The 115343-nt window shown below is 52.7% G+C and carries 121 protein-coding genes and 3 tRNA genes; 107 read left to right on the top strand and 17 right to left on the bottom strand.

All coding sequences use genetic code 11. The features are described from left to right. Positions 1-297: 297 nt before the first annotated feature. The 3 genes from EKM97_RS01455 to EKM97_RS01445 form a co-directional block, all read right to left on the bottom strand. On the bottom strand, positions 298-951 hold the full coding sequence (locus EKM97_RS01455) for a hypothetical protein (protein ID WP_125570492.1): 654 nt from the start codon (positions 949-951) through the stop codon (positions 298-300). A 73-nt stretch (positions 952-1024) separates the two neighbouring features. Next, a complete protein-coding gene (locus EKM97_RS01450; protein WP_125570491.1) occupies positions 1025-1447 on the bottom strand; it encodes an ImmA/IrrE family metallo-endopeptidase in 423 nt (140 codons plus the stop codon). Next, entirely contained in the window at positions 1444-1854 is a 411-nt protein-coding gene (locus EKM97_RS01445) for a helix-turn-helix domain-containing protein (protein WP_125570490.1), read from the bottom strand. Before EKM97_RS01445 ends, EKM97_RS01450 begins: the two co-directional genes overlap by 4 nt. A gap of 269 nt (positions 1855-2123) precedes the next feature. Between EKM97_RS01445 and EKM97_RS01440 the strand changes: the two genes are divergently transcribed. Genes EKM97_RS01440 through EKM97_RS11870 form a run of 3 tightly spaced genes read left to right on the top strand, consistent with a single transcriptional unit; the run spans position 2124 to position 3263 of the window. Further along, on the top strand, positions 2124-2342 hold the full coding sequence (locus tag EKM97_RS01440; protein ID WP_125570489.1) for a helix-turn-helix domain-containing protein: 219 nt from the start codon (positions 2124-2126) through the stop codon (positions 2340-2342). A 3-nt stretch (positions 2343-2345) separates the two neighbouring features. Then, complete coding sequence (locus tag EKM97_RS01435) at positions 2346-3089, top strand: phage regulatory protein/antirepressor Ant (protein WP_125570488.1); 744 nt, start codon at positions 2346-2348, stop codon at positions 3087-3089. Between the two features lie 3 nt (positions 3090-3092). Beyond that, positions 3093-3263, top strand: a complete 171-nt coding sequence (locus tag EKM97_RS11870; RefSeq protein ID WP_164507389.1) for a hypothetical protein — start codon at positions 3093-3095, stop codon at positions 3261-3263. Here EKM97_RS11870 and EKM97_RS01430 read toward each other — a convergent pair. After that, complete coding sequence (locus EKM97_RS01430) at positions 3243-3809, bottom strand: hypothetical protein (protein ID WP_125570487.1); 567 nt, start codon at positions 3807-3809, stop codon at positions 3243-3245. The two genes, EKM97_RS11870 and EKM97_RS01430, sit on opposite strands and share 21 nt — an antisense overlap. A 55-nt stretch (positions 3810-3864) precedes the next feature. Between EKM97_RS01430 and EKM97_RS01425 the strand changes: the two genes are divergently transcribed. From EKM97_RS01425 to EKM97_RS01330, 23 genes are all read left to right on the top strand, one after another. Continuing rightward, a complete protein-coding gene (locus EKM97_RS01425) occupies positions 3865-4083 on the top strand; it encodes a hypothetical protein (protein ID WP_125570486.1) in 219 nt (72 codons plus the stop codon). Continuing rightward, the gene (locus EKM97_RS11865; RefSeq protein ID WP_164507388.1) at positions 4080-4229 is read left to right on the top strand and encodes a hypothetical protein; all 150 of its coding nucleotides are present in this window, start codon (positions 4080-4082) and stop codon (positions 4227-4229) included. The genes EKM97_RS01425 and EKM97_RS11865 overlap by 4 nt, the downstream gene beginning before the upstream one ends. Positions 4230-4258: 29 nt before the next feature. After that, positions 4259-4420, top strand: a complete 162-nt coding sequence (locus tag EKM97_RS12185) for a helix-turn-helix domain-containing protein (RefSeq protein ID WP_225419187.1) — start codon at positions 4259-4261, stop codon at positions 4418-4420. Continuing rightward, positions 4420-4563 carry a hypothetical protein gene (locus tag EKM97_RS11860; protein ID WP_164507386.1) on the top strand — a complete coding sequence of 48 codons (144 nt, stop codon included), beginning with the start codon at positions 4420-4422 and terminating at the stop codon, positions 4561-4563. Before EKM97_RS12185 ends, EKM97_RS11860 begins: the two co-directional genes overlap by 1 nt. Then, entirely contained in the window at positions 4560-4778 is a 219-nt protein-coding gene (locus EKM97_RS01415; protein WP_125570484.1) for a hypothetical protein, read from the top strand. Before EKM97_RS11860 ends, EKM97_RS01415 begins: the two co-directional genes overlap by 4 nt. Before the next feature lie 34 nt (positions 4779-4812). After that, positions 4813-5307, top strand: a complete 495-nt coding sequence (locus tag EKM97_RS01410) for a siphovirus Gp157 family protein (protein WP_125570483.1) — start codon at positions 4813-4815, stop codon at positions 5305-5307. After that, positions 5307-6125: an ERF family protein gene (locus tag EKM97_RS01405; protein WP_225419185.1), complete on the top strand. Its 819-nt coding sequence runs from the start codon at positions 5307-5309 to the stop codon at positions 6123-6125. Before EKM97_RS01410 ends, EKM97_RS01405 begins: the two co-directional genes overlap by 1 nt. Before the next feature lie 3 nt (positions 6126-6128). Next, positions 6129-6833, top strand: a complete 705-nt coding sequence (locus EKM97_RS01400) for a putative HNHc nuclease (protein ID WP_125570482.1) — start codon at positions 6129-6131, stop codon at positions 6831-6833. Further along, on the top strand, positions 6817-7524 hold the full coding sequence (locus EKM97_RS01395; RefSeq protein WP_164507385.1) for a conserved phage C-terminal domain-containing protein: 708 nt from the start codon (positions 6817-6819) through the stop codon (positions 7522-7524). The genes EKM97_RS01400 and EKM97_RS01395 overlap by 17 nt, the downstream gene beginning before the upstream one ends. Continuing rightward, a complete protein-coding gene (locus EKM97_RS01390) occupies positions 7505-8356 on the top strand; it encodes an ATP-binding protein (RefSeq protein WP_225419184.1) in 852 nt (283 codons plus the stop codon). The genes EKM97_RS01395 and EKM97_RS01390 overlap by 20 nt, the downstream gene beginning before the upstream one ends. Beyond that, a complete protein-coding gene (locus EKM97_RS01385; RefSeq protein WP_125570480.1) occupies positions 8356-8544 on the top strand; it encodes a heme exporter protein CcmD in 189 nt (62 codons plus the stop codon). Before EKM97_RS01390 ends, EKM97_RS01385 begins: the two co-directional genes overlap by 1 nt. Continuing rightward, positions 8537-9037, top strand: a complete 501-nt coding sequence (gene ssb / locus EKM97_RS01380; RefSeq protein ID WP_125570479.1) for a single-stranded DNA-binding protein — start codon at positions 8537-8539, stop codon at positions 9035-9037. Before EKM97_RS01385 ends, ssb begins: the two co-directional genes overlap by 8 nt. A 134-nt stretch (positions 9038-9171) precedes the next feature. Further along, entirely contained in the window at positions 9172-9363 is a 192-nt protein-coding gene (locus EKM97_RS01375; RefSeq protein WP_125570478.1) for a hypothetical protein, read from the top strand. Between the two features lie 73 nt (positions 9364-9436). Next, positions 9437-9718, top strand: a complete 282-nt coding sequence (locus tag EKM97_RS01370) for a hypothetical protein (RefSeq protein WP_125570477.1) — start codon at positions 9437-9439, stop codon at positions 9716-9718. Next, positions 9705-10274 carry a hypothetical protein gene (locus EKM97_RS01365; protein ID WP_125570476.1) on the top strand — a complete coding sequence of 190 codons (570 nt, stop codon included), beginning with the start codon at positions 9705-9707 and terminating at the stop codon, positions 10272-10274. The genes EKM97_RS01370 and EKM97_RS01365 overlap by 14 nt, the downstream gene beginning before the upstream one ends. 162 nt (positions 10275-10436) lie before the next feature. Continuing rightward, a complete protein-coding gene (locus EKM97_RS01360; protein ID WP_125570475.1) occupies positions 10437-10640 on the top strand; it encodes a crAss001_48 related protein in 204 nt (67 codons plus the stop codon). Further along, on the top strand, positions 10637-11179 hold the full coding sequence (locus EKM97_RS01355) for a DUF1642 domain-containing protein (RefSeq protein ID WP_125570474.1): 543 nt from the start codon (positions 10637-10639) through the stop codon (positions 11177-11179). The genes EKM97_RS01360 and EKM97_RS01355 overlap by 4 nt, the downstream gene beginning before the upstream one ends. Continuing rightward, entirely contained in the window at positions 11166-11363 is a 198-nt protein-coding gene (locus tag EKM97_RS01350) for a hypothetical protein (RefSeq protein ID WP_125570473.1), read from the top strand. Before EKM97_RS01355 ends, EKM97_RS01350 begins: the two co-directional genes overlap by 14 nt. Further along, the gene (locus tag EKM97_RS01345; protein ID WP_125570472.1) at positions 11344-11886 is read left to right on the top strand and encodes a DUF1642 domain-containing protein; all 543 of its coding nucleotides are present in this window, start codon (positions 11344-11346) and stop codon (positions 11884-11886) included. The genes EKM97_RS01350 and EKM97_RS01345 overlap by 20 nt, the downstream gene beginning before the upstream one ends. Before the next feature lie 42 nt (positions 11887-11928). After that, on the top strand, positions 11929-12333 hold the full coding sequence (locus tag EKM97_RS01340) for a transcriptional regulator (protein WP_125570471.1): 405 nt from the start codon (positions 11929-11931) through the stop codon (positions 12331-12333). 450 nt (positions 12334-12783) lie between these two features. Further along, positions 12784-12870 (top strand) — tRNA-OTHER (locus EKM97_RS01335). Positions 12871-13375: 505 nt separating this feature from the next. Further along, a tRNA-OTHER gene (locus tag EKM97_RS11855) sits at positions 13376-13491 on the top strand. A 66-nt stretch (positions 13492-13557) separates the two neighbouring features. Then, positions 13558-13809, top strand: a complete 252-nt coding sequence (locus tag EKM97_RS01330) for a hypothetical protein (protein WP_125570470.1) — start codon at positions 13558-13560, stop codon at positions 13807-13809. Positions 13810-13897: 88 nt separating this feature from the next. On the opposite strand, the gene EKM97_RS01325 is transcribed toward EKM97_RS01330, so the two are convergent. After that, the gene (locus EKM97_RS01325; protein WP_125570469.1) at positions 13898-14107 is read right to left on the bottom strand and encodes a CsbD family protein; all 210 of its coding nucleotides are present in this window, start codon (positions 14105-14107) and stop codon (positions 13898-13900) included. A gap of 389 nt (positions 14108-14496) precedes the next feature. Here EKM97_RS01325 and EKM97_RS01320 point away from each other — a divergent pair, with 389 nt between their 5' ends. From EKM97_RS01320 to EKM97_RS01205, 24 genes are all read left to right on the top strand, one after another. Continuing rightward, complete coding sequence (locus EKM97_RS01320; RefSeq protein WP_125570468.1) at positions 14497-15291, top strand: HNH endonuclease; 795 nt, start codon at positions 14497-14499, stop codon at positions 15289-15291. Positions 15292-15448: 157 nt separating this feature from the next. After that, positions 15449-15901, top strand: a complete 453-nt coding sequence (locus EKM97_RS01315) for a P27 family phage terminase small subunit (RefSeq protein ID WP_125570467.1) — start codon at positions 15449-15451, stop codon at positions 15899-15901. A 12-nt stretch (positions 15902-15913) separates the two neighbouring features. Further along, complete coding sequence (locus EKM97_RS01310) at positions 15914-17623, top strand: terminase large subunit (RefSeq protein ID WP_125570466.1); 1710 nt, start codon at positions 15914-15916, stop codon at positions 17621-17623. Continuing rightward, positions 17586-17825 (top strand): hypothetical protein, encoded by a 240-nt coding sequence (locus tag EKM97_RS01305; RefSeq protein ID WP_125570465.1) that lies wholly within the window; start codon positions 17586-17588, stop codon positions 17823-17825. The genes EKM97_RS01310 and EKM97_RS01305 overlap by 38 nt, the downstream gene beginning before the upstream one ends. 6 nt (positions 17826-17831) lie before the next feature. Continuing rightward, positions 17832-19082: a phage portal protein gene (locus EKM97_RS01300; protein WP_125570464.1), complete on the top strand. Its 1251-nt coding sequence runs from the start codon at positions 17832-17834 to the stop codon at positions 19080-19082. Beyond that, positions 19027-19635: an HK97 family phage prohead protease gene (locus EKM97_RS01295; RefSeq protein ID WP_125570463.1), complete on the top strand. Its 609-nt coding sequence runs from the start codon at positions 19027-19029 to the stop codon at positions 19633-19635. Before EKM97_RS01300 ends, EKM97_RS01295 begins: the two co-directional genes overlap by 56 nt. Before the next feature lie 39 nt (positions 19636-19674). Further along, positions 19675-20865 (top strand): phage major capsid protein, encoded by a 1191-nt coding sequence (locus EKM97_RS01290; protein ID WP_125570462.1) that lies wholly within the window; start codon positions 19675-19677, stop codon positions 20863-20865. 169 nt (positions 20866-21034) lie between these two features. Further along, complete coding sequence (locus EKM97_RS01285) at positions 21035-21379, top strand: head-tail connector protein (RefSeq protein ID WP_125570461.1); 345 nt, start codon at positions 21035-21037, stop codon at positions 21377-21379. After that, the gene (locus EKM97_RS01280) at positions 21366-21689 is read left to right on the top strand and encodes a phage head completion protein (RefSeq protein WP_125570460.1); all 324 of its coding nucleotides are present in this window, start codon (positions 21366-21368) and stop codon (positions 21687-21689) included. The genes EKM97_RS01285 and EKM97_RS01280 overlap by 14 nt, the downstream gene beginning before the upstream one ends. Further along, positions 21686-22063: an HK97-gp10 family putative phage morphogenesis protein gene (locus EKM97_RS01275; RefSeq protein WP_125570459.1), complete on the top strand. Its 378-nt coding sequence runs from the start codon at positions 21686-21688 to the stop codon at positions 22061-22063. The genes EKM97_RS01280 and EKM97_RS01275 overlap by 4 nt, the downstream gene beginning before the upstream one ends. Next, on the top strand, positions 22064-22486 hold the full coding sequence (locus EKM97_RS01270; RefSeq protein ID WP_225419183.1) for a phage tail protein: 423 nt from the start codon (positions 22064-22066) through the stop codon (positions 22484-22486). A gap of 30 nt (positions 22487-22516) precedes the next feature. Then, positions 22517-23122 (top strand): major tail protein, encoded by a 606-nt coding sequence (locus tag EKM97_RS01265; protein WP_125570458.1) that lies wholly within the window; start codon positions 22517-22519, stop codon positions 23120-23122. Positions 23123-23124: 2 nt separating this feature from the next. After that, entirely contained in the window at positions 23125-23385 is a 261-nt protein-coding gene (locus tag EKM97_RS01260) for an Ig-like domain-containing protein (protein ID WP_125570457.1), read from the top strand. Positions 23386-23453: 68 nt separating this feature from the next. Further along, complete coding sequence (gene gpG, locus EKM97_RS01255; RefSeq protein ID WP_225419182.1) at positions 23454-23861, top strand: phage tail assembly chaperone G; 408 nt, start codon at positions 23454-23456, stop codon at positions 23859-23861. 118 nt (positions 23862-23979) lie between these two features. Beyond that, positions 23980-28362, top strand: coding sequence for a phage tail tape measure protein (locus tag EKM97_RS01250; protein ID WP_125570455.1), 4383 nt, complete (start codon positions 23980-23982; stop codon positions 28360-28362). After that, positions 28362-29870: a distal tail protein Dit gene (locus EKM97_RS01245; RefSeq protein ID WP_125570454.1), complete on the top strand. Its 1509-nt coding sequence runs from the start codon at positions 28362-28364 to the stop codon at positions 29868-29870. Before EKM97_RS01250 ends, EKM97_RS01245 begins: the two co-directional genes overlap by 1 nt. Next, positions 29870-32884, top strand: a complete 3015-nt coding sequence (locus EKM97_RS01240) for a phage tail protein (RefSeq protein WP_125570453.1) — start codon at positions 29870-29872, stop codon at positions 32882-32884. Before EKM97_RS01245 ends, EKM97_RS01240 begins: the two co-directional genes overlap by 1 nt. 10 nt (positions 32885-32894) lie before the next feature. Then, complete coding sequence (locus tag EKM97_RS01235) at positions 32895-33218, top strand: phage infection protein (protein WP_125570452.1); 324 nt, start codon at positions 32895-32897, stop codon at positions 33216-33218. Then, entirely contained in the window at positions 33211-33345 is a 135-nt protein-coding gene (locus tag EKM97_RS01230; RefSeq protein WP_125570451.1) for an XkdX family protein, read from the top strand. The genes EKM97_RS01235 and EKM97_RS01230 overlap by 8 nt, the downstream gene beginning before the upstream one ends. A gap of 30 nt (positions 33346-33375) precedes the next feature. After that, on the top strand, positions 33376-33675 hold the full coding sequence (locus EKM97_RS01225; RefSeq protein WP_225419181.1) for a hypothetical protein: 300 nt from the start codon (positions 33376-33378) through the stop codon (positions 33673-33675). Positions 33676-33690: 15 nt separating this feature from the next. Further along, positions 33691-34044, top strand: a complete 354-nt coding sequence (locus tag EKM97_RS01220; RefSeq protein WP_125570450.1) for a phage holin — start codon at positions 33691-33693, stop codon at positions 34042-34044. Continuing rightward, positions 34044-34982 carry a GH25 family lysozyme gene (locus tag EKM97_RS01215; RefSeq protein WP_125570449.1) on the top strand — a complete coding sequence of 313 codons (939 nt, stop codon included), beginning with the start codon at positions 34044-34046 and terminating at the stop codon, positions 34980-34982. Before EKM97_RS01220 ends, EKM97_RS01215 begins: the two co-directional genes overlap by 1 nt. Positions 34983-35131: 149 nt before the next feature. Further along, positions 35132-36034 (top strand): hypothetical protein, encoded by a 903-nt coding sequence (locus EKM97_RS01210; RefSeq protein WP_125570448.1) that lies wholly within the window; start codon positions 35132-35134, stop codon positions 36032-36034. A 384-nt stretch (positions 36035-36418) separates the two neighbouring features. Further along, positions 36419-36604: a hypothetical protein gene (locus EKM97_RS01205; RefSeq protein ID WP_125570447.1), complete on the top strand. Its 186-nt coding sequence runs from the start codon at positions 36419-36421 to the stop codon at positions 36602-36604. A 467-nt stretch (positions 36605-37071) separates the two neighbouring features. Here EKM97_RS01205 and EKM97_RS01200 read toward each other — a convergent pair whose 3' ends face one another. Both EKM97_RS01200 and EKM97_RS01195 read right to left on the bottom strand, forming a co-directional pair. Continuing rightward, the gene (locus tag EKM97_RS01200; protein ID WP_125570446.1) at positions 37072-37830 is read right to left on the bottom strand and encodes a hypothetical protein; all 759 of its coding nucleotides are present in this window, start codon (positions 37828-37830) and stop codon (positions 37072-37074) included. 107 nt (positions 37831-37937) lie between these two features. After that, the gene (locus tag EKM97_RS01195) at positions 37938-38459 is read right to left on the bottom strand and encodes a helix-turn-helix domain-containing protein (RefSeq protein ID WP_085693953.1); all 522 of its coding nucleotides are present in this window, start codon (positions 38457-38459) and stop codon (positions 37938-37940) included. A gap of 192 nt (positions 38460-38651) precedes the next feature. On the opposite strand from EKM97_RS01195, the gene EKM97_RS01190 reads away from it, so the two are divergent. The 3 genes from EKM97_RS01190 to EKM97_RS01180 all read left to right on the top strand — a co-directional run bounded on the left by EKM97_RS01190 (position 38652) and on the right by EKM97_RS01180 (position 41509). Then, on the top strand, positions 38652-38852 hold the full coding sequence (locus EKM97_RS01190; protein ID WP_060417025.1) for a DUF3173 family protein: 201 nt from the start codon (positions 38652-38654) through the stop codon (positions 38850-38852). A 213-nt stretch (positions 38853-39065) separates the two neighbouring features. Next, entirely contained in the window at positions 39066-40292 is a 1227-nt protein-coding gene (locus tag EKM97_RS01185; RefSeq protein ID WP_125570445.1) for a replication initiation factor domain-containing protein, read from the top strand. A gap of 98 nt (positions 40293-40390) precedes the next feature. Next, positions 40391-41509, top strand: coding sequence for a tyrosine-type recombinase/integrase (locus tag EKM97_RS01180; protein WP_164507383.1), 1119 nt, complete (start codon positions 40391-40393; stop codon positions 41507-41509). Positions 41510-41690: 181 nt separating this feature from the next. On the opposite strand, the gene EKM97_RS01175 is transcribed toward EKM97_RS01180, so the two are convergent. Both EKM97_RS01175 and EKM97_RS01170 read right to left on the bottom strand, forming a co-directional pair. After that, a tRNA-Ser gene (locus EKM97_RS01175) sits at positions 41691-41778 on the bottom strand. Positions 41779-41871: 93 nt separating this feature from the next. After that, positions 41872-42909: a helix-turn-helix domain-containing protein gene (locus EKM97_RS01170; protein ID WP_125570443.1), complete on the bottom strand. Its 1038-nt coding sequence runs from the start codon at positions 42907-42909 to the stop codon at positions 41872-41874. An 80-nt stretch (positions 42910-42989) separates the two neighbouring features. Between EKM97_RS01170 and EKM97_RS01165 the strand changes: the two genes are divergently transcribed. Next, positions 42990-44264: an MFS transporter gene (locus EKM97_RS01165; RefSeq protein ID WP_125570442.1), complete on the top strand. Its 1275-nt coding sequence runs from the start codon at positions 42990-42992 to the stop codon at positions 44262-44264. Positions 44265-44339: 75 nt separating this feature from the next. Here EKM97_RS01165 and EKM97_RS01160 read toward each other — a convergent pair whose 3' ends face one another. Further along, positions 44340-44576, bottom strand: a complete 237-nt coding sequence (locus EKM97_RS01160; protein ID WP_125570441.1) for a hypothetical protein — start codon at positions 44574-44576, stop codon at positions 44340-44342. A 140-nt stretch (positions 44577-44716) separates the two neighbouring features. Here EKM97_RS01160 and EKM97_RS01155 point away from each other — a divergent pair, with 140 nt between their 5' ends. The 14 genes from EKM97_RS01155 to pyrE all read left to right on the top strand — a co-directional run bounded on the left by EKM97_RS01155 (position 44717) and on the right by pyrE (position 60236). Then, the gene (locus EKM97_RS01155) at positions 44717-45217 is read left to right on the top strand and encodes a DUF3013 family protein (RefSeq protein ID WP_125570440.1); all 501 of its coding nucleotides are present in this window, start codon (positions 44717-44719) and stop codon (positions 45215-45217) included. A 12-nt stretch (positions 45218-45229) separates the two neighbouring features. Next, complete coding sequence (gene prmA, locus EKM97_RS01150; RefSeq protein WP_125570439.1) at positions 45230-46132, top strand: 50S ribosomal protein L11 methyltransferase; 903 nt, start codon at positions 45230-45232, stop codon at positions 46130-46132. Beyond that, positions 46132-46872 (top strand): RsmE family RNA methyltransferase, encoded by a 741-nt coding sequence (locus tag EKM97_RS01145; protein WP_125570438.1) that lies wholly within the window; start codon positions 46132-46134, stop codon positions 46870-46872. The genes prmA and EKM97_RS01145 overlap by 1 nt, the downstream gene beginning before the upstream one ends. Before the next feature lie 2 nt (positions 46873-46874). Continuing rightward, positions 46875-47201 carry a hypothetical protein gene (locus EKM97_RS01140; RefSeq protein WP_125570437.1) on the top strand — a complete coding sequence of 109 codons (327 nt, stop codon included), beginning with the start codon at positions 46875-46877 and terminating at the stop codon, positions 47199-47201. Positions 47202-47299: 98 nt separating this feature from the next. Then, positions 47300-49540 carry a RelA/SpoT family protein gene (locus tag EKM97_RS01135; RefSeq protein ID WP_125570436.1) on the top strand — a complete coding sequence of 747 codons (2241 nt, stop codon included), beginning with the start codon at positions 47300-47302 and terminating at the stop codon, positions 49538-49540. A 9-nt stretch (positions 49541-49549) separates the two neighbouring features. Next, the gene (gene dtd, locus EKM97_RS01130) at positions 49550-50002 is read left to right on the top strand and encodes a D-aminoacyl-tRNA deacylase (protein WP_125570435.1); all 453 of its coding nucleotides are present in this window, start codon (positions 49550-49552) and stop codon (positions 50000-50002) included. Beyond that, positions 49999-50634 (top strand): HAD hydrolase-like protein, encoded by a 636-nt coding sequence (locus EKM97_RS01125; protein WP_125570434.1) that lies wholly within the window; start codon positions 49999-50001, stop codon positions 50632-50634. Before dtd ends, EKM97_RS01125 begins: the two co-directional genes overlap by 4 nt. A 1089-nt stretch (positions 50635-51723) precedes the next feature. Further along, positions 51724-52257: a bifunctional pyr operon transcriptional regulator/uracil phosphoribosyltransferase PyrR gene (gene pyrR / locus EKM97_RS01120; RefSeq protein WP_125570433.1), complete on the top strand. Its 534-nt coding sequence runs from the start codon at positions 51724-51726 to the stop codon at positions 52255-52257. A gap of 142 nt (positions 52258-52399) precedes the next feature. After that, entirely contained in the window at positions 52400-53335 is a 936-nt protein-coding gene (locus tag EKM97_RS01115) for an aspartate carbamoyltransferase catalytic subunit (protein ID WP_125570432.1), read from the top strand. Next, positions 53335-54618: a dihydroorotase gene (locus EKM97_RS01110; protein ID WP_125570431.1), complete on the top strand. Its 1284-nt coding sequence runs from the start codon at positions 53335-53337 to the stop codon at positions 54616-54618. Before EKM97_RS01115 ends, EKM97_RS01110 begins: the two co-directional genes overlap by 1 nt. Continuing rightward, positions 54615-55682, top strand: a complete 1068-nt coding sequence (locus EKM97_RS01105) for a carbamoyl phosphate synthase small subunit (RefSeq protein ID WP_125570430.1) — start codon at positions 54615-54617, stop codon at positions 55680-55682. Before EKM97_RS01110 ends, EKM97_RS01105 begins: the two co-directional genes overlap by 4 nt. A gap of 25 nt (positions 55683-55707) precedes the next feature. After that, a complete protein-coding gene (gene carB / locus EKM97_RS01100) occupies positions 55708-58884 on the top strand; it encodes a carbamoyl-phosphate synthase large subunit (RefSeq protein ID WP_125570429.1) in 3177 nt (1058 codons plus the stop codon). 10 nt (positions 58885-58894) lie between these two features. Then, the gene (gene pyrF / locus EKM97_RS01095; protein WP_125570428.1) at positions 58895-59611 is read left to right on the top strand and encodes an orotidine-5'-phosphate decarboxylase; all 717 of its coding nucleotides are present in this window, start codon (positions 58895-58897) and stop codon (positions 59609-59611) included. Continuing rightward, entirely contained in the window at positions 59604-60236 is a 633-nt protein-coding gene (gene pyrE / locus EKM97_RS01090) for an orotate phosphoribosyltransferase (RefSeq protein WP_125570427.1), read from the top strand. Before pyrF ends, pyrE begins: the two co-directional genes overlap by 8 nt. Before the next feature lie 975 nt (positions 60237-61211). Here the strand turns inward: pyrE and EKM97_RS01085 are convergent. After that, the gene (locus EKM97_RS01085; protein ID WP_125570426.1) at positions 61212-62528 is read right to left on the bottom strand and encodes an N-acetylmuramoyl-L-alanine amidase; all 1317 of its coding nucleotides are present in this window, start codon (positions 62526-62528) and stop codon (positions 61212-61214) included. Positions 62529-62966: 438 nt separating this feature from the next. On the opposite strand from EKM97_RS01085, the gene hisS reads away from it, so the two are divergent. The 4 genes from hisS (at position 62967) to EKM97_RS01065 (ending at position 68787) form a co-directional block, all read left to right on the top strand. Continuing rightward, positions 62967-64247: a histidine--tRNA ligase gene (hisS, locus tag EKM97_RS01080; protein ID WP_125570425.1), complete on the top strand. Its 1281-nt coding sequence runs from the start codon at positions 62967-62969 to the stop codon at positions 64245-64247. A 16-nt stretch (positions 64248-64263) separates the two neighbouring features. After that, complete coding sequence (aspS, locus tag EKM97_RS01075; protein ID WP_125570424.1) at positions 64264-66048, top strand: aspartate--tRNA ligase; 1785 nt, start codon at positions 64264-64266, stop codon at positions 66046-66048. 192 nt (positions 66049-66240) lie between these two features. Continuing rightward, positions 66241-67152 carry a YitT family protein gene (locus EKM97_RS01070; RefSeq protein ID WP_125570423.1) on the top strand — a complete coding sequence of 304 codons (912 nt, stop codon included), beginning with the start codon at positions 66241-66243 and terminating at the stop codon, positions 67150-67152. A gap of 111 nt (positions 67153-67263) precedes the next feature. After that, positions 67264-68787 (top strand): DUF4097 family beta strand repeat-containing protein, encoded by a 1524-nt coding sequence (locus EKM97_RS01065; protein WP_164507382.1) that lies wholly within the window; start codon positions 67264-67266, stop codon positions 68785-68787. 42 nt (positions 68788-68829) lie between these two features. On the opposite strand, the gene EKM97_RS01060 is transcribed toward EKM97_RS01065, so the two are convergent. Next, the gene (locus EKM97_RS01060; protein ID WP_164507381.1) at positions 68830-69648 is read right to left on the bottom strand and encodes a pyruvate, water dikinase regulatory protein; all 819 of its coding nucleotides are present in this window, start codon (positions 69646-69648) and stop codon (positions 68830-68832) included. A gap of 394 nt (positions 69649-70042) precedes the next feature. On the opposite strand from EKM97_RS01060, the gene rpsU reads away from it, so the two are divergent. From rpsU to yaaA, 17 genes are all read left to right on the top strand, one after another. Continuing rightward, complete coding sequence (gene rpsU, locus EKM97_RS01055) at positions 70043-70219, top strand: 30S ribosomal protein S21 (protein WP_125570421.1); 177 nt, start codon at positions 70043-70045, stop codon at positions 70217-70219. A gap of 18 nt (positions 70220-70237) precedes the next feature. Then, positions 70238-70684, top strand: a complete 447-nt coding sequence (locus EKM97_RS01050; protein WP_125570420.1) for a GatB/YqeY domain-containing protein — start codon at positions 70238-70240, stop codon at positions 70682-70684. A 243-nt stretch (positions 70685-70927) separates the two neighbouring features. Continuing rightward, positions 70928-71932, top strand: coding sequence for a PhoH family protein (locus EKM97_RS01045; RefSeq protein WP_125570419.1), 1005 nt, complete (start codon positions 70928-70930; stop codon positions 71930-71932). After that, positions 71932-72393, top strand: coding sequence for an rRNA maturation RNase YbeY (gene ybeY, locus EKM97_RS01040; protein WP_125570418.1), 462 nt, complete (start codon positions 71932-71934; stop codon positions 72391-72393). Before EKM97_RS01045 ends, ybeY begins: the two co-directional genes overlap by 1 nt. Further along, positions 72377-72763 (top strand): diacylglycerol kinase family protein, encoded by a 387-nt coding sequence (locus EKM97_RS01035; RefSeq protein WP_125570417.1) that lies wholly within the window; start codon positions 72377-72379, stop codon positions 72761-72763. Before ybeY ends, EKM97_RS01035 begins: the two co-directional genes overlap by 17 nt. Positions 72764-72782: 19 nt before the next feature. Next, on the top strand, positions 72783-73184 hold the full coding sequence (locus EKM97_RS01030; protein WP_404820194.1) for a cytidine deaminase: 402 nt from the start codon (positions 72783-72785) through the stop codon (positions 73182-73184). Further along, complete coding sequence (era, locus tag EKM97_RS01025; RefSeq protein ID WP_125570415.1) at positions 73177-74088, top strand: GTPase Era; 912 nt, start codon at positions 73177-73179, stop codon at positions 74086-74088. The genes EKM97_RS01030 and era overlap by 8 nt, the downstream gene beginning before the upstream one ends. Further along, positions 74088-74906 carry a DNA repair protein RecO gene (gene recO / locus EKM97_RS01020; RefSeq protein ID WP_125570414.1) on the top strand — a complete coding sequence of 273 codons (819 nt, stop codon included), beginning with the start codon at positions 74088-74090 and terminating at the stop codon, positions 74904-74906. The genes era and recO overlap by 1 nt, the downstream gene beginning before the upstream one ends. 321 nt (positions 74907-75227) lie before the next feature. After that, entirely contained in the window at positions 75228-76130 is a 903-nt protein-coding gene (glyQ, locus tag EKM97_RS01015; protein ID WP_125570413.1) for a glycine--tRNA ligase subunit alpha, read from the top strand. Position 76131: 1 nt separating this feature from the next. Beyond that, a complete protein-coding gene (gene glyS / locus EKM97_RS01010) occupies positions 76132-78195 on the top strand; it encodes a glycine--tRNA ligase subunit beta (RefSeq protein ID WP_125570412.1) in 2064 nt (687 codons plus the stop codon). 94 nt (positions 78196-78289) lie between these two features. Next, positions 78290-80245, top strand: coding sequence for a DNA primase (dnaG, locus tag EKM97_RS01005; protein ID WP_125570411.1), 1956 nt, complete (start codon positions 78290-78292; stop codon positions 80243-80245). A gap of 19 nt (positions 80246-80264) precedes the next feature. Continuing rightward, positions 80265-81365, top strand: coding sequence for an RNA polymerase sigma factor RpoD (gene rpoD / locus EKM97_RS01000; RefSeq protein WP_125570410.1), 1101 nt, complete (start codon positions 80265-80267; stop codon positions 81363-81365). A 1026-nt stretch (positions 81366-82391) separates the two neighbouring features. Continuing rightward, entirely contained in the window at positions 82392-82940 is a 549-nt protein-coding gene (locus EKM97_RS00995) for a GNAT family N-acetyltransferase (protein WP_404820193.1), read from the top strand. An 18-nt stretch (positions 82941-82958) separates the two neighbouring features. Then, positions 82959-83657 carry a tRNA (adenine(22)-N(1))-methyltransferase gene (locus EKM97_RS00990; RefSeq protein WP_125570409.1) on the top strand — a complete coding sequence of 233 codons (699 nt, stop codon included), beginning with the start codon at positions 82959-82961 and terminating at the stop codon, positions 83655-83657. Next, on the top strand, positions 83650-84444 hold the full coding sequence (locus EKM97_RS00985; protein ID WP_125570408.1) for a Nif3-like dinuclear metal center hexameric protein: 795 nt from the start codon (positions 83650-83652) through the stop codon (positions 84442-84444). Before EKM97_RS00990 ends, EKM97_RS00985 begins: the two co-directional genes overlap by 8 nt. Before the next feature lie 85 nt (positions 84445-84529). After that, positions 84530-84943 carry a cytidine deaminase gene (locus EKM97_RS00980; protein WP_125570407.1) on the top strand — a complete coding sequence of 138 codons (414 nt, stop codon included), beginning with the start codon at positions 84530-84532 and terminating at the stop codon, positions 84941-84943. A gap of 30 nt (positions 84944-84973) precedes the next feature. Then, the gene (gene yaaA / locus EKM97_RS00975; RefSeq protein ID WP_125570406.1) at positions 84974-85720 is read left to right on the top strand and encodes a peroxide stress protein YaaA; all 747 of its coding nucleotides are present in this window, start codon (positions 84974-84976) and stop codon (positions 85718-85720) included. Between the two features lie 82 nt (positions 85721-85802). Here yaaA and EKM97_RS00970 read toward each other — a convergent pair whose 3' ends face one another. Beyond that, the gene (locus tag EKM97_RS00970; RefSeq protein ID WP_125570405.1) at positions 85803-86531 is read right to left on the bottom strand and encodes a DUF554 domain-containing protein; all 729 of its coding nucleotides are present in this window, start codon (positions 86529-86531) and stop codon (positions 85803-85805) included. 187 nt (positions 86532-86718) lie between these two features. Between EKM97_RS00970 and EKM97_RS00965 the strand changes: the two genes are divergently transcribed. From EKM97_RS00965 to lpdD, 4 genes are all read left to right on the top strand, one after another. Further along, positions 86719-87609 (top strand): LysR family transcriptional regulator, encoded by an 891-nt coding sequence (locus EKM97_RS00965; protein ID WP_125570404.1) that lies wholly within the window; start codon positions 86719-86721, stop codon positions 87607-87609. Positions 87610-87771: 162 nt separating this feature from the next. Further along, complete coding sequence (locus EKM97_RS00960) at positions 87772-89247, top strand: UbiD family decarboxylase (RefSeq protein ID WP_125570403.1); 1476 nt, start codon at positions 87772-87774, stop codon at positions 89245-89247. Positions 89248-89335: 88 nt separating this feature from the next. Then, the gene (locus EKM97_RS00955) at positions 89336-89938 is read left to right on the top strand and encodes a UbiX family flavin prenyltransferase (RefSeq protein ID WP_125570402.1); all 603 of its coding nucleotides are present in this window, start codon (positions 89336-89338) and stop codon (positions 89936-89938) included. Beyond that, positions 89925-90359: a prenylated flavin chaperone LpdD gene (gene lpdD, locus EKM97_RS00950; protein ID WP_125570401.1), complete on the top strand. Its 435-nt coding sequence runs from the start codon at positions 89925-89927 to the stop codon at positions 90357-90359. The genes EKM97_RS00955 and lpdD overlap by 14 nt, the downstream gene beginning before the upstream one ends. A 43-nt stretch (positions 90360-90402) precedes the next feature. On the opposite strand, the gene EKM97_RS00945 is transcribed toward lpdD, so the two are convergent. Next, entirely contained in the window at positions 90403-91830 is a 1428-nt protein-coding gene (locus EKM97_RS00945; protein WP_125570400.1) for a C69 family dipeptidase, read from the bottom strand. A gap of 134 nt (positions 91831-91964) precedes the next feature. Between EKM97_RS00945 and EKM97_RS00940 the strand changes: the two genes are divergently transcribed. From EKM97_RS00940 to EKM97_RS00910, 7 genes are all read left to right on the top strand, one after another. After that, positions 91965-92228: a hypothetical protein gene (locus EKM97_RS00940; protein WP_125570399.1), complete on the top strand. Its 264-nt coding sequence runs from the start codon at positions 91965-91967 to the stop codon at positions 92226-92228. A gap of 109 nt (positions 92229-92337) precedes the next feature. Continuing rightward, positions 92338-92532, top strand: a complete 195-nt coding sequence (locus tag EKM97_RS00935) for a 2-hydroxymuconate tautomerase (protein ID WP_125570398.1) — start codon at positions 92338-92340, stop codon at positions 92530-92532. Between the two features lie 123 nt (positions 92533-92655). After that, a complete protein-coding gene (locus EKM97_RS00930; RefSeq protein WP_125570397.1) occupies positions 92656-93399 on the top strand; it encodes a class I SAM-dependent methyltransferase in 744 nt (247 codons plus the stop codon). A gap of 9 nt (positions 93400-93408) precedes the next feature. Beyond that, positions 93409-94386, top strand: coding sequence for an ABC transporter permease (locus tag EKM97_RS00925; RefSeq protein WP_125570396.1), 978 nt, complete (start codon positions 93409-93411; stop codon positions 94384-94386). After that, positions 94373-95734 (top strand): RsmF rRNA methyltransferase first C-terminal domain-containing protein, encoded by a 1362-nt coding sequence (locus EKM97_RS00920; protein WP_125570395.1) that lies wholly within the window; start codon positions 94373-94375, stop codon positions 95732-95734. Before EKM97_RS00925 ends, EKM97_RS00920 begins: the two co-directional genes overlap by 14 nt. A 62-nt stretch (positions 95735-95796) precedes the next feature. Next, positions 95797-96978: an MDR family MFS transporter gene (locus EKM97_RS00915; protein ID WP_125570394.1), complete on the top strand. Its 1182-nt coding sequence runs from the start codon at positions 95797-95799 to the stop codon at positions 96976-96978. Positions 96979-97122: 144 nt separating this feature from the next. Further along, the gene (locus EKM97_RS00910) at positions 97123-98076 is read left to right on the top strand and encodes an aldo/keto reductase (RefSeq protein WP_125570393.1); all 954 of its coding nucleotides are present in this window, start codon (positions 97123-97125) and stop codon (positions 98074-98076) included. A 68-nt stretch (positions 98077-98144) separates the two neighbouring features. Here EKM97_RS00910 and fni read toward each other — a convergent pair whose 3' ends face one another. Genes fni through mvk form a run of 3 tightly spaced genes read right to left on the bottom strand, consistent with a single transcriptional unit; the run spans position 98145 to position 101144 of the window. Continuing rightward, positions 98145-99191 (bottom strand): type 2 isopentenyl-diphosphate Delta-isomerase, encoded by a 1047-nt coding sequence (gene fni / locus EKM97_RS00905; protein WP_125570392.1) that lies wholly within the window; start codon positions 99189-99191, stop codon positions 98145-98147. A 3-nt stretch (positions 99192-99194) separates the two neighbouring features. Next, positions 99195-100169, bottom strand: coding sequence for a diphosphomevalonate decarboxylase (gene mvaD / locus EKM97_RS00900; RefSeq protein ID WP_125570391.1), 975 nt, complete (start codon positions 100167-100169; stop codon positions 99195-99197). 24 nt (positions 100170-100193) lie between these two features. Next, positions 100194-101144 (bottom strand): mevalonate kinase, encoded by a 951-nt coding sequence (gene mvk, locus EKM97_RS00895; RefSeq protein WP_125570390.1) that lies wholly within the window; start codon positions 101142-101144, stop codon positions 100194-100196. A 150-nt stretch (positions 101145-101294) separates the two neighbouring features. Between mvk and EKM97_RS00890 the strand changes: the two genes are divergently transcribed. The 7 genes from EKM97_RS00890 (at position 101295) to EKM97_RS00860 (ending at position 115218) form a co-directional block, all read left to right on the top strand. Further along, entirely contained in the window at positions 101295-104876 is a 3582-nt protein-coding gene (locus tag EKM97_RS00890) for a PD-(D/E)XK nuclease family protein (RefSeq protein ID WP_125570389.1), read from the top strand. A 12-nt stretch (positions 104877-104888) separates the two neighbouring features. Then, entirely contained in the window at positions 104889-108641 is a 3753-nt protein-coding gene (addA, locus tag EKM97_RS00885) for a helicase-exonuclease AddAB subunit AddA (protein WP_125570388.1), read from the top strand. 84 nt (positions 108642-108725) lie between these two features. Next, positions 108726-111539, top strand: coding sequence for a helicase C-terminal domain-containing protein (locus tag EKM97_RS00880; protein ID WP_125570387.1), 2814 nt, complete (start codon positions 108726-108728; stop codon positions 111537-111539). Further along, on the top strand, positions 111523-112011 hold the full coding sequence (locus tag EKM97_RS00875; RefSeq protein ID WP_225419180.1) for a cell wall elongation regulator TseB-like domain-containing protein: 489 nt from the start codon (positions 111523-111525) through the stop codon (positions 112009-112011). Before EKM97_RS00880 ends, EKM97_RS00875 begins: the two co-directional genes overlap by 17 nt. Before the next feature lie 74 nt (positions 112012-112085). Further along, positions 112086-113267, top strand: a complete 1182-nt coding sequence (locus EKM97_RS00870; RefSeq protein WP_125570385.1) for a pyridoxal phosphate-dependent aminotransferase — start codon at positions 112086-112088, stop codon at positions 113265-113267. 9 nt (positions 113268-113276) lie between these two features. Beyond that, positions 113277-114575 (top strand): asparagine--tRNA ligase, encoded by a 1299-nt coding sequence (gene asnS / locus EKM97_RS00865; protein WP_125570384.1) that lies wholly within the window; start codon positions 113277-113279, stop codon positions 114573-114575. A gap of 13 nt (positions 114576-114588) precedes the next feature. After that, positions 114589-115218: a DnaD domain protein gene (locus EKM97_RS00860; protein WP_125570383.1), complete on the top strand. Its 630-nt coding sequence runs from the start codon at positions 114589-114591 to the stop codon at positions 115216-115218. Positions 115219-115343 lie beyond the last annotated feature (125 nt).

Here is a 115343-nt window from a genome sequence, read left to right as displayed (position 1 = left end):
GAATAGCTGCTGGTAGAGGTAGATATCGGGCTGTGCGGACTTGTCGAACCAGATCAGCGATGAAATACCAGATACAACGGTGTATAGCGAAATCAAAGCAACTACAAGACAGACCAAGCATGCTGCATACATATATAAATTTTTTACCTTCATGTCAATTCTCCTTTCAGGCCAATGCCAAGACAATTTGCAAAATGCCAACAACTAACTTTGTAACCTTCAAAATACAGCCTCCTAAGGCTATCAGCTTTTAACGTCATTCCGGTCTGGACGGACGGGGTGGGCTATTTTTGTGTTCTAAAGCAGATCAGAGAGCGCATCATCCGCCTCGGTTACGTGATCGGAATAATCGCTGTATGAACCTGTTGGGGATGTAGCCCATTCGTCAAGTTTCTGTGCTGCCTTGATAATCTTCTTCGCTTTCTTAATCTTAGTCTTTCGATTGTTGGTAAGGTTCTTGCTCATGATAGTGAGCTGGTCGGCCATATCGGATTCGGCGGCAGAGATGATGGTGGTCATAGCACTCTGGCTTTTAATCTCTGCAGGGATGGCGTCATTAAAATCGGTGTAAGTTTTACCACTGATAGTGACTGAGTCATCAAAGATTACATCCCCCCAGGTCTTCTGAACCTTAGAGCACAACTTCTCCGCGTTGCTACCAGCCATGAGAGCACTGGTGTGGAATTCATCATATGCCTTGTCGAACTTCTTATCCATCTTCTTATCAATAGCTACCTTCTGCTCGTACTGCTCCTGAGCCACTGCATCTTCATGCGCGTCCCATGCTGCCACATAAGCAAAGCTTAGCAAGAACATACCCACACTGACACCCAGAACAATGAGCGGCATCTTCAGCTTTTGCTTTGTGGCAAAGGCTACCGCTAGTAGCACAATACCCACGATTGCCCCAATTGCTGCAAGAATCCACAAAAACGCCATTACAACTTCCATAAAAAATTTCCCTCCAAATGAGTTTGTTATACCCAGATTTTCACGTCATTCCGGTCTGGACGTATGGTCACCGCTAAATGGCCTGCTCAAATCCATACTCATGCTTTAGGTCTTCGAGCGTCTCAGGCAGGCGCTCATACTGCTCCTGATAAAGTGCGACAAGTATTGCCAAAGAGAAGTTGTCTGCCTCGGCTTCGAGCTTGGAGTCAACGCCAGCTTGGTGATACCAGGTGGCCACTCCTCCGTGAAGAAGCACGTGGCCAAGCTCATGGGTCATTACTGCGTATCTCTGCGGACTCCATCTGATGTTTTGATTGAGCATGATGACGGGATCGCCGAGAATGTACGTCGTTCGGCCAGGGAGTTTGTCGGGCAAATTTTCCCATTCATACTCCAGGTCTATCATGTCGGCGACAGCAAACGGGTCTTCCGTACCATAGTGTAGCTTAAAAAATAATATGGTCTCTTTTATGGTCAGTCTTGGGAGCTGTCTCATGCATTACCGCCCCGGTCTTTCTCACGCTTCATGTGCTTCCAGAAGACGGAGGACATGGCACCGATGAGCTGTTGCTTTTCCTCTTCGGTGAGCTCGATACCCTTGTAATTCAGGTTGTTGGCTTGGTCTTCTTTAATAAAGTCAATCCACTCAGCTACGTCGGCGCTAGTTGCCCATGCTGGAATCTTGTCCGCTGCTGGTGCAGGGGATGGATTGTCTGTGTTACCGAGCAGGTAGTCAACCGAGACGTTGAGCACGTCGGCAACTGCTTTTATGGTTGGTGCGGTGGGCGCTTGGCTTTTCCACTTATATAGTGAATTTATCCCCAAGCCTGCTCGTGTAGCCACGTCTTGAAGACTTATGCCTCGTTTCTTTGATGTTTCTTTTAGACGGTCATATAACGTCATATCAGGGTTCCTCCGAACCTTGATGAATTATTTTATCCAAGTGGGGTAAAAAAGTCTTTACAAACCTATCCGACTGGATTATATTTAATTCATCAAGTAATCAAGCGAACAACTAACCAACCCCCTGCCGGTTCGGTCTTTGGCGAGAATGACCGGTGGGAGTGCAATGAAGTTCGGTTATTTGCTATGCCTAAATATTATCCCACTGGATTAAATTATGCAACTACTTGATTAACTTTTTATCTATTAAGTTTATAGGAGGTGAAATCATGCCAGAACAAGTATTACAGCGGGCCGCCAAGGACGTGAAGGTCAGCATCAAGAATAAGCTCAATGAGCGAGAGATTAGCCAGCGACAACTGGCCGAAATGCTCGGTGTAGGTGAGACGATTCTGACCAACGCGATTCGTGGCGACGTAAGCCCGCAAGCAATCCGGTTGCGGACCGACATTTATAAGATTCTCGGAATGAATGAACAGGAGGTGTAACACATGAAAGGTTTAGTAATCATGCACGACCAGCAGGCGGTCACATCCAGCCTGCAAGTAGCTGAGACGTTCGGCAAGAATCATAAGCACGTGCTCGACGCAATCTCAAATCTCGCAGCCGAAAAATCGGCCGCCAAATTTTTCGCAGAAGACACCTATGAGAACCGCGGTAAACAGTACCCGATGTACTACATGAACCGCGATGGTTTCACACTATTGGCAATGGGCTTCACTGGTGCTAAAGCACTCCAGTTCAAACTCGCCTACATCGATGCCTTCAACAAAATGGAGACTTCACTCCAGAAGCAGATTCCACAGTCACTTCCCGAAGCGCTCCGCTTGGCAGCTGACATTGCTGAGGAACGGGACAAAGAAAAATCTGGTCGCCTCATCGCTGAACAGCAAGTGGGTGAGCTTCAACCGAAGGCTTCCTACTACGACAAGGTGCTTGCCAATCCATCTCTAGTTACCATCTCGGTGATTGCCAAGGACTACGGCTTAAGCGCACGAGCAATGAACGCCAAATTGCACAGCCTGAAAGTTCAATACAAGCAAGGCAGCACCTGGTTGCTTTACTCCAAGTACCAGAAGACCGGCTGGACGCACTCCGACACCACGATGGTGACTCGCAAGGACGGCACCGAGAAGGCCGTCCTGAACACCAAGTGGACGCAGAAAGGCCGCTTAGGACTGTATGAATTGCTGAAAGACCACGGCGTACTGCCACTGATTGAACAGGAGGCGTAAAGCATGCCAACTCTGGCGAATGGGCAATACATTGACGATGAAGACCTGCTTACAGCACAAAAAGAAATCGTGCATGTACTCAGTCAGCACACACACGATTTGCAGATTGCGCGATTAATTATCTCAACGTTAAATCTGGATGATTACGCAATGCTAAAGCCTATTGAGAATTGATTCTTGTGAGGCTTCGCTAATAATTCGACCAACTTTGTTAACTTCCTTAGAAACATCTTTTCCCGAGGTAACCGGGCTTACAGAAATGTAGTACGTATTCATTGCAGATTTCAAGTCGAGACAAAAATTGGTTGACTCAAATTTTTTACCATCCAACGCCTTCCAGTCGAAGGACAGGTTAAAAACATCTGCATCCACTTTGAACACACCAGCATTTTTAGTTGTTAAACCTGCTTTGAGAGATTGATTTGGAGCAAGTAGTGTACCACTTAAATTCTCAAATGGGTTGTTTTTAAAGGATTTGCGTTGCGCATTTCCCAAGTCCTTATCGGATACAAAATTCTTAAGCACAGCTCCGGTTTTTCCATAGTTCTTGATAACTAGATAGATGATCGTGGTGCTGTGCAAACGAACGGGCTCCAATGTTGCTACTACGTACGGACGATTTGCGTCGCGTTGAATTTTTATCGACCACCAAAGAGAACCCGTGGCAATGATAACCGCGACAACGCTTGTTACTGTTTGAATCCAGCCAGAAATAGTCATTTTATTCACCTCCTCTCTGGAGGCGATTATCCCACAAAAGAAAGAGGGTGTAGCCATGTTTGTTCCATTATCGATTGTCATCAAGGAGACCGGTCGCAGTCGGCCATGGTTTGTCGGCAATGCGTCCCAGGGACGTGAGGGCGCATTGAACCACTATCGCGACGAACTGGAGACCACAGTTGTGCAGTACCCGCAATCAGAGCGTGGGCGCTGGTACGTCAATCTGGATCGGATGAAGCAGTGGATGGATATCCACGGGGGTGAACGATTTTGATGATTGCACTAGTTTTAGTTTTTGTAGGTCTGCTCTTGCTGGGCGCAGCCGGTCTTAGCGCCGCCATTGACAGTGGCATCATGCCCGAGACCTTACTGGACGCCCTGAACCGCTTTTGCGGCAACGAGGGAGATGACCGGTTTTGAGTGAGTATAGCAGACGTCTAGTAATCAGGATGCACCGACGCGGCATGACTTCGCGTGAGCTGGCACACCGGATGGGAGTACCAGAGACACGAGTAATAGCTTATATGTCCGGCATGGTCCGCCCACAATCTAATACTTTTCCGAAGATTGAGCGGGCACTCGGAACCTTTGACCATAAGGAGGCAGAGTAATGGACACGTTAAACAAGCTCCGCACCGTGCAAGCAATGGCTGTGGAAAATGGCTGGGATTGGCTAGCACGGCTGGCGGCAGAAAAGATTGACCAATGGTATCAGCACCGGCCAATCACAATTCGAGAGGGGGTGAGTGAATGATGCAAATTAGTAATAACTGGTATGGCGGCATGGAACTACGGGACTATCTGTGCGAAGAACGCAACCGTGCAGCATTTAGTATGCACACCGCACTTGTCAATGGCGATGACGGGCTTGAAGCCGCTGGCGCATGGGAAGTACTGGACGATGTCATCAAACAATTAGACACAAAAACGCCCGCTGCGGGCGCAACCGCAACGGACGAAAGTAAATAGCTCAGCAAGGCATTTACAGGAGGAATTATAGCACATGGCAACTCTTTATGAACTAACAGACAAGTATCAGCAACTGCTTAATCTTACGGAAGATGGCATTTTTGACCCCGAGATGCTACACGACACCATGGACTCCATTGATGATGCTATTGAGGATAAGGCGATTGGGTACGTTCAGGTGGTTAAACAACTCGAAGCGGATGCAGCTATTGCAGACGCCGAGGCTAAACGACTGCAGGACCGCAAGGCAAGCTACTTGAACAACGCAAAACTGCTCAAGAAGGTTCTGGCCGGTGCGATGAAAGAGACTGGCAACACCAAGTTTAAGACGCCACTCTTCACCATTTGGGTTCAGTCTAGCACTTCCGTGCAGATTGAAGCTGATGATCCGGCCAAGCTGCCAGTTGATTACGTCACCGTCAAAACAACGTACACTCCGAACAAGAAAGCGTTAGCGGCAGACCTGAAGGGCGGCAAGGACATTAAAGGGGCGAAGCTCGTGTACAACGATTCGTTACGGGTACGGTAATGGCTGATACGACAGTGTCAACGAAAAAACCGGTAACAAAGAAGCCGGTTGCCACGAAAGATGATCTTAAGGACATCAAAGAAAAGAAGGCCGTTCTAATGCCGGATGATACGTCGGAACCGTTGAATGATACGACGCCAAAACAGCGTCTACTGCTAAAACTGATTGCGGCCAGCAGGTCAATTAAGTCGGTCGACAAAGATGGCGAAAATAAATTCCAAAAGTATCATTTTCAATCCGAGGGTGCAATTAAAGCCGCTGTGAAACCGGCACTCGAGGCAAACGGCATTCAAATTATTCCAAGCTATGTAATTACCGACCAGCGACAGGCAGGCAAAAACTGGATTGTGGACGTGATGGGCTCATTTGTTATCACAGATGGAATTGAACACATAACTTGCACAATGCCTGCCAGCGGAGCCGATACGCTCGAAAAAGCGACTGTTAAGGCCTGCACAACTGCGCAAAAGTATTTGTACAAGCAGCTGTTTAACATCTCTGACAACGACACGGATCCAGACGCCGGCAATGGTGGGGATGGATACCAGCCGCGCGGTCAGCAACAGTACAATCAGCAACCACAGTACGACCAGCTACAGTCACAGATGCCACCACAGCCACAGGTACCATATGCGCTAATCAATGCTTTCCAGGCTTCCCTAGCTGATGCCGCTGCCAAGCACGGCGTGGATTTGCATGCTGCAGGTAATGCGGTTTTTGCAGCTGCGAATGTACCTGTACAGGCATACACCAAGCTCACACAGGAGCAATTCAATTCGCTGGACATGGCGCTGATGCAGTACACAAAGCAGGCGTAGCACATGCGACTTGAGGGCAAGCTGACAAGCGTCAAGGGTACCGAGGTAACGGTCCGCCTAGACGATGAGCCGAACGCATTGCGGCTCCGCCAGCTGGCAGCAGGCAAACAGCCGAGCGTCGGCATAGACGTGGAAGACGGTCGCACAATCTCACCAGAGCAAAGGAAAAAAACGTGGGCGATGATACGCGACTACGCCGACTACACGGGCTACACACCGCCAGAGATGGAGGAGTGGCTCAAAAGCTTCTACATGGCAGACCGCGGGGCGGAATATTTTTCACTGAGCGACGTGAGCATGGAACAGGCAGCCGACTTTCTGACCTTTATCATCGACTTCGGTTTTGCCCATGGTATTCCGTGGAAGACGCAGACGCTGGACGCGATTCCTAGCGCCTACCCGCTCATGCTGCGCTGCATGCAGTACAAGATCTGCGTCATTTGTGGCAAACATGTCGAGATCGACCACGAGCCGCCGATTGGGCGAGGCTATGACCGCAACCACATCGACAATAGGCGATTTAAGTTCTTCCCGTTGTGTCACACGCACCACATGATCAGGCACACGCGAGGCATCGACTGGTTTATGGACTTCTACCACATCAAGCCGGTCAGCCTGGACGAGGACACGATTGTCAGCCTGCACCTCAACAGCCGAAAGCAACTTCGAGACTTCGATGAGGAGGCAAACAATGAGCAATCTAAATAGGCCGAAACGCGGCTACACGGTGCTGCAGAACAAGCTGATACGCGATGAACGGCTCAGCTGGAAGGCGCGCGGCATCTTTACCTACCTGTGGTCACAGTCGGCAGACTGGAACTTCTATGTAACAGAGGTCGTAAATCACGCAACGGACGGCAAGGACTCACTGCTGAGCGGGCTTCGTGAGCTTGAGAAATACGGCTATCTGACCCGCCAACGGTTGCGTGATGACCAGGGGCAGTTGCGGGGAGCAGAGTGGAATATAAACGACAACCCTGCTGAGAGTTTACCTATTGAGGAAAATCCTCAGGAGGTAAAGCCTCCACTAAGAACTACTAATAATAAGAATTACCAACAACAAGAAGTACCAACTAAAGAAGAAGCCCATAGTACGGCTAGCGCCGCACCGCTCCCTTGGCGCCAGGTAGTTGACTATCTGAACGAAAAGGCCGGCAAGCATTACCGGCACACTGACGCCAACAAACGGTTGATTGAGCCGCGCTTGAAAGAGGGATTTAGCCTGGACGACTGCAAGCGTGTTATCGACAACAAGGTGAGCAGCTGGAGCAACGATCCACGTATGAGTGAGTACTTGCGCCCGAAGACACTATTCCAGGCCAGCAAATTTGACGGCTACCTAAACGAGACGGTGCCGGCACGAGAGGAGCACGACGGTTATGGCGGAGTTAACTTCTAAGCCTTTCATGGCTGACGCGTTCCCGGAGCTTAAAAAGCTGCGGCGCCTGCCTGAAACGTGCGACAAGCACCCCACAGAGCACTTGGTGGCTATGCCTGGACAGCAGCCGTTCTGCCAGCTGTGTGCCATTGAGGCCAAGCAGGCGGCAGACCTGGACTTCCAACGCCAATTTTTCGAGCGAAAGAAGCATCGGCTGACTTACGAGGTGCTGGACCGCGACTCCATCTTTGATGATGACGATGACCGGCAGCGCGACTTTACTAACTACGAGGCTAAGGACGGCAGTGAGGCAGCCAAAAACAAGCAGCTGGCGCGCCACATCGCCGGTAAGTACCTGCACGCCGACTACAAGGCTAACACGATACTGACAGGTAACGCCGGCACTGGTAAGACTCACCTCGCCGTAAGCATGCTGCGCGCGGTCAATGATCACATTAACCCGAGTGTTAGCTGCCTGTTCGTCAGCGTGACCAGCATGATGGAACTCATCAAAGACGTCTTCGGCTACCGCGCTGGCGACTACAAGTACACGGCCGAGTACTTCACGCGGTTACTGGGGGATGCAAACCTGCTGGTAATTGACGACCTGGGGTCCGAATCAACGTACAGAGCGGCGGCCGCCGAGGCCACGGACTTTGTGCAGAAGACTCTTTTCGGCATACTCAACCGGCGTCACGGCCGTACCATCATCACCACTAACCTGACGATGAGTGAGATGAAGCGGATATACAACACGAAAATACTCAGCCGCATGTTGCGCGGAGTACGCGCGGAAGGCAACGTCATCAAGTTTACGGATGCGACTGAGGACAAGAGAGGAGATCTATTTTAATGGACGCTGATATTCAGTGCCCAGTATGCGGCTCAACTGGCCACATCTGGGTAGCATTTGGCAGCACGATGGTTTGCGAGCCTTGCTTGGCCTGCGACACACCGATGCGGCGCGAACGTAAGCGAAAGGAACTAGACGAGCTGCAGGCCCGTCTGCACAAGCAAATGGAGGCGGTGCAACATGATTAACCAAGTAGTACTTACCGGGCGTTTAACGCGAGATGTTGACCTGCGGTATACGCAGAGCGGCACGGCAGTAGGCCAGTTCAATTTGGCGGTCTCTCGCCAGTTCACTAATCAGGCCGGCGAACGGGAGTCTGACTTCATCAACTGCGTCATTTGGCGCAAGAGTGCGGAGAACTTTAGCAACTTCACGCGCAAGGGATCGTTAGTCGGGATTGAAGGGCGTATCCAAACGCGGACTTATGACGACAAGAACGGACAGCGTGTATATGTGACTGAAGTGGTGGTTGATAACTTCGCACTGCTAGAGTCCAAGGAGGCCACGCAAGCCCGTCCTCGCGAGCAGGGCGGCCAGCGAACGGCGTCACAACCGCAACAGGGTAATTATGGCAGCCAGCGGCAAAACGCCGCACAGGGGCAGCAGAGCAGCTATGGCAATGACCCACTTGCTGGAAATGGTGGGCCCATCGATATCAAGGACGAGGACCTGCCATTTTAGGAGAAAGAAATGAAAGATAAAACGTATTACTGTGTAGTGCTTAAGACAGCTAACGTGACAATATACTGCGGAATTAACGCTCTGGAAGCCCAGAAGGTGGCAGACGCACACCCTGAGTGCATGCTGGTGGAGAAATGAAGACTGCTGAGTACGCGCTGTACAAGGGCGAAACATTTTTGGATATTGGAACAGCCAAGGAATTGGCCGACAAGTTCCACGTGTCAACCAACTTTATACAGTGGCTTGCCTATCCAACGGCGCTCAAGCGATACAACGAAAGCGGTGGTAATCGGATGATTGCTGTCAAGCTGGGAGAAAAGGACTGATGAAACTGTTTAACAAGAATAAGACTGACCGCAGCGTGGACGATGCTTTGAAATTGATTGAGAGGGAATAGATATGAGTTTGTATAAGAGCGGAGAGACGATCGCAACCGGCCGTCAAAAGTACTATCCAACCCCAGGCGCCATTGACGCCTATGTAGTACGCATTAATGGCCAGTCTTGGGTAGGCCGGTATGGCGGTGAACTGAGCTATACCCTTGCCGGTAACCCCGCACACGCCATGGTGTTTAACGAGGCTAAACATGCCTATAACGTCGCCCAGCAGTACGGCGGCACGGCTATCCGGCTGGTATTGGGACAGGCAGTCACGGAGGCAGATACTGATGAGGACGATTGAGGGCAATGCTGAAACGCTGACATCCGGCGAAACTGGTGTGTATCAGCATAAGCTGTCTGCGCGCCAGGTAACCACTGCACACGATATCCATAGCAGTACAGAGCTGATTCAGGCCGTAATTGATGTTGAGAATCGTTACGGCAGTCTGGTTAAGTGTCCAGATAGTGACCCCGAAATGCGGGCTATTCAACGGTACAGTGCAAAGAATCACCGTGAACCGATGAGTAAGAAACGGGCCGAAATCACCGAAACACAGTCGCATGCGACTGAAATCGTGACAAAACGGTATCTGGAGATGGTGCCGCTAGCCGATATTGCATCAGAAATTTACTATAGCCCATCACAAGTGGATGGCATAATCAAACGTGAAAAAGCGCTCGGCCATTTGCCACGGGGACAGCGCCGCCGCATGTATCTGGTAAAAATTAATGGCCGTTCGATTGTCGGCACTAGCAAGCAGATTATGGCGCGTACAGGACTGTCGTGGCCGACTATCCGGACACATCCGTTTGAGGCACTAAATAAAGCGGGGTTTAACGATGGCCAGACTAAGTAGCTACGGCTTCGTCGCCTGCATATGCCTGGCAATCGTCATGACAGCCCTAACCGTATGGATGATCGTCACACTGCATTTTAATCGGGCACTGGTGTTTGGCCTGTGTGCGGCCTGTGAGCTGTGCGGGTCGTCGCTGTTTGCGGAAGTTATGGAGGATGAAGGATGAACGACACAGAAACAGTAATCAACGATTTGCGCAGGGAGTACCAAAAAATGGTTAGCCGCACATGTGAGCTAAATAATGAAATCAATCGTCTTAATGTGAGCAAATTACAGAGAAAAATGATGCAGACTCAGGCCGCTGCAATGATGGCCTATGTTGATGCACTTGATGCTCGTATTGCAGATTTGGAGGCCACAGAATGACCCTATACGTAATTGAAAATGACAATGGCGAAGTGCTCGACCGCACATACTACGAATTCACCAATGATGTTGATCGCACCATGGTGTTTGACGAGCCGATTGCACCGGCAGAGTACGCAAAGAAATACGGTGGTCACGTAGTTGAACTAGTGGAAAAGCCAGAACCGGTCGAGGTGAGCGAGGAGGAAGCGAAGACGCTGAAAACACTTGACGGCGATTTAATGCCTATTGGAGAGCTGGCATACTTCATCCACCATGTAGAACAACTATCAGAAAAAGAGTCCATTAAACGTGAAGACCGCCTCATGCGCGCCTACGTCAACGGCTACACCGTGGCAAAGGAGCCGAAGTACTACGTCAAGGTGCCGGGTAAGTTTGCTGGTGGAGACCGATTCTATTGCAGGCTCCGGGAAGAGTTTAGTGAGACTGCACAACTGCTTGATGGTGATCCACGTTTCATGTTAACCATGGCCGAGATTGAGCAACTAGGGCTGACCAGATGCGAGCGCGTGGAGGTGACTGACGATGGCAATGATTAAGCTAGACAATGGAGACTATGTTAACACGGCATTGGTTGCTCAATTGGTTAAGCTAGTTGACGGTACTTGGGAAGCCTGGCTGGTAAACGATTCCGCTACAGCTACAATTACCGAGGCTGACTGTGACTATATTATTGCATCCATGAACGGGGAGGTGACTGACGATGAGCCTATTCGCAGTTAAAAATGATAAAGGTGAATGGCTATATTCGGACGAATACAATGACTGGGTTGACCAGATATCTCTAGCCTCGTTTTATGACACTTTTGAAGATGCAGATGATGACATCGAATGCTGGGGATTGTCGAACGCCTATGTCGTCGAGCTAACCGAGGCCCCGGCGAAGATCGTGGTGAGCGAAGAAGAAGCGAAGATGCTGAAAAAGGCTAAGGACACAACCATATGGCGCCCCGCAGCAGTCATTAGTAAGTATGCGTACAATGCCGCGAAAGATTACGGCCAAGAGGCATTACTCGAAGACCGCCTCATGCGCGCCTACGTGATCGGATGGACGGTCGATAAGCCGAAGCGGTGGAACGTCAAGGTGCCACATGTCAACAATGGCTACTACTACAAAGATAGTGACGGACTTGCAGTTTTCACGGCCACGCGTGGTCGTATGTTGAAGGAACGTTCGCGGTTCACCGAAGCAGAGATTGATCATTACGGCTTGCAAGACTGCGAGCGGATTCCGGTCGCCAACTAACCACCGTTACTAAATTCTTCGTGCTTACACTAGGAGGATTTAATGGAACGCGCTAAATATAATTACTTGATTCAGATTATCAAAGACTATCCAAAGACGCCCCAGTACATCCATGATCGGGAAGACGAAATCCTGCACCCGTGGCGAGAACAGGATGATAACATCGGTGGTGGTCGTCCTAGCCCGTCTAACGGACAGGAACGATTGCTTATCCGATTATCCGATGATCGGCGGCTGCACGCGATTCAGCAGCAGTACGATGCCGTGACGCGGTGTCTGGCTGGGAGTGACTCCGACACGGTGCAGATTATCCATGAGCTGTATCTCAAAGAACATCCTACCCTCACCGTGGACGGGGTAGCAGACAAACTGCACGAAGGGCTTACGACTATTAAGCGCAAACGGTCAGCGTTTATTGAGACGCTGGCTGATGAATTGGGCGTCTAAATATGATTGGGCCAAATGTGGGCCAAACGTCCGTAAAAAACGGCTATATTTGATAGAGTAAGCACGATACCAATCAGGTGCGATGAACGGCAAAAAAACGGTGGTTCGACTCCGCCGCATCGCATAGGCGGAAAATCTGTCCACCCGCCGAATATATTTTATGTGTATATCCACAATGTGCGCACAAATAATTTCAATGGATAGCCGGAGCGGATAGCCGGAGCTGCTACTCCGACGCAGGCCGCCCAAAGCGAGCCTGGCGGACTGACAGGACGAAAGCAGCAGACGTGCTCAAGATGGGGCTAGTAAGGATCTCGCCCATCAAATTTCACCCGTGAAGTTCTGGCGCAAGCCTATGTCACGATAAGCCTACCATGACGATGAGTAGCAGGGTGGAGTTGGTTGTTCGGAAGCATAGCGTTAAGCGCAATGTTTCAAGAGACAGCCAAAGGGTCCGTAGCTCAATGGTAGAGCAGTTCGCCAATCTTATGATGACGAGCAAAGGTGATCACTTGCAGGTTCAAATCCTGCCGGCCACATTGTCTAGTTTAGCGACCGGACACAGCTTGCGATGATCCCATCTGACACTGGGCGAGCGAGCAAATCGCTGTGGCGGAACAGGTAAACGCTATGGGTGATAGACGAAGGCTTGGTGTCAAGGCAACGTAAATGGCGGAACATAAATGGACTGAGTAGTTGCCAGCCTTAAAAAGTAGATGAATAGTAATTCGCCTGTGGAGTTAGTCAATTGTGACCATATCCGTTCCTAAGCCATCTACAATGTGTCATGTCGGGTGCAAATCCCGACCAGCGATATAACCGGTAAAGCCCGGCGTGTTTGCTAGTGCGTATAGTGGGCGAATATAAAGCGTGGTCACATGCCTTGCGCTTCAAGGTAATGTGGGAACCACCGCAACCGAGGGCTCAGAAACCATCGCCTCGGATAGCAGAAGCAGGAGCAACTGAAGGCCTAACGGCTCACACGGACAACTACCCAAGTGCACGGGCAAGTTTATCGGGTTCGAATCCCGGCGGTTGCGTTGCACGAGATGGCTGAGTGGTCTAAAACACAGCACCTGCCCTGAATGACGATTATGGAGGAATGCGGCCGCATTTAACTACGTCATTAACCGTTGGTTCGAATCCAACTCTCGTGCCTTAATTATCACCTCAATGTAGTATTCCAGTTCATGCTGGAGTACTATTTGTTGGGAGGTGATTTTTGTGACACATTATATTTTAACGATGGCGGATGGAGAAACAATTGAAATTAAGGAACGCCCAGAATACTTCGATCTCAATGTTGTTCCTAAGATTGAAAACGGGCAGGGATATATAGTTGACCACAACCAATTGGGGAAAAAATATTTCTTAAGAAATGTTGTATCACTGCTTACGCTTGACGAACCGGTATACCAGCAACAAGCGGAAAAGCAGCAATTGCCTAAGATGCGTCAAATAGGTTTTACAAAATAGGGAACACAGCAACACTTAATAGCACTCCGCCAAACGGTGAGGTGCTATTTTTGTGCAAACAAATAGCCGGCAAATGCCGGCCAAGAGATTAATCTTTATCGAACTTTTCTTTTACATCATCAACGGTATCTTTAACGGCATCTTTGGCATCGTCTAATTTTTCTTTTACTTTGCCAAGTACGCCTTCAGCCTTGCCTTGTGCTTCGCGGGCCTTATCACCAGTAACTTTACCTTCAACTTCTTTTGCTTTACCGGAGATTTTGTCCTTAGTGCTATCAATTTTACCATCTAAGCTCATAGATATCACCTCCCTTTACTAGGCATTATCTCACAGACTTATTAAATAATGCAAACAAATAGCCCTCGGTTGGGGGACCAAGGGCACACAATGAAATGGGTGTTAGGGGGTGAACAACATACAACTGTTGTTCAAATTCATTATATTTCAGCAGGTGAACAGATGCAATAGGCAGAATAAACGAATTGTCTATTTAAAGCACGTTGTCTCAATATTGGAGGAAGAATACGTGTATTACTTTTTATTGCTGTTGACGCTAGTCTTTGTGCTTCTCGAACTGCTGATTGGGGCGGATATATTTGTCCAGAAGAATTATATCGTGAAAAAAAGTAGAACCTAGGCGTCCAAGCATGTTTAGCTTGTGGTGCTATTTTTATGTGGGGGGCACCATGGCACAGACTAAGCTCGTATTCATTAATGGTCACCGCAAACTCGTACCACTTGATTACCGTCCGCGTCAGGATTCAGACCGCGCATATAACAGGCACCGGACGCAGACTAACGGCAAGTACGTGGCGTTCTATCGGTCAGCACAGTGGCTACATTTACGGCAACAAATACTGGAGCGTGACAATGGTATCTGCCAACGATGTGGTATGGAGGCAACGCTCGTGGATCACGTTGTTCCAAGCGAAGACGATTGGGATGACCGGCTGAATGCCGACAACCTGCAATCACTGTGCAAGGATTGCCACTATTACAAGACGCGGCGCGAGACGGCTAAGCGAAAGAAAGGTGTGAAGCGTTCGATGCGCATCAACGTAATTGCTGGTTATCCAGCAAGTGGCAAGACTACATACGTTGCCCACCACTGTGGAAGTCATGACTTAATCTTCGACTACGATGCTATCATGCACGCACTTACTGGGCTGCCTGAACACATCAAGAACATTGACGTTCATGATTATGTAACTCTCATTCGTGAGCTGATACTTCGCAAGCTCAAGACAGAACAAACCTTCGACAACGTTTGGATTATCACAACGTTTCCAGACGAGAAGCTCGATAGTCTGTTAGTCAGTCGAGACTTGCATCATCTCATGTTGAATACATCAAAAGAAGTTTGCATCGAACGAATGAACAAACAACACAGAAACGTTCCTGAACTCGTGAAGGTCATGTCGCGGATTGATGAGCAAAAATCGGAAGGAAAATTTTCCGGCTTCGAAATTATCGCGCAATAAAATCCCCATCCCACCCCCGTCTATTTTTTCGGGGGCTACATTTTCGGCTGCTCCTGAACGGACAGCCTCTTTTTCACATCCCAATTTCCATCAATTTTAAAGGTTGCTGTGGGGATAGCGTCCCATATTATTACTGTTTAGGAGGTTAAAGTGGGTTATGGCTAGAAAACAGAAGATATTATCCCAATCTCAAGGTCATTTGACCGTGCTTCAGCAGGAAGCGAAGATGCAGGCTGAGATTTTAGCCGCTGATGGATTACCAGAATTGCAGAAAACGCCGCCAGCACATCTTGAACCGATTGCTAAAGCCGAATACCGCCGAATCGTGGGCAGTATTGGTAAGCTGCCGCTGCGCAATTTTGATCGTACTGAACTCGAAGCTTATTGCACGTGGTATGCCAGTTACCGTCACATCGTGGACGTAATGAATAAAGCGCAGGCTGACGGCAGTACGGAAGAGTATTTAGGTTATTTGAGCCAACTGCGCAAGGCTACGGACGCAATCAAGGGTCTGGCGAGCGACTTAGGCTTAAACGTAAATTCACGTATGGCGATGAACATGCCAAAAGTGGAAAAAGAGAAGAAGTCGCTAACGGATATGTTTGGCTAGGGAGGTTATACGATGAAATTCACAGACCCGACCCCAAACTTCATTAAACGTGTGCTAGACGGGCGCTTGTTGACTTCCACAGCGGTATTACAGGCGGTTAAACGCCAAGAATCCGACTTAAAACGTACTGACTGGCGCTGGGTATGGGATTCGGAACTTGCTGGCAAAGCCGTGAAATTCATGGAGTTTTTGCCCGAACCAAAGTCTGGCCGACCGCAACCACTGGCACCATTCCAGAAGTTCATTATTGGTATCTTATATGGCTGGGTAGACAAGGACGACCACACAATCAGGCGATTCACGGACGCTTTTATTTCTATGTCACGCAAGAACGGTAAATCGCTTCTAGTGTCGGGGGTCTTGTTATATGAGTTCCTGTTCGGCAAGAACCCAGCCAACAAACGCCAACTCTACACCGCCGCCAACGACCGCAAGCAGGCCAGCATTGTGTTTAACATGGTCAAAGATAGGTTACGTGCACTATGCCGAAAAGACCCCGAAATCAAGCGTATGGTTAAAATTACGCGTGATGAGATGGTTAACCTCGACGATGGCAGTACGATTCGCAGTTTCTCACGTGATGCGGGACTAGTCGATGGTTACGAGCCTCACGTTGCCGTCGTGGATGAGTATGCGAATGCCAAAACAACTGATATGCTCGAAACGCTCGCTTCTGGGCAGGTGCTGTTACCAAGTTACCTGACGTTTATCATTTCCACCGCCGGGTTCGATATGAATGTGCCGATGTTCACGCAGAATTATCCATATGCCAAGAAAGTGCTCTCTGGTGAAGCTGACGGGGAGCGCTATTTTGCATTCATCGCTGAGCAAGAATCGGTGGAAGAGATTAATGATGAACGCCAGTGGATTAAGTCGAACCCGCTAATGGACGTGGACGTGCTGCACGACCAAATTCACGACTATCTAGCACAAAAGCTCGAACAAGCGCGTGAAGATGGTAGCTTAAACGCGAAACTCGTTAAAAACTTCAACATCTGGCGGCAAGCTACTGAAGACAGCTATCTTAATTTTGAAGACTGGAAGTCGGCCGAAACAGACGAAAAGCCTGATTTACGTGGTCAAAAAGTCTGGTTCGGCATTGACGTTGGTCGCACGAGTGACCTATTCGCCATTACGTGGCTGGTTTTGCAAGAAGGCCACTGGTTTGCGGACGGATACGCGTTCATCGCCAGCAAGGGTGGCATTGAAAACAAGATTAAAACCGACAAAATGGACTATCTAGCTGCTGAAAAACGCGGCGAGTGCGAAGTCACCACGCTCGAATCCGGCATTATTGACAACGACCGTGTTTATGAGTGGCTGGAAGACTTTATCGAACGCAATGACATTGACGTACAAGGAATCTGCTATGATCCGTACCAATTCGGACCAATGCTGACTACCATCGAAAAGAACCACCCCGAATGGCCGATGATTGCGGTACGTCAAGGAACACTCACGCTGTCGATGCCAACTAAGCAGTTTCGTGATGACATTATTGGCGGCAAGATTCAGCATAGTGGCAACCAGCTAATGCAGATGGCCGCGATGAATGCGGTTTTGATGAGCGACAACAACGGCGTACGGATTAATAAGAACAAATACGCTAATAAGATTGACATGATGGACGCACTACTGGACGCATATGCGATTGCATTTACTGAAGATGTTGACGCGTTTTTGAATGATGAAGATGTATTCAGTAACGATTTTGGATTTTAAGGTAGGCGATTATATGAATCAAAAAATATTAACCGCTATGTATTGGCTGGTGACCAATATTGCCCCTCTGCTTCTGCTTGCGGGTATGGCAATAATCACCATCGCCAGCTTTAGAGTTTCCACTACGATCGGTTTGTACACGCTTGGTGGATTAATAGTGCTAGTTGCCACTGTTTTACTGCTCCCCGATGAAAGGGGGTGATAAATAATGAAGCTATTTCGCAGTATTGATTATGCGACCAATGCCGACCCGCACTGGGCTGGCAGTTTGCTCGATGAGGGCATCTTGCCGTCCACACGCGGTGGCTACACTGGTATTGGTGCATTGCGCAACTCGGACGTGCTGACGGCTGTTTCGATTATCGCGGGTGATATTGGTCGGTTCCCATTAGTCGTGGAAGACCGCAAGAACGACAAAATTGTCTCACTGGAAAACGTCGAATACTTGATGAACACCAAGGCGAACAGCCGCCTGACTGCATACCAGTGGAAGTTCAGCATGGCGGTGAACGCAATCCTATCTGGTAACGCGTATTCGCGGATTGTGCGTGACCCGCTGAGCGGTGAACCAGCGATGTTTGAGTTTTACGCACCATCGCAGACACAGATTGATGACAACGACCCCGCACACATCGTGTACCGATTCACGCCATACAATTCAGGCGTGCAGAAGGTGTGCCAAGCCGCAGACGTGATTCACTGGAAGTTTTTCAGCTACGACACGATTCGTGGTCGGTCGCCGCTGCTGTCGCTAGGACAAGAAATTGGCTTGCAAGATTCCGGTGTATCCACGCTGCAAAAGTTTTTCTCTGACGGCCTGAAAGGGTCAATCCTGAAGGCAAAGGGTAAGCTCGGTGCTGATGCTCGCCGTAAAATGCGGCAAGACTTTGAGAAAGCACAGGCTGGTGCCTCCGCTGGTGCGCCGATTGTGGTCGATGACACTATGGACTACACACCGCTTGAAGTTGACACCAACGTACTAAACCTGATTACCAGTAACAACTACTCCACAGCGCAGATTGCTAAGGCTTTGCGCGTTCCGGCGTTCCGGTTGGCACAGAACAGCCCGAACCAGTCCGTCAAGCAGTTGTCTGACGACTACGTACAGAACGATTTGCCGTTTTACTTTATGCCGATTACGACTGAATTCGAGATGAAGCTACTTGATGACCAGCAACGCCATGACTACTCAATCAGTTTTGACACTAGTGCCGTTGCTGGGATGTCTGTCGATGACGTAGTTAAGCTCAAAAAGAACGGCGTTATTGTCGGTGATGAAAGTCGCAAGCGTTTGGGCATGAAGGCCACCGGCTTGCCAGATATGAATAAACTGGAAACTGACTTGAACACAATCTTCTTAGACCAGCGCAGTGTTTACCTCGCATCGAAGGGAGGTGATAAAAATGACAAAGGAAATTCGAACAACCACAACGCCAATGGAAATTCGGGAAGCAACTGACGACCAGCCGATGGTGATTGAAGGCTACGCGTTAAAGTTCAATCGTGCATCTAGTCCGATGGGATTTGGCGAATACACGTTCCGCGAACAGATTGATCCACACGCGCTCGACAACACCGACATGCGTAATGCCGTAGCACTTTTTAACCACGATCAGTCGCAAGTTCTCGGACGTAACGGCGTAAACCTTGAGCTTTCTGTGGACGAAACGGGATTGCGGTACAAGTTAACACCACCAAACACCCAACTAGGCCGCGATTTGGTTGAAAATGTGCGTGCAGGCATCATTTCACAGTCTAGTTTTGCATTCACCATTCCGGACAACACCGATGCCGAAAAGTGGACACGTGATGGAGACGCAGAAGCGCCATATAGCCGTTTGATTCGCTCCATCGACCATATTTACGATGTTTCTCCAGTAACCACGCCAGCTTACCCCGATACCGAAGTAAAAATCGGTGCACGGTCACTGGACGCAGTAAAAGCGCTCGATTTGCCGCCAAAGTGGCAGATTGAACGTCAAAAAATGATTTTGTTGCAAGGTCTCGACTAGTCGGGGCCTATTTTTATACCCAAAAACAGGAGGTCAATTATGACTTTAGACGAAAAACTAGCTGCCATTAAGAAGCAGCTTGACGAAAAGCGGGCTTCTGCGGAAGCTCACAAGGCAGAAGTTCGTTCTCTGCTCGAACAGGACACTGAAGACGCCACTGCAAAGGCTAAGGAAGCACGCGCAGCGTTTGACAAGGAATCCGCCGAAATCAAGGACTTGGAAGAAAAGCGCAGCCTTTATGAAGGCGCACTCGAAGGCAAGCAGAAACCCGCTAAGACTGTTGCCCACAAGCCAACCACAGACGAACGCCGCAAGGAAATCAACGCGTTCATCCGTAGCAAGGAACTGGGCAAGGAAATGAATATTCCAGCATACATGCTCCGTGACGGTGAAGCCTCTGCCGACCCTACCACCACCGGTGTTAAGTCCGCGGACAACCAGTCCCTGATTCCAGTTGACCAGTCTTACGTTCCACAGCGTGAATTGCAGACAGTCGTTGACCTCAAGCCGTTCACCCACGTAATCTCCGCCAAGCGGGCACAGGGCGTTTACCCAACGCTCAAGAACGTTACCGGCGTTCTTCACACTGTGGAAGAACTCGAAAAGAACCCAACCCTTGCTAAACCTGAATTTGACAAGGTTGAATGGAAGGTTGCAACGTACCGTGGCGCTATTCCTATCTCTCAAGAAGACATTGACGATTCCGAAGCCGACCTTGTGGGCATTGTTAACGAAAACGGTCAACAGCTCAAGCGAAACACTGCTAACACCGCGATTGCGGGTGAATTGAAGAAGTTCACCGCTAAGACTGTTTCCTCCATTGACGATCTCAAGGAAATCAACAACGTAGAGCTCGACCCTGCATACAACCGTGCAATCATCGCGTCTCAATCCTTCTACAACTTCCTTGACACAGTGAAGGATAGCAATGGCCGTTACCTGCTTCAAGACTCCATCATTAGCCCATCCGGTAAGACCGTTCTGGGCATGAGCGTAGTCGTTGTCGGTGACACCGTGCTTGGTGCCGCTGGTGAAGCGCACGCCTTCCTAGGCGACTTGCCACGTGCGATTATCTTTGCAGACCGTGCAGACCTGGACATTCAGTGGGTTGATAACGACATCTACGGCAAGTACCTGCGCGCGGGCATGCGGTTTGGCGTAGCTACTGCCGACACTAAGGCTGGGTTCTTCCTGACTTACACCGCACCTGCTGCAGGCCCAAAAGCGTAGAGCCGGCTACTCCGGCGGCTTTTGACCCAAGCGGTGACACTAAGCCAACCACCAGTAATACGGTTGACGAAATCAAAGCGTGGCTGACAGCACACAGCATTGACTTCACTGGCAAAACTGTGAAGGCTGACTTGCTAGCACTCGTTCCTGCTGAATAGAGGTGGTACAAATGGCTGACGAAGTAACACACACTGGCCTGACCGATGCGCAATTTGCGGTGCTGAAAATGTACTGCAAGATTGACCAAACTGTGGAAGATGACATGCTGGAGGCGCTAATCTCCAGCGTTTCAACACAGATTGCCAGCGCCGTGCAGACTGGTACTGCCCCTGAATCACTGCTCGCAAAACCTGAAACACGTGACCGATTTTTTACAGCCGTTATGAAGCAGGTCAAAGAAGAGTATGACTATCGGGGCGAAGGTGCAGACGTTATGCGCTATCCGCTGCTAGACCCAGTTTCAGCAATCGTTAATCAGCTCCGAACGGAGGTGTCTGACGATGCGAACGACTAACATGCGCGAACGCATTACATTCGTCTCGTACGGTCGAGGCATTGTGAACGGCGTGCCAACCAGCAACACCGAAACTAAGCATATGACGGTCTGGGCGGAAGTTCCCAAAACACCTTTGCGCGAGGCCAGCAATGACTTGGGCATTCGCACCGAAAAACCCACGTTCATCGTGCGGTTTTTAACCGATGAGGACATCGAACCAACGTGGCGAATTAAGTGGCGCGGCAGTGAATATGAAATCACTGGCCTAGATCCAGATTATCAACGCCGCGACATTACGACTATTACCGCGAAGAAGGTGGGGTCATGACTGTTACTGGTGATGGTGATTTGCTGGCGAAGATTCAGGCACTGGACAACGGCGTTCAACGTAACGCCCGCGCAGCAATTCGTGATGGTGCAGAGACATTCGCCGATGCTTTGAAGACTGACACGCCTGTCTGGTCGGGTGAAACCGATGACCCCACCCACATGCGTGACGACATTCGAGCAACGGGTGTGCTTGACCGTGGCGGGATTCTTGAATCTGACGTTGGCTATGGGAAAGACACCGGTTACCGTGTGCACTTCCCAAACAACGGTACTAGCAAGCAATCACCACAGCACTTCGTGGAAGAAGTCCAAGAACGCACGCGCGGCAAGGTATTAGAGACGTTTTTGTCGCATTTGAAGGTGGGGGGTTAGATGCTCGCATTAAATTTGGTTTATGATGCGCTTTTTGGTAGCGAACAATTAACGCAAAAACTCGAAGATGTGCGCGGAACCGCCGACCCGCTAGGTGGTATTTACATTGGTACGCCAGATTTTGACAATACGACCGATGCAGATATTGTCGCACTCTCTCCGTGGATTAGAATTACCGATTTGCCCGGGGATGAGACTACGGATGCGGACGATGACCGCTTCCTTGAATATCCACGCGTACAGATTGACTTCTGGTGTAAGAACGAGCTTTTACAGCAGACGTCAGAAATTGACACACTGATTCGCAAGGCGATGCATGGCGCAGGCTGGGAGCGGGTCTATCATCGTTCAGATGCTGACCACGATACCCCACAACTGCGCATGGTAACTGCATATTTTCAATCACAAGGGATTCCCGTTTAGGGGTCTCTTTTTTAATTAGGAGGAAAAATTATGACTGGAGCAACTCCAAAGAAGCAAGCCAAATTTGGTGCTTCTGGATTTGAATACGGGATTGTTGGCGACGATGAACTCGTAAAGACGACAATTAAGGTTCCTGGCCTTAGTTCTGTAAAGATGGATATCACAACCGAAACTAAGACTTTGGCCGCTGATGATGGCCCATACCTGATTCTTTCTGGTGGTATCACCGAAGCCACTGAAACTATCGAAAACTACGATGTTAACAGTCAGATGAAGCAGGACTTATACAACATCAAGGTGGTAAATGGTGTGGAAGTCTACCCAAAGAACCTCACGCCAAACTACGTGGCAACCTTGTTCCGCACAAAACTGTCCGGCGGCGGCTACGTATGGGTTGGGATGCTCAAGGGGATGTTCAAGCTGCCTTCCGTTGACACCAAGACGGTTGATGGCACGCCTGATCCAACGGCTGACTCCATTGAAGGTTCCTTCATTCCACGTGGCGATTCTGACAACGGGAACGTTGTGCTGATTGGTCGAGAAGACAACGAAGGATTTAACTTCGAACAGTTCCACAAGTGGGTATTCCCTGCCGAAGCTGCCGACGCAACGATTACTGAAATCCCAAAAGCGTAGCGGTGACTGGGGTTACAGTAGCCCCGGCCACCGTCTCCGTTGAAACTGGTAAGACAGCGAAGCTCACAGTAGCCGTTGCGCCAGATAGCGCTACCGATAAGTCTGGTAAGTGGTCAGTAGATGACGCCACCAAGGCAACCATCGCTGATGACGGCACCGTAACCGGTGTCACTGCTGGTACAGCTAAGGCAACATATACCACCACTGATGGTGCGAAGACCGGTACGTCCACAATCACAGTAACCGCAGCTACCGGAGCTTAGTAGTATTTTGTTTTGTCGCCTAGAAATGCACAGTACGCGAACCATGCGGGCGGCAGTTAGGAGGAATCATGTACGAAATCAGTTTGAACATTAACGGTCAGGTGAATAAGTTTGTGCGCAACGGTGAACCCGGACTGGGTGACACCACTGCTGCGCTAAAGGTTCAGCAACAACAATTACGCATGTATGCCCGTGAAGACGGCCCAACGAATGCCGACTTTGACGCAAACGAAGCCAACCTTGCCAACTTTGCGGTTAACTTCTGGAACGGTCAATTCAGCCGCGTTGACGTAATTGCTGGTGCTACTAAGAGTTTGAAATCCCTTGATTCAATTAATAAAGCTATTGCAGATGCACTAGATGACGGCGAGGAACCGGAAGAACCAGCAAAAAAATCACGGACACGGACGTCCAAGAAGCGCTCAACAACATCTACGACTTCTACAAAGCCAGACTTGCAGACGGTTACAAACTAGCCGACATCGACAAGATGACGTTCCGTGATTTGAAGACCTTGAATGATATTTACGAAGAAAAGGAAACGACTATCGACAAGGCGTTCCCATTCTTATTTATGTAGAAAGGAGGTAAATTATGGCAGGAAGTTTAGGTCATTTGGCCGCCACTGTCTCACTGAACATTGACCCATTCCGCGCATCTGCGCGCACGTTGTCCTCCACGATCAAAGCAACGACTGCTGAACTAAAAGCGCAGGACATCGCGTTCAAGGGTTCCGAAAAGTCCGTAAACGGCATGAAGACCGTCTACGGAACACTTAGTAGGCAATCAAAGGAACTCGAAGCACAACTTGCTAGCGAGAAGAAGACACTCGAAGAACGTTCCGCCGCCGTTGCTAAGGGCGGAGACGACATGGAGAAGCTGACTACCCGTGAAGCTAATGCGGCCGCACAGGTTAATAAGACTGCCGCACAAATTGCGAACAACAAGAACCGCATGGCCGCACTGAATAAAGAAATTCTGCTCCAATCTTCATCGTGGACGAAGGTTTCGCAGAAGGCGATGGCGTTCTCGAAAGTCACTGGTAAGATTGGCGGCGCACTGACTAGCTTTGGTTCTAAATTAACAATGGCCGTTACAGCACCACTGGCCGTTGGTTTTACTGCCGCCGCTAAGTCAGCGATTGATTTTAACAGTCAAATTAGCAGTATTGGCCCGCTACTGACCAACGGTGGCACGGTTACTGCGAAGTACCGTGCGCAACTCGACAAGATGGCCGAATCCTCCAAGAAGTGGGCGGTTCAGTACGGCACGTCCACAAAATCAATCAACGATGGTATGTCCGAGATGGTTAAGCGCGGTTATTCGGCCGAACAGACCATGGGCGCTATGCCGTCAATTCTGGACGCAACCAAGGCTTCTGGCGATGACTTCAACGATGTTATGCACGTGTCAACCTCCGTACTCGAACAGTTCGGGTTGAAGTCTAATTCTACCGCCGGGATGCTCAAGAACACGCAACGCGTAACCGACAGCCTGACGCTGGTCGCAAACAAAACCGCCGCCGGTTTCCAAGACATGGGCGAAGCCATGACTTATGTTGGGCCAGTGGCTAATTCCGCTGGTATCTCATTGGAACAAACAGCGGCCGCAATCGGTCTCATGTCTAACCAAGGGATTGAAGGTTCGGTTGCTGGTACCGCGTTGCGTGGTGCATTAACCCGATTGATGAAGCCGTCCAAACAGAACGCGCAAGGGTTCAAGGAATTGGGTATTAACGTGGCTGACTTCAAGAAGGGCACGCTGACCTTGCCGGATATGCTGGACAAGATCAAGAAGAACACCGCCGGTTGGACGAAAGAACAGAAATCTGCCGCTATTGCTACGGCGTTCGGTACCAACGCGCAAGCTGGTATGAATGTGCTGATTAGCGAAGGTGGTGACGCACTCCGCAAGATGACTTCTGACGCGAAGAACGCTAGTGGGACAACCGCGAAGATTGCTGAATCCATGAATAACACGCAAGCTGCCAAGGTTGCGAAGTTCAAAGAATCAATCAACGTTTTAGGCATTACGATTGGTCAGAAATTACTGCCGACATTGACTCCGCTAATTGACAAAGCAACACAGGTGATTAAGTCATTCTCCGAAATGGACAGCCACACGCAACAGTCAATCATTAAGTGGGGACTATTTGCCGCCGCAGTTGGGCCAGTCGCAAGAACGCTAGGTTCCGTGTTCAACGTGATGCATGGCACCGGTTCAGCTATTGGTGCTGTTACTGCCGGTTTGGGTCGTGCTTCCACTGCTTCAAAAATGGGTGCAACGGGCATGACACTGGTTAAGACGGCGTTCAGCAAGACAGCGTTTGAAGCGTTAAAGATTGCGCCTGCCGCCGAAACTGCCGCCGCTGGATTGAGTACAACTGCCGGTGCTGGTACGGGATTACTAGCTGCGCTCGCACCGATTGCACCCGCCATTTTAGGTGTGGCCGCTGTCGCCGGTACGGGTTACGCCGTGTGGAAACTCTGGGGCGAGGGCGCTGTTGAATCAGCCAACCGCACTAAAGAGTGGGGTAGCGATATTGGTGCTTCTGCTGACAAGTCTGCTGGTGCGATGAAGAAGGCTTCCGGCGAAATCTCGGGTGCACTCGACAACACCAATCAGTCCACCAAGACTAACGCAAAGCAGATTGCAGAAGGTTTTAATTCGATGACTAAGGCGGCACAGAAAGCCGCCACTGAATCCGATAAAGCCGCTAAAAAACTGGCGAAGTCACTCGGCGGCTCCGCTGGTGATGAATTGCTGAAAGCCGCCGCCAAGGAAAAGGCCGCCGATGATAAACGTATTGCCCAGATGAAAGCGAGCGCTAAACAGGCTGAAGCCATCACGCGCTCTGCTAATAAGACTGGCGAATCGCTGACTGCTGACCAGATTCAAATTCTGGATAATCTCCGCAAAGACAATGCAGAAAAAGCGGTTAAAACGTTGAAGCTATCAGGCTCCGAACAGAACAACGTTCTGAAGGCCATTCTCGGCGAAAAAACCAAGATGACTAAAGAACAAGCCGACAAACAGTTGCAGGATTCAATTCTGGCTTGGAACGATGAAGCGATTCAGAACAACAAAGCACAGCAGAAGATTAAGAAAGACACGCAACTGACCACCGCCGAAAAGAACGCCACGCTGGAGGGTCTGGAAAAAGACCACCAGTCAAAACTGAACACGATTTATCAGGGCGCAATTCAGGCGATGAAGGCGCAAGGCTTGTCTAACCATGAAGTTCAAGAACAATTGCAGACTGACTTTGGCATCACCGCCACGCAAGCGTCCAAGGCAATGACGACCTACACCACCGCGATGAACAAGGGCGTTAATAGTAGTAAGCAGTTTGCGGCCGCTGTCTCTGACGGCATGACTAAGAACGTACAGAAAGCTGGTAATGCGTGGAACGCACTGGTACTTGACCCGAAAACGGGGAAGGTGAAAACGAACCTCAAAGAAGTTTTAGCGGACACCGCAAGTACCAAAGAAGGCTGGAAGCAGTTAATCTTTGAACTTAAATACGCAAAGATTAGTAGCAACGCCAAGCAAACGATCATAGACGCATTAGCAGCTTCCGACCGGTGGAAGTCAATGCCAACTTGGGATAAGACTGCCATTATCAAGACACAAGGCCGCGACCAGTTAGCACAGATTATGACTGATTTCGCTAATTGGGACAGTTTCTCGCTCAAACAGCAACAGGCAATTGTCCACGGTGATTACACTGCCTTGGTTAATGCACTTATTAAAAGTGGCGACTGGCAGAACCTGTCACTGAGGGAAAAGAACGCGATTGTAAAGGATAAGGCCACAGTTCCATTGATTAGCGCACTGGATAAGATGGGCACTTGGGACAGTCTTCCAGATTCTGCAAAGAATGCGGTCGTGAATGCCAAGGGTCTTCCACAGATCGCCGATTTGGCCATCAAGTACAAAGCATATGACAAGCTTCCTGATTCGACCAAGAAGGCAATGCTGAATGACAAGGACATTCGGGAAAAGCTGATTAAGGCTGGAATTTTAATCGACAAGTATAACCTAAATAAGCCAAAAAAGAAGGTTGCGAATGCTGATACCAAGAACGCACAGAACAACTTTGGATTAGGGACAAAAGCTGTTGAGAAGTACAAGAAGACAAGCCCTGGTTCAACGAAAGTGGCTAAAGGTAAGGACAACACGTCAAAGGTTATTAATGCGGCCACCAAGAGCACGAAGACGTTCGCTGGTACATCCGTGGGCGGTACTAAGATTGCTCGTGGCGCTGATTATGCTAGTCCTAGTCTCAAGAAAGCCAAAAGTAGCGCCGATAATTGGAGAATGTCTTCAACCGGTTCTACTAAGACCGCTAAAGGTCAGGATAACGCCAGTGTGCCACTCGGTAGAGCACATGCTTCGTGGAAACGCATGGGCGGCAATCAGACAATCAACAAGGTTGTAAATTTCATTGCTAAAGGCGCTAATGCCGTCAAAAAGATATTCGGGTTCAAGAACGGTACAACTGACCTTCAGCAATCCCTTGCTATGGTTAACGATGCCACCGGTAGTATTTTTCGCGAAGCCATCACACTTCCGTCCGGTGAAAAGTTTATCCTACGCGAACGTAATGCCGTTCTAGCGCTGCCACGCCACACGCGTATTGAGACTGCAACTGCCACCGCTCGTAAGTACGGTATTCCACGGTTTGCTAATGGAACAACGGACTTCACCGGTGCCACCAGCACATTGCAGAACCTTCACAGTCAAACAGTACAATCTATTAACGTGCAGCCTGCATCTACCGACAGCGGTATATCAAAAGCACTAAAGACACTCAATGCGTTGGTCGCAGAACTGCTGGACTACACTCCTTCAATAGAGGGAACTGTTCAACTAGATAACGGCCGCGAGGTCGGAAGGTGGGCGGCAAAAGGTGTTAGCGAAGAGCAAGCACGCACAAGTCGCATGTATAACCGTAATAGAGGGGTGATTAACTAATGACGATCATGTATTTTAATGGTAATCAAATTGGTGACCGGTTTTTACAGTTCAATCCGAAACGCGAAATTCTCCCCGAAATAGAAAATGCGATGGTCACAGTTGGACGCTCCAATGGTGGACGATTTCAATACGGACGGTTTAAGCCACGCGTAATTACTGTGGATTATGATGTGTCAACAATCTCACAGCGCGAGTTTGAAAAGCGTATGGCACCGCTACTGTACACAACCGAACCCGCAAAATTGGTATTTTCTGATGCACCAAACGAATACTGGATGGCTAAAGTCGATGGTTCAATCAGTTTGGAACGGGCTTATTATCTTGGTTCAGGTACGATCGATTTCATCGTTCCCGATGGTCTCGCCCACGCTACCACGCCGACAGTAGTTTCGGGCGTCTCTCCGCTCAAGCTGCCGAACGTAGGCACTGCGCCCGCGTGGCCGATTTACAAGGTCACGATGAAGTCGGAAAACGGCTACGTGCGGATTGCGACCCCGCAAGGGTATGTGGAGTTTGGTGACCCCGAGCAGGTGGATACGACGGAGCAGAGCAAGGCCAGCAAGGTAGTCAATATCGACTACGTGAGCGAACCGACTGCTGAAGGCTATGCGATGAACGCTAACTGTGTGACGGCCTATCCGCAGCGGTTGTTTAAAGACGGCGACGAGTACACCAATCACATGGTGGGTACGTTGCAGTATGGCCAGGGGCCATATAAGCAGACGGCTACCAGCGCGTTTGACGATGGCACGGCGGCCGCTGGTAGGGATATACCTAACTGGCATGGGCCAGCGGTGCACTTCGATGTACCCGAACCGACCGAAGACCCAGATTCATCGGACTTCAGCTACAAGGCCCGGGCGGAGTTTCAGGCCGGTGACGGTATGGGCCGTGAGGAGTTCACGCTCGAAAGTGGCGGCCTACCAGCATTCTCAATCGTAATTCGCGACTCCAGCAATTTTGGAAAGACGAAGATTATGGAGTGCTGGCAAGGGAGGACAATCATCGACACGCACACGCTGCCGGTTAAGTCAGGCACGTTCTTTGAGGCGTCAATCACGCGGCAAGGCGACAGCGTGCTGTACAAATTCGCGCAGATTACGGAGCTGATTAGCGATACGTCATATAAGGCGGGTTACACGTACAATTACCCGCTGAATGTCGATGGCTTGGCTGATGTGCCGATTGATGGCATCACCCAGTGGATGATGGCTTACGGTGATACTATGCCGGTTGAGATGTACTGGACGGACACGAAGTTCACCTGGACGAACGTCACCTGGATACAGAACGAACCAAACTTCTTCAATGAAGGCGATGAATTCATCGTTGACCCCGCACACCGCAAGACTTATCTAAACGGCGTGGAGTCTGGGCTGTACACGGTCGGCAATAATTGGAACGCACTGAAAGTCGTTGACCCGTATGGTGAGATTACCGTTACTCCGTCATCGTGGGCCGAACCGCCCGAGGTTGAAATAACGCTTGAGGAGGCGTATCTATAATGGATTTTACTTTTACAGATAGAATGCGCCGCCTGATTGCGACGGTACCGACTGATACCACAGGCGGGCTAATTATCAGTGAAGACAAGGAAGTTGCCACCGTTGAAGGCTCACGCACGCTAACACTCACCCTGAAGTATGGCCCCGGGCTGGTAAATGACGCGGCACATGCTACGGAAATCGGTAACCTAGTGATGTACGTGGACGAGGATAAGAAGCCAGTCATCATGGAGATTGTGCAGTCCGTGCGCGACCCGCTGAACTACACGTCCACGATTGTTGCTGATACTGCAGGAGCTGACTTGATTGATGAGACGGTTGACACATACGAGGCCGATGATACGTACCCGATTGATTACTATGTAGATAAGTTCACATGGGATTCGGGCTGGGAAATCCGCGATAACCAGATTCCTGAAAAGGAGATGCAGCTCAAGTTCGATAACGACGACGAGACGGCGCTCGCCAGAGTGCTATCTGTGGCATCGCAGTTTGGTGCCGAGCTGGACTTTGCCTTTACCGTTGACACCGACCACACGGTGCACAAGTACATCGACATTCTATCCGCCCACGGTGCACAGACGAACATTGAGCTTGTCAGGGACATCAATGTTAATAACGTGACGACTACCACTGACATCTATGACCTGTTTACTTCGGTCAAGGCTAAGTCCGACGTTAATGACGCAGACGGCAATCCAATCACGCTTAAGGGTATGACTTGGCAGAGCGATGATGGCCGCTACGTCCTGGGGTCTGACGGCATTCTCCGGGACACCGTGGCCGTGCAGAAGTGGAGTCGGATTCTGTCAGAGGATAACCCCGACCCGTCCACGCACCACCTCCAGCGGGTTAAGAAGTATACAACCGGACTGGACACGGCTTCAGACGATAATCCGAAGTACAAGCAGTACCCGGATAAAGTCGAAGCTAAGAACAAGGACATTGCGTCCCAGAAGAAAAAGATTACCGCGACCGACGCATATATCAAATCGCAGAACGGTTACATTGCGAAGAAACAGAATTACATTGCTGAGTGCAACACACGCATCGCAGCGTATGAGAAGAAGCAGAAGTCCACATATCCGGCCAAGAAGGCCGCCTATCTGGCGAAAGTCAAGTCCTTGCAGGCTGAACTTGCTAAGGGTGGGACAGCAAGCCATGTAAAATCGCTGGCGAACCAGATTGCTACTCAGCAACGGCTGGCGGCAAATCAGGACAAGTATGCGGCAAAACAGAGCAAGTATATAGCTAAGCAGCAGGCTTACATTAAGGCTGCCAATGCAGCGATTAAAGGCTACAAGAAGAAGATTGCTGATTACAACGCCAAGATTAAGGGCTACAACGCGACTATCGACAAGGACAAGAAGGCCATTGCCGACCTCAACGCTGGGAAGGTGGCACTCTACAACGATGTGCAGTCTAAGACGCTAGATCTAGCGCTCGCAGACCTCAAGGCGCATAACGAGCCGGCGGTTAACTACGAGACCGACATCGCGCTACTGCCTGACGCGGTGCGGCTGGGCGACACAGTACACATCGTGGACGATGAAGAAGGCACGTACCTTAGTAGTCGGGTGCTGCAGATTGAGACCTCACGCGTGGCCGGTACCCGAGTGGCTACTATGGGTAACTATCTGGTTGAGCAGCGGCAAGCAGATAACTCTGCCGGGCCTGCGGGCGCAGATGGTCGTACCCCTTATTCGCATACCGCATGGTCGCAGAGTGCTGATGGCAAGACAGGATTCAGCACGACTTCAGCGGATGGCGCTACCTATCTGGGCACGTGCTCCGACTTTACCGCGGACGACCCCACAGACCCAAGCAAGTACACCTGGGCTAAGTTTGTCGGCCCACAAGGCCCAGCCGGTAAGGATGGGGCTATTGGTGTTGCCGGTAAAGCTGGTGCAGATGGCAAAACACCATATATCCACTACGCATATGCCACAAGTGCAGACGGCAAGACTGATTTCAGTGTAAACAGTTTTGCTACTGCTACTTATATTGGTGTCTACACTGATTATACCGAGGCCGATTCCACAAATTATACCAACTATACTTGGAATAAGTTCGTAGGCCCAACTGGTGCTACTGGTCCTCAAGGTGCTACCGGTCCTAAAGGGGATACGGGGCCTCAAGGACCTAAAGGTAATGATATTACTAGCTATGATAGTGGACTGACGCTGCCATCGGTAGTAGCCCCAGCTAACTCTCAGTTTTGGCTCGTAGACACTAATAATATTGCAATCAAATTTTACAAATCCACTGGATCAGCATGGGTCGAGCAACAGATCTCTGCTTCGGCAATCAATGCCGCAACGTTCAACGGGCTCAGCTTCAATGGTGTCACGTTTAATGGGTCCACGTTCAACAGTACCTTTGAAAAGGTTCGGCCAGACGGGGCAGCATTCACAGTACATGGGACTTCGACACTCGAAAATGGGGCCTTGGCTACGACTACGTATAGAGATAGTGATAACTCTCTGTATACAACTACTCAGGTTACCCCCGTGGACATTGGCTCAGCTTCATATTATGGTGGCACTAAGGTAGATGAGGTTTTGCTAAAAGAGGGGCAACTTTACTTAGGCGGTCTGTACAAAGATTCTGCCAGTTCTGACCCATATTGGGAGGCGGGTACGATTGCTGCGGATCAATTGCTAATGATGCAACGCTGTGGGTCTGTCTTGTGGACAGGGGTTAACTCTATGAATAGTAAACAAACCATCACACCCAATGTTTCAATTAACAAATGCTTAACCGGATGGCTGCTGACATGGCAAGAATATAGAAACGGCGCAGTGACAGGGACAGGCATTGTCAATACTCCACTTTATAAAAATGACGTCATAGCCCACTCAGGTGCAGGGTTCCCGCTCGGCTTTGTAAACTACGATCAAAACGCAGTTGTAAAATATGTTTATCCAACTACTACACAGATTAAAGGTAATGACCGTAATGGTTCGTTGGATTACTCAAAAGGCTTTGTTCTGACAAAAGTTACGGCATTTTAGGAGGATGGATATGGCAGAAAAAGATAAGGTTCGAGTGCTTTTTGGCTTTGATGCTGATGGATACATTATAGGCTGGCAACAGGAGTTTTACGATGGCGAGCAATGGCAAGCACCGTTTGATACGACCGGTGCAGTTGAAGTAGCCGCCCCTGACTTAGCAACCATTGTGCTAGGTGCAACCAAGTGGGTTAACGGCAAGTTAGTAATAAACCCTGATAAGCAGGCAGAACTCGAAGCCGAAGCTAATAAGGTGACCCCCACAGCTGAACAGAAGATGATTGCCTCGCTGATGCTAAGAATGATGGCGATTGAGAAGGGAGATACTAGTGAGTAATTACGATATGTGCAAACAACTGTATGAGTGGGGAATTGATTTAATGCCTTATGTGCCGTTAATGATCACGCCTGACGAGTTTAAACAGATTACCGGTAAAGACTACGCCGCTGGGGCAAATGCCTAGCGGTATTTTTGTGGAAGGAAGTATGAAGATGTGGATTTTAATAGTTGGTTAGACATTTTTGTAAAGTTGGGCGGTTGGGCTTTGTTTGGTTGGTTTTTTAGCCAGTGGCAGACGCATCGAAAGCACGGAAAGGCGATTGATGCGGGACTTGTCGGATTGCTTCATCATGAGGTTTATATGCTGTGCAACCACCATATCGAAGCTGGTTATATCAGCACGGATGACTTGGACGATCTTAATTATCTGTTCCGAAGCTATAAAGCGCTAGGAGGAAACGGGACAGGTGAAGCCTTGTATAACAAAGTTTTGCAGTTAAGAATTAAAAATTGAAAGGGAGCAATTAACATGAAGATTAACTGGAAAGTACGAGTATTGAGTGTCAAATTCTGGCTGGCCTTAGTGCCAGCTATTTTATTGGTCGGCCAAGCGGTGGCGGCGGCCTTTGGCTACAATTGGGACTTCGCCAATTTAGGTCAACAGCTCACTGGTGTAATCAACGCGGTGTTTGCAGTACTGACTATCTTAGGGGTAGCAGTTGACCCAACCACCCAAGGGATTGGGGACAGCGAAAAGGCACTAGAATACCCTCCGCTGATCACTACAAAGGCGGCTCAGCTAGCAGCCTTGCAGGAACAACTTGACGAACTAAAAGATGACAAAACAGATGACCAGCCAACAACCACTGAGGAGGAAAAATAATGACGTTAAATGGCATTGATGTCGCCAACTACCAAGCTGGCATTGGCAAGGTAGCGGGCGATTTTCGTATCATCAAAGCAACTGAATCCAGAACCTACACCAACCCGGCGATGGCCGCGCAAGTCAAGACCGCGCCTTCGCTCAAGGGCTTCTATCACTTTGCTAGCAACGGCTCTGTCCAAGGCGAAGCTGACCACTTCATCAGTAAGATCAAGCAATATATTGGCAAGGCTGTGCTGGTCTTAGACTACGAGCCAGCGCGTCCGTCTGTCACCTGGGCTAAGTCGTGGTTGGACTACGTCTATGCCAAGACCGGGGTCCGGCCGCTAATCTACATGAGTCTCGCCGTCGAGAACACTTATGACTGGTCTTCAGTCGTCAAGGCGGGCTACGGCGTGTGGATTGCGCAGTACAACAACTACAACGCCGTCAACGGCTACACGCCGCGGAATTTGCATGGTTCGCTCAAGCACTGGAAGACAATGGCAATGTTTCAGTATACGTCGTCTGGCCGCTTGGCTGGCTGGGGTGCACCACTGGACTTCGACGTGTTTTACGGTGACGCGAAGGCGTGGGGGAAGTACGCGGCCGTGTCTGGCAAGGTGGTGGCGTCTAAGCATGCACCCACCAAGCCCGCAGTTAAGTCTAAGCCGGCCGTCAAGGACAAGACGTGGAAGGACGCGCTGGGCGTCACATGGACGGCTGAGTTTGGTAAGGCGACACTCAAGTCAGCCATCAACTTGCGGTGGGGTGCGACTACGAAGTCTAGCATCATAGCGACCCTGCCAGCGGGGTCGGTTGTCACCTATGACGCCAAGTGCGCTAGCGGCGGCTATATCTGGGTGCGCCAGCCACGGTCTGGTGGCTACGGGTATCTAGCCGTCGGTCGAGCCAATGGTGCTGGACGTAATGTGGACCCGTACGCGACATTCAAGTAGCGTGCCAAAGTAGTATAGTAGATGGTCAATTGCTAGGTTCTGATAATTGCCTTCCTCGCAGTCGCGGGGAGGGCTTTTTTTATTGACATTGGCTATCACGTAGCGCATTCTGGATTTAACCCAAATACGATAAATTGGAGAGATGCGGTATGGCAAAGTTGGACTTTACTGTACATTACACTGGTTCTGCTCTCGATGAAGGGAGAATGCCCATTAGGGATTTAGCCCCTGCCCTCTTGGCGCTTTCTGAAACTTTTCAAGCAATTCAAGAAATGGAAAATCCTGATGAACCTGCGATATCTGCGGATATTCAGGCCACAAGCAAAGGCTCTTTTATTGTCAACATCATATTGGCGAACGGACAGGATATTTTTCAGGGGGCCGTTGATTTATTAAGTGGGAAGGGTTCATCTGCCCTTATAAACCTAATAACGTATATTGAAATATTTAAAGGGGCAATCGGTTTAGTCATTGCTCTTCATAACCATAAGATCAAAAAAGTTGATGATTCTTCCGATGGAAATGTCACAATTAAAATTGATGACGATACCACGATTACAATACCCGCATCACAATTACGTGCATACAGAAACATTGAAGTTCGCAAATCAATTGAGAATGTGGTTAAGCCTTTGAAACAGCCTGGAATTGATGGAGTTAGTTTTTCTTCTACCAAGGTAGAAGAAGTGTCCATATCCTCTGACGAGGTGCAAATGTTCGACGCTCCGGAAGCAAAGGACGAATCCTTAACTCCAACTGTTGCGGAACTATATTTACAGCTCGTAAGTGTTGCGTTTGAACATGGTAAGTGGAAATTCTCAGATGGCAGCAATCAGTTTTACGCTAAGATTGAGGACGAACCCTTTCTAAAAAATGTCGAGAAAAATGAAGTTCAATTCGGCTCGACTGATAGTTTAAAAGTAAGACTCAGAACTGAGCAGAAGATTACTGATTCAGGTTTACGCGCCGAGTATTTTATTGAAAAAGTTTTAGAACACAGAAAAGGTGCAAGACAGTTAGAACTTGATTTTGAAAATGATGATAAAGAATAAGCCTTCGGGCTTATTTTTTTGTGCGGAATCCTTGACTATACACGTTGAAACGTGTACTACAATAGATGTAGTCAAGGAGGTGATGCAATGAGAAGCGACAAACCACGACACAAAAAAGCGCCGTCCTCAAAAGAGGAACGACGCGATGCCATTAAGGAATGGCTCGAGATAGCAACACTGCTTGCAGGCCTTGCGAAGCTACTCGGAATCATTAAGTAATGGACATGAGCGAGGGGCACTGCCCCTTGTTCGTGTACCTCAAGTATATCATGGAGGGAAACAACTATGGACAAAAAGGCAGTTCGAGACTGGATTATTATTGTGCTGTGCGCGGCAATACTTTTGACGATTCTGATTCAGCAGTTTGTATAGGAGGGCGGAGACATGGCAGAACTGACCGACGCGCGGCGACGTGCTAACAAAAAATGGGATGATGCCAACAAAGATCGTAAACGATATATTCAAAAACGATCGGTAGCCAAGTCATTCATTAAGAATGATTCGACTGCTGAAGACATCGACGATCTGCAAAGCTTGCTCGATGAGCGTCGTGCTGAATTGAAATATTAGTCGCCTCCGGGCGGCTTTTTGTGTGCACTGCGGTCTGTGGCAAGCCCGGAGAGGCGGCCGTCCGGCAGTGATTTTCTGGCGTTTACTGTTATCAAAAGTGTGCACATAGTGTGCACACACTTCGTTGAAAACCGTTGAACTGGGTGGAATAAAAAAAGCAGAAACGCCGTTAAATCAACGTTTCTGCTATTCTTGTTGAACCCCATTTAACTCAAAAAAGGAGAGTACGAGATTCGAACTCGTGCGCCGGTATTAGCCGGTTCGACGGATTTCGAGTTGTACTCTGACGGTTTGAATGGCGTCGGATTGCTGATTTAACGGCATTCTTGGTGCGATTGGAACGATTGAAATCGGCTGAATTTGGATGAAGTGGTACTGAATTGGCACGCAAATATACTTGGTTGGTCGTCACTGGTTGGCGGCCTTTTTGTTATAAAGAAATATCATACTTTACCAATTTGACAGAGTCACTTATATAAGTGGTAGTACTGAACTGATGTTGCTGGATCTATTTGTACTGCCTTATTTTCGTTTCCAGACTCATCGGTGACAATTAAGGCAGCCGGTTGATCTACGTAATGATAGTGCGCATGCATTGCTAGTCCGTCCATATTAAAGTCAATACCATCGTTGAAGTTGCCAGTGTACTGACTTGTTGATACATGTTCGGGTTCATCGGAAGTGGTCATCGCAATGGTTTTGGTTTTTTCGTTAATTAAGTAAATAACCGTGTAGTCTTGAAATTTAACCTGATATGACGTGGTATAATTCTTGGCCACTGCTTCAATTTTCGCCTGATCTGCTTGTGATGATGCACTTGCAGAAGATTCTGATGCTTTCGCTGCACTTTCACTAGAAGATGATGCAGCCTTCTGACTAGACATTTTAGCAGCGTTCGGTTTTACCGTAACTGATTTTGTTTTTTTATCGTCATCGCTTTTAGCTGTAATCTTAATCGTCGAAGATTCGTCCTCCGATGACAGCTCGTATTTTAGTGAAAAATTCCCTTTTTCATCTGATGTCGTGCTGTCCCCAATAATTCCTAGGCCAATCTTTACGTCTGTATCAGGCAATGTCTTTCCTTTAATCGTAACATTCCCACTAGTGTCAGCTTCGATAGATGTCGGAACATCTAAAAATAATGCTTTTTCCTCACTACAGCCGGTCAGCATAAACAAACTGCCCACTAACAAGAGCCCACCCAAAATTCCCAAAAACTTCTTCAAATGTCTCAACCCACTTTCTTTTTTGCCTCTATTTGTCACTATTATACCAGCTGAACTTACGGAGCAAAATAGATGTCCCACTATAAACAAGTTAAACGTACAAGAATCTAACGATTAGCATCATTCATCATTGCGTCACGAGTTTCCTTTTCCATCTTGTCGAGGTAGTCGGTCACGTAACGCCGGTCCAGTAGGTGCGCAACTTCACGAAAATGGTCGTTAGTCCACATGTACATCTGAATGATTTGATCTAGAGTAGCACGCTCCAGCTTCTCATCTCCGGCTTTGCGGGCGAGTTCTGCTTCTGCAAACATCTTCTGAACCATTTCGACGTGATCGACCAAACCGTTAACGGAATGGTCTTGGTGTTCGAGCTTCTCTGACTGCCAGCTGCGCCAGTCCGCATCATTGAGATACAAGTCGTTGGGCGTCACTTGCAACGCCTCACATAACTGCATAATCGCTTTAGCGGACGGTGCAGAGATCGCCCGCTCAAACTTAGACACACTTTGCTCGATGCTGCCCATCGCATCAGCAAGGTCTTTTTGCGTCATGCCGCGTTCCATACGAATACGCTTAATATTTCTAGCGAGCTTCTTGTCGATACCTTCTTCGCTTTTTCCAAACATGGGTTGATTTCTCCTTTGTGTGGCCTTACTTGAAGCTTAATGAAACCTATTGAAAGTGTCAAGAAATAATTAAACGAAACCTGTTTGTAATTTACCTAAAGAGGTTGATAAGTCTCTCGAAGGATGATATGATTCAGCCATAGCAGATTATAAACCCATACCTGTTAAATACAAACCAAAAGAGGTGATTACATGTTAGTCGACAAGAAGATGCTTATGCAGCTTGGCTTTTCCGGTTACAAAGCCGGACAGATTATCCATCAATGCAAACTAAACTTAGTCGCAGACGGTCACTGCTTCTATGCAAACCGCAAGTGCGGTCAAGTTCCACTCCACGCTATCGTCAGTCTGTTAGGCTTCAATCCATTTGAAGATCTGGCAATGGTCACGTAACACCACGCCGCCGCGCGCGGCGTGCAGCGCGAAAGCCGCTAGCGCGAGCGGCGGCGGTCGGCGTTAGCCGGCCGCCCAAGCCCCCGTATTCTAACAGGGGGGCACAAAATGACAAGAACAATCCGAAACGAGGCAGAAAACACAAGTGATTCGCCACTATGCACGGCAATCCGCTGTTCGCAGACGGCGAAATCAGAGCACACGAGGTGAGCAATGGATAAGACAATGATGAATGGCCGTGATCATACTGGACACGGCTGGTTGGCGGAATTTCGCCAACGGATAACTGATGCCGGTATTAGTCAAGCACAACTTGCGGCACAATTAGGTATGACGCGCTCCTATGTCAACCGGCTGTTAAATGGACGCGCTGCGTTAACCGAAGAAATGCAACGGCGCCTGGGCCACGCGCTTCTTGGCCTGACCAATCGTGATTCGATGTTTATCTTAGTCGATTACGTGCGGGTGCGGTTCAATACACAAGACGCCGAGTATGTGTTCAAAAAGCTGTTTCCAATGAACAGGGATTTCTTCTCCTTAACTGAAAAGGCCTTTTATGGGTTCGACTACACGATTCAGCGTGGCGATATTTCAATCATGAGTACCCGCGTAGGTGGCCCGAATGCCTATCTGGGAACAATGATTGAGATGCACGGCTCTGGTTGCCGTCAACTAGAAGCAGTGCTTGTCCGAGATGGGCTGACTTGGTTCGACTTTTTTCAGGCCTGCGATGATCTAACTGGGATCTACAAACGGGTTGACTTCGCAATCAATGATACCGTCGGGATTATCGACATTCCCCACCTGATTCAAAAAGTCGAAAAAGAAGAACTAGTGAGCTTGTTCAAGAGTAAATGCGCAATCGAAACCATTAAGAAAGGCCGTGTCGGGAAAACCGTTCAATTCGGTTCACCACAAAGTTTGGTGCAAATGATTGGCTATCAGAAGGACATCGAACAATATTTCAAAAACAAAATCGACTACCCAGAAGATTCTCCAATTCTCAACCGGTTTGAAGTCCGCCTTCGCGACCAGCGTGCTCAAAAGGCTATGAAGGAACTGCTGGCCTGCCAAGACGCCGAAACGGTTGTCTTCGGGATCATTAACCATTACTTGCGGATCGTAACACCACAAGGCTCAAAGAAATTGGCCGATTGTCCACTAGATCCAGACTGGCAAACGTTTATCGGCGATAACCGTAATCGCTTGAAACTAGCAATGCGGCCTGAACCAATCACGATGGACAGCGTGCTGAACTGGCTGACCAAGCAAGTCGCGCCCAGTCTGAAAATGGTTCAGCAAGTCGATTCACTCAATGGGACTGACATGATCGCGGATATGATTAACGAGGCTGAATTATCGCCGCAACAGAAGACGTTACTCAAGGAGGTATTTGAACAAGCGCAACATGAAGACGAAAAAAAACAAAGCAACGAATGAACGTGATTGCACGCACCCGATACTTTGCCCTAGACAAGCCAAGTATATCATGGTCAACGACCAAAGCAAGCGTGCCTTCGATTATTTGGAGGTATGAAATGAGTATTACCCAAGCACCTAATGGTACCTATGTTGTCAGTGTCTCCTTTGGCACTGATCCCGTCACCGGCAAGCGACGCCGCAAGAAGAAACAAGGCATTCATTCAATGGCAGCTGCCCGCGAAGTTGAAAAGGAGATGATGCGTACTAGCGTCGATCGGCTGTTCAATCAAGAAACCGTCACCTTCGATGAATTGTTCGAGCGGTACGTGAACCGCGTGAAGATCCATATCAAGCCGTCCTACTTGCAGTCCCAACGTGCCGTGTACAAGCGCTATATCCAGACGTTCTTCGTCAATGCCGATATTAAGCGCCTGACCAGCGAGCACATCCGCGACTTTCAAGAATGGCTCACCGAGGAACGTGATTTGAGCAATAACACCAACAACAAGACCTTGATTGAGTTAAAGCTGATTCTCGATGTCGCCGTTGAGGAGAAAGTGATCGTCGAAAATCCTTGTATTGGCGTGAAGAAGCTCAAAATCGAACGCAAGAAAATGGAGTTCTACACGCCAGATGAATTTCACGCGTTTACCACGCTGATTCATCTGCCAGAGGAATTCGACTGGTACGTGTTGTTCTCACTGCTGTTCTTCTCCGGCCTGCGGGTTGGCGAACTATGCGCGCTGGACTGGTCGGATCTCGATTTCAAACGCAAGGAACTTACTGTCAGCAAGTCTGTGTTCCGGCGCGGCGGCGTGGATGTCATTACCCCGCCGAAGTCTAAGGCTAGTAATCGCCGTATTAGTCTCAACCAAGGCATGATCGCCTTGCTTCTGCAATGGCGTGAACAGCAACAGAAACTCTTTAAGCACGACTTAGCCCTCGACTGGAGCGAAGATACGCCAATGTTCCAAGCAACGCTGATACGCCGCAATAAGCATACGATCCGCATGCGCTACAAACGTATCTGCAAGCGTGATCCCACGATGAAGCAGATTCGCATTCACGATTTCAGGCACTCACACGTCGCCTTGTTGATCGACCAAGAAACAGAGTACACGATCATCAAGGAACGACTGGGGCATGCGAGCATCGTCACAACGATTGACACTTACGGGCATCTTTTCCCCAACAAGCAACGCGAAACCGCCGATGCCCTCGACAAATTCTTCTAAAAAGAAAGGTCTGATCACATGAAATTCCGGACACGTTTGCCGCCAAAAACGGCGGTCTGATTTTTCGAACTGGTACTGCATTGGTACTGGAAGGCCGATTTCGACCCAAACAGGTGTTTGAAAGCAACAAAAAACCGCAACCCCGAAAGGCTGCGGGACGCTGATATATCAACGTTTATTCAGGAGAGTACGAGATTCGAACTCGTGCGCCGGTATTAGCCGGTTCGACGGATTTCGAGTCCGTTGCATTACCACTCTGCCAACTCTCCATAACAACGAAAGTTATTATATCAAGCTTGTCCACATCTGTAAAGAATTCACATGTGAAAAGAGCGCTGCACTGGCATGGCGGGTTGGTTTGTCTACCAGAAAATACTGAATTTTGTTGGCTGCTCGTAACTGGCAATCACCATGTCCAGGCACTCATGCCAAAGCCGGGCGGTATGCATTAAACCAATTTCTTTGAGCAGCGCGATTAGCCGCTCGCATTGCTGTTTGCCCGTCTGCACCTGGCCTTCATGAATCAGCAGCCAGCCGCCCATGAAGCGATTTAAGAGCCCATAGTAAGTGTCTTCATTAATATTAAGTTCATGGTGCCACTCAATGCATTGCGCCGCATCTTGAAACGCGCGCGCGGCCACGAAGCGGGTGAAGGCACCCTGCAGAATGCCATAGAGCAGTTCGTGGTTGGCATCAAAGTCGGTGCCTGCTGCGCGCCGAACGGCGAGTTTGGTGAAGCGCCGGAGTGCGTCCAGCGTCATCGAAGTTTGAAATTGGCGCAGCATGAAGAATTCAAAAGTGCCCCAACGGTCCACGCCGTATAGATAAGCGGTAACCGGCCGACTCCACTCCGCAAAGCTGTGCTGCATGTCGTCCAGCGAGGCAAAATCACTGTGCTCATAATCACCTTGCAAATTGGTTTTCGCCACCGCAATCAGAATTCGCCGGTAAATACGGTAGAAGCGCTGCCAGCGTGAATTGCCATCGCCAAGCATTAGCACATCATCCCCAGCATGCGTCAACTCCTGCACGTCCTGCTCAGTTAGCTGGAAGGCATTTTGCTGCGCGTTCAGTTGTACGAGTTTTAGAAAGGGTTGAAAGTACGCGGCACTTAGGTGAATGTGGCGGAGTTCGACATTCATTGAGAACAACTGACCTCGGGGGATTGCCTCCTGCGACTGTGCGTTCAACTGAAACATGAACTCCTCGACAGACACGTTAATGCGGTCGAGCAGGTGCCGCATGCGGGTGAAACTGATGTCCCGCTCGCCGCGTTCAAACTTGCTGATGAAGGCCGCACTGCATTGCGCGTCCGCAATCTGCTGCAGGGTGGTGTTGCGTTCTTGTCTTAGTTGCCGGAACAAAGCGCCAGCCGCCTGCGTGGAAGAATTTGCTGCCATCTTTTTTCTCCTATTGGATAATTATGACCACATTATAACCTGCTGCGATTATTCTGTGAATATCAAAAGGAGTGATCAGGATGCACGAACTCAAAACTAACGCCGCTTACCGAACGCTTTTAGCGGCAGGAGCCATTGATGGCATTGGCAATAGCCTTTACAATATTGTGTTCATTATTTACGCGGCAACCATGCCGTTTAAGGCTTTGGCTGTCTCCCTAGCCAGTATGGCGGGCTTATTACCGGCACTTTTTGCCATACTCACGGGCTATTGGGCGGATAAGACGCGCCGCAAAAGTCGCGGTCTCATCCGCACCTACCTCGTGCAGGCAGGACTGTTCCTCGTGCTCACGGCCTTGATTATGCAGCGCGGCAACCTCATCATCTTCTGCATGCTGCTGCTCATCAACATTGTCTCGGATATTTGGGGTGAGTACGCCAATGGTTTGGGCATGCCAATCTTGAAAGCCACCGTACCCACAGTTGAACTCAACAGTGCTTTGTCTCTGCAAACAGCCAGTAATACCACAATTCAGCTCGTGTTTGGGGCAGTGGGGGCCAGCGTGATTATCCTTTTGAACCATAATTACGCACTGTTTGGTCTCCTCAACGCGGTTTCGTTCGCGCTGGCAGCGGGTCTCATCATGTTGCGGCGCCGGCAACTGGCAGTGGCGGACAAGACGACTCCCAGCCCGCAATCCGCACCGGCAGTCCAGCAGGAGAGTTTTATTCGTAGCGCTGGACAAACCATTCGCTATTTAGCGCGCAATCGCTTCATCGCCGTCGTCATGGTGGTCGCCGTGTTCATCAATATTCTCGGCACCAGCATGGACTGGCTGATGAGCGTTAGCCTGCTGAGCATGCACCAACTTTGGTTGGGTGACTACGGCTTCACCGTGGCCATCATGAATGCGCTGTTCGGAATCGGCATGGTCGCGGGGGCGTTGTTTGCTAATGATGGTCTGCAAAAGTTGCCCATCCTGACCCTAACCATCGGCATTACCGCGAGCATGGGGCTCTTGGCACTAGCCTTCATCTACGGGCGCAGTCAGCTGCTCGTAGCGCTTGCAATTCTGCTCACCACTTACCTGACCGCGAAGGTGAATCCGCGCATCAGTGCCATTTTGATGACCGAAATTGATAATGACCACCTGGCGCAGTCGCAGGGCGTGATTAGCATGGTTGCCTTGATTGCTGCACCCATCGGCCAAGCCGTTTTCTTAGCTCTCATTAACGCCTTCGGGGCAGTACCCGCTTGGAGCATTTATGGCGGCAGTAGTGTGGCACTTATCGTTGGGATTGTGATCGTGGCACGTCGGGTGCACGAGCCAGATTTAGCAGATGCAACTAAGTGAACGCAAAAGGAGCGCCGACTGTTAATTCCTCAGTCGGTGCTCCTTTTGCGTTTACGCCCACATATTTAGTTAAGCTTAATCATTATCTGTATCATCTTTTGCCAGCAATACCCGCACCAATAATTCTTCCGTAAATTCACGTGCCTCACTCATACTAAAAGCGTGTTCTTCAGCCGCAGTGGGAGCCTCTATGCTACCGCGGCGCCACTCATCATAACGTTTCTCGACTTGATCTTCCGTGTAACGTTCACTCATTAGTTGGTCGCTAATCGTGGCAATTTGCATGCGCAGCTGGCGTTCTTTTTCGTCCATAGTTGGTCACTTCCTTAAATAATAGTATAGCGGTAACGTTTTCGCCTGGCTACTGGACTTTTGCCGCCGCCAATTTTGCGTTAATATTAGCCAATGACAACCGTCCACTGGGCGGATTACAGAAGCGGAAGGATAACCTTATGGCTACAGACACAACGAACATGCTTGACTATATCGGCGACAAAATGGACGCGCTTGACTTCGACGGCGACGTCAACCTCAATTGGGACAAAGAAGCCCACGCTATTGAACTGGAATACATTATCACCGTTGCCACCGACCAGGATTTCCAGATTGAAGACCAGGAAGGCGAGACGGCCGAGGACGGTAGCGTTTCTTACGAAGATGCGGTGCTGTTTTACGACAAAACGCGAATGGACGGCAATGAGTACGCAGACCAGTACCTGAAGGTGATTCCGTTCAACGGCAAGAAGGGGATTGACCAGGCAACGGTTGACGCCTTCTTTGACACTTTCCAGCAGGTGCTGGACGATGGTGAAAGTGACATGCTCGATTTTGTTGACGGCACGAGTGAGGACGATAACTTCCAAGTGCAATTCAACGAAGAAGCATATGACGAAGCGCTCGCAGCACAACCCGCCGCCAAGGCTGCGCAGTTCTTCCCATACCCCAAGTACTAGGAGGCACGTTTTATGGAATGGCTTAAACTAACTGTCACGACTGCCGCGGCCGCCGAAGAAATGGTCAGCAACGTGCTAATTGAAGCCGGTGCGCAGGGCATTCAGGTTGATGACGCGACCACCGGTGCACAGCTTCCGGCTGATCAAGCAGCGGTGACGGGCTTCTTCGCTGAAGCCACAGCGCTGACTGAAGTTGCCCCGCAAGTTTTGCAAAATGTGCGCGATTTGGCCGAATATGGTTTTGCCACTGAAGATGCCGCCATTAGTGACGGCAGCGTTGACGACAGCGCTTGGTCATCCGCCTGGGAGAAGTACTACCACCCGGTGCGCATTACCCGTTACCTCAGTGTTGTACCGCGCTGGGAAAAACAACCCGCAGCCGCACCCGGTGAAATCCAGCTCATTATGGATCCAGGCCGCGCATTTGGCACGGGAACGCACCCGAGTACGCGCCTGACCCTTGGGCTGCTCGAAGGCTGCATCCGCGGCGACGAAAGCGTCCTTGACGTTGGCACCGGCTCCGGCATTTTGGCCATCGCGGCGATGCGCATGGGCGCTAAGTCGGTACTCGCAACTGATTTGGAAGATGACGCGGTTGCCAGTGCGCAGCAGAACATTGCGCTGAATCCTGTTGACCACATCGAAGTGATTAGTTCCGACTTGCTGACGAACGTGCCAGCAGATGCCAAGTACAAGCTAGTGCTCGCTAACATGTTGCCAGTTGTGCTTGTGCCGCTGATTCCGCAGGTGCCAGCACACCTGCTGCCGGGGGCCAACTTACTGCTGGCTGGTATCATTAGCGAAAAAGCACCGCTCATTAAGGAAACGTTGCTCGCCAACGGTTTTGAGATTGCCGAAGAGCATCGTCTCGGCGACTGGGTGGCTTTCCGCGCCCAACTGGCGGAGGCAGACTAATGCAGCGTTACTTCTACAATCAGCCGCTGACGTCAGGCATGACGGTTGAACTGGATGCCGCTGTGCAAAAGCACGCCGTTCAGGTGCTGCGGATGCAGGCTGGCGCCCAGTTTGAGTTAGCCGACAGTACCGCGCATGCTTACGTGGTGACCATTGCCGACCTCAAGCCACTCACGGTCACAGTTGGCGCAGACATTACCAAAGCGGTGGAATTACCGCTAGCCGTGACCATCGTTTGCGGCATCGCCAAGGCGCAAAAAGCCGAGCTCGTCACACAAAAAGCTACGGAACTGGGGGTCAGCCGGATTATTTTTGCCAACTCCCAGTGGGGCACCGCCCGCTGGCAAGCAAGCAAGGCTGACCGCAAACTTGAGCGACTACAACTCATTGCACGGGGGGCGGCTGAACAGAGCCACCGCAACCTCGTACCAACCGTTGAGTTCATGGCGAACCTGACGGACGCGGCCCAATTGCAAGCCGACCAGCGTTTAGTCGCTTATGAAGAAAGTGCCAAGGAGGGCGAGGCCGCGCAACTTTTGCAAAGCGTCCGCGCTGCTTCGCATGATCTGGTCGTTGTGTTTGGCCCCGAGGGGGGAATCGCGCCGGAAGAGTTGACGCAACTGACCGCAGCCGGTTACAAGGCCGCAGGACTCGGGCCACGCATTCTGCGCACGGAAACCGCACCGCTATACTTACTCAGTGCGGTGTCTGCACTAACGGAATTAGGGAAGGATGAATAATATTGCTTCAAAAAATTAATGCCTGGTGGCAAAAGCCGCTCAGTTTGCTTCTCATTACCAACGTCGTCATGGCGGTGCTGATGCCCTTTATCTTCAAACTAGTGCACTTGTCCATCGCTTGGCGCGTTGGGCTGCTGTTTCTGATTATGGATGGCGCTTATGCCTGGTGGATTGGCCGCTCAATCAAAAAGAACGGTCTCGGTTGGTGGTGGCTCCTCGTCTTCCCAATTTTGTTCGCCGGAATGGTTTTCCTGCGTTTTGCTAAGTATGACTACTGGTTCGTGCCCATTTACGTCGTGATGAACCTGCTGGCACTACTGAAAGACTAGCTTTTTCCGCACACGCTTGTATAATAAATAAATAGATAGCAAACAGAAAGCACGTACTTTTGAGGACGTGCTTTTATTGTATGAGGACGGCGATAATAATGGCAGAACAACCAGAACTGACGCAGCAGGATGTTATGGCCCTGTGTGCGAAGTACATGAATGAAGAACATCTGAAGTTCGTGCAGCGCGCCTATGACTTCGCGGCGTACGTGCACAAGGACCAGTACCGCAAGAGTGGGGAGCCCTACATTATTCACCCCATTCAAGTTGCGGGTATTTTGGCGAACCTCAAAATGGATCCCGAAACCGTGGCTTCAGGCTACCTGCACGATGTTGTCGAGGATACCAACATCACGCTCGGCGACATTAACGAGCTCTTCGGCCACGATGTTGCGGTCATTGTAGACGGCCTGACCAAACTCAGCAAGGTCACTTACGTTGCGCACAAGGATGAACTCGCCGAAAACCACCGCAAGATGCTCATTGCGATGGCCAAAGACCTGCGTGTCATCATGGTGAAACTCGCTGACCGCTTGCACAACATGCGCACCCTGATGCACTTGCGCCCTGACAAACAGCGCCGCATCGCCACCGAAACCCTGGATATTTTTGCGCCACTAGCGGACCGCTTGGGGATTAGCACCATCAAGTGGGAGCTAGAAGACTTGTCGCTGCGTTATCTCAACCCGCAGCAATACCACCGAATTGCCAGCCTGATGAACTCCAAGCGTGCTGAACGTGAGGGCTATATTCAGTCTGCCATCAAGGAAATCAACGCGGCCTTAGCGGGCACCGACATTCAGTACGAAATCTACGGCCGGCCAAAGCACATCTACTCCATTTACAAGAAGATGCGTGACAAGCACAAGCAGTTCAGTGAACTTTATGACCTGCTTGCCGTGCGGGTGATTACCCAGTCCATCAAGGATTGTTACGCCGTGCTCGGGGTGATTCACACCAAGTGGAAGCCAATGCCAGGGCGGTTTAAGGACTACATTGCCATGCCTAAGGCCAACCTCTATCAGAGTATTCACACGACGGTCATCGGCCCCGCCGGTAAGCCGCTCGAAGTCCAAATCCGGACGGAAGAAATGCACCACGTCGCTGAATACGGGGTTGCGGCCCACTGGGCGTACAAGGAAGGCCAGACGAGCGAAGTGCAATACGACGCCGCTGGCAAGAAGCTGGATATGTTCCGCGAAATTTTGGAACTCAAGGACGAAACCGATGACGCGCATGAGTTTGTCGATAGCGTTAAGGGCGACATCTTCTCGGACCGCGTCTATGTCTTCACCCCGCGCGGCGACGTGTTTGAACTGCCCAAGGGCAGTAACACGCTTGATTTTGCCTACCTCGTGCACACTGAAGTCGGGAACCACACCGTCGGCGCCAAGGTCAACGGCAAAATTGTGCCGCTGAATTACCAGCTCAAGAATGGGGACATCGTCGAAATGCTGACGAGTTCTTCCAGTGTGCCGAGCCGCGATTGGGTCACCGTTGTCTTCACTTCCCGCGCGCGGAACAAGATCCGTCGTTACTTCAAGCAGGAAGATAAGGAAGACAACACGGTTAAGGGCCGCGACATGCTTGAGCACCAGCTCAAGGAAATGGACCTGCAGCCCGGCGACTTCATGGATAAGCAGCCGATGCAAGAACTTCTGAAGCGCCTCAACTACGCGACCGAGGACGAACTGCTCGCTGCCATCGGTTATGGCGAACTGACACCACTAGTAGTTGCCAACCGCCTAACTGAGAAGTACCGCCGCGAGAAGGAGGAAGCCGAGCAGCGTCAGCGCGAACAGGAAATCCTGGACCAGAACAAGAAGGTCACGACAGTTTCCAAGGAGCGCAAGCAGAAGAATAACGGCAAGAAGAAGGCCGGCGATAACGAGGGCGTCATCATCGAAGGCGTTGACAACATGCTGGTGCACCTGGCCAAATGCTGCCTGCCCGTTCCGGGTGACGACATTGTCGGTTACGTGACCAAGGGGCGTGGGGTCACGATTCACCGTGCTGATTGCCCGAACGTCGCGGCAGAAGGCGAGGAGTCCTCACGGCTGATTGAAGTGAAGTGGCGTCAGAAGTTCGACAACACGCAATCCTTCAATGCTGACCTGGAAATCTACGGCTACAACCGCAGCGGCTTGCTCAACGACGTGCTACAGACGCTGAATGCCCAGACTAAGAACCTCAACAACATTAATGGTCGAGTGGACCACGACAAAATGGCGGACATTCACGTGACGGTTGGCATTAACAATCTGGCGCAGCTCGAACGCATGATTGACGCTATTAAGAACATTCCCGATATTTACGAAGTCAAGCGAACTAACGGTTAGGAGGCTGTCATGCGAGTAGTAGCACAACGCGTCACGAGTGCGTCGGTGACCATCGATAACACAGTGCGCGGCGCCATCGAAGGCGGGTTCATGCTCCTGGTGGGCATCGGCCCAGATGATAATGAGCAGACTGTTGCCAAAATGGCGGCCAAAATCGCCAAGTTGCGCGTCTTCAGTGATGATGCGGGCAAAATGAACCAGAACATCAGTGCTGCGGGCGGCGAGGTTTTGTCCATTTCCCAGTTCACCTTGTATGCCGATGCACGCAAAGGCAACCGTCCCGGTTTTACCGATGCCGCTAAACCGGAGTTGGGTACCCGTTTGTACGATCAGTTCAACGCTGATTTGCGGACACTAGGCCTCACAGTTGCGACTGGTGAGTTCGGTGCAGACATGCAGGTGGCACTGGTGAACGATGGTCCAGTGACGATGATTTTGGATTCGGAGGTGCTCGGTTTTTGAAAGCTGTAATTTGGGATTTTGATGGTACACTTTTTGATACCTACCCAGGCATGGTGCGTGCACTGATGGCCACACTTGATGATTATGGCATCAGTGGGGATGCTGATGAGTTATTGATTGCCATCAAACGTGACTCAATGAAGAAGGTTTTCGACGACATCGCTGCGGCGCACCACATTGACCGCCAAGCCATTCAGGAAACTTACAATGCACATGAAGTGGTTCTCAACGCAGATCCACTTGCATACCCCGGGGCTGCAACAGTAATTAGAGCCGTGCAGGAGCGGGGAGACATGAACTTGTTGTGGACGCACCGCGACCAGAAGGCCTGGCGCTTGTTGAAGCGTGACGGCCTGGATGATGCTTTCGCCGGTGGGACGACGATCGACATGCACTTTAAGCGTAAGCCGGATCCCGAGTCGATTAACTACCTACTGGCCAAGTTCAGTCTTGATCCACAGCAGACGCTAGTTGTGGGAGATCGACGTCTGGACTCTGAAGCTGCAGTTGCCGCTGGTTGCCACAGTCTCTACATCGACATCGATGGGCTACATGACGCGCCGCACGCCGAATTCACCGCGCCAACGCTGCGTGAAGCGTTGCCGATTATCGTCGATTTTCTCGAAGCTTGATGTTGTCGCCGTCCGCCAGCGTAAGTTATGAAACTTTCAATCAAATCATCCGCAAGGATGAAAATAGTGCTTAGACTGAAGGTCGGAACTGGGCCGGATTAGCTTCGCTCCTGGGAAGGGTGTGCGTGGGACCGTTTCAGCCAGCTGTGCTGTCTTCCACTGGCGATTTTGCCGCAAACCCGGCGGCAAAATCCCGCTCCTAACGAAAATGGCGGTGTACATTTCGCACAAAGTTCGTGTGCGAAACATACACCGCCATTTTCGTGGGCACGCACCCCCTTCCCGTCCGCTGCCGCTAATCCGGCCCAGTTCCGACGTGCATTCATGTGACTGTGGTGGTGAAAGTTTCAGGTTACGCTGGTGGATGTGCCAAACAAAGTTGGACACGTACTGAGCAATGTTGATGCAGGCATCAGTGTATATGTCTGCATCGAACTTGCTGAACATTGTTACCACGGCCTTTACCAGCTCCTGAGATAGTCATCGTCCAGTATCACAAACCATGTGTAGCAGACTTCAACCTGGCGTTTCATTACGTTGTCACCAGGCCTTCGTGGTGTTTTCTACTCAGTAACGTGTCGGCCACGGAGGCGTGAGTGTGCTTGGGCGGAGCGAAGGGAACGGAGTCGGGCGAAAAGATGATTGTTTGGAGACAGGACGGCTGGTCTTGCCGTCGTGGCTTCACACAATCATCTCAGGAGCGTAGATTTGACGCTGGTTTTGCGGCAAATCTGCCAGCGGAAGACGGCGAAGCCGCCTGAAGCGGTCCCGCCCGACGTAGTTCACCGGAACGCAGCCCAAGCGCACTCACGCCGGAGTTGCCGACCCCACCACCTAACGGTGGTCTGACAACGCCGCAGAGGCCCGGCGTGACCTCGTCACTGAAATGCTATCGCTGACGGACAGCGTTACAATTTACTACAGAAGATTGACAATATCAGCAGTATCGTGTACTGTTATTGCAACAGAAAAGTCCTTTAACATCAGTCCCGTGAGGCTGAGAAGGAAACAGAGCCCTTTAAGGGTAAATGTAGCCTCTCGCCTGCGGACGGGAGGCTTTTTTTCGGAAATGGTCAGGGAGGGAACATTTTGAGTAAGGAACTAGTTGACGCAGTTGGCATGCAGCGTGTGCTGACCCGCATCACTTACGAAATTATCGAAAAGAACAAGGGGCTTGGCGACATCGTGATTGTCGGCATCAAGACGCGCGGGATTTACATCGCGCAGCGGATTGCTAAGCGTATCGAACAGCTTGAAGGCGCCAAGGTGCCCGTTGGTGAACTCGACATCACGCTTTACCGTGATGACTACCACCGCGCCGGAACCGATGAGGCGCAAGTGCACGGCTCTGAAATCCCAGTTGACATCAACGGCAAGAATGTGGTTTTGGTTGACGATGTTCTATTCACCGGCCGCACCACGCGTGCCGCCATGGATGCCATTATGAACATTGGCCGTCCCGAAAAAATTACCCTTGCCGTGCTCGTTGATCGCGGGCACCGCGAGTTGCCGATTCGCGCTGATTTTGTCGGCAAGAACATTCCAACTTCGCTTGACGAACAGATTCGCGTCTCCGTTAAGGAAGTGGATGGCAGCGACGGCATCGCTATTGAGAATATCTAACTAAATAATTTATCCGATACGATTTAATTGTCTCCAGAGAGAGCAAAATGGTGGTTGGCTTAAACGCGGTTTAACTGCGTCTAAAAGGGACCGGACTACTCTCAGAGCAGCCCGGTTTTTTTGTGCCAACAAGGAGGAAAATATGATTGCCCACCCAATGCAGAATATGCAAAATATTGTTTCCATGCGCGACTTTGATCTTGAAACTATCGGCGAATTGATTACCCGCGCCGAGGCGTTCAAAGCTGGTGCACAAGTTCATTTGAGCAAACCGGTTTACGCGGCGAACCTCTTTTTTGAAAACAGCACTCGGACGCACACCAGCTTCGAAATGGCTGAACGCAAGCTGGGAATGACGGTTGTGAACTTTGATCCGCAGCACTCATCCGTTGCCAAGGGGGAGACCCTGCACGATACGTTGCTCACACTTGATGCGATTGGAATCAACTTAGCGGTGATGCGGCATAGTCAGGACGGCTACTACCGCAACCTGATTAGCAGTCCAGACCTGGATTTAGGCATCATCAACGCCGGCGATGGGGCGGGGGAACACCCCTCACAATGTTTGCTGGATCTCATGACCATCAAGGAAACTTTTGGGCATTTTGCGGGCTTACGGGTTCTGATTTGCGGCGACATTAGTCATTCACGGGTTGCCCGTTCCAATGCGGAAGTGCTGGGTAAACTCGGTGCAACTGTCTTGTTTGCGGGCCCAGAAGAATGGTATGACCATAGCTTTGACCAATTTGGACAGCTGGTCAAAATCGATGATGTTTTGGACACAGTTGATGTCTGCATGATGCTCCGGGTGCAGCATGAGCGGCACGCCAGTGAGAGCGGCTTTAGTAAGGCCGCATACCGCGAGCAATACGGCTTGACTGTGACCCGCGCGGCGCGGCTCAAGGCTAGTACCATCATCATGCATCCGGGGCCAATCAACCGCGACGTGGAACTAGACGGCGCGCTTGTAGCCACGAAGCGCTGCAAGTTTGCGCTGCAAATGCGCAACGGGGTATTCATGCGCATGGCGATGATTGAACGGGTTCTGAAAGCGCGGCATCTTGGAGGACTTAATTAATGGACTATTTGCTGAAAAACGGTCACATCTATGTGAATGGTGAATTCTTTGACGGTGACATTCTGCTGCAAAATGGCCGCATTAGCGCGTTGGGGGTAGACCTGAGTGCAGACAATGCAACCGTGCTGGATTTGCAAGGCAAACTTGTGACACCCGGTTTGGTCGACCTCCACGTCCATTTTCGCGACCCAGGGCAGACGGCCAAAGAAACGATTGCGACCGGCAGTCGCGCGGCAGCGCGCGGCGGGTTCACCACTGTTGCGGCCATGCCGAACGTTGAACCAGTGCCCGATAATGCGGCACGAATCAAGCACATGCTTGACCGCAACGCACAAGAGGCGGTCGTCCATGTGAAGCAGTATTCTAGCATCACCATTAATCGCGCAGCGGGCGATTGTGTTGATTTCGCCGCGGTGAAAGCGGCCGGTGCTGTGGCTGTGTCTAATGACGGTAATGGTATTCAAAGTGCCAAAACCATGTGGGAGGCGCTACTTGGCTGCAAGGCGGCAGGCTTGCCACTGGCTGAGCACATTGAAGAAGATAGCTTGAAGTATGGCGGCGTCATGACTGCTGGTAAGCGCGCCCAGGAACTCGGTTTACCTGGTGCACCAACAGTAGTTGAGACCAGTCAACTGGGCCGTGACCTCGCCCTAGCGAAGGCGGCCGGTGCTCATTACCATGCCTGCCATATTTCAACGGCTGATTCAATCAAAATGGTGCGCGCTGCCAAAGCCGACGGTGTACAGGTAACCGCTGAGGCAACCCCGCACCACCTGCTACTGGCGGATAGCGACATTCCCGACAATCAAGATACGAACTTCAAAATGAACCCGCCGCTGCGCAGCGCCGCGGATCGTGACGCGCTCGTACGGGCGCTGGCAGATGGCACGATTGATATTGTGGCCACTGACCACGCGCCGCACACGGCAGACGAAAAGGCCGCCGGGTTCTGCGGCGCACCCAATGGCATCACTGGTAGTGAAACTTGCTTTGCGGCCCTGTACACGGACCTTGTGCTCACTGGCAAATTGCCTCTGACCCGTTTACTGGACGTGTTAACGAGTGCACCAGCACGCATTTTTGAACTTGATTGCGGGCACATTTTGCCAGGCGGGGCTGCGGACATCGCGGTGTTTGACCTGGCGCATGCGGAAACGGTGTGCGCGGCGGACTTTGCCTCCAAGGGTAAGAATTCACCTTGGGTGGGTCGCGAACTGCGGGGCAACTGCTACTGCACCTTCGTTGACGGCAAACTGGTTTACAAGCAGGAGGAGAAGGCATGAAGCGCTACTTAGTTCTGGAAGACGGCACGGTGTTTAGCGGCACCGCATTTGGGGCCAATATTGAAACCAGCGGGGAGGTCGTGTTCAACACCGGCATGAGCGGCTACCAGGAGACGATTACGGACTCGTCCTACTGCGACCAAATCATTACCTTCACGTACCCGCTGATTGGCAATTACGGCATTTCCGCCGACGCGGTGGAGTCTGTCGCACCGAGTTGTACGGGTGTCGTCGTGCACGAACTGGCTCGTCGCGCCAGCAACTGGCGCAATGAGATGTCCCTAGACGACTACCTGCGCGAGCAAAATGTGCCCGGCATTAGCGGCGTTGACACCCGCAAGCTCACCCGAATTATTCGTGAGCACGGGGTGCTACGCGGAGCACTGCTGAACGAACTGCCCGCCCAAACGCCAGAAAAGCGGGCGCAATACACGCCGCGGCATGACCAGATTGCCCGTGTCTCCACCCAGAACTTCTATCCGAGTCCCAGCAGCGGTCTGCGCGTTGTGCTGATCGATTTTGGCCTCAAGTACAGCATTTTACGGGAACTGGCCAAACGCAATTGCAACGTCACGGTGGTGCCACATGACACACCCGCCAGCAAGATTGAAGAACTACATCCTGATGGTATTCTCCTCAGCAATGGCCCTGGCAACCCCGAAGACGAGGCGGGCGCACTGCCCGTCATCCGGGAACTGCAAAGCAAGTACCCACTAATGGGTATCTGCATGGGCCACCAACTGTTTGCACTCGCGAATGGCGCCCGTGCGGGCAAGATGCGTTTTGGCCACCGCGGCTTTAACCACCCAGTTCGGGAAATCGCGACCGGTAAGACCTTCTTCACCTCGCAAAATCACGGTTACGCGATTGAAGCGGACTCTCTTGTAGGTACCGAGCTCATCGCTACCTACACCGAGATTAATGATGACACCATTGAAGGCTTGCGCCACCGCAGCTTACCGGCGTTTTCCGTGCAGTTTCACCCGGACGCAACACCTGGTCCGCATGACGCGGCATTCTTATTCGATGAATTCATCACGCTGATGAACGACCGTAAACACTAAGCTGAGTAAATAGGGGGCAAACATCGTGCCAAAACGTACAGATATTCACAAAATTATGGTGATTGGTTCTGGTCCAATTATCATTGGTCAAGCCGCAGAATTTGACTATTCCGGAACGCAGGCTTGTCTTTCATTGCGTGAAGAAGGTTATGAAACGGTTCTGGTCAATTCCAACCCGGCAACCATTATGACCGACAAAGAAGTAGCGGATCACGTCTACATCGAACCGCTCACCCTTGAATTTGTCAGTCAGATCATTCGCAAGGAATTACCAGATGCCATTTTGCCAACACTTGGTGGTCAGCAGGGTCTCAACATGGCCATGGAGTTGTCTAAATCAGGCATTCTGAAGGAACTCGGTGTAGAACTACTCGGGACTAAACTGGCCGCAATTGACCAAGCGGAAGATCGCGAGCTGTTCAAGGAACTCATGAAGAAACTCGGTGAACCCATTCCGGCGTCGCAAAGTGTCGAGACCGTTGCGGCGGCCGTGCAGTTCGCCAGCGAAATTGGTTACCCCGTGATTGTGCGGCCGGCCTTCACCATGGGCGGCACCGGTGGCGGGATGTGCGATAACGAAGCTGAATTACGGCGGATTTGTGGCGGGGCCCTCAAGTTGTCGCCAATTACGCAGGCACTCATTGAGCAGAGCATTGCCGGTTACAAGGAAATCGAATACGAGGTTATGCGCGACCACAGCGGCAACTCCATGGTAGTCTGCAACATGGAAAACATCGACCCTGTCGGCATTCACACGGGGGACTCCATCGTGACCGCACCGGTGCAAACTTTAGCCGATCATGAGGTGCAGATGCTGCGGGACGCGTCACTGCGCATCATCAACGCACTGAAGATTGAAGGCGGCTGCAATGTGCAGCTGGCCCTGGACCCCAAGTCCTACCAGTACTACATCATCGAAGTAAACCCGCGCGTGTCCCGTTCTTCAGCGCTTGCCAGCAAAGCAACGGGTTATCCAATCGCCAAAATTGCGGCCAAAATCGCGGTGGGTTTGAACCTCGACGAAATTTTGAACCCAGTAACGAAGACCACTTACGCCCAGTTTGAACCCGCACTGGATTACGTGGTGACCAAAATTCCGCGCTGGCCTTTCGACAAGTTTGAACGCGGCGACCGCTCCCTTGGCACCCAGATGAAGGCGACCGGGGAAGTCATGGCCATCGGTCGGAACTTCGAGGAGTCGATTCTGAAGGCTTGTCGCTCGCTGGAAATAGGCGCCATTCACCCCGAAACAGCGGAAGCAGAGGCAGCCGATGACGATTTGCTCAGTGAACGAATCATACATGCCCGTGACGACCGCTTCTTCTACGTGATGGCGGCGCTACGCCGCGGCTATAAACCGGCAGAAGTCTGCGAACTCAGCGGCATTGATCCATTCTTCATGGACAAGTTCGTCCACATCGTGGAAATTGAGCAGCAATTGCGCGCCAGCAAGGGCGATCTGGCTAGCTTGAAGCTCGCCAAGCGCAATGGCTTCAGTGATTTCGAAATTGCCAAACTCTGGGCTAGTGACGCCACCAGCGTGCGCCAATTGCGCGGGGCAAATGGGATTACACCAGTCTACAAGATGGTGGATACCTGTGCAGCCGAGTTTACTTCCAGCACGCCATACTTCTACGCCACTTACGATGAAGAAAACGAAAGCAATAAGTCTGGGCGGCCATCCGTGTTGGTGCTTGGTTCTGGTCCCATTCGGATCGGCCAAGGCGTGGAGTTTGACTACGCAACGGTACATTGTGTCAAAGCATTGCAGCGGGCGGGCTACGAAGCCATCATCATGAACAACAATCCAGAGACGGTCTCGACCGATTTTTCCATCTCCGATAAGCTCTACTTCGAGCCCCTCACCATCGAAGACGTCATGAACGTGATTGACCTGGAACAACCAGAAGGCGTGATTGTTCAGTTTGGCGGGCAGACCGCCATTAACCTAGCCGCGCCACTGGCAGCACGGGGCGTTACCATTCTTGGGACAACGGTTGCTGACTTGGATCGCGCTGAAGACCGGGACGAGTTCGATCAGGTGGTTAATAAGCTGCACATCCCGCAACCAACTGGGGCCACCGCCACCACGACCGAGCAGGCCAGTGTCATTGCGACGCAGGTGGGTTACCCCGTCTTGATTCGGCCAAGTTACGTCCTCGGCGGCCGCGCTATGGAAATTGTCTACAACGATGCCGAGCTGCGGCACTACATGGCGACGGCAGTCTCGGTTTCGCAAAATCACCCCGTGCTGATTGACCATTACCTAGCTGGACGTGAGTGTGAGGTCGACGTCATCGCCGACGGCACGGATGTACTGCTGCCCGGTATTATGGAACACATTGAGCGTTCCGGGGTGCACTCCGGTGACTCGATGGCTATGTACCCACCACAGGATTTCGCACCCGAAATTGTTAGTGAAATCGTGCGGCAGGCCGACAGTCTGGCCCGTGAGCTGAAGACCGTAGGCATGATGAACATCCAGTTTATCGTCAGCGAAGGGAAGGTCTACGTGATTGAAGTGAATCCGCGGGCCAGCCGCACCGTGCCTTTTCTCAGTAAGGTAACCGGCATTCCGATGGCACAAGTGGCAACGCGTGTCATCATGGGTGAGAAACTCGCGGACATGCCGTACGGCACTGGCCTGCACACACCAGGTGACATGGTGCACGTCAAGGCACCCGTGTTTTCCTTCTCCAAATTGGCCGACGTGGACAGCCTGCTCGGACCGGAGATGAAGTCGACCGGCGAAGTAATGGGCAGCGACACCACGCTAGCAAAGGCCTTGTACAAGGCTTTTGCGGCGACAAAAGTGAAGGTGCCTGAACACGGCAACGTGTTGTTCACCATCGCCGGCAAGCAGAAGCCAGAAGCGCTCGCACTCGCACGGCGGTTCCGGGCGCTTGGTTACTGTGTGCTGGCCACGAGCGGCACTTCTGATTACTTCAAGGAACACGGCCTCGCGAACACCCCCGTTGCCAAAATTGGTGCGCCGGGTGAAACCGTTGTTGACCAAATTCGCGGTGGGAAAGTGCAGCTGGCTATCAACACGGTCGAAACCGATCAGGATGCTCACGCCGATGCTGCAACCATTCGCGAAACTGCCACGATGACCGGCGTGCCACTGTTTACCGCCATCGATACGGCGGCGGCCATTTTGCAGGTGCTGGAATCACGGGCATTCACAACTCAGGCATTGTAGGAGTGACAGCATGAAAATTAACGAACCGATTATTGCACTCGATTTTCCCAACTGGGCAGACGCACAGGCATTCTTAGACCGCTTTTCGCAAGATGCACACTTGTTTGTCAAAGTTGGCATGGAGCTCTTCTACGCTGCCGGTTCTGGCATTTTGCAGGAACTCAAACGGCGCGGGTGTAAAGTCTTTCTCGATTTGAAACTGCACGACATTCCTAACACAGTTGAGGCCAGTGCGCGGGTGCTTGCCAAGCTCGGTGCGGACATGATCACCATTCATGCCGCGGGGGGGAGCAAAATGATTGCCGCCGCGCGGCGGGGATTAGACGAAGGCGCTACTGGCGAACCGCCATTACTACTGGCAGTGACGGAGTTGACCTCAACGAGTGCCACGCAATTACATGAGGAACTCATGGTTAACCAAGACATGACGGCGGCGGTTTTGCATTTAGCACAACTGGCCAAGGCGAACGGCGCCGACGGGGCAATCTGTTCCGCGTTTGAAGCGGACACAATTCGGCAGCAACTTGGCGACGATTTTTTGCGCGTGACTCCGGGCATCCGTCCCGTTGGCGGCCGCAAAGGCGATCAGCAGCGCGTCGCCACCCCAGGAACTGCGCATGCCATGGGCAGCTCAGCATTAGTAGTGGGCCGGCCAATCACGCAGACAGCAGATCCGGTTACGGCATACGTACAAATTAAGAAGGCTTGGGAGGAAAATCATGACTAATTACAATGAAATCATCGCCCGTGACTTACTCAGCATCGGGGCGGTCACCTTATCACCGAACAAACCGTTCACCTGGGCCAGCGGGATGATTAGTCCCATCTACACGGATAACCGTTTGACCATTGCGTACCCCATTGTGCGCAAAAATATTGCGGACGGCTTAGCAGAATTAATTGCCCGTGAATATCCGCAAGTGGACATCATCGCGGGGACGGCCACGGCTGGTATTCCGCACGCAGCCTGGGTTGCAGAACGCCTAAACTTGCCAATGGTTTATGTGCGCTCCAAGCCCAAGGACCATGGCCAGGGGCGGCAGATTGAGGGCCGCATTCTCAAGGGTGCCAACACTGTTGTCATTGATGATCTGATTTCAACTGGCGGTAGCGTTTTGAACGCGTGCGCGGCAGCTGCAAAAGAAGGTGCTAACGTCATCGGCGTTGCAGGTATTTTCAGCTATGAGCTGGCTGCTGCAACCAAGAACTTCGCGGATGCGGGGATTAAGTTGCGCACGCTGACTGGCTACAGCAGCTTAATTGCAACGGCGCGCAAGTTGGGCGACATCGATGACGCTGAACTCGCTTTGCTCGCCAAGTGGCGCGACAATCCGAACGACTGGCAAAACTAAATTTTGCATGCAAATAGCCCCGCCAGATTATTCTGGTGGGGCTATTACTGTTTGTCAGCGTAAGTGTTTTGGTGACGAAGTCACGCCAGGCTTCTGCAGTGTTTTCACGCCGCTAGGCGGGTAGTCGGCAACTCCGGCGCGCGTGCGTTTGGGTTCCACGATTGAGGACTGCGCGGCGGGGACCGTTCAAGCCCTTTGGGCTTTCACTGGCGATTTTGCCGCAAACCCAGCGTCAAAATGCGCGCTCCCGCGAATCATGTACGAAGCTCCGGCAAAGAACGCCGAATCTCCAAACATGATTCGTTTCGCCGCTCCGTCCTCAATCGTTCCACCCAAGCGCCCCCTCACCTCCGTGGCCGACACGTTACTGAGTAGAACGCACCACAGAAACCTGATAACAACGTTCTAAAAAAATTGAGTCTGAGATCCAACAATACACGGAATTATGGAACTATACGAGAACGAGTTCTGTGTTCACAATGTTCAAGACGTTCGAGAAACCTGAAGAACCACTCGCTGTGCCAGCATTTCTCAATTAAATGTCCATCAAATCTGTCTGGTGCTTCTGCCAGCGTAGTTTGAAACTTTCCCCACCAGAGTATTGTGAGAGTATTGTGGTAGCACTTAGGGACTGGGGCGACTTGGTGGAGTGAACACAGATAGGTGGCGCGCAAAGAACATGAATAGCCGATACAACCGGCGTGAGCCGTATTGTATCGGCTATTCATGTTCGGGGTAAAACTTTGTGCCAAGGGCTTCGGCAAAAAGTTTAGCGGTAGCCGAGCTTGCTCGGCGTGAGCCAGTGGCACTTGGCGCTTCAGCGCTTAGTGCCACGGCCGCGTAGCTCGACCCCGCGCCACCTACCTGCGGGCACGTAACCAAGTCGCCCCAGGCCCGACCTTGCGGTCGAAGCCCTATTTTCAAATCCAGCATACTTGCGGATAGAATTTCCAACGCTATCGCTGCCGGACGGCGCTACTGGTGATTGCCAGCTGCGAAGTACTGGTTAAGACCAGCGCGGACATCGGCAGCAACCTTTTCTTGGTACGAACTGCTGCTGATGTGGGTGAAGTCGGTCTTCGAATTAATGTAGCCTAGTTCCAGCAGCACGGAAGGTTGCGTATTGTCGCGCAGCACTTCGTAATTCCCAAACGCCACGCCGCGGCTGGACACCGGCAAACTACTTGTGGCCTTGCTCAGGGCGTTGGCCAAAGCTAGGTCCTTAGTCTTGCTGTAGTAGTAGGTCGTGTGGCCGCTAGCGCTGTTCGCTGAAGACGTGGAATCGAAGTGAATACTAATGAATGCGTCGGCGTGCAACTTGGCTGCCAGTGTTGGCCGCGGGGAGAGATCCACGAAGGTGTCAGTCGTCCGCGTCATTACCACGTTGGCACCAGCCGCACGCAGCTGACTGGCAATTTTATCGGCCGTTTCCAGCGTGTACGTCTTTTCGTACTTACCGCTAGTCGAACTGGCCCCGACGTCGCTGCCGCCATGACCAGGATCAATGACAATGGTCGCTTCTGCAAGTGATGTCGCCGCCTTGTTTGTGCTACCGTTGCTTGGCGTGCTCACGACCCAGCTAGCAACAAAGCCCGTTTTGCCTGTGCTGGTCCGCACGCGGTACCAATCGCCATCTTGCGAAAGGACGGTGAGCTCGGTGTTGTTAGCCAACTTGGCAACGATGCTGGCGTTGATACCGCCAGTATCGCGCAGGTTCGTTGCCGTATTGGTGCGGACCTTGAGGTTGGCGCTGGCAGTCGCACTGCTCAGTTGTGATTGGCTCGTGGTGACAGCTGCGGTTTGGCCCGTTTTGGTCAGGTAATTGCTGTGCACCCAACCGGCGCCGCCTTTGTACTCAATCTGACTCCAATTACCTTGCGTATACAAAATTTTGACGCTGCTGCCGGCAGCGAGTGTGCCTAACTGTTTGGCTGTGCTCGAACCGTATTGGCGCACGGTCAGACTGGTGCTGGCAAGGGCGACTGATGCGTTGGTAGTGGTTGCCGCGTTGTGCTCGACTAACCAGCTGGCAACCCAGCCAATCTTATTGCCCGCTAAGCGTACTTGGTACCAGGAATTCTTCTGGCCAATGACGGTGAGCGTGCTGCCTTTTTGCATTTGGCCCATCACGTTGTACGACAAACCAGGGCCAAGTCGAACGTTAAGCACGTCCGCTTTGACGCCAATTGTATCGGTATTCGCAAGGACAGTAGTTGATAAAACGCTGATACCAAGCAGGGCGGCGGTAATGCCGACCAAGGCCCAGCGGTTAAGGCGTAGTGTTTTCTTCATAATATATGCACCCCGAAAGTTCCATTAGCAGTATTATAACAAAAAACAGGGGGATTTTGGACGCTTTTTGCCGCTAGAGACGCGTTCTTAAGCATCTTAAAGAAATTACCCGTTACACGGTGAAAACGTTCACCTGATTTTATGCATCTACTAACGGCCATTAATGCGTGCGCAAAGGCCGGTATCAATTGACACCAGCGGGAATAGTGGGTAAGATAGCAATGAATAAATTCCAGCGCCAGTGAAGAAGATTGAGTAGGTCGCATTTAAGCGAGTGGGGACGGTGTGAGCCCACAAAAGACCGAAGGACACTTTGGAGGCGGACAAGCTCCGGTAAGCCACCGTTATGGCGTGAGTAAAATTAGTAAGGTGGTACCGTGCTTGCACCCTTCGTCGATGAGGCGAGGGGTGTTTTTTTCTGGAAGAGAGGGGACTAGTATGACTTATCAGCGGCCAAAAGGCACTGCAGATATTTTGCCCGGAGACAGTGATCTCTGGCAGTATGTAGAATCGACCGCGCGCAACGTCTTTGCGCGCTACCGTTACCAGGAGGTACGGACGCCGATTTTTGAAAGTGCGGATGTCTTTTCACGCACGAGCGGCGAAACCAGTGACGTTGTTTCCAAGGAAATGTACGTCTTCGAAGATAAGGGTGGCCGCCAAATGGCGTTGCGCCCTGAAGGGACCGCGGGCGTAGTGCGGGCCTACATCGAAAACAAGTTGTACGGACCCGAGTACGGTAAGCCTTACAAGGTTTACTACATGGGACCAATGTTCCGCTACGAACGGCCACAATCTGGTCGCCAGCGGCAGTTCCACCAGATCGGGGTGGAAGCATTCGGCAGTGATTCACCACTACTGGATGCCGAGACCATCGCGCTGGCACGGGAACTGCTGACATCTTTTGGTGCTAAGAACCTGCGTTTTGAAATCAACAGTCTGGGCGACCCTGAGAGCCGCAAGAACTTCCACAAGGCCCTCGTCGACTACCTGACGCCATTCAAGGACGAACTTTCTGAAGATTCCAAAATCCGGCTGGAAAAGAACCCCCTACGGATTCTCGACAGTAAGGACAAGCACGATCAGGAAATTGTCAAAGATGCCCCATCAATTCTGGATTACTTAACACCAGAAGCACAGGCGCATTTCGACCAGGCAAAACAAGCTCTGGATGCCATTGGCATTGATTACGTCGTGAACTCAACCATGGTACGTGGCCTGGATTACTACAACCACACCATCTTCGAAGTGATGAGTGATGACCCTGCATTTGGCGGTGGTTACACCACCATTCTTGCCGGCGGGCGTTACAACGGTCTTGCCGAAGAACTTGGCGGACCCGCAACCCCTGGTGTCGGCTTCGGGATGGGTGTTGAGCGTCTGCTCCTGCTGCTGGCGGGTAAAGAAGTCAGCCACCCACTTGATAGCTACATCGTGGCCATTGGCAGTGACGCACAGACGGCCGCACTGCAACTGGCAACGGACATCCGTAAGCAGGGCGGCAGTGTCGATCTGGACTTCATGGATCGCAAGGCCAAAGCGCAGTTCAAGTCTGCTAACAAGGAAAATGCGCAGCTGGTCATTACGCTGGGCGAAAAGGAGCTGGCGGCTGGCACTGCCAACGTCAAGAACATGACGAGCGGCGAACAGACCGAGGTTCAGCAATCCGCGTTGCGCACTGATTTTGCGGGCGTGCAAAAGCGCATGCTTAATGATTAAGGAGATTTAATTTCACATGGCAAAAAGAAGTATGTACGCCGGCGACGTAACCGCCGCTGACGTTGATAAGACCCTGACCCTCAAGGGCTGGGTAAAAAAGAGTCGCCGACTGGGCAACCTGATTTTCGTCGACCTGCGTGACCGCGCTGGCATCGTCCAGCTCGTTTTCTCTGCCGAATTTGATGCTGCAGCACTTGAGCAGGCCAACACTCTGCGCAGCGAATTCGTCATTGAAGCCACCGGGACCGTTAAGGCGCGCAAGCCCGAAGCCGTGAACCCTAACATGAAGACCGGGGAAGTCGAAGTTGAAGTACACAAGCTCACCATTTTGAACAAGGCCAAGACTGCGCCGTTCGATATTGATGATAATGTCACGGCAACCGAAGACACCAAGCTCAAGTACCGTTACCTGGACTTGCGCCGGCCAGAGATGCAAAAGGCCCTGATGCTCCGGTCCAAGATTACGATGTCCACGAACCACTACTTCGACGAGAATGGCTTTGTCTACATTGAAACGCCTGATTTGACCAAGAGTACGCCTGAAGGGGCACGTGACTACCTGGTGCCATCACGGGTTTACCCAGGTAGCTTCTACGCTTTGCCGCAATCCCCACAGCTGTTTAAGCAGCTGCTCATGGGCGCCGGCTTTGACCGTTACTTCCAGATTGCCCGCTGTTTCCGTGATGAAGACCTGCGTGGCGACCGCCAGCCTGAATTCACCCAAATTGACATGGAAACGAGTTTCCTGTCTGCTGAAGAAATTCAGGATATTACCGAAGGTCTGCTCAAGCGCGTCATGAAGGACGTGAAGGGCATCGACATCGACACCCCAATTCAGAAGATGGACTGGCAGGAAGCCATGGACCGTTTCGGTAGCGACAAGCCAGACCTGCGTTTTGGCATGGAACTGCAAGACGTTTCTGACATCGTCAAAGACTCTGATTTCAAAGTCTTCGCCGGTGCGGTCGCAGACGGCGGCCAGGTGAAGGCCATCGTGCTGCCGGGTGGTGCTGACAAGTACTCCCGCAAGATGATTGACAAGCAGCAGGAATACATCAAGCGCTTTGGTGCCAAGGGTCTCGCCTGGCTCAAAGTCACTGACGACGGCATCTCTGGTCCTATCTCCAAGTTCTTTGGCGACGGCAAGCAGCTGACTGAACCACTGGGCGCCAAGTCCGGTGACATGATCCTCTTCGTTGCCTCCAGTGCAAAGGTTGTCCGCGACACGCTGGGTTACCTGCGCAGCTACTACGGTAAGGACCTCGGCCTCATTAACGAAGATGAATTCAAGTTTGTCTGGATTGTTAACTGGCCACTGTTTGAATTCGATGAAGGGGACCAGCGCTGGGTTCCTGCGCACCACCCATTCACGATGCCAAACGAAGAAGACGTGCACCTGCTCGACTCCGAGCCATACAAGGCTCACGCCCAGTCTTACGACATTGTGCTGAACGGTTACGAAATCGGGGGTGGTTCCATCCGTATTCACACCCGTGAGATTCAGGAGAAGATGCTCAAGGCACTGGACTTCACGCCAGAACGGGCGCGGCAGCAGTTCGGCTTCCTCCTGGATGCCCTTGACTACGGTTTTCCACCTCATGGTGGTCTGGCAATCGGACTCGACCGTTTTGCCATGCTGCTGGCCGGTAAGGACAACATTCGCGACGTCATTGCGTTCCCTAAGAACAGCAATGCCAGCGAGCCAATGACCCGTGCGCCACAGCCGGTTGCTGAAGACCAGCTGGTGCCACTCGGCATTGACGTGACGGACAAAGCAAAGGCGGAAGAAGACGACAAGTAAGCCGTCTGCCGCTGATGCCACATAATACAAGCCGCCCCAGGTGAAATTGCGCATGGCATTTTGCCTGGGGCGGCTTGTTTATACATAAAATTATCGAACGGCCTGACCGTTTGCAGTCTATTTTCAAAAACCGGCGGGCAACGTGTTATACTGATGCAAGTAAAAGCGAGTAATAGTGGGGGATTAAAGCTAATGAACGAACTGGACAAGATTATCAGGCGGCATCAAAATGTCAGCCGCTTATCGGCCGCTTTCTTCTACGGCATCTGTGTCACGCTGGCCCTGAACCTTTTCTGGGAACCGGGTGGTGTCTACGCATCTGGGATTACCGGTGCTGCGCAACTGATTTCGACAGTGGTCGGCCGCTGGTTTGATGTCCCGCTCTTCGGTGGACTGATGCGCTCCACTGATGTTTTCTCAACCGGGATTATGCTCTTCGTACTGAACGTGCCGCTCTTTATTCTGGGCTGGCGCAAAATTGGCCACCGCTTCACCTTCTTCACCTTCCTGGCCGTGCTCTTTTCAACCATCATGCTGCGGACGATGCACTTTCCGCCGCTCACTAAAGATCCCATCATTTGTGGGATTTTCGGGGCAGTGGTTAACGGGCTCGGGACGGGGATGGCATTGCGGAACAATATCTCAACCGGGGGTCTGGACATCCTGGGCATCGTCATTCGCAAACGGACCGGTAAGTCAATTGGCCAAATCAACATTGCATTTAACTTAGTCATTATTCTGATTGCGGGCTTCATTTACAGCTGGCCACACGCGCTGATTTCTGCGCTCTCTATCTTCATCAACGGACGCATGATTGATTCCCTGTACACGCGCCAGCAGCGTCTGCAGGTTATGATTGTGACCGCGCACCCCAAGAAGGTTATTAGTGAAATTCAAAACGGTCTGCGCCGCGGGATTACCATTGTGCACGACGTTGAGGGGGCGTTCCGCCACCAGGAAATGACCATTCTGTTTACCGTCATTTCCCGTGCCGAAATGTATGATTTGGAAGTCGCCATGAAGAACTCCGATCCGTATGCGTTCGTTTCGATTACGGATTCTGCCAAAATCATGGGGAGATTCTACGAACCGCAAATTCGCTAATTATCGATATTCTGTGACATCTAGGAGTGCAGGCCCGAGCGACTGTGCTCCTTTTCCTTTACCTGAAAACAGGCTTAAAATAGAGCCGAGAGACTTTGGAGGATGATAATCATGGCAAACGCTGCATTGCGTGGTAACGAGGTTCAGTTGTTGTTGCTTGATTTGATGACGGAACAAACTGACACGGCACTCGGTTTAAGCAAACGTTTGAATCGTTTGAGTCAGGGCGCCGTGCACCTGAGCTGGACTGCAGTGCTCGCCAACTTACAGGCAATGCGCCAGAATGAGTTGGTGGTCGCAAATACGATTCGCCAACGCTGTGTCTATGTTCTGACGGCTAGCGGCGACCACCGCTTGCAACAAGCTGGTCAGCAGCTGCGAAAGTTGCACGCACAGTTAGCGACGCAGGCAAGAACGCGTGATGAACTGATCCAGCAGGCCCTCAAGCAGACACTGCAGCAGCAACTGCAAGATTTTGGTCAGGACGACGCGCTAAATCGCTGCGTCGACAACTTGACGGGCGAACTGCTACCAGGTGCCTTAAAGCGCGCAGCTACTGGTGCGACCGCCGCCAGTATCGCCCAACAAACCATTGCCGCGGCTGGCGACGTGCGCGCAGTTGCCGCGTTGCTGCTGAACCGCGCACCAGTACGCGCTGCAACTGAGCAGAGTGAACAAACAGATGCGACTGCACCTGCTCTAGTTGCCGCGAGCGGTGAATTAGCCCGTGCCCACGCGCAAAACGAATTGACCCACAGCCTGATTGGTGTTCGCACGATTTTGATTGAAAGCCGGGGTGCGGACGTGCGCGTATTTCCAACCAACGGCAACGAGTTGCGGCTGCGTGAGCACTTTACCCATTACCTGGACGAATACGCTGGCAGTCTTGTGCAGGAGGGCGAAGTGCTACACGTGTTGCCGGGCGCACGACCGACAAACAGTGCTGGTGAGGCGCCGATGTGGGGCAGTGCACTGGTGACGCTGGGGATTCCTGCGCGTTTCAAAGGTGACGTCCAAATTCATAATAAAGCGGGCAACGTGGGGGTACTCAATTTGCGCAGTCTGGACAATTTGGGCATCACGACTGATGGCGGCAACGTCGAATTGATTTACCTGGCCGCACGGCAGTTGGCTGTGGCCAGCACCCGCGGTGACGTGACCCTCCGCGGAAGCAATCTGCATGCTGCGCAACTGGATTTAACGTCCGGCAGTCCGCTAGTTGAGCAATCTGTGTTTGGGCGGCTCCAGCTGCACTGCGGTGAGGGCGAGGCGCAGCTGCGAAAGCTGAATGTCGAAGGCGGCATTGTCATTAATGGCGGCCATGTCACTGCTCGGCTGCAAGACTTGCGCGCGGCACACATTCAGGTGCAGCTGACGACTGGCTATCTGGCGGCCAGCCAATTGCATGCGCCGACTGTGACCGCGTCCCTAAAGCAGGGAGATATTATGTATCAGCAGGCCGTAGAAGCAGCGCAGTATATACTCACCGCCGCCGATGCCATTGCGACACCGGAGAATTTTACCACCATCGCCACAACCGGTGATCATCAAAAAAGCGGTCATATTGGCGCAAACCCAAAGGCAGAAATTGCCTTGTCTGCAGAGGATGGTAGTGTGCACTTGGAAGCTGAATAAAAGAAGAAGCCTGTCCAGCTGGACAAGCTTCTTCTTTTTGACTTACTTATCAAAAACGTCCAGCCCCATGTGTTCCATAATGAGCGTGGCGGTTTCTTCAATCGAGCGGTGCGCAGTGTTGATGACCATGCAGCCGAGTTTCGCGTACAACTTGCTGGCAAAATCGAGTTCCTCCAGCACTTGCGTCCGGGCGGAGTAGGTTGTGTCGGGGTTAAGCCCGTATGCAATCATCCGCTGACGCCGGAATTCCATCAGGACTTGCGGATCAGTGGTTAACCCAATGATTTTGCTTGGGTCCACTTCGTAGATTTCATCTGGAATTTTGGCCTTGGGCACCAGTGGCAAGTTGGCCACCTTGAGGTTCTTGTTCGCGAGGAAGAGGGAAAGCGGGGTCTTACTTGTCCGCGAAACACCCAGCAGCACGATGTCCGCTTTGAGAAAGCCTTTAGGATCCTTGCCGTCATCATAGGTTACGGCGAATTCAATGGCACTAATGCGGTCAAAGTAATCGTCGTTCAGGTCGTGGACCGAACCAGCAACGCCGGATGGTGCTTCCTGGTGCTGCTCACTAATCGCGTCAACAATTGGTGAGAAGACATCAAAGCAGGCAATGCCGTGTGCCTGCGCGTACTCTGTGGCGTCCTTACCCAGGTTGCCAGTCGCAAAAGTATTAATCACAATACCGTCGTTTTCCTTGGCGGCATCAAGCGCCTCGTACAATTTGGCCTGTGTTTGGATGAATGGGTAGCGCAGGTAGCGGGGCGTCAGGCGCGGAAACTGCGCGGCGACGGCTTCGGCGAGCTGGTTGGCGGTGTCACCGACAGAATCGGATACAATGTAGAAGTTAATTTTATTATCCATGGGAATACGCCTCATTTCTATTTGTTAACGCTGTCATTGACATTATGATACCACAAAGTAAAATAACGGTCAGGGAAACCAAGTAAACATGGCGAATTTCTCTTCAGAATCCGATTTTGGCACCACCAGCGCGGGGCTGGCTACTTTTAGGCCCAATTTGGCCCAATAATTCACAAATGCGGCCGTCTTTCGGTGCGGGACACGGCGAGCAAATCTGTTCGGACGTCTTTAATGTCTCGCCGGGGTCAAAAACTATCCGGCGGTCATTGCACAAAGTTTGAAAAATTGTCGCCATTTTCATTGACGCATGGGGTCAGCTTAGCTATAATATTTAAGAATTGCTGACCGGATACTGATCAGTGGTTACATCGTTTTGGAGGGAGGGAAATAACACATGGCTAAGACAGTTGTTAAGAAAAGCGAATCTCTCGACGATGCACTGCGCCGTTTCAAGCGGACCGTATCCAAGGCAGGCACATTGGCAGAATACCGTAAGCGCGAATTCTACGAAAAGCCTAGCGTAAAGCGTAAGCTCAAGTCTGAGGCGGCTCGTAAGCGTAAGAAGTACTAATCTAAGGACTGATTGAATATGGCATTAACCGATGCTTTGAATCAGGATTTGAAGAGTGCAATGAAGGAGCACGACAAGGTTTCATTGAACGTTATCCGTGCGATTAAGACTGCGCTAACAAACGCCAAGATTGCCTCCGGACACGATCTCAGTGAAGACGAGGAACGTTCCGTACTTGCAACAGAGCTCAAGCAGCGGAAGGATTCACTTGAACAATTCGAAGCTGGTAACCGTGAGGACTTAGCCGAAGAGATTAAGGCCGAGATTCCAGTTGTCGAAAAGTACTTACCGGCGCAACTTGATGAAGATGCCGTCGCCAAACTCGTTGACGAAGCAATTGCTTCTGTCGGCGCGACAAGTCCAAAGCAATTTGGTCTCGTTATGAAGGCCCTTATGCCTAAGGTAAAGGGTCAGGCGGATGGTGCCCTCGTAAGTAGCATCGTTAAGGCAAAGCTGAATGCCTAACGGAAAGGACCTGGATGAGAATCCGGGTCTTTTTTTGTGCTGGGAGAATAGCGGCTCAGCACATACTCGCCCACATCCGTAGCGGAGCGAGCGCCTATTTAATGACCCCAATTATGCACATAACGGACACGTGCGGGTTTCTGTATCCACCAGATTCATGGCGACAGCTGTATAATTACGTCACAAACCGCGCGGTTGTTGCATTATATGCTAAAATATAACCACGGACAAGGAGGACTGTCGTTGGCAGAAGAAACTGTTTCCAAACGCTTTATTTTGAGTAACACCGACCAGATGATTAGCTTGATTGGTGTGAATAATCAAAACCTGGACACGATTGCGCAGGAACTCGGCGTCACGCTCAGCCAGATAGGCGATGAGGTGCGCATCGAAGGTGATCCGCATGCCGGGAGCTTGGCTTATCAAGTACTCAGCAAGTTGAGTGAGTTGTTGCAGCGCGGCATCGGAATTGCCCAGCCTGACGTCATCAGCGCCAGCAAAATGGCTAAGAAGGGCACACTGGATTATTTCTTAGATCTATACAGTGAGAGCCTCATCAAGGATGCTAAGGGTGCGCCGATCCGCGTCAAGAACTTTGGCCAGCGTCAGTACGTGAATGCGATTAAGCACAATGCGATTACCTTCGGGATTGGCCCCGCGGGTACCGGTAAAACTTACCTCGCCGTTGTCATGGCGGTTGCCGCACTCAAGGCAGGCGAAGTTGAACGCATCATTTTGACGCGACCAGCGGTTGAGGCCGGTGAAAGTCTCGGGTTTCTGCCGGGTGACATGAAGGAAAAGGTTGACCCATACTTGCGACCTATTTATGACGCTTTGCACGCGGTTCTGGGGACGGAGCACACCGCGCGGCTCATGGAACGCGGTGTCATTGAAATCGCGCCGCTGGCCTACATGCGTGGGCGGACGCTTGACACTGCCTTCGCAATTCTCGACGAGGCGCAGAACACGACGCCGGCCCAAATGAAGATGTTCCTGACTCGTCTGGGGTTCAACTCCAAGATGATTGTGAATGGGGACATCTCGCAAATCGATTTGCCGAACAAGAACAAGAGTGGCTTGATTCAGGTGCAACACATCTTGAAGCACGTTGACCGGGTCAAGTTCGCCTACTTCAGCGCCGATGACGTTGTGCGCAACCCAGTCGTGGCGAACATCATTGCCGCCTACGATGAAGCGGACAACGCGCAGCAAGTTCGGCAGGCGCAGCACACAAAGGAGCAAAAGTAATGGACCTGACACTATTTGACGATGACAAGTTACTCGATGAGGCGCACGAACAACTCGTGCGTAAATTGGTCGACTTCGCAGCTCAAGAGCTGCAGTCAGCAGACGACACTGAGATGTCGATTACCATCGTCAGTGACGATGAAATTCGCCGGATAAATCGTGAGTACCGTAATACCGATCGCGTGACCGACGTCATCAGTTTCGCCATTGAAGATGGGGAAGACGAGGATCTCAGTGGGTTCGACGGCATTCCGGAAAATATCGGCGACCTCTTCATCGCACCGGGCAAGGTGCGCGAACAGGCGCAAGATTATGACCACAGTTTTGAACGCGAACTCGGATACACCGTTGTCCATGGTTTCTTGCACCTGAACGGTTACGATCACATTCAACCTGAAGATGAGCAAGTGATGATTCCGCTTCAGGAGAAAATTTTGTCTGCCTATGGCCTCGAACGGTAAACAGGTCGGCAAGAACAAAACCTGGCCCCAGTCATTCCGGCATGCACTTGCTGGGGTGGCTTTGTTGCGCCATGAACGTAATGCTCGGCTTGACCTGGTCTGGGCATTGCTCAGCATGGCTGCGGCCACACTGCTGCGTTTGCCGTGGCAACGCTGGATAGTTTTGCTACTGGTCATTGTGAGTATGTTTGCAGCCGAAGCACTCAATACAGCAGTCGAGCGGACAGTTGACGCGGCAGTCGGGCCACACTTCAACAAACTAGCCGGCCAAGCCAAAGATTTGGCGGCAGGGTTTGTGTTGCTGGTCGCACTGGGCGCGGTCATCAGCGGCCTGTGGATCTTCGGTCCGGCATTGTTGCAGTTACTCTAAGCAAATGGAGATTGATAGTATGACTAAAGAAAAACTGATGCAGGCGGCCATCGCTGCCCGCAAGAACGCGTACATTCCGTACTCGCATTTTGGCGTGGGGGCGGCCGCTTTGACCAGCGATGGCAGAGTGTTCACGGGTGCCAACATTGAGAATGCCTCCTACGGCCTCACCATGTGTGCCGAGCGCAACGCCTTATTTGCCGCAGCGAGTGCCGGTTATTACGAAATCAGCGAACTCGCTGTGGTCGCCGACACCGATGCCGGCGTTGCCCCTTGTGGTGCCTGCCGGCAGGTAATGACCGAATTCATGGCGCAGGACGCCCCAGTTTACCTCGGCAACCTGCATGGCGAAATTGACGACACGACCGTCGCTGCCTTGTTGCCCGGATCATTTGTCAAAGGAGATATGCACAATGCCTAACGAACCAAAACACCGTTCCGGCTTCGTCGCCATCATCGGCCGGCCTAACGTCGGCAAGTCAACCTTCATGAACCGCATCCTGGGTGAGAAGGTCGCCATCATGTCGCCAAAGGCACAGACCACCCGTAACAAGATTAACGGGATTTACACCCAGCCAGACGCCCAGATTGTGTTTGTGGATACACCTGGTATTCACAAGCCACAAAATGAGCTCGACGAATACATGGACCAGGCGGCACTGTCGACTTTGAACCAGGTGGACGCCGTGCTCTTCATGGTTGCAGCTGATGAAGAACCTGGTCGCGGGGACAAGTGGATCCTCAACGAACTGGAAAAAGTCAAGAGTCCGGTCTACCTGCTGATTAACAAAATTGACCTGGTGCACCCTGACGACTTGTTGCCCCTCATCACGGAGTACAGCAAGATGCGCGACTTCAATGAAATCTTCCCAATCTCTGCAACGATGGGTAACAACGTGGACGACTTGCTCGCTAAACTGATTGCAGACCTGCCAGAAGGTCCGCAATACTATCCAGATGACGAACTGACCGATCACCCGGAATACTTCGTTGTTGGCGAACTGATTCGTGAAAAAATTCTGGAACTCAGCCACGATGAAGTGCCCCATGCCGTTGCTGTCGTGGTTGAACGGATGAAGGATTACGTTGGTGGCAAACTCCAGATTGAAGCCAATATCTTCGTTGAGCGTCCTGGACAAAAGGCCATCATCATCGGCAAGGGCGGCTCCATGCTGAAGCAAATCGGGATTAAGGCCCGCCGTGATATTGAAACACTGCTCGGTGAGAAGGTGAACCTGAAGCTCTGGGTGAAGGTACAAAAGAACTGGCGGGATAACAACGCCTACCTGCGTACCCTTGGTTACAACAAGAAGGACCTGCGCTAATGAGTCGGGCACCAGAAGACTTTCGGGGGCTGATTATTGCCCGCTATAACTATCGCGAGAGCGACATGCTGGTCAAAATGCTGACAGACCGCTTCGGTAAGCGCATGTTTTTGTTCCGACGGGCCCGTAAACCTGGCTTCAGGATGGCGGCGGCCATTTTACCGTTTACGGTGAGCGATTTCGTGGGGACCATTGCGTCCGGCTCTGGTCTGTCCTACGTCAACACGGTGCGGGGCACAGTGCAATTTAAGCAGATTAGTAGCGACTTGGAACTGAATGCCTATACCAGTTACATCTTGGCCCTAGTTGACCTCGCGTTTGATGAAGACCAGGCCTTGCCGCAGTGGTTTGCCTTCACCGAACAGGCCCTCAAACTCATCGACAGTGGCACTGACCCGCAGATAGTTACCAACATTGCTGAGATTCAATTGCTGCCGAGTTTTGGGGTTGGTCCCAATTGGCGCGGTTGCAGTGTTTGTGGACGCAGCGACTTACCACTTGATTTCTCGGACAAATACGGTGGTTTGCTTTGCAGCAATCACTGGGAGCTTGACCCGCGGCGTTACCATGCCAGTCAGCGCTGTGTATATTACTTACGGTTATTTTCACAAACAGACTTGTTGCAACTCGGCAAAGTCGCCGTTCGCGAAGACACGCGGCGTGAACTGCGGAATGTCATTGACCGGATTTACGACGGTTTGGTCGGCATTCAGCCTAAGGCCAAGCGTTTTCTTGATGAACTGAACGGCGCGGGCAGTCATATTCAAGCGTTGAAGCCGCGCCGACGCGACGAAAATCACCCAGACACTAGCAATTAATTTTATCTGTGCTAGAATGGATAACAGTTTAACAGGCGATGAGAAAAAGGGTTGCTGCGCGCGTAACCAGCGAGTTCGGGAGAGTGTGAGCCGAGCGGATCCGCGTAGTAATTGGCGTTTTTGAGCCACTTCCGAAAGAGCGTGTGGTTTTGTGATGAACCGCACGAAATAGGGTGGAACCGCGCTGATGAAGCGTCCCTATGCCAGTTTTGGCATAGGGGCGTTTTTTATTTTCTCATCGGTACCAGAGTAACTGTCCACAGGGGTACTTGGCGTGATGCCTGGCCTGTCCCGTGAACCAAACAAAAAGGAGACTGAGCATTGGTTAAGAAAATGAATGTTCAAACGATGATCCAGACACTGCAACAGTTCTGGGGCAGCAAGGGCTGCATGTTGATGCAGTCCTACGACACGGAAAAGGGTGCGGGGACGATGAGCCCGTACACCTTCCTGCGCGCCATTGGTCCTGAACCTTGGAACGCCGCTTACGTGGAACCTTCCCGCCGGCCAGCCGATGGCCGTTACGGGGAAAACCCGAACCGCTTGTACCAACACCACCAGTTCCAAGTGGTCATGAAGCCATCACCAAAGAACATCCAGGAATACTACCTGGATTCGCTGCGTGCCCTGGGCATCGAACCACTTGAACACGATATTCGTTTCGTTGAAGACAACTGGGAAAACCCATCCATGGGTTGTGCCGGTGTTGGTTGGGAAGTTTGGCTGGACGGGATGGAAGTTACCCAGTTCACGTACTTCCAAGTTGTCGGTGGCCTTGAAGTTTCGCCTGTTACGAGTGAAATCACGTACGGTGTGGAGCGCTTGGCGTCCTACATCCAGGATGTGAACTCCGTCTACGACCTCGAATGGGGCGACGGTGTCCTTTACGGCGATATTTTCAAGGAACCAGAATACGAACACTCCAAGTACTCCTTTGAAGAAAGTGACCAGGACATGTTGCTGCGCTTCTTCAACGACTATGAAAAGGAAGCTTGGCGCCTGATGGACCTTGGTCTGGTGCACCCAGCCTACGATTACATCCTCAAGTGCAGCCACACCTTTAACTTGCTCGATGCCCGTGGTGCGGTCTCCGTTACCGAACGTGCTGGTTACCTGAGTCGCATCCGTAAGATGGCGCACAAGGTTGCCCGTGCGTTCGTTGAAGAACGCAAGAAGCTTGGGTTCCCACTGCTCAAGCACGAAGAAGCAAAGGAGGACAAGTAACATGGATTACTTACTTGAAATCGGCCTCGAGGACATGCCTGCCCATGTCGTAACCCCAAGTTTGAACCAGCTCGCCCAGAAGACGGCCAAGTACCTCAAGGAAAACGGCCTGGCTTTTGGCGAAATCAAAAAGTACGCAACGCCGCGCCGCCTGACGCTCCTGATCTCCGGCCTTGCTGCCAAGCAGGACGACGTCAGTGAAGACGTGAAGGGTCCAGCCAAGAAAATTGCCCAAGATGCTGACGGCAACTGGACGAAGGCAGCAATTGGTTTCAGCCGCGGTCAAGGCATGACGCCTGACGACATCATTTTCAAGGAAATCAAAGGTACCGAATACGTTTACCTGCACAAGGAAATCGCCGGCAAGCCTGCCGCCGACATTCTGGCTGGTCTCATCGATGTTGTGAAAAGTTTGACTTTCCCAACCCGGATGCACTGGGGTCAGTACGACTTTGAGTTCATTCGTCCTGTGCACTGGATTGTCAGCCTGCTCGATGATCAGGTGGTGCCAATGCAGTTGCTAGATGTTGCAGCAGGGCGGACCACGCAGGGCCACCGCTTCCTCGGCCACGCTGTTGACATCAAGAAGCCTGCGGACTACGTCGAAGCACTGCGCGGCCAGAAGGTCATTGTTGACCCGAACGAACGCAAGCAGCTCATTGCCGACCAGATTAACGCCATCGCTGACCAGAACAACTGGACCATCGATTTGGACGCGGATTTGCTCGAAGAAGTCAACAACCTGGTGGAATTCCCAACGGCTTTTGCCGGCAAGTTCGACGCCAAGTACCTGCAGATTCCGGAAGCCGTTCTGATTACGTCTATGAAGGACAATCAACGTTACTTCTACGCTCGCGACAACTCTGGCAAGATGGTTAACGTGTTTATCGGGGTGCGCAACGGGAACGCTGAACACCTGGACAACGTCATCCGCGGTAACGAGAAGGTACTGACTGCACGTCTTGAGGACGCTGCCTTCTTCTACGCTGAAGACCAGAAGAAGACGATTGCAGATTACGTTGCGCGGTTGCAGAACGTGTCCTTCCACGAAAAGCTCGGTTCACTGGCTGCCAAAATGCAGCGCGTACAAGTGATTGCCGGTATTCTGGCCACCAAGTTTGGGCTGACTGACACCGAGGCTGCCAATCTGCAGCGCGCTGCAAGCATCTACAAGTTCGACCTCGTAACCGGGATGGTCGGCGAATTCGCTGAACTGCAGGGCACCATGGCTGCGCACTACGCTAAACTGAACGGTGAAAATGCCGTTGTCAGCCAGGCACTGGGTGAGCAGTACATGCCAATTGCCGCTGAAAGCGACTTGCCGCAAAGCAAGGTGGGCACGATGCTCGCCATGGCGGACAAGCTGGACACACTGCTCAGTTTCTTCGCCGTTGACATGATTCCAAGCGGGAGCAACGACCCGTACGCACTGCGGCGTCAGGCATACGGGATTGTCCGGATGCTCGCTGCCCACGGCACGTCACTGCCACTGCTGGACCTGCAAAAGGAAATCAGCTCGGCACTGGCTGCCAAGAACCTGAGTGCTAACTTGGATTACGACAAGAACGCTACTGCAGTTGTTGACTTCTTCCAGGATCGTGTCCGCCAGCTTTTGCAGCTGGGCAAAACACGCCACGACATCATGGACGCCGTCACCGCTCGGCCGGTTGCTGACGTGACCGAGGAACTGCAAGCCGCTGAAATTCTCAGTGCTGCTGCCAAGCAGGATGACTTCAAGGGGAACGTTGAGGCGCTGACCCGGGTTGTGCGGATTGCCGCAAAGAATCCAAGCACCGGCAATGTCGAGGCTAAGCTGTTTGAAAATGACAGTGAAGGCGCTCTGAACACCGCGGTTAACGCCTACGCCCAGCAGGCCACCACGATGGTTTCGACCGCTGATTTTGCTGCGCTGCGCGCCTTAGCGCCAGCCATCAACGCGTACTTTGACGCCACCATGATTATGGCTGACGATGAAGCCGTGCGGGCCAACCGTTTGGCACAAATGAGCCAGCTGGCACAACTGGTCGCGCGTTACGGTGATTTGACCGCAATTCTGACCAAGTAAACATTTGAAATCTAGTTGCATTAGCGCTATACTTTAGTTTGCGCTTTTATGCAGTTGTTGCAAAAAGTCGCACCCTCGTGGAGCGACTTTTTGCGTGGTAAACACTGATTGTGAGGTGACGGTTGTGGCTCGAATCCCCGAGGATAAAATCACGGAGATCAAAAACGCGGTTAACATTGCGGATTACGTCGGGCAAACGGTGCAACTGAAAAAACAGGGTAAAAACCTGTTTGGCTTGTGTCCGTTCCACGACGAAAACACACCTTCCTTTACCGTCAACGAAGAAAAGCAGATTTTCAGTTGTTTCTCCTGTCATCGCGCTGGGAACGTGTTTAAGTTTGTTGAAGAACTCGACAAACTCAATTTTCCCGAAGCGGTGAAGAAGGTTGCGGATTACGCCGGAATTCAGCTCGATGTTCAGAGCAACACATACAGCCGGCCAGAAAATCCCCGCCTGCAGCGGCAGAAGCAGATTCTGAAGATGTGCGAAGATTTTATGCACCACCTGCTCCTCAACACCGAGAGTGGCAGTGCTGCCCTCAAATACGTTGAGGGTCGCGGGATGTCGGCTGCAGTCATTGATCATTTTGGCATTGGCTATGCGCCCGATGACGCCAAGCTGATGGGTACCTTTTTGCGCCAGCAGCAAGTCACGGACGATGAGATGCGTGCCAGTGGCATGTTCTCAGAACGTGATAACGGGCAGCTGAACGGCCGCTTTGTGAACCGGGTGATGTTTCCGCTACGTAATGAGCGCGGCGAGACAGTCGGTTTTTCCGGCCGCCGGATGAGTGACCAGCAGAATGCTAAGTACCTGAACAGCCCAGAAACGGAGTTGTTCAACAAGAGTCAGCTGCTATTTAACCTCGACGAAGCCCGCAGTCATGCGCGTAGTGGTGAGCCCGTTTACCTATTTGAGGGGTTCATGGACGTCATCAGCGCCTACAGTGCCGGCGTGCACAGCGGTGTTGCCTCCATGGGGACGGCGCTGACCAGTCAGCAAATTCAGATTATTGAACGTACTGGCAAGCAGTTGGTGGTTTGTTACGATGGTGATCAGCCTGGGCAAGACGCCACACAGCGGGCACTAACTTTACTCCGCGGCAGCTCATTGACAGTTTCTGCCGTCATTTTGCCTGGTGGCGTGGATCCGGACGAATTCATTAAGCAAAAGGGCGCCGAAGCGTTCCAAAAGCAGCTGCAATCCGTCCTGACGCCCACCGCTTTCTCGTTGCGCTACCTCGCAGCGGGCGTGGACATGGCCAACGACCACGCGAAGCTGACCTATATCAATAGCGCATTGCAGCAGATTCAATCTGTGACCGACGGTGTTGAGCGGGCGCTGTACATGCAGCAATTGGCCGATCAAACGGGCATGCCGCAAGACGTGCTCCAAGCAGAGCTCGACAAAATGCCGCAGCAAACACAGTCCGCATCCACCAGTAGCACTGGCGGCGACCAATACTTCCCGCCAGAACCGCCGGCTGACGCATATGCGCAAGATTACGGCGCCGCGCAATATGGCCCTGAGCCAGCATGGCCTGAGCAGGATACCCAGGCACCGTCAGATTATGCCACAGGCGTTAGTCCCAGCGGTAGAGTCGACCGCCGCTTAAGTCGCTTGCAGCTTGCAGAACGTGACTTGCTGGCGTACATGCTGACAGATGCGGAAACCACCCTGGCAGTTGCGGCTGAGCCGCACGAATGGGGCGATGATGATTTGGGCGCGCTCATCAGCGAGTGGCTTCAATATGCGCAGGCACACGAGCCGGTTATCGGCACAGAGCCAGATTATGAAGATTTTCTGGCGCGACAAACTGGTGATCAGGCAACACTGATTAGCACCTGCCTCAGTGTGACCTTGCCGCCAGTCGAGACCGAAACGGTGCAGAATCTGCTCGCGGTCATCGACGAAGGCTTGCTCAAGGAGCAGTTAACTAAGATTAAAATGGCGCTGAAGGATGCCAAACGTCTCGGCGACGGGCAGCGGCAGCTAGAACTCAGCACCAAGTACTTCAATTTAATGCGGCGTGTGCAAGCACAACGCTAACAAAAATGGAGGAATTTGAATGGCAAGCAAGGAAAACGAGTACAAAATGGCGCTCACCGCGGTCATTAAAGACCACAAGGCTAAGCATCAGGTTTCCACTGATGAATTGGCTGACAAATTGGTCAAACCCTTCGAGCTGAAGAGTGACGCGGTTGATGACATGATGCAGCGGGTCGAAGACGCCGGCATCAGCATCGTTGACGCTAGCGGTGAACCTGCTACCGCAGCGCTCAAGGCGCAAAAGAAGGTCAGCAAGAAGGAACTGAATGATACCTCCGCACCAAGCGGTGTGAAGATCAACGACCCAGTCCGGATGTACCTGAAGGAAATCGGTCGTGTTCAGCTGCTGACGGCGGACGAAGAAGTTGCCCTTGCACTCAAGATCGAACAGGGCGACGAGGAAGCCAAGCAGCGCCTGGCCGAAGCCAACCTCCGTCTGGTTGTCTCCATTGCTAAGCGTTACGTTGGGCGGGGAATGCAGTTCCTGGACTTGATTCAGGAAGGGAACATGGGTCTGATGAAGGCCGTTGAGAAGTTTGATTACCGGAAAGGGTTCAAGTTCTCTACCTACGCAACCTGGTGGATTCGTCAGGCAATTACCCGTGCGATTGCGGACCAGGCCCGGACAATCCGGATTCCAGTCCACATGGTTGAAACTATCAACAAGTTGATTCGGATTCAGCGGCAGTTGCTCCAGGACCTTGGTCGTGAACCAGTTCCTGAAGAAATTGGTGCCGAAATGGACATCCCAACGGAAAAGGTTCGCGAAATCTTGAAGATTGCGCAAGAACCTGTTTCTCTTGAAACCCCAATCGGTGAAGAGGACGATTCCCACCTGGGTGACTTCATTGAAGATGCGGACGCTACCAGTCCTGAAGACCACGCAAGCTACCAGTTGCTCAAGGAGCAGTTGGAATCCGTTCTCGATACACTGACTGATCGTGAAGAGAACGTGCTCCGCCTGCGCTTTGGCCTTGATGACGGCCGCACCCGGACACTTGAAGAAGTTGGTAAGGTCTTCGGCGTTACGCGTGAACGTATTCGCCAGATTGAAGCCAAGGCGCTGCGGAAGCTGCGCCACCCAAGCCGTTCCAAGCAGCTCAAGGACTTCCTCGAATAGCAAATTAGATGGCCCCCGTGCACAGACGTGTACGGGGGCTTTTTGCTGTCCGTCAGCGTAAGTGTTGAAACTTTCAATCAAATCATCCGCAAGGATGAAAATAGTGGTTAGACCGAAGGTCGGAACTGGGCCGGATTAGCTTTGCTCCCGGGAAGGGCGTGCGTGGGACCGTTCCAGCCAGCTGCGCTGTCTTCCACTGGCGATTTTGCCGCAAACCCGCCGGCAAAATCCCGCTCCTAACGAAAATGGCAGTGTACATTTCGCACGAAGTTCATGTGCGAAACATACACTGCCATTTTCGTGGGCACGCACACCCTTCCCGTCCGCTGCCACCAATCCGGCCCAGTTCCGACGAGCATTCACACGACTGTGGCGACGAAAGTTTCAGGTTACACTAGCGGAATCACCAAACGAAGATGGACAAGCACTGGAAACAGTGGTGCAGCAATCTGTACACTGCGCTCTCGAGCGTGTTGGATACCGCTACCGTGACCTTACAAGTACTGGGGATAGTTAATCGCTCATTTTCTAGCCGGACGTCTATCCGACGTTTCGGTACGTTGTCACTCGGCCATGGGGTGTTTCCAACACAGTAACATGTTGGCCACGGAGGTGGTGGTGTGCTTGGGCGAAGCGCAGGGAACGGAGTCGGGCGAAAAGATGATTGTTTGGAGACAGGACGGCCGTATTTGCCGTCGTGGCTGCACACAATCATCTCGGGAGCGCGGAGTTGACGCTGTTCTTGCGGCAACTCCGCCAGCGAAAGACCGCGACAGCGGCCTGAAGCGGTCCCCGCCCGACGTAGTTCCCGGAGCGTAGCCCAAGCGCACCACCGCCGGAATTGCCGACTCCACCGCCTTGCGGCGGTATGAAAACAGCTTAAAGTGCAGGTCGCGCCCTTGCGGGCACGGACTTACGCTGACGGACATCGACAGGAATTTCGCATGGGTGACAGTTGATGCGGGCATTGCGGGGAGATTGTATGTATAATAAAGCTTATAAACACTACAGGAGGTCGCTGCATCCATGAGCATTGAAATCGAGTTAAAACCGCTGCGTCACGACCAGCTAGGCGAATTTTGGCAGCTTGCTTACAGCAATCCACACGCGGAGTGGGCGAAGTGGAATGGCCCATACTTCCGGGACGAAATGCCGACCCGGCGTGAGTTCGTTGAAGACATTGGCATTAACGAATTCGAAGATAACCCGAACCGCCAAATTATCTGGGCGAATGGCCGGATGGTCGGAATGGTTTCTGCTTATTTTGATGACGGCGCGCTTTTGCGCTGGCTCGATGTGGGCATCACCATCTATGACGACAGTATGTGGGGAAAAGGTATCGGGACAGCTAGCCTGGAATTGTGGATTACCCACCTGTTTACCCGCATTGACCTACCACACATCGGGCTGACAACGTGGTCCGGCAATAAGCGCATGATGACGCTCGCTGAAAACCTGGGCATGACGCTGGAAGCACGGGTACGCCAAGTGCGTTACTGGCAGGGCAAGTACTGGGATTCGGTCAAGTATGGCGTTTTGCGCGATGAATGGTTCGCTAAACACGGTCAAAATTAAAGAGGTTGAGGTAAATAAATGGTTCACTTGAGTAAGAGATTACAAGCTATCGCTGATTTTGTTGAGGATGGAGACCGCATTGCCGATATTGGCACTGATCACGCCTTTTTGCCCATCGCACTGGTGGAAGCGGGCCGAGTGCCTTTTGCCATCGCAAGTGACGTTGGCGCCGGTCCTGTTGCCATCGCAAAGCAGAACATTGCGGATGCCGGTCTGAACGCCAAAATTGACGTGCGTCTCGCCGACGGGCTGCAGGGCATTAGCGAAAACGACAACCTGGACACCGTTGTCATTGCCGGAATGGGTGGTGAGCTGATTGTCAAAATTCTCGCTGCTGGCATCAGCCACCTCGATGGTACCGAAAATCTCGTTCTCAGTCCGCACCGTGATACCGACCAGGTGCGGCAGTGGCTGTCGGACAATGAATTCGGCATTCTTGACGAAAAGATTCTGGAGGACGAAGGTCACGTGTACGAAGTCATGTTGGTTGGCCACACCGTGCCAGACGTTCCTTACAACGCGGCGGATCTTGCCTTTGGCCCTGTACTTCGTAAAAAACGCAGTCCACTGTTTCTCAGCAACCTCCAGCGCCGTGAAGAAGCGCTACGCCGCGTTCTCAATGGCCTGCAGGATGCCGCTGATAGCGACGAAATTGAACTCAAACGGGCAGACGTTGAAGCCGAACTGGATTTAGTTGAGGGCGAACTCAATGACTAGCGCACAACAGATTGTCGATCGTTTCGAACAATACGCACCGCGCAGTTTGGCCGTTCCTGGCGACCCAATCGGGTGGCAACTGGGGAACCCGGAAGCCGAAGTCAAAAAGGTACTCGTGACGCTCGATGTCCGGCCAGAGGTTGTCGCCGAAGCCGTTGCGGGACATTTTGACTTTATCTTCGCGCATCATCCCGCGATGTTCGTCCCTGCACATAACCTGGACGAACGGGTACCGCAAAATCACATGTACGCCGAACTTTTGCGCCACAACATCACAGTGTACGGCGCGCACACGAATCTTGATAATGCGCGACCCGGGATGAACGACTGGCTTGCCGACGCGCTGGGTTTGACTCATGTTGAGCCCTTCATCGATGCCGGCGAACTCAGCGGCATGGGCCGAATTGGTGAGCTTGAAGCGGCCATGCCTTTGGCGGATTTAGTAGAGCTGGTTAAGCAGCGTTACCAGTTGCCAGCACTGCGCATTGTTGCGCGCGACACCACGCGCTTGGTCCAAAAAGTCGCCATCCTTGGCGGCTCCGGTGCCAAGACGTTTACCGACGCCCAGACAGCGGGAGCTGATGTGCTGATTACCGGCGACATTACTTACCACACCGGGCATGACATGCTGGCGGCAGACATGCCCGTGATCGACGCTGGTCACCACATTGAGCAAATTATGAAGACACACGTGGCCAACCTGCTGACGCAGTGGGCAGCCGAAAATGAGTGGGCGATTACGGTCGCGTACTCGCAACTGAACACCGATCCGTTCACGTTCATGTAAACCAATACCCCGTCAACCGAACAGCGATAATTCTGCGTTTCAATGAATTATCGCTGTTTTTGTCGGATGCGAAAGGATAAGCAAGATGACCACTGAACAAGCGCTATACGATTTTACGAAGAAAGAATTACTGCGCCGCTATCCCAGCGGCTGGGGCGGTGTTGCCGGAATGCGCCTAAGTGACGGCACTTTTATTAGCAGCATTTCACCCGATTTTCCGAATGCGGGTTCCAGTGTGTGCATGGAGCTCGGCGCGATGCTCGAGGCCGCGAACCGTGACTTAGCGGTGACACACACGCTTTGTCTGGTGCGCGAGGATGAACACGCACCCATCAAAATTCTGACGCCTTGTGGCATCTGCCAGGAGCGTTTAAGTCTGTGGGGAAGTGCAGTGCGTTGCGGTATCACGACAGCTGACCCCACAAGCTTGCACTTTGCCAGCCTGCAGGAACTCCAGCCGCACCACTGGTTGCAAGTTTATGCAGATGAGAGCAAGTAAGCGCGGCAGCGTGAATGCAGGAGGGGCACTATGCAGATAATAATTGCGCCTGCCAAAAAGATGCGGGTGGCCACGGATGACTTTGCGCCAACTGCCAAGCCAGAATTTTTGGCACAGGCCACAACTTTACTCGACTGTATGCAAAATTTACCACTGCCTGAAATGCAGGCCATTTGGCAATGCAGTGACAAACTCGCGCGGACGGCTTATGCCACACTGCAGGACACTAAACTTACTGGGCCATTAACCCCCGCAATCATGGCCTACGTGGGTATTCAGTACCAAAGCATGGCGCCCGAACTGTTTACTGAACCAGCGTTAGCTTACGTCCAAAAACACTTGCGGATTCTGTCTGGTTTCTATGGCGTCTTGCGACCATTCGACGGCATCGTGCCTTACCGCCTTGAGTTGCAGAGCAAACTGCCCGTGAATTCTGCCGCGGATCTGTATCGCTTCTGGGGCAGTCGCCTGCACGATGCCCTCAATTTTGCCAATGGCCCCGTGCTCAATCTGGCCTCCAAGGAGTACAGTCGCGCAATTGCGACGCACCTGCGGCCAGGCGAACAGCTCATTGATATTGTTTTTGGCCGTCTGGAGCGAGGCCGCGTCAAAATGCGGGCAACGCGGGCGAAGCAAGCTCGTGGCGCGATGGTGCGGTTCATGGCGGAAAACAACGTTCAGGACCTCGCGAGTCTTGAGCAATTTGATGATCCGCAGTATCGTTTTGCGCCACAACTATCTTCGGACAAGCAGTTGGTATTTTTGGAAAACGCATAATCAGCATGCCAAAAGAAAAGCCGCAAGCCATCTCGATTGGGGATGACCTGCAGCTTTTACTTTTTGAACAATGGCAACATGATTAGTGCAGGAGTGGTGCAATCCAGTTCGTCCACGCCCACGAAACCGGCATGACGAGAATCATCGCGGGGATCATGTCCGCGGTTGGGAACATCTTGACCTTAACCATGCGGAACCCAGTGGCAAGCATCAGAAAGCCACCAGCCGCCTTGAAGTCCAGAATCATGTCCGGTGTGGTCAGTGGGAAAATCAGCTTAGCCGCCAGGAAGAGGATAAACAGGATAATGAACTGCGGAATCGCAATGACGGAAACCACGTAACCGAGGTTCGTGGCAAAGATGGCTGCGGTGAAGAAGTCGAGAATCGACTTACTAATAAGAATGGTCGCATCCCCGGTCATCCCGTTGGTCAGCGCCCCGTAAATCCCCGTTCCGCTAGCACAGAAGAGCACGATGATGGTGGTGAGGGTGGCGATGAAGTCGCTCTCGCTCATGTCCGGCTTAGTCGGGATAATTTTGCTAATTCCCTTTTGCATCAGTGCAGCACCCTTGTCGATGCCCTGACCAAAATGCAGGATGAGGCCGAACGCCGTCCCGATAATGACGGCAAAAATGACGGCGGGCATGTTCTTCATTGGGGCGATGGCGTAAATCCCCATCCCCATGGAGCACGCACCGAAGATCATGTTGATCTGTTCCTTAAAGTTTGCGGACATGTAATGACCCGCAAAAGCGCCACAAATCCCACCAATCAAGGTGGAGAGGGCGTTAATAATGACACCAGTTGGCATAGTGATTCCTCCCAGATTATTTTGACGGGCAATGCCCTGTCAGTGCAATAATGTCGCTTATATGCAACGTTCATGCTTAAGTCTAGCAAGGACCTTGAGGGGATACTATTCAAAAAGGTATATTATTAATTCCAAAGAGGAATGGTAGAATACAAGTAAACTTATAACCGACAAGGACGGCGGGTACATGGACATCAACAAACTGATTACCTTCACCACTCTGGCAGCGACTGGTAGTTACACCGAAACGGCGGGGGATTTATTTCTGACACAGTCAACGGTCTCCAAGCACATTTTGGCCCTGGAAAAAGAACTGGACACCATTTTGTTTAACCGGAGCAATCGGCAAGTGACTTTAACGCCCGCCGGTGAACTGCTTTTGCCGCACGCCCAGCAGTTGGTGGGGGACTACCGCCAGATGCTGACGGCGGTGCGCGAATTCAAGGAACACAAAGCTCTTGAACTCAATGTGGGCACAATTCCAACACTGAGTCACTACGAAGGTTTCGTTCTACTAAGTAAGTTCCACGCGTTGCACCCAGAAATTGCGCTGCACATTCAGGAATACGAAGCCAAGCCGCTGTTAACCGCGTTGCGCGCCGGCAGTGCCGACGTCATCTTCCTGCGCGCCTTCCCGGATGAGAATTTAGACCTGGAATCCACTGCATCAGAAAGTGATTCCTCCGTGATTGTGCTGCCAAAGACGCACCCGCTGGCAGCAAAAGAAGTGCTCACACTCCAGAATATTAAGGATGAACAGCTTTTGGTGCTTGGTAATTCCAGCCGCTTATTCGAGCCCATCATGCGCCGCTTCACAGCCGCCGGCATCAAACCGCAACTGGCCTACCAAGGTAAGCGCATCGACATGATTATGGACATGATGGTCAGTGGCATGGGCATCGCCATCATGATGCAAAAAAGCGTCAATCTCGACGACTATCCCAGCTTGGTCGTTCGCCAGATGGCGCAGCCAATTATGAGTAAGGTGTGCTTTGCACGCCGTTCCAGTGTGGGTAATCCGGCCATGGAACTGTTCTGGCGGTTCTTGCAAGATCAAGACACGCCGCTGCGGCCATAAATTACCGAAAACCATCAATCCGTCATGAGAAGGGTTGATGGTTTTTGCGGACACTGGGTTTTGAATTCCATTTTGGAATCACAGCGACTGCAAAGTGAATTGCTACCGCCCGCTATCCGCCAGATAATGAACCTCGTAAGCTACGGAAACGGAGGAAACAATATGACTACTGAACATTATGACCTGCGTAAGGTCATTGAAGAATTAAAGCAGCTCCCTGGTCAGTACCATGAAACCGACCTCGAAGTTGATCCTGACGCCGAACTCTCCGGTGTGTACCGTTACATCGGTGCCGGGGGCACGGTTAAGCGGCCAACTCAGGAAGGTCCCGCAATGATGTTTAACAACGTCAAGGGCTTCCCCAACAGTCGTGTGCTCATCGGGGCGCTCGCGAGCCGCAAGCGTGTCGGGGCCATCATGCACCACGACTACCACACACTTGGCCAGTACCTGAATGAAGCCGTCAGCAACCCAGTTTCACCTGTGATTGTCGGCAAAGACGAGGCGCCAGCACAGGAAGTTGTGCACATGGCAACGGATGCGGACTTTGATATTCGCACCTTGCTCGCTGCACCAACCAACACACCACAGGATGCCGGTCCATACATCACGATGGGGGTTGTACGCGGCTCTTCGCCAGACGGCAAGCAACACGACGTCACCATTCACCGGATGGTGCTGGAAGATAAAGACACCATCGGCATGTACATCATGCCCGGTGGTCGCCACATTGGCGCCTTCCTGAAGGAATACGAGGCCCAGGACAAGCCAATGCCAATTACCATTAGTATCGGTCTGGACCCAGTGATTCCCGTTGGGGTCACCTTCGAGCCACCTACAACACCACTTGGCTACGACGAACTCGCAGTTGCAGGTTCAATTCGTCAAGACCCTGTGCAGCTTGTTCAAGGTGTGGCCGTGAACGAAACCGGGATTGCGCGTGCAGAGTGGATTATTGAAGCCGAGATTCTCCCGAACACGTCTATGCAAGAAGACATTAACACCAACACCGGTTTTGCGATGCCTGAATTTCCTGGCTACAACGGGACTGCCAACCCAGCCGTGCACGTGGTCAAAATTAAGGCGGTTACGCACCGTAAGGACAACCCAATTGTACAGACCACAATCGGCCCTTCCGAAGAACACGTCTCAATGGCCGGCATTCCAACCGAGGCTTCCATCCTCAGTCTGACCGAACGGGCGATTCCGGGTAAGGTTGTAAACGTCTACAACCCACCAGCCGGTGGTGGTAAGCTCATGACCATCATGCAGATTCACAAGGACGACGAAGCCGATGAAGGGATTCAGCGGCAGGCGGCATTGCTCGCATTCTCCGCGTTCAAGGAACTGAAGACTGTCATCCTGGTTGATGAAGACGTTGATATTTTCGACATGAACGACGTCATCTGGACACTCAACACGCGTTTCCAGGCCGACAAGGACATCATGGTACTCGAGGGGATGCGTAACCACCCACTCGACCCATCCGAACGGCCTGAATACGACCCAGCGCGCATCCGCGTTCGGGGAATGAGTTCCAAACTCGTGCTCGATGGCACCGTGCCATTTGACATGAAGGACCAGTTCGTCCGCGCACCATTCAAGGAAGTCAAGAACTGGCAGGACTACTTGAAGTAACATTTTGCCGGCCGCGTGCCGGTATACATATCATGGTAAGAGCAGCCGCGCAGGTGGCTGCTCTTGCTAGCAAAAGGGGTAATGCAAGATGAAAAAAATTGTGATTGGGATTACAGGGGCATCAGGCACCATTTACGCGCTGGATTTGCTGCAGCGCTTAGCGACGAATCCAGACGTGGAAACACATCTGGTGATGAGCAAGTGGGCCAAGGAAAACCTCGCGCTTGAATCTACCGGTTACAAATTGGCCGACGTGAAAGCCCTGGCCGACTATGTCTACGACGAGCGGGATATGGGTGCCCGCATCGCGAGCGGCTCCTTCCAGCACGACGGGATGGTGATTGTACCCGCCAGCATGAAGTCCATCGCCAGCATTGCCACCGGTTTAGGGGACACCCTCATTGGGCGGGCCGCAGACGTGACCTTGAAGGAGCGGCGGCAGCTGATCATCGTGCCACGCGAATCGCCATTTAACCAGATTCACCTGGAGAACATGCTCAAGTTGTCGCGCATGGGTGTCGACATCATTCCGCCAATCCCGGCCTTTTACAATCACCCCAAGACCATCGCCGACCTCATCAAGCACAACACCATGAAACTCATGGACCACCTGCACATTCCCACCGACATTGATGGTCGCTGGGATGGCATGCAGTCAGCAAGGAGGGCGTTGCAAAATGACGACAAGTAGCGAACGCGTGGTGTTTGAAACGGAGCGGGCGGGCTACCGCATCAAGGCGGTCGTTGAGCGCCAAACACAAGACCTCATTGTGCAGGTCATTGGCGGCGACGTCCCGCATTACGGCGTTGTGACCGCCATCCAGCCGACAGGCAAACCGCAAACTATCAGTTTGCCGAGCCGACCGGGGCACGTGCACCAGGAAAAAGTCCTGACTTTTGCCATGGCGCATGCCATTCAGCCTGTACTCGAGGGTAACGCGATGATTATCAGCGGGATGCACGTGAACGACATTAGCGATGCACAAATGAAGGCCGCTATACCGATGGTGCAAGAACTGGGGCGGTCAGTCGCCAAGTGGATTCAGGCGCACCCAACAAGCAAACCTGAGGTCAGCTTCGCACCGGGAAAACATCACCACCATCAGGATTAAAAAAACACTCGCCACAAGTCGTGGGGAGTGTTTTTTGATTTGTTTAAAGGTCCGGATCCGTTTTGAAGTTGAGCGGCGAGAAATCAGTCGACTCACTGAGCAGTCGCATTTGCAATTGCTGCCAAGCCGCGTCCGCAATCTGTGCGGCTTCAAAACTTGCTTGCGTTGCGAGTTTCGCCGCCTGCGTTGGATCTAGTGCCGCCGCTGCAGCGTCAGTGCGGGCAATCAGCGCCAAGTGCTGGGCGTGCACCGCCTCTTGGACGGTGTGCACGGCCGGCAGGAAATGCTGGAAGTGCGCATCAAGCAGCACCCCGGTCAACTTGTACTGCCAGTAGGCGGAATCAAGAGATGCCGGCAAGGCACCAACTTTATAGTTGTCAGGTGTATCAGTGAGTCCGGCGAAGAAGGGCACGAACTGACTTTCAGCGGGCACGCCCATCGCCAGCCAGTGAATGTTGGCGATGGCCGGATTCAAATCTGGTCGCAACTGGAGCACGTGGCTTTCCTGCGTTTTGGCCAGGGCAATCGGCCGGAAGCGGTGGCCGGCGTCCCCGTTGTCAATGCGCGCGGCGGGGTCATATGGCGTGTCCTCGTAGTGGTTACTGAGAAAGGCGCAGGCATCTTCCAGACGGAGCGGTCGGTCAGGACGCTTGATGAAGGGCATATCAGAACTGGTGGGCGTTTCCGCAGCACTACTTGCCGCCGACAGGAGCTGGTGGCCGCTCCACACGCGCGGATAGTTGTACATCCGGTCCTGCTGGGAGTCGGTGCCAAAAATCTGGCGGGCATTGAATGCGGTGTCTGCACGCCACAGGTGATTGCGCTGCGCAAAGTCACGCAAGTCCGCACTATACATAAAGTCAGCACTACCAAAATCAATCACTTCAATACTCAGCTGGTTGGCAGCGACTGCATAGGCGTCGTCCGGAATACGCTGGGCAAGCCAGCGATGGCCGCTGATGATTTCCATGTACCAAGCTTCGTCCTGGTCGGCGAAGAGCACCCCGTTCGCCTCACCGGTACCGTGCACGGCAATGAGTTCACCCAAGCGCTGCACGCCTTCGCGGGCCGTGTGCACGTAGGGCAGGGTAATGGTCACCATGGCCTCTTCGTTGATGCCTGCGTCCGTGAACGGGTCGGCGCCGAGCGTTTGCGGATTGGCGTAGGCGCTCTCGGTTGCGCTCATGGCCACGCCAGCGCTGTTAATGCCATCTTCTTCGAATAAACCGTACTTGTCCGTCCACTCAGGGGTGGCGGTGTAAGCCAGTGCCTGCTGAGGCAAAGCAAAACTCACGCCGGTCTCCTTCGAGGTGAAGGTCGGGGCAGTGGTGAAATGCTGTGCTGGGTGCTTGACGAGGTGCTTGGGCCAAGACGCCTTCGAATCTTCGTTGCGGCCAATCATGACTGACCCGTCGATGCTGGCGCGCTTACCAATCAAAATGCTGGTGCAAGATGAGCGTGTGTGTTCCATTATTGCTGAACCTCCGTTTACTTTTGTCATAAGTATACAGCAAAAGGATGACTGTGCTTGTCAGCAAACGCCGCTTTAATTTAGAATGGACTTAATTAATGTCGCGCTGATTGCGGTGAAGCGAAGAGAGGCTCATGACGATGAATAAGGAAACGAGCGCTAAGTTACATGATGACGGGCAAAAGGAACTGCGGGCCAAGCTCGGCCGGCGCCTTCTGATTCTGCAGATTGTCGAATTGGTGCTGGTGATTGCCGCACTGATTGTGGGGATTATCAACTTAGTGCGTGGCCTCTACTGGCAGGCAGCACTGGATCTACTTATTTTGGTAGGGGTTGCCGCAATTTTCATTCCTTTGCGGCGCCTACACGGTGAGCTGACCAAAACGCGCAAGGCGTAGTGGCTACCGCAGCCACGGGAAATGTGCGATAATACCAAAAGCTTAGCGTCTGTACTAAGACTAAATCGCGGGTGCGTGTCGCGCTCGCAAGTAAACAGGAGATTTCATTATGCCATTAGTCCACATCGAACTTATTGCCGGTCGCTCTCAGGAACAATTGAAGCAGCTTTGCGCCGACGTGACCGCCGCTGTTGTGAAGAACACCGGTGCACCTGCCGAACACGTCCACGTTGTGCTTAGTGAAATGGCGAAGGACCGCTACGCTGTTGGTGGCGTGCTCAAGTCCGACGAAGAAGCCAAGTAGGCACCGCAATGAGGACGGCCGCGCAAGCGCCGTCCTCATTTTAATTGCAGTGGTATAATTTTTGAAGACTGCAACATGGCGACAAAGCCGTGTTTGCGAACTTGATGAAGTGGAGGAGTCAAAGTGAAGTATTGGCCGAAAATGATGGCACTGGCAGATAAGTACGCCGCTATCCCCGCCGTCCGCGTGCGTCGGGACGCTTTGGTTGCTGCGCGCACGGCGATTGCTCAGCAGCAACTACCGCAAAAACAACTGCCAAAGCTGGAACTACCACTGGCAACCTACGCGCTGGCAGCGGACGTTCCAGACGGTCAACTTGCTGAACTGATGACGCTCAACCACATGTTTGGCAATTTTCGCTGGTATATTGCCTACCATTATGGGGTGTGGGCCTACATCACCCAGGAACTCATTAGCACTTGGCTCCGTGAGTTCCCGCACCGGCGTTACCTCGAACTGGCGGCGGGTAATGGGGTTCTTTCTGCCGGTTTGCGCGCCGCGGGAGCACAGGTGATTAGCACGGATGCCCTCACCTGGGTGGCCGAGAACGGGACGGGCAAGCAGCCTTGGACCAAGGTGGTGCAGGCCAGTGCCACCAGTGCACTCTGGGCGTATGGTGACCAGGTCGACGCCGTCATTTTGGCTTGGAGCCCGGATAAAGATATTAATGATGTCCACGTGCTCCACACCATTCGCGAGCACTTCCCGCAGCTGGACTTCTTCGTGATTGGTGACCGCTTCGGCATTACGAACAGCCAGACTTTTTGGCGAGAAGCACATATCGCCGCGAACCGGCCACTGCTCCGCCTGAATCAGGCCTTCCGGGCTTTTGATGCCGTGGGTGACAAGATTTATCTCGTGAAATGAGGAACAAACATGCTTAGAAGAAATCTTATCGTCGACGTCTGTATCCTGATCATCGCCATCTTAAGCGGCCTGGTCTGGAGTAGCAATGACCAATCACGTTACGCCGACCTGCTCAGTCACGGCGGGATGTCCGAATCCGCCTACGTATACAACAGTAAGAGCAGCCGCACCATGCGGCGTGCCGTCGAACTTCTCGATCAAAACAAAACCCTGCAGAACTACCAAGTTCAATTTGCGCCCAACAGCAAGACTTCTTACTTCTTTGCTAAGGGGAGTTACACCGGCGTGCCACTGCTGAGCGGCCACATGATGAGCAGTGCCGACTACAAATCCACTTTGCCCGTGGCCGTCGTCGGCAAGAACGTCGCCGCGCAGTCGTTTAGCACGGCGACCCAGAAGTACCTGCACCGCGACGGAACGTATATTCCCATCACGGGGGTTGTCGGCACCAGTCGCAAGAATGCGCTGAACGATCACGTGTTCATCTCTGCTTCCAGCACCCGGACGACGTTCAATCCCGAACTGAAGGATGTCGAAATCCTGGTCGATGGTGCAGACGCCCAGCACACGCACATATTAAGCAAAATTTTTGGCGGCGCAACGCCGCGGCGCATCATTTCGTCGAACGCCCAGAAACACGACAACTGGTGGGAGCGCAACGGCTTTGCGCTGCTCGCGATGGTTGGTCTCAGTATTGCCACCGTCGCAGTTGGCATGCTCGCGGCGTACATCACCCCGCGGCCGCAAACGAGCGGCTTGGAAGGTCCGCTGCGCAACAACTACCTGCGCAACGTCGCTCGGGCCTACATTCCGGGCGTCATCGTGGCGCTCTCGATTGGCACGGCTTTTTCGTGGTTACGGCTGTACATCACCGGTCACTTCCGCCTGCTACTATTTGCCGTCTTCTTGCTGATGGTCTTCGCCAGCAGCAACCAGTTCTTTATTCACTACCGTTCAAACAAGGAGGAGCAGCGTGAAACTGCCTGAAGCATTCGTTGAAAAATATACCCAGCTACTCGGCGATGAAGCCCCAGATTTTCTAGCCAGTTTTGACTTACCAGCCCACAGCGGTTACCGGGTGAACCCCTTGCGGCCCGATGCAGTGCGCGCCGCTAACCCCGGTGATGCGCGAATTAATTACTCACCGAACGGTTACGTGGGTAAAGTCGACGGTAACGGCATCGCCCACGTCAGCGGTTATGTCTACAGCCAAGAGCCCAGTGCGCAGTTAGTCGGCGCGGTCGCAGATGCGCAGCCCGGCATGCGGGTACTCGACCTGTGCGCCGCACCCGGTGGTAAGTCCACATACTTAGCTGGCGCCATGGCCAACCAGGGCGTGCTCGTCAGTAACGAAATCAATCTCGGCCGTGCCCGCATCCTCGCCAGCAACATCGAGCGCTGGGGCGCGCGCAACGTCATCGTCACCAACAATGATCCTGCCAGTTTAGCCAAGGCACTCCCTGAATTCTTCGACCTGATTCTGGTGGACGCCCCCTGCTCAGGGGAGGGGATGTTCCGCAAGGATCCTGACGCTGTGCAGTACTGGGACAGTGATTACCCCGCGCGTTGTGCCGACCGGCAGCGGGAAATCGTCACGGAGGCCGTTAAAATGTTGGCACCTGGTGGCAGCTTAGTGTACTCAACCTGCACCTTTGCTCCGGAAGAAGACGAGCAGATGGTGTCCTGGATGCTGGCTAATACCGAGCTGCAAGTCACACCCATCACGAAGTTGGCGGGCATGAGTGACGCCCGCCCAGAATGGGGCAATGGCGACCCCAACATTGCGGGTGCCGTGCGCCTGTGGCCACACAAGCAACTGGGCGAGGGTCATTTTGTGGCCCGCTTGCACCTGCCTGCAACCACAGCAGCGGCGCAACCAGCGCGTAAAGCAAAGAAGTCCCGCAGCAAACACGCCCGCAGTGCACTGACGCGCGACCAGCAGAGCGAGTGGACACAGTGGCAGCAGCAAAATCTGACCACGCCAATTAGTGGTGAGCTAGTGCTAATGGGTGAGCAGCTGTATGCGCGGCCCGCAAATCTGCCTGCCATGTCCGGTGCACGCGTTTTGCGGCCCGGATTGCACCTGGGCACCTTCAAGAAAAATCGCTTCGAGCCGAGCCATAGTTTGGCCACCGCACTACCGACAGCGGCCTTCAAGTTGCATCAGGATGTCGATGCGGCCGACTTCAAAAAGTATCGGCATGGCGAAACACTCAGTACGGATTTGGCCGGTAAGGGAACAATTCTCCTGACGAGCGCTGACATGCCGTTTGCCATCGGCCGACTCGTGAACGGTACCATCAAAAACCTTTATCCAAAAGGTTTGCGCGTTTAACGCACATATTTTTTGCACTACCTGGGGCATTGCCCCAAATACATATTATTCGAGGTATTCGCATGCTTGTTCACTCCCAGCGCACGCCATTTCGCATGCAAAGTTTGCTACTTGGCTCGCTCATTACAAATATTGGGTCCAGCTTCATCTGGCCGCTCACCACGGTCTACATTCATGATTACTTGCACAAGCCGCTAACCACGGCGGGAATTGTGATCTTCCTGAACTGCTTTTGCTCACTCATTGGCAACATTGTCGGTGGCCGCTTGTTTGACCGCTGGCGGCCGGTGGCCACATTGGCCAGCGGGATCACAATCTCACTGACTTGCTGTTTCACCCTGATTTTTGCCCACGGCTGGCCAGTTTACGCGGTGCTCCTGATGCTCAACGGCCTCGGTAGCGGCATGATTAACACGGCCATCAACGGCTTTGCCACGCAGGTGCCTGGCAAAAATGCGAGTCTGGTTTTCAACTACCTATACTTCACTAGCGCACTCGGTGTCGTGTTTGGTACTTTGTTCGTGGGGATTGTCCTAAAACTGGGTATCGGGCGCATCTTTACGGTTGCGAGTATCATGTATGGCTTGTTCCTGCTGACCGTACTGATTTTCTACCGGGGTCGACAGTTTGCCCGGTCGAGTTCCAATCATGTAACAGCACACGAGCGAGGACACATGTCGGTGCCAATTGTGGTCGTTTTACTGACGGTATTCACAATTTGGCTATTCTACGAACAATGGGACAGCAACGTTTCAACCTACATGATTGCCAAAGGCCTGTCCTTCCAAACCTATTCCACCGTGTGGACGGTCAACGCCGGGGTGATTATCGTTGTGCAACCCTTCCTCACGCGCCTGGATGGCTTTCTCAGTCGGCATTTACACGGACGCTTGTATCTGGGGCTACTATTCCTAGCCACTAGTTTTCCCGTGCTCGCGCGTGCCGGTCGCTATCCGGAATTCGTTGCGGCGATGATCCTGATTTCACTGGGTGAAGTATTGACCTTGCCGGCCGTTTCCACCTACGTGAACCGCCGCGCACCAGTGGCGCAAGGGGGCAGTTACCAGGGTTTCGTGCAAGCTGCCGGTTCCGCTGGCCGGGCATTTGGCCCGCTACTAGGCGCCCTGCTGATTGAATGGACGTCCTACCAATTGCTCTTTGACGTCGCATTCGTTGCGCTTTTTCTGGTCACTGGTGGGTTCATGCTGACCAATAAGTTGACACACGACGCAGTGGAAAATTAACGCGCATCACGCTCACCCGCTTGACCGAGTGAGCTTTTTTTGACGCCAGGCATCGCGGTACCTGCAGGCGACCACAACTTGGCAGGGCTTACTGAAACCGCTATGATGAAGGCGAAGCTTAAAATTGTCGCAGGAGGCATCATCATGAAACAAATCAAAATTGGCAACACCGACTTCCGCGCATCCACAGTTGCGCTCGGGATTATGCGGATGAAGGACTTGGACGTCCCCGCGGCCAGCAAGACACTCCAGGCAGCCCACGCGGCCGGCATCAACTATATCGATTCGGCAAACGTCTACGGCATGGGCAAAGCCGAGGTTACCTTTGGTCAGGCCATGCACCAGGCGGGTTTGCACCGCGAAGATTTCTTCATCCAGTCCAAGGCGGGCATCGTGCACAGTCCACTGCACACACATGGGCACACGGCACCTGGCGATATGTACGATTTCAGCAAAGCTAATATTGTGGGTGAAGTTGATGCTATTTTGCAGCGCATGCAGGTGGACTACTTGGACGCCTTTTTGCTGCACCGGCCTGATCCGCTCATGGAACTAGACGAAGTCGCATCCGCCTTCGAAGAATTGCAAGCGGCAGGGAAGGTGCGTCACTTCGGGGTGTCCAACTTCAACCCGCTCCAGTTTGATTTGCTGCAAAGCGGCCTTAGCCAGCGCCTGCTGATTAATCAGTTACAATTTAGCCTCATGCACACTGGGGCGATTGATTTTGGCATGCATACGAACATGACCGACGCTGCCAGTATCGACCACGATGGCGGCATCATTGAGCACGCCCGCCTGCACGCCACTACGATTCAAGCCTGGTCACCGTTCCAGTACGGAATGCTGCAGGGCACCTTCATCGGCAACTCGCAGTTTCCGGAACTGAACGCTAAACTCGCCGAGTTGGCAGCGGCCAAGGGCGTGTCCAAAAATGCCATCGCGGTGGCTTGGATTCTGCGGCATCCGGCCAAAATGCAGGTCATTATCGGCACCATGAATCCACAGCACATTGCGGATAGTGCCGCCGGCGCGGACGTTGTGCTTTCCCGAAGCGAATGGTACGAACTCTACGTCGCGGCGGGGCATGATTTACCATAAGATTTTTGAACTTAATAAAAAAAGCGGGACTCGAAGCGTTAATTTCGAATCCCGCTTTTGCGTTGTTGTTATGGTAGTTCCAATCCCCGTTGTCGGGCATATGACAGCAACTGCTCACTGTAAACAATCGGTACCTGTCGCAATTCTGCCACATTGCGTGCCCCGAGCAAGACCATGCAACTGCGCACCTGCGCCAGAAAATCTTGCAGGTGCTGCAGGGCATCTTCCTCGCCGAATTTGGTCAGCCAGTGCAAAATGAGCCCAGCAATACCAACGCCGGTAGCTCCGAGGCGCAGTGCCTTCAGCACATCCAGCGGTGTCCGCACACCACCAGTGGCAATCAGCTGGCCATTATAGCCCTCAGCTTCCAGCAGACTTTCGACTGTGGTTTGCCCAAAATCAGTCAGAAAACTGTAATCACCATGCGGACGGCGGACATTTTCAATCTGGGCAAAATTCGTGCCGCCGCGACCGCCAACATCGATCGCGGCGACGCCAGTTTCCGCGATGCGGGTGAAGTCATCTTGGCGCATGCCGAAACCAACCTCCTTAGCAATGACCGGAACGCTTACCTGCTCCTGGATGGCCTTAAGGTTGGCATACCAGTGGAAGTTGCGCTCGCCCTCAGGCATGACGATTTCCTGCGGAACGTTGATGTGCACTTCTAGCATGTCCGCCTGCAAAATAGCAACGATTTCTTGCGCCTGCGCAGGGGTCTTATCCACCCCCACGTTGGCGAGCAGTAGACCATTTCCTAACTCCTTGCGCACGTCCGTGAAGCTAGCGCGGACCTCGGGGTCGTGATCACTGAGCAAGACCGACCCACTCCCAGTTGCCATCGGCAATTGGCAAACACGGGCAATTCGCGCGAGCGCCGCGTTCACCTTACGGGTTGTGTGCGAGCCGCCAGTCATGGCGTTGATAAAAATCGGCCAAGTCGTCTGGTGCGGACCCAGCTGGCCATGTAGATCCACCTCCGCAACGTCCACTTCAGGCAGGGCGCTGCGTACAAAGCGCAACTGGTCAAAACCGGCACGCGCATGTTCCTGGTAGAATTTTTCGGCCAGAAAATAATGTTCGTCCTTGCGGTGGGACTGCAATGATTGTTTTGTCATCTCTTAATCCTCTTCTAGCAGGTGCGCCGCCGGACCAGGTGCACAAATTTCCGTTTGCGTTCCGATACGCTGACTAACCAGCGCCGCAAGCTTGTCGGCGTCCGTTGCCTGACAAAGCAACTTCACGTTGGGGCCGGCATCCATGGTGGCGTACACCGGCAAACCCTGCGCGCGCAATTCAGCCGCGTACTGCAGGGTCGCAATGGTGGTGGGTTCAAAATACATGAACGGCGGGTTGGCCGCCATGTTCGTGGCGTGCATCATCAGGGCGTTGCGCTCAGCAAGCGCGCCAATCTGCGCAAAGTCACCGGCAGCTAGCGCAGTGGCCATCTGCGGACAGGCCGCCTCGCAAGCGGCCGTCCAGGCATGAAAGTAGGGGGAAGTGGCCGCCATGTGCGCCATCCCCGACCTGGAACTGACCTTTTTCTGCTGCTTATCGATGAGGACGGTTACCATGCGCAGGTCCAAGTTGTCAGCAACAGGCAGGGGCTCCGCAAAAGACGACAGGTCATCGTGGCCGCGATGCCAAATGACAAAACCGCCGGCAATGCTGCGACTGGCAGAACCAGAACCGCGCCGCGCCAGACGCGAAAGGGCGGCGGCATCCAGATTGAGACCAGCAGCACGACTGGCGGCGAGGGCAAGGGCAGCAAAAGCCGACGCAGAACTGGCGAGTCCTGCAGCGTTAGGCACGTGGTTTTGTGACGACACGCGCGCGCCAGCTGTTAGGTCGCTCATTTGCCGAACCAGGTCCAAAATTTTGCCGACCTTCGCCGTCGCGGCGGCATCTTGCTTCTGGCCATCCAGAACGAAACTATCCTCAGTTTGCCCGTCGACGAACTCGACAGTCGTGTCCGTATAGAATTTGTCCAGCGTCATTGAGATACTGCTGTTCGCAGGGAGCATTAAGTCCGCGTCTGCCTTACCCCAATACTTAATCAAAGCGATGTTAGTGTGTGCACGTGCGCTTGCCTTCACGGTTAAAGTCTCCTTTGGTCATTCTTACCTACTTGTCGCGCCGAAGTCATACTGCCAGGTGGCGGTGGCGCCGGCGGCAGTTAGGGCGGCCGCGACTGTTGCAGCTTGCTGCTTATCGGCGGCCAGCGCCAAAATGCAGCCGCCCATGCCCGAGCCGGTCAGCTTGGCGCCGAGTGCGCCTGCCGCATTGGCAACCGCGGTCAGGTGATCCAAGGTGGCGTTGCTGACGCCAAGAGTCGCGAGTGCTTGCTGGGCCTGCGTCATCAGGCCGCCCATCAGTTCAATGTCATCGTTAGCAATCGCCACGGCAAAACGGCGCGTCATGGCGCCGAGCGCGGTAATTTGGTCGTACAAACGGGGATCTTGGCGAATGACGGTGGCCACGTGGGCAACGGCTTGGCCGGTCTGCCCTTGAATGCCGCTATCAGCGATGACCAGCACCCCGCGGTGCGGACTGGTGAGTGCCCGTGGCGCCTTGCCGCGCACAATCCACTGCGGCCGCTGGGCGCTGGCGGTGGCTGCATCGATGCCGCTGGGATTGCCATGAATGATGCGTTCACTCACGTCGGCCCAGCGCAGCAAAGTGGGGTGATCCAGCGGCGTCGCAAAAGCGGCGTAGAAGGCCCGCGTGATCGCAACGGCGGTGGCCGCACTGGAACCCATCCCGCGCTCAGGTGGCAGGTCGCTGATAATGTTGAGATCAAAGCCGCAATCTTGACCGTCAAACCTGATTAAGAGTTGCCGAATCAGTGTCGCGATGCCCGCAAACCGCGTGCCGGCTGCCGCAGCCAGTTCGCCGTTGAAGAAGGCGGAGGTCACGAGTTGCTTGTGATCGCTGCGCGGTTTAATTTCCGCACGCAGGCGAATGGTGGGAATAGGAATCGCGATGGCCGGTTGTGTGTAGACCACCGCGTGTTCCCCAATCAGAATCGCCTTGGCATGGCTAGTTTGCGTTGCTGCTATTAACTGCGTCATATTTTTGCCCCGATTGCTTGAATTTGCAGTCTTTATTATAGCAGTTGCACCAGCGCTTAATAAACCATTGCGTTCGCGACCGGAAGCGGCGACTGCCACGCATTCCGTGTTAAAATTAGCATTAGCGAAAAACACGGAGGTAAATCTTAAATGGCGCTTAAGTTTGTGCTTGGTCCCGGCACCGCGGACCACGACGCACTGCTGCAACAGCAGATGGCGGCGGTATTGCAATCTGATTCGCACGCGGAGGTGTTAGCCCTCGTTCCGAACCACATCAAGTTCGAGTCCGAAGTGACGACGCTGGGCGCATTGCACCAGTTGATGTCCCCAGATACGCCGACTTTTGCGCAGAGCCGAATTCAGGTGATGAGTTTTACCCGCTTGGCCTGGTACTACCTCAAGGACCAAGCTGTCTTCTTGAAGCCACGGCTCAGCCCGAGTAACGCGGCCATGCGGCTCAGTAAGATTATCAGCGACATGGGCGAGCAGCTGCACCTGTATGCAGGACAAGGCGACAACCCTGGCTTTACCGCGCGCCTGCAAAAGCAACTGGCCGAGTTGCAGATGGGGGGCGTGACGGCCGCCGACCTGCAAGGCGCCATCGCTCAATTGCAAAATGGTAGTAGCGCCGAGCGCCAAGTGCCCAAACTCAGCGACCTGGCCACCATCATGGGCCGCTACGAACAAGAAACCGCCGGCACGGTGAGCCAAGCAGATTTGCTCGCGGCACTGGATGCGAAACTGGCCGCAAGCGACCTCAGCCGCACGCACGTGTTCATCAGCCACTTTAATATTTTTGCGGCTCAAGAACTGCAAATTGTGACGACGCTGATGACGAAGGCCGCCGACGTGACGGTCGCGCTGGTAACGGACAGCAAACCTGGCCCAGATTTAGTTGATCAGGATTTATACCAACCCGCCAAGCGGCTTTACCAGAAACTACTCGCCGCCGCCCGTAGTGCTCATGTTGCGGTTGCCCTTGATCAGCAGGCACCGTCACGTACCGTTTCCGGCAGTATCAGTAACGTCCAGCGCTTCTTTCGGGCGGATGCCGCACTGCGGCCAGTTCCGGAACCAGGACAGCCCTTCGTGCGTAATGCGGCTGGGCAGCCAGATTTTGACGACATGCGCCTATTTGTCGCCAGTAACACTTACACCGAGCTGCGCAATGTCGCCCGGGATATTCGACGGCGGGTGCAAACTGACCGCACGGGCAAACTGCGCTTCCGTGATTTTCTGGTGATGGCCCGGCGTCTCAAGCCTTACGAAACCATCGTCAATGCGGTGTTCAAAGAATTCGAATTACCCGTTTTCATCGACCACGAACAGTCCATGAGTCAGCACCCACTGCTGGTCTTCATTGACAGTCTATTTGGCTTAGCTGAGCTCAATTATGACTATCAGAATGTATTCGCATTGTTGCGCACTGAGTTACTCAAGCCTGCTGACATGAGCGTCAGCGAGTTCCGCCAAGCGGTCGACACGACTGAAAACCACGTGCTGGCAACTGGACTGCGGGGCAGCGCTTGGACCAAAGACGAAGACTGGCGTTACTACACGATTAGTATTGAAGACGACGCCGACGAGATTGCAGCCGTAGATGCGCAAAAATCGGTGCAGATTAACCGCATTCGCCGCATCATCGCGGACACCGTCGCGCCTTTTGTGCAACTGCTTAAGCAGCAACGCAGTGCCGGGGAGCTTGCGCAGCAGCTGTACAGCTTCCTATTGCAAAGTGGTGCACAGCAGACGCTAGCTGACTGGCGCGACCAGAGCAATGCAGCGGGCGACTTGGCCGCAGCGCAGGCTGGCGAGCAGGCTTGGGGCGTCTTTTGCGACCTGCTGGATGACCTGAACGACAGTTGGGGCGACACGCCAATTACTCCGGCGCAGTTCTTGGCCATGCTCGACGCCGGTTTTGCTAGCGCCACCTACACGCAAATTCCCTCAACGCTGGACCAAGTACAAGTGTCCGAAACCGGCCTTACGCGCCTGATGCGGGCCAAGCACGTCTACATTATTGGGGCAACTAGTACCGACCTCCCAGCTAGTGGCAACGATAACGAACTGCTGACCAGTTCCGACCGGCACGTCTTGGAACCCGTTCTGCCAGAAGGCTGCTTTCTGCCGGCAACTGGTCCAGATACTGCCCTGGGCGAACCCTTCTTGAATTACCTGGCCTTCGTGGCGGGCAGTGAGAGCCTCACTATCAGTTATCCGCAACGCGGCGAAAGTGACAACGACGCTAGCCCTTATCTACTGGGCCTGCGCATCGCGAGTGGCCAAACGGTCGGCCAGTGGCAGCCGGCAACAGGCACGGAGCCGCTCGGAGCGATTGTCGGCACAACGCGCAGCTTACTCAGTGACACCATTACCGCGCTGCAGCAACTAACCAGCCGCGGTAGCAAGATTGGGCCGAGTTGGCAAGCCGTCATCACCGCCTTGCGCGCTACCCCACAGTCAGCGCTGGTCAACCAGTTGCTGGCCAGTTTGAACTACACCAATGCGGCCGGTGCGGTGAGTCCCGACATGGCGCGCGCACTCTATGGCCGGCACCTGGCAGTGTCCATTTCGCGACTAGAAACCTTTTACAAAAATCCTTTTGAATATTTTGTCCAGTATGGCTTGGGCTTAAACCCGCGGCGTGAATTCACCCTCACCCCCGCGGATACGGGCGTGCTCTTCCACTCGGTTCTACAGAACTTGCTGGGCGAGGCGCAAGCAGCCGGTGGTTTGGGCACTATTAAGACAGCCGAATTGCTGGAAATGGTCAACCGTTTGCTCAAGGATCAGTTGGCCAAACCTGCTTTTGCGGTGCTCAGCAGTAGCGCCCGCATGCAGTTCATTGCCGACCTTATCAGGAAGACCTTGGAGCGCACCGCCTGGGCGGTGCACAACGAGCAAAAGGCGAGCGGCTTTGCGGCCCGCAGCAGTGAACTGAGTTTTGGGATGGGCGATGCAAACGGCTTGCCAGCGTTGCAAATTCCCGTTGATGCCAACCAGCAAGTGTTCGTGCGCGGCCGCATTGACCGGGTGGATACGCTGCAGACACAGAATCAGGAAACAGGTTTTATTGTCGTTGATTACAAGTCCAGCCAGCATGATTTCTCCGCCCAAGATGCTTACTACGGGTTGGGGATGCAGATGCTGACGTACATTGAGGCCATCATGAAGGCCGGCACGGCCGCGGGGCGCGATATGATTCCCGCAGCTGGCGTGTTCTTGCGGCTGCAGGATCCGCACCTGAAGTACTTTGCGGGAAGCAGCGATGAGTCTCGGGCCACGCAGCTTTTGAATGACATGCGGATGCGCGGCCTGCTGGTGCAAAGTCCCATCATCAATCAAATCGATAGCGAGATTGTGGACGAACAGGACGGCACCATCACGGCAGGGAAGAGTTCGCGCTTCTTCCCACTCAAAATTAACAAGAAGGACGGCAAGCCGGCGAAGGGCACCAACTTGGTGAGCCTCAGCGAAATGATGACCTTGCTGAATAACAATGACGAACTCATTCGCAACGCGGCCGCTGCCATTTTGGCGGGGGTCATCGACCTCACACCCGCACGCTTTGACCAGTCGGGGGATGTGGTCACTAAGAGTGATTACAGTAGTATCATGCAATTTGATTCGACCTTAGGCGGTAACAATTACCGTCAGCTTAGTAAACTGAGCCTCGAGCAGGTGCTCGAACGGCTACTGAACGGCGATTTTGCCTACGAGAATCAGGATTAGGAGGAGCGCACAATGGCATTTACAAAGGATCAAGAACTCGCCATGACCGCCGGCACCCCAACGCATCATGCAGATGGACACACCGAACTCGGTCACGATGTGCTGGTGTCTGCCTCTGCTGGTTCAGGGAAGACGACGGTGCTGGTTGAGCGGATTTTGCGCCAAATCCTAAACGGCGGTGACATCACGCGGCTGCTCGTCGTGACCTTCACCAACGCAGCAGCAGCGGAAATGAAGGCCAAAATTGCCAAGGCCCTCAAAACTGAACTCACCGCACTGACTGACCAAATCACGGCTAGCAATGACGATGACCAAAGGGCGGAATTAGGCGCCCGCCGCCGCCATTTGGCGGGGCAAATTGGCTTAGTGGACAGTGCGGCCATTAGTACCATCGACGCGTTTGCACTCCAAATCGTGCAGCAGTACTACTACGTGATTAAACTGGATCCGGGTTTTCGGGTGCTGGCTGACCAAGCGGAGAGTATGTTGCTGCAAGAAAGTGTCTGGGACAAACTGCGTGAACAGCTCTATCAAGACGAAAATGAAGCATTCACCGCGCTCACCCGCAACTTCATCAGTGGTTGGCACGACGATAAGCTCGGCGACCTGGTGGTGCGCGCCTATACTTATGCCCAGACCACTACGGATCCGCGCGGCTGGCTGGCGCACTTACCCGCTGTGTACAATCCCGATTTAAGCGCAGGCAGTGCACTGAGCAAACAACTTGCGCAGGCCTGCGCACCCTTTGTGGACGAAGCCATCGCATTGCTCGAAAAAGCGCAGCTCTTCGTTCTGCAGCAGGCAGATGCCGTCATGGTAACGGGTGCCGATAGTGATAAAACATTGTCCTTGCTCCAAGGAACGGTGGCGCAGGTCAAGGCAATCAAGGCACAGTTGGGCGGCGATTATGCCAGCTTGCACACCGCTGTCAGCGATTTGAATTGGGGCCGCTGGGCTGGCGCGCCCGCAAAGGTCGCGAAAAATAACCCCGAGCTTAAGGACCTGAACAAACAGGCCCAAGCCTTGCGCGACCAGGCCAAAGAAATTATCACCACCCAAGTTGCACCACTACTAACGCTGGCCAGTGCGGACCTCAAGCAGGCGCTCGCTGGCAGTAGCGCCATTGTCCAAGAATTCAGTCACGTTTGCCAACTGTTCATGGATGCCTACTGGCAGGAAAAGCGGCGTAAGCACGCACTCGATTTCGCGGACGTGGAACAACTGGCGCTGCGCATTTTGAACTCACCCGCTGCTGAAGGCGGCTACAGTGTTGGGGCAATCTTCCGGGACAGTTTTGACGAAGTGTTGGTCGATGAGTACCAAGACATTAACCCGCTGCAAGAGGCATTGCTCACGGCCGCGGCCCGCAATAACCGCTTCATGGTGGGGGACGTCAAACAGAGCATCTATGGCTTCCGGTTAGCCGAACCGCAACTATTCATGGCCAAGTACCAGGCCTTCGCGACCCCAGATGCGGATGAGGCCACCCGCAAGGCGCAAGGTGAGCACATCTCACTGGCTGCCAACTTCCGCTCACGGCGCAACATCTTGGATTTCACCAACCTGATTTTCAAACAGATAATGGACGCTAGCCTCGGGAGTGTGAACTACAGCGGCGGCGAACTGCTGACATATGGGGCCACGGATTATCCAGATGAGCCCAAACCTGCACCAACAGAACTACTCATTAGTGCCACTGACGACGATGCAGACGCGACCGATGACGACAAGGACCAGTCGCAAGTCAAACTGGTGATTGCCAAAATCAAGGCGCTGATGGCCGGTCATGAACAGGTCTATGAACGCGGCCGCAATGGCGCAGAGGGAACCTGGCGCGACCTTAAGTACCAAGACATCACCCTGCTCGTCCCGACCCGCAGCCAAAATTTGATCATTCAGGAAGAATTTGCCGCCGCGGGCATTCCGATTGTGGTGAGTGACGCCCAAAACTACTTCAAGACAACCGAATTGCAAGTGATGCTGTCACTGCTGCGGGTCATCGATAACCCGCTCCAGGAGATTCCCCTCGTGGCAGTACTCCGTTCGCCAATTGTCGGCCTCAGTGCTGACGAACTCGCGCTTATTCGTATTCAGAATAAGCACGTGGCTTACTACGACGCACTGGCGGAATTTCTAAACAACTATGACGCCAGCAGCGCCACACCACTGGCAACCCGTACCTACACAAAAACGGCGCGCTTTATGCAGCAGCTCAGCCAATTCCGCGACATTGCGCGCGAGAACCGGCTCGTTGACCTCATCTGGACCATCTACGAAGAAACCGGCTACCTGGACTTTGTTGGCGGGATGCCGGGTGGGGCGCAACGCCAAGCCAACCTGCACGCGCTCTACGAACGGGCGCACACTTATGAGGAGGGCGGCTTTAAGGGGCTATTCGCCTTCGTCCACTTCATCGAAGTCATGCAAGAACGTGACAAGGACCTCGCAACGCCCGTTGTCATCAGCGGCGATACTGATGCAGTGCACCTGATGACGATTCACGGTAGTAAGGGACTGCAATTCCCTTACGTCTTCCTCATGAATGCCAGTCGCGCCTTCAATGGCGGCCACGCAGGGGATGCGAGCGTACTCTTTAGTAAGGCCGGCATCGGCATGCAGTGGCTTAACCCCGAAACGAACGTCGTCTACGAGTTACCGCAGTACAGCATGGCTAAGGCGGCTCAACACGCCCGAGATCAGGCCGAGAACCTGCGGGTACTCTATGTGGCCCTAACGCGCAGCGAGCAGCGCTTATTCATCGTGGGCTACAGCAAGGACAAGGAGAAGACCATCGCCAAGTGGCAAAACATGGCGGGCGGCAACAAGCTCGTTTTGCCGCTTAGCTCCCGTCTTGGGGCCAGCAGTCAGCTCGACCTCATCGGCGCGGCGCTCGCTCGCCACCCACTCTTCGCGCAGCGCGCTGAAGCAAGTGACGTGCTCGCAGATGACCACACCGAATTCACCGTGCATTTTGGCCAGGCAGAAACGCAAGCTAGTAACGTGCACCTAGCGGGGGATGACGCACAATCTGCACTCGATGTGGACCTGACGGACTGGTTAGCCTACCAGTATCCGCACGCGGCGGCGACAGAAACCACTGGCTTCCAATCCGTTTCCGAAATCAAGCAACTCTATGCTGACCCCGACATTGAGAAGCTTAGCCAGTCGCCAAACAGTCAGTTGCAAAAGCGGCAGAGTAGTGCTTTCAGTGTCCCGCAGTTCGCGCAAAATAATGCCACAACGCAAATCAGTGCAACGGCAGTGGGGACGGCCACCCACGAGGTGCTGCAGGCACTAGATTTGCACGCACCTGTCACCGCGGACAGCGTGCAGCAAACAGCCGCGCAACTCGTTGTCAGTGGTCTCTTCACGCAAGAAGTCGCGGCGCGCATCTCGGTACCACACGTTCTAGCTTTCTTCCAAACCGAACTTGGCAAATTGCTGCTGGCTAATCCCGATGCCGTGCAGCGCGAGACGCCATTTTCAATGCTTATTCCGGCCCGCGATATTTTTGTCGGCATGGCCAACGAGGAGCAGGACATCCTGGTCCACGGGATTATCGACGCGTACCTCAACTTACCCGAACAACTCGTGCTCTTGGACTACAAAACTGACCGTGTACCCGCGGCTGGTCCCGCAGCCATCGTCGACCGTTACCGTGGCCAACTGCGTCTTTATGCGCAGGCTCTGCAAAGTATGTTGAGTCGCCCCGTTGATTCAATGTCCCTGGTGCTCCTGGCCAGTGGGGAAGTGGTGGCGCTCTAGAACGCCGCGGGGTATGATAGAACAGGTTGTTTTTTAAACAAGCAATAGTATCCAATAAATAATTGATATGGTGGGATTTCATCTATGAATCAAGACACCGTCTACGCGGTGATTGATCTCGAAACCACCGGCCCGGATGCGGCCGGCGGCGATCGAATCATTCAATTCGGCTGCGCACTCATCAAAAATCGGCAGATTATCCAAACACTGTCGCAGCTCATCAATCCGGACAAGGCCATTCCGCGCGCAATCCAACAGCTCACGGGCATTACGCCCAAAATGCTGGTGGCTGCGCCGTATTTTGACGAGGTCGCCGCAACTTTGGCGACCATGTTGCGGGGGAAGGTCATCATCGCGCACAACGTGAATTTTGATTACCCCTTCCTCAGCAAAGAACTCGTCCGTTGTGGCGAAGCGCCGCTGACCAACCGGGCCATCGACACCGTGCAGCTAGCCCAAATTATTCTGCCGACCGAGCAGAGTTACCGGCTCAGTGACTTGACCCGCAAACTGGGCATCGAGCACGACAATCCGCACCGCGCGGACAGTGACGCCATCAGCACGGCCAAACTCTTCATGCACTTAGAAGATGAGTTTGCGCGTTTGCCAGGACCCGTGCAGCGCACCATTGCCGAGCACAGTGACTTTCTAGTCCGCGACACCGAGCAAGTACTCAAAGACCTTGCTGCGCGCGCACCGAAACTCAGTGGCAAGTACGTGCGGGTGGACAAGTTAGTATTACGCACGCCGGCCAAAGTACGCCCGGATAAGCTGGGCGAAAAACAGTATCCCGCAACGGACAAGGACAAAAAACGCCTCCTGCGTAAAGCGCACCTGCGCTTTCGCTTCGCCCAAGCCAAAATGATGGACCGGATTGCCAGCAATGCGGCCGACCAGCAAGCGCCACTGTTCATTGAAGCGGGCACGGGCCTGGGCAAGTCACTGGGTTACTTATTGCCCTACGCATTTCGCGCGACACCAGAACACAAATTAGTGGTCGCCACGTCAACGACGGTGCTGCAGGATCAGCTGGCAGGCAATGCCATGCACCAACTCGAAATCATGCTGGGGGGACGCCTCAATTCAGCAGTACTCAAAAGTCCGCGCCACTTACTGGATCTCAACAAATTCGCCAGCACGCTAGGCGCCGCCGGTATGAACAAGGCGGACCGCATGCTGCAACTACGCATCCTGTCGTGGCTCAGCAAAACCCGAACTGGTGATTTGGACGAGCTACGATTAAGTTCCATGCAGACGCCGCTACTGCAACAGATTCGCCACACCGGCGATTGCGGCACCCGTGACAGCAATCCGTACTACGACCTGGACTTTTACGTACGACTGCAGCAAGCGGCGGCTGATTCTGCCATCGTGATCACGAACCACGCTTACTTGATTCACCATTATCAGGAAGCCGTTTTTGGCGGACAGCCGTACTTGGTCATCGATGAAGCGCAGAACTTCCCGGATAGCGCCACTAACGGTTTCGAAGTCAAACTCGACTTCACCAAGCTGCGCCGGGCGTTGCAGCGTTTCACCACTTTATTGCACCGCCAAGAGCAGGGCGGACTGGCAGCCGCATACGCAGACGACGAACTGAAGCAATACCAAATCAGTAGTGTGCTTGCCGCGGCCAGTGACTGTCTGAGCACCGTACAATCGCTGCAGCAGTATTTAGCCAGCCAGTACGTTTACCCGAACAGCCAGGGTGGTCGAGTGCGTGAGTACGCCTTAACATACGGCGAGTTGAATGACATTCTGGTCAGCACCGCCAGCGATATTCGCGCCACCGTGCGTCAAATTAAGCAAATTTTGCAGTTCACCGAACTGAGCCGGAGCGACTATCTCAGTCACCAACAGCGTTTTGCCGCCAGTGACATTCGCGCGTTCCAGCAACTGGACGAGTTGGCCGCCATCTTGCGTGATTGCCTGCCGGCACTGGAGCAAGTATTGACAGACGATCCGCAGCTGCTCAACCCGATGCTGCGCATGGCCTTTGTGCAAATGCGGCACAAAGATGACGTCTCGAGCCTCGTGCTGCGCTGGCGAGTCATTGATCCGCGGCCCCAAATTCAGGCGCTGCTGGCGCGCTTCACCGCGCCCATCTTCACCAGTGCCACCATCAACGTGCGCAAGACGCCCGATTACCTGGCGCACGCGCTGGGCTACGCCGCGGTACCTGAAGCAAACGCCCTGCGTTTGCGTAGTCCCTTCAAGTACCGAAACCTAGCACGCATCATGATTGCCAAGGGCGCACCGGAACCGCCGAAGTCGCAAACGGACAGTTACGTCGACTACCTCACCCGCAGTATCGCCACGCTCGCGGATAACGAACACCAAACCTTGGTGCTCTTCAACTCATTGAAGTTGATTGCGGCGGTTTATGAACGCCTCAGCGCAACCGCACTTTCGGAGCGCAAGGAGATCCTCGCGCAGGGCGTCACGGGTTCAGCAAGCAAAATTGCCCGGCGCTTTGCCGCGGGGGAAGGGAGCCTGCTGCTGGGAGCGGCTAGTTTCTTTGAAGGCATCGACTACCCAGCTAAGCAACTCGAAAGTATCATTCTGACCCGACTACCGTTTGAGGCGCCGAACGATGCCATTGCGGCGGCGCGGGCAGACATCATCAAAGACAATGGTGGTGACGCCTTCAAGGACGACATTTTGCCGCGCGCCACCTTGCGTTTGCGCCAAGCTTTTGGCCGCTTAATTCGCACGGAAGAAGATCGGGGCGTGTTCATCGTCCTCGACCCGCGGTTTACCCAAACCCAATTCGGTCGCAATATGCAAAAATCATTACCAAACGTGGATACTGACCTACTGCCAATCGCCGCAATGCCGGCGGTGGCGGAGGCCTGGTTAAAACCAACAGAGGAGGAAAATGGTGACCAAACAAAATAATCACAAGTGGTTGTGGCGGATTATCCTCGCAGCCCTCATCGTACTCATCGCGGGCACCGGCTTCGTTTTCTACAAGAGCATGCACCCGTACAACGCACTACGCAGTGACGCGGAAAAAATTGCCACTAAGTCCGCAGATGCCAAGGATTTTGACGGCTTCTGGTGGAATACTCGGGACAAAAGTTACCTGACTTTGAGCGGAAAACGAAAAAATAAGCCGGTATATGTTGTCATCGCGCGGAAGACTGGTAAGGTTAATGTAGTGTTACAAGCGAGTGGTAGCACACGCAATTCGATTCTGCGGAAGGTCTGGACCAAGTACAGTCCTAAGCGGGTGCTCAATGCAGGTTTGCGCCTGCAAGGTAAGCGCCTCGTCTGGGATGTTGGGTTTATCGATAAGTCCGGTAACTTGAACTACGCCAGTTATGACTACCGGAGCGGAAACCTGCGCAAGCTTATTTCGGACCTCTAATCAAACAAATGCTGGTGGACGCGTGTAATGCCAGTTGCGCGCGCCGCCAACTTTTAATCACGGGAGGAATCACTATGCACATTGCAAAACGTTTAGCACAGGTGCAGCCCAGTGCCACTTTGGCGATGAGCCAAAAGAGCGCACAGCTCAAGGCAGCGGGCGCCGACATCCTCAACTTGTCCGTCGGCCAACCAGATTTTGCAACGCCAAAACCAATTTGTGATGCCGCGATCGCGGCCATTCAGTCGGGGAAGGCGAGCTACTACACCGCCGCTACGGGCTTGCCAGAGCTCCGCAGCGCGATTGCCGCCCACATCAAAGCCAATACGGGTTTTGAGTACGGTAAGGACCAGATTGTAGTTACCAATGGGGCCAAGTTTGCCCTCTACGCACTGTTCACCGCTATTTTGAGTGAGGGTGACGGGGTGCTGTTGCCCCAACCAGGCTGGGTTTCTTACACCGAGCAAGTACGCCTTGCCGGCGGAATTCCACAGCCGGTTTACGCCAAGGATGGCTTCAAAGTCACGATTGACGACCTCGACGCTGTGGCAACTGACAGAACGCGGGCCATTGTCATCAACAGCCCGCAAAACCCATCGGGGACGGTTTACAGTCGGCAGGAATTGACGCTGATCGGTAACTGGGCTGTCCGGCACGATGTGCTCATCGTGTCCGACGAGATTTACAGTGATCTCGTGTACAACGGCAACAGTTTCACCTCGATGCTGGAACTGGATCCTCAGATTGCGGCCAACACCGTGCTCATTGACGGGGTTTCCAAGTCCTACGCGATGACCGGCTGGCGCATTGGTTTTGCCGCGGCCCCGAAGAAAATTGCGCAGGCCATGGCCACCATTATTAGTCACGCCACGGGGAATCCTGCCGCTGCCAGCCAGTACGCAGCTCTTGAAGCGTACACTGGTAGTCAGCAGCCCGTGTTTGACATGCGTGATGCTTTTGCAGAGCGTCTGAATACGTTCTACCCACTAATTAAAGCAATCCCCGGTTTCGAACTCGACCAGAAGCCAGAAGGCGCCTTTTATCTGTTCCCGAAGGTAACCGGGGCCGTGAAGGCACTCGGCTACGATAGTGTCGATACCTTCGTCACCGCGCTGCTTGAAGAAACTGGTGTGGCCCTTGTTCCCGGACGTGCGTTCGGCATGCCGGATCACGTGCGCCTGAGCTACGCAACCGACATGGACACATTGATTGAAGCAGCAAAACGCATCACTGATTTTGTAAATTCTAGTAACTAGGAGAGACTAATGGCACAACGTATTAGCATTAAAGACGCAAAAAACCACGTCGATGAAGAAGTCGAAATCGGCGTTTGGTTGACCGATAAGCGGAGCAGCGGGAAGATTGCCTTCCTGCAGTTGCGTGATGGCACCGCCTTCTTCCAGGGCGTTGTTCGTAAGAACGACGTCAGCGAAGAAGTGTTCCAGATTGCCAAGAACCTGCACCAAGAAAGCAGCTTCTGGGTAACTGGGACAATTCACGAAGACAGCCGGAGTCACTTCGGTTACGAAATCCAGATTAGCGACATCAAACCCGTCGGCGACAGCGAAGACTTCCCAATCACCCCTAAGGAACACGGGATTGAATTCTTGCTGGACCACCGGCACCTGTGGCTGCGGAGTCGCCGCCCATTTGCCATCATGCAAATTCGCAACGAAATGATTCGCGCCACTTACGAATTCTTCAACAACGAAGGCTTCATCAAAATGGACCCACCAATTCTGACCGGCTCTGCTCCTGAAGGCACCACCGAATTGTTCGAAACCGAATACTTCGACAAGCAGGCGTACCTCTCCCAGAGTGGTCAGCTCTACATGGAAGCCGGCGCAATGGCGTTCGGCAAGGTCTTTAGCTTCGGTCCAACTTTCCGCGCTGAAAAGAGCAAGACCCGCCGTCACCTGACTGAATTCTGGATGATTGAACCCGAAATGGCCTTCATGCACCAGGAAGAAAGCCTCAAGATTCAGGAACGCTACATTGCGTACCTCGTCCAGTCCGTCATCGACAACTGCGCCTACGAACTGAAGTTGCTCGACCGCGACGTTGATCAGCTCAAGAAGTACACCAAGTTGCCATACCCACGCATCAGTTATGATGAAGCTATCGAAATGCTCCAGAAGAACGGTTTTGACTCCAAGTGGGGCGATGATTTCGGTTCACCTGAAGAAACCTTCATCTCTGACCAGTTTGATCAGCCTGTCTTCGTACTCAACTACCCGAAGGCCATCAAGCCTTTCTACATGAAGCCTGCTGAAGACCGCGACGACGTGTACGTTTGTGCGGACCTGCTCGCACCTGAAGGCTATGGTGAAATCATCGGTGGTTCCGAACGTGAAGTCGATTACGACAAGCTCTACGCCGAAATCGAAAAGAAGGGCCTCAACATGCCCGATTACGAATGGTACCTTGACTTGCGTAAGTACGGCAGCGTGCCGCACTCTGGTTTCGGGCTCGGTCTCGAACGCGCGGTTACCTGGATCTGCAAGCTGGACCACCTGCGTGAGGCCATTCCGTTCCCACGGATGATCAACCGCCTCAAGCCTTGATTGGGTAGAGCCGATGGACGAATTACGCGGTATTTTGGGGGCGGGACAAGTGTCCTTCTCCCGCCTGCTGTTTGACCATTATCAGGATCTCGATTTAACGGCCAGTGAGTTCACCGTCTACTTGTTCATCAGCGAATTTGTGCAGATGGGCAAGGGGGAGGCGGACATGCGTGAATTAGCCCAGCGCACCAAAATGCGCCCAGGCGATTTCACCGCTGTTCTCAGCAGCCTGAATGACAAGGGTGCTATCCGCATTCTGACCAAAAAAGACGATGGTGGCCGTCTGCACGATTACTACGACGTGACGCCGCTGCTGACGAAATTGCTCAGCTACACTGATCCGCAAACAGTCGACCCTGCAGCAACGCGCAGCCAACAGACGTCTGCATCCCGCCAGGTTCTCAACCAGGTGGAAACAGAATTCGGAAGACCGCTGTCCCCGATTGAGCAACAGACCGTCCGCGCTTGGTTGCGTGACGATCACTACTCACCGGAACTCGTTAGTCTCGCACTGCGCGAAGCCGTACTGAACCAGGCTTACTCTTTGAAGTACATGGATCGCGTTTTGCTCAGCTGGGAGAAGAACAACCTCCGGACGCCGGAGGCTGTCCAGCGTGCACAGCGCCGGCTGGATTCCTTATAGCACAAAATGAAACAGCTCTCCGCACATCCCAGTGCAGAGGGCTGTTTTGCTGTCCGTCAGCGATAGCGTTTCAGTGACGAAGTCACGCTGGGCCTCTTTGGTGTTTTCATGACGCCGTTAGGCGG

This window comes from Lacticaseibacillus songhuajiangensis, assembly GCF_003946025.1.
In the GTDB taxonomy this organism is placed as follows: Bacteria; Bacillota; Bacilli; order Lactobacillales; family Lactobacillaceae; genus Lacticaseibacillus; species Lacticaseibacillus songhuajiangensis.
The sequence above is the reverse complement of the archived record's forward strand: the minus strand, read 5'-3'. Positions and strand labels throughout refer to the sequence as shown.

Bases quoted from the DNA above. Each gene is read 5' to 3' on its own strand.
- EKM97_RS01455 (WP_125570492.1), bottom strand. From the start codon at position 951: ATGGAAGTTGTAATGGCGTTTTTGTGGATTCTTGCAGCAATTGGGGCA.
- EKM97_RS01450 (WP_125570491.1), bottom strand. From the start codon at position 1,447: ATGAGACAGCTCCCAAGACTGACCATAAAAGAGACCATATTATTTTTT.
- EKM97_RS01445 (WP_125570490.1), bottom strand. From the start codon at position 1,854: ATGACGTTATATGACCGTCTAAAAGAAACATCAAAGAAACGAGGCATA.
- EKM97_RS01440 (WP_125570489.1), top strand. From the start codon at position 2,124: ATGCCAGAACAAGTATTACAGCGGGCCGCCAAGGACGTGAAGGTCAGC.
- EKM97_RS01435 (WP_125570488.1), top strand. From the start codon at position 2,346: ATGAAAGGTTTAGTAATCATGCACGACCAGCAGGCGGTCACATCCAGC.
- EKM97_RS11870 (WP_164507389.1), top strand. From the start codon at position 3,093: ATGCCAACTCTGGCGAATGGGCAATACATTGACGATGAAGACCTGCTT.
- EKM97_RS01430 (WP_125570487.1), bottom strand. From the start codon at position 3,809: ATGACTATTTCTGGCTGGATTCAAACAGTAACAAGCGTTGTCGCGGTT.
- EKM97_RS01425 (WP_125570486.1), top strand. From the start codon at position 3,865: ATGTTTGTTCCATTATCGATTGTCATCAAGGAGACCGGTCGCAGTCGG.
- EKM97_RS12185 (WP_225419187.1), top strand. From the start codon at position 4,259: ATGCACCGACGCGGCATGACTTCGCGTGAGCTGGCACACCGGATGGGA.
- EKM97_RS11860 (WP_164507386.1), top strand. From the start codon at position 4,420: ATGGACACGTTAAACAAGCTCCGCACCGTGCAAGCAATGGCTGTGGAA.
- EKM97_RS01415 (WP_125570484.1), top strand. From the start codon at position 4,560: ATGATGCAAATTAGTAATAACTGGTATGGCGGCATGGAACTACGGGAC.
- EKM97_RS01410 (WP_125570483.1), top strand. From the start codon at position 4,813: ATGGCAACTCTTTATGAACTAACAGACAAGTATCAGCAACTGCTTAAT.
- EKM97_RS01405 (WP_225419185.1), top strand. From the start codon at position 5,307: ATGGCTGATACGACAGTGTCAACGAAAAAACCGGTAACAAAGAAGCCG.
- EKM97_RS01400 (WP_125570482.1), top strand. From the start codon at position 6,129: ATGCGACTTGAGGGCAAGCTGACAAGCGTCAAGGGTACCGAGGTAACG.
- EKM97_RS01395 (WP_164507385.1), top strand. From the start codon at position 6,817: ATGAGCAATCTAAATAGGCCGAAACGCGGCTACACGGTGCTGCAGAAC.
- EKM97_RS01390 (WP_225419184.1), top strand. From the start codon at position 7,505: ATGGCGGAGTTAACTTCTAAGCCTTTCATGGCTGACGCGTTCCCGGAG.
- EKM97_RS01385 (WP_125570480.1), top strand. From the start codon at position 8,356: ATGGACGCTGATATTCAGTGCCCAGTATGCGGCTCAACTGGCCACATC.
- ssb (WP_125570479.1), top strand. From the start codon at position 8,537: ATGATTAACCAAGTAGTACTTACCGGGCGTTTAACGCGAGATGTTGAC.
- EKM97_RS01375 (WP_125570478.1), top strand. From the start codon at position 9,172: ATGAAGACTGCTGAGTACGCGCTGTACAAGGGCGAAACATTTTTGGAT.
- EKM97_RS01370 (WP_125570477.1), top strand. From the start codon at position 9,437: ATGAGTTTGTATAAGAGCGGAGAGACGATCGCAACCGGCCGTCAAAAG.
- EKM97_RS01365 (WP_125570476.1), top strand. From the start codon at position 9,705: ATGAGGACGATTGAGGGCAATGCTGAAACGCTGACATCCGGCGAAACT.
- EKM97_RS01360 (WP_125570475.1), top strand. From the start codon at position 10,437: ATGAACGACACAGAAACAGTAATCAACGATTTGCGCAGGGAGTACCAA.
- EKM97_RS01355 (WP_125570474.1), top strand. From the start codon at position 10,637: ATGACCCTATACGTAATTGAAAATGACAATGGCGAAGTGCTCGACCGC.
- EKM97_RS01350 (WP_125570473.1), top strand. From the start codon at position 11,166: ATGGCAATGATTAAGCTAGACAATGGAGACTATGTTAACACGGCATTG.
- EKM97_RS01345 (WP_125570472.1), top strand. From the start codon at position 11,344: ATGAGCCTATTCGCAGTTAAAAATGATAAAGGTGAATGGCTATATTCG.
- EKM97_RS01340 (WP_125570471.1), top strand. From the start codon at position 11,929: ATGGAACGCGCTAAATATAATTACTTGATTCAGATTATCAAAGACTAT.
- EKM97_RS01325 (WP_125570469.1), bottom strand. From the start codon at position 14,107: ATGAGCTTAGATGGTAAAATTGATAGCACTAAGGACAAAATCTCCGGT.
- EKM97_RS01320 (WP_125570468.1), top strand. From the start codon at position 14,497: ATGGCACAGACTAAGCTCGTATTCATTAATGGTCACCGCAAACTCGTA.
- EKM97_RS01315 (WP_125570467.1), top strand. From the start codon at position 15,449: ATGGCTAGAAAACAGAAGATATTATCCCAATCTCAAGGTCATTTGACC.
- EKM97_RS01310 (WP_125570466.1), top strand. From the start codon at position 15,914: ATGAAATTCACAGACCCGACCCCAAACTTCATTAAACGTGTGCTAGAC.
- EKM97_RS01305 (WP_125570465.1), top strand. From the start codon at position 17,586: ATGATGAAGATGTATTCAGTAACGATTTTGGATTTTAAGGTAGGCGAT.
- EKM97_RS01300 (WP_125570464.1), top strand. From the start codon at position 17,832: ATGAAGCTATTTCGCAGTATTGATTATGCGACCAATGCCGACCCGCAC.
- EKM97_RS01295 (WP_125570463.1), top strand. From the start codon at position 19,027: ATGACAAAGGAAATTCGAACAACCACAACGCCAATGGAAATTCGGGAA.
- EKM97_RS01290 (WP_125570462.1), top strand. From the start codon at position 19,675: ATGACTTTAGACGAAAAACTAGCTGCCATTAAGAAGCAGCTTGACGAA.
- EKM97_RS01285 (WP_125570461.1), top strand. From the start codon at position 21,035: ATGGCTGACGAAGTAACACACACTGGCCTGACCGATGCGCAATTTGCG.
- EKM97_RS01280 (WP_125570460.1), top strand. From the start codon at position 21,366: ATGCGAACGACTAACATGCGCGAACGCATTACATTCGTCTCGTACGGT.
- EKM97_RS01275 (WP_125570459.1), top strand. From the start codon at position 21,686: ATGACTGTTACTGGTGATGGTGATTTGCTGGCGAAGATTCAGGCACTG.
- EKM97_RS01270 (WP_225419183.1), top strand. From the start codon at position 22,064: ATGCTCGCATTAAATTTGGTTTATGATGCGCTTTTTGGTAGCGAACAA.
- EKM97_RS01265 (WP_125570458.1), top strand. From the start codon at position 22,517: ATGACTGGAGCAACTCCAAAGAAGCAAGCCAAATTTGGTGCTTCTGGA.
- gpG (WP_225419182.1), top strand. From the start codon at position 23,454: ATGTACGAAATCAGTTTGAACATTAACGGTCAGGTGAATAAGTTTGTG.
- EKM97_RS01250 (WP_125570455.1), top strand. From the start codon at position 23,980: ATGGCAGGAAGTTTAGGTCATTTGGCCGCCACTGTCTCACTGAACATT.
- EKM97_RS01245 (WP_125570454.1), top strand. From the start codon at position 28,362: ATGACGATCATGTATTTTAATGGTAATCAAATTGGTGACCGGTTTTTA.
- EKM97_RS01240 (WP_125570453.1), top strand. From the start codon at position 29,870: ATGGATTTTACTTTTACAGATAGAATGCGCCGCCTGATTGCGACGGTA.
- EKM97_RS01235 (WP_125570452.1), top strand. From the start codon at position 32,895: ATGGCAGAAAAAGATAAGGTTCGAGTGCTTTTTGGCTTTGATGCTGAT.
- EKM97_RS01220 (WP_125570450.1), top strand. From the start codon at position 33,691: ATGAAGATTAACTGGAAAGTACGAGTATTGAGTGTCAAATTCTGGCTG.
- EKM97_RS01215 (WP_125570449.1), top strand. From the start codon at position 34,044: ATGACGTTAAATGGCATTGATGTCGCCAACTACCAAGCTGGCATTGGC.
- EKM97_RS01210 (WP_125570448.1), top strand. From the start codon at position 35,132: ATGGCAAAGTTGGACTTTACTGTACATTACACTGGTTCTGCTCTCGAT.
- EKM97_RS01205 (WP_125570447.1), top strand. From the start codon at position 36,419: ATGGCAGAACTGACCGACGCGCGGCGACGTGCTAACAAAAAATGGGAT.
- EKM97_RS01195 (WP_085693953.1), bottom strand. From the start codon at position 38,459: ATGTTTGGAAAAAGCGAAGAAGGTATCGACAAGAAGCTCGCTAGAAAT.
- EKM97_RS01190 (WP_060417025.1), top strand. From the start codon at position 38,652: ATGTTAGTCGACAAGAAGATGCTTATGCAGCTTGGCTTTTCCGGTTAC.
- EKM97_RS01185 (WP_125570445.1), top strand. From the start codon at position 39,066: ATGGATAAGACAATGATGAATGGCCGTGATCATACTGGACACGGCTGG.
- EKM97_RS01180 (WP_164507383.1), top strand. From the start codon at position 40,391: ATGAGTATTACCCAAGCACCTAATGGTACCTATGTTGTCAGTGTCTCC.
- EKM97_RS01170 (WP_125570443.1), bottom strand. From the start codon at position 42,909: ATGGCAGCAAATTCTTCCACGCAGGCGGCTGGCGCTTTGTTCCGGCAA.
- EKM97_RS01165 (WP_125570442.1), top strand. From the start codon at position 42,990: ATGCACGAACTCAAAACTAACGCCGCTTACCGAACGCTTTTAGCGGCA.
- EKM97_RS01160 (WP_125570441.1), bottom strand. From the start codon at position 44,576: ATGGACGAAAAAGAACGCCAGCTGCGCATGCAAATTGCCACGATTAGC.
- EKM97_RS01155 (WP_125570440.1), top strand. From the start codon at position 44,717: ATGGCTACAGACACAACGAACATGCTTGACTATATCGGCGACAAAATG.
- prmA (WP_125570439.1), top strand. From the start codon at position 45,230: ATGGAATGGCTTAAACTAACTGTCACGACTGCCGCGGCCGCCGAAGAA.
- EKM97_RS01145 (WP_125570438.1), top strand. From the start codon at position 46,132: ATGCAGCGTTACTTCTACAATCAGCCGCTGACGTCAGGCATGACGGTT.
- EKM97_RS01135 (WP_125570436.1), top strand. From the start codon at position 47,300: ATGGCAGAACAACCAGAACTGACGCAGCAGGATGTTATGGCCCTGTGT.
- dtd (WP_125570435.1), top strand. From the start codon at position 49,550: ATGCGAGTAGTAGCACAACGCGTCACGAGTGCGTCGGTGACCATCGAT.
- EKM97_RS01115 (WP_125570432.1), top strand. From the start codon at position 52,400: ATGATTGCCCACCCAATGCAGAATATGCAAAATATTGTTTCCATGCGC.
- EKM97_RS01110 (WP_125570431.1), top strand. From the start codon at position 53,335: ATGGACTATTTGCTGAAAAACGGTCACATCTATGTGAATGGTGAATTC.
- EKM97_RS01105 (WP_125570430.1), top strand. From the start codon at position 54,615: ATGAAGCGCTACTTAGTTCTGGAAGACGGCACGGTGTTTAGCGGCACC.
- pyrF (WP_125570428.1), top strand. From the start codon at position 58,895: ATGAAAATTAACGAACCGATTATTGCACTCGATTTTCCCAACTGGGCA.
- pyrE (WP_125570427.1), top strand. From the start codon at position 59,604: ATGACTAATTACAATGAAATCATCGCCCGTGACTTACTCAGCATCGGG.
- EKM97_RS01085 (WP_125570426.1), bottom strand. From the start codon at position 62,528: ATGAAGAAAACACTACGCCTTAACCGCTGGGCCTTGGTCGGCATTACC.
- hisS (WP_125570425.1), top strand. From the start codon at position 62,967: ATGACTTATCAGCGGCCAAAAGGCACTGCAGATATTTTGCCCGGAGAC.
- aspS (WP_125570424.1), top strand. From the start codon at position 64,264: ATGGCAAAAAGAAGTATGTACGCCGGCGACGTAACCGCCGCTGACGTT.
- EKM97_RS01070 (WP_125570423.1), top strand. From the start codon at position 66,241: ATGAACGAACTGGACAAGATTATCAGGCGGCATCAAAATGTCAGCCGC.
- EKM97_RS01065 (WP_164507382.1), top strand. From the start codon at position 67,264: ATGGCAAACGCTGCATTGCGTGGTAACGAGGTTCAGTTGTTGTTGCTT.
- EKM97_RS01060 (WP_164507381.1), bottom strand. From the start codon at position 69,648: ATGGATAATAAAATTAACTTCTACATTGTATCCGATTCTGTCGGTGAC.
- rpsU (WP_125570421.1), top strand. From the start codon at position 70,043: ATGGCTAAGACAGTTGTTAAGAAAAGCGAATCTCTCGACGATGCACTG.
- EKM97_RS01050 (WP_125570420.1), top strand. From the start codon at position 70,238: ATGGCATTAACCGATGCTTTGAATCAGGATTTGAAGAGTGCAATGAAG.
- ybeY (WP_125570418.1), top strand. From the start codon at position 71,932: ATGGACCTGACACTATTTGACGATGACAAGTTACTCGATGAGGCGCAC.
- EKM97_RS01035 (WP_125570417.1), top strand. From the start codon at position 72,377: ATGGCCTCGAACGGTAAACAGGTCGGCAAGAACAAAACCTGGCCCCAG.
- EKM97_RS01030 (WP_404820194.1), top strand. From the start codon at position 72,783: ATGACTAAAGAAAAACTGATGCAGGCGGCCATCGCTGCCCGCAAGAAC.
- era (WP_125570415.1), top strand. From the start codon at position 73,177: ATGCCTAACGAACCAAAACACCGTTCCGGCTTCGTCGCCATCATCGGC.
- recO (WP_125570414.1), top strand. From the start codon at position 74,088: ATGAGTCGGGCACCAGAAGACTTTCGGGGGCTGATTATTGCCCGCTAT.
- glyS (WP_125570412.1), top strand. From the start codon at position 76,132: ATGGATTACTTACTTGAAATCGGCCTCGAGGACATGCCTGCCCATGTC.
- rpoD (WP_125570410.1), top strand. From the start codon at position 80,265: ATGGCAAGCAAGGAAAACGAGTACAAAATGGCGCTCACCGCGGTCATT.
- EKM97_RS00995 (WP_404820193.1), top strand. From the start codon at position 82,392: ATGAGCATTGAAATCGAGTTAAAACCGCTGCGTCACGACCAGCTAGGC.
- EKM97_RS00990 (WP_125570409.1), top strand. From the start codon at position 82,959: ATGGTTCACTTGAGTAAGAGATTACAAGCTATCGCTGATTTTGTTGAG.
- EKM97_RS00985 (WP_125570408.1), top strand. From the start codon at position 83,650: ATGACTAGCGCACAACAGATTGTCGATCGTTTCGAACAATACGCACCG.
- EKM97_RS00980 (WP_125570407.1), top strand. From the start codon at position 84,530: ATGACCACTGAACAAGCGCTATACGATTTTACGAAGAAAGAATTACTG.
- yaaA (WP_125570406.1), top strand. From the start codon at position 84,974: ATGCAGATAATAATTGCGCCTGCCAAAAAGATGCGGGTGGCCACGGAT.
- EKM97_RS00970 (WP_125570405.1), bottom strand. From the start codon at position 86,531: ATGCCAACTGGTGTCATTATTAACGCCCTCTCCACCTTGATTGGTGGG.
- EKM97_RS00965 (WP_125570404.1), top strand. From the start codon at position 86,719: ATGGACATCAACAAACTGATTACCTTCACCACTCTGGCAGCGACTGGT.
- EKM97_RS00960 (WP_125570403.1), top strand. From the start codon at position 87,772: ATGACTACTGAACATTATGACCTGCGTAAGGTCATTGAAGAATTAAAG.
- EKM97_RS00955 (WP_125570402.1), top strand. From the start codon at position 89,336: ATGAAAAAAATTGTGATTGGGATTACAGGGGCATCAGGCACCATTTAC.
- lpdD (WP_125570401.1), top strand. From the start codon at position 89,925: ATGACGACAAGTAGCGAACGCGTGGTGTTTGAAACGGAGCGGGCGGGC.
- EKM97_RS00945 (WP_125570400.1), bottom strand. From the start codon at position 91,830: ATGGAACACACACGCTCATCTTGCACCAGCATTTTGATTGGTAAGCGC.
- EKM97_RS00940 (WP_125570399.1), top strand. From the start codon at position 91,965: ATGACGATGAATAAGGAAACGAGCGCTAAGTTACATGATGACGGGCAA.
- EKM97_RS00935 (WP_125570398.1), top strand. From the start codon at position 92,338: ATGCCATTAGTCCACATCGAACTTATTGCCGGTCGCTCTCAGGAACAA.
- EKM97_RS00925 (WP_125570396.1), top strand. From the start codon at position 93,409: ATGCTTAGAAGAAATCTTATCGTCGACGTCTGTATCCTGATCATCGCC.
- EKM97_RS00915 (WP_125570394.1), top strand. From the start codon at position 95,797: ATGCTTGTTCACTCCCAGCGCACGCCATTTCGCATGCAAAGTTTGCTA.
- EKM97_RS00910 (WP_125570393.1), top strand. From the start codon at position 97,123: ATGAAACAAATCAAAATTGGCAACACCGACTTCCGCGCATCCACAGTT.
- fni (WP_125570392.1), bottom strand. From the start codon at position 99,191: ATGACAAAACAATCATTGCAGTCCCACCGCAAGGACGAACATTATTTT.
- mvk (WP_125570390.1), bottom strand. From the start codon at position 101,144: ATGACGCAGTTAATAGCAGCAACGCAAACTAGCCATGCCAAGGCGATT.
- EKM97_RS00890 (WP_125570389.1), top strand. From the start codon at position 101,295: ATGGCGCTTAAGTTTGTGCTTGGTCCCGGCACCGCGGACCACGACGCA.
- addA (WP_125570388.1), top strand. From the start codon at position 104,889: ATGGCATTTACAAAGGATCAAGAACTCGCCATGACCGCCGGCACCCCA.
- EKM97_RS00880 (WP_125570387.1), top strand. From the start codon at position 108,726: ATGAATCAAGACACCGTCTACGCGGTGATTGATCTCGAAACCACCGGC.
- EKM97_RS00870 (WP_125570385.1), top strand. From the start codon at position 112,086: ATGCACATTGCAAAACGTTTAGCACAGGTGCAGCCCAGTGCCACTTTG.
- asnS (WP_125570384.1), top strand. From the start codon at position 113,277: ATGGCACAACGTATTAGCATTAAAGACGCAAAAAACCACGTCGATGAA.
- EKM97_RS00860 (WP_125570383.1), top strand. From the start codon at position 114,589: ATGGACGAATTACGCGGTATTTTGGGGGCGGGACAAGTGTCCTTCTCC.